Source organism: Ruegeria sp. AP12 (assembly GCF_056540025.1).
The window spans coordinates 55,989-166,787 of sequence record NZ_JBQFVZ010000008.1 but is presented as its reverse complement, the minus strand read 5'-3'; the positions used below and the strand labels follow the sequence as shown (position 1 = coordinate 166,787).

The window sequence follows — 110,799 nt, the reverse complement described above, 5'->3', positions numbered from 1 at the left end:
CGCGGCGCGGACATATTCCAGCTGGTGGGCGGCTCATCCTCGGTCAGCGTGATCTTCACAATCGACTTGATCGACTTGAACCCGTATTTCCACGGAACCACCAGACGCAGCGGCGCGCCGTTCTGGTTCGGGATCGGGCGGTCATAGATGCCGGTCGCCATGATGGTCAGCGGGTGCATCGCCTCATCCAGACGCAGACCCTCGCGATAGGGCCATTCGAGGATCGGGAAGCGCGTGCCGGGCATTTCTTCCGGGCGATAGGCGGTCTCGAACGCCACATATTTGGCACCTTCCTGCACGCCCGCCATGTTCAGCAGATCGGCCAGTTCGAACCCGTTCCACGGAATGACCATCGACCAGGCCTCGACACAGCGGAAGCGGTAGATGCGTTCCTCGACGGTCATCTCGGACATGATGTCCTGAAAGTCATAGGTGCCGGGGCGGTCGACCAGACCGTCGATCTGCACGCTCCACGGCTCGGTCACCAATGTATGAGCGTATTTCGCCGGATCATCCTTACGGGTCCCGAATTCATAGAAGTTGTTATAGCTGGTGATCTCTTCCCAGGTGTTGGGCTTCAAAGCCTCCTGCGCCGCTGCGGGCCGCGCCATCGCGGTCAGCCCGACACCTGCCAGCCCGGCCATTACCTGCCGCCGGTTCAGAAATGCCGCCCGGGGGGTGACATCGGCATGTGTCAAAGTGTTGGTCCAGCGATGCGCCATTTGGATCTCCGTCAAGTTTCAGCGTCAAAGGTGACGTAATGCGCTGATAGCACAGAGCCAAGGAAACAGGCGTAACGATTGAGCGAACGGATTGTAACGTTCCGCGTGATCAATACCGGACCCCCACAGGCATGGGTGCAACCGGAAGACACGTGCGTCGGGTCATGAGGTCAAAAAGCCTCTGGCCCGGAGACGCGCAATTCGATAGGCCGGTCACATCCATTGGTTGATCAGATTGCCCCCTATGCTTGTTTTTCAATCCTTCGTCCTGTCCTTTTCGATTCTTTGGCGGTTTGTCCTGACATTTCCGATTCTGGTCATCGGATTGCTTCTTTACGGGTTGGTCGGCGGGTTGATCGGAGGGCTAATCGGTTTCATCGCGCCCGGAGCCTTCTTGCTGATACTGTTTCTGATCAGCGCCTCATCCAGCGTGATTCCGATTCTGGTCGGGGCCCGTTTCGGGTTTCAGTCCAAACATATGCGTCCAAGCCACGGCTATAAGGCCCTGATCGTGCCCGCGCTTGCCTATGGTGCCGCCGAAGCCATGGTGATCGGGATTGCATCTGTTCCGGTCTTTGGGTTCTCGGGCCTGATGATGTCGCCGACCAGCCTGGGCCTTGGTACGTTCGACAGCGAGGACCTTCTGAATATTGTGGCAAGGCCCGAGACGCTGATTGCCATCTCGGTCCTTCCTTTTGTCGCTGTATGCGCGATCCGGGCCAGCCTGCTGGTGCCCATGGCATCAGCCTCGATCGGGCGGGATCCCGACAATCGCCCCTATACGCCGTTCCTGCATTTCGGATCGTCTTTCTGGGAGCTGTTCGGCATCGTCGCGCTTAGCTACCTGTCCATTGTCGTATTCTACTTTGTGATCTTTGCGCTGTTTCTGGTTCTGACAGCTACGGGCTCGCTCGAATCCTACGTGATGGAAATCGAGGCAATGTTGGACGGCAGCGAACCGTTCCGCTTTGACTGGTCGCTGGCTGCAATTATCGTCGCCTATCTGGTGGTCGCGCTTTGGAGCTTTAGCCTGCAATGCGCGGGTGGGGTCTTGGCCCATCTTCGGCTCAGTGGCGGCGCAGATCCGTTTGCCCCCATCGATCCGACCAAATTTGACGCAAAACCAGCCCCGCCGCCGCCATCCAACACCGGTCCGCGCATGTCTGCCGAAGACTTGCGGGCCTTGCGCAAAAGCCGTCAATCCCGCCCCTGAAACGGCAGCGATCTTTACAAGCGCACAGGCGGCGCGGCACTCTGTCAGGCAGGTGCCGTGTCCCAATGCTGGGGCGGGGCCAGTAAATCGGCCTATCTGCCGCAACGGGAGGAAGACGAATGTGTGACATCTGCGTAATGAATGCCGTCAAGGACAGGATGCTGTCGCGACGCAGCTTTTTCAAAGCCGCCGCAGCCAGCGGAATAGCGGCCACCGCAACAGCCGCGACCGTTCCAGCAGCACTGGCGGCGGGTCATGGCGGGGTCGAGGATATGACCCACACGCTGAGCCCCGAGTTTCCGACCTGGGGCGGCGATCCGGGCATTTCAGCCGAGCAGGTCTTTAACTTTGGCGAACACGGCTTCAACCTGTTCAACCTGTCCATAAACGAGCACACGGGAACGCATATCGACGCGCCCCTGCACTTTTCCGCAGATGGCCTGTCGGTTGATGAAATCCCGGTCACCGATCTGGTTGCCCCGTTATGCGTCGTCGACATTGCCGCCCGCGCGGCCGAGGATGCGGACACGCGCGTCACCCCGGATGACCTGAACGCCTGGATTGCCGCCAATGGTGACATCCCGGATGGCGCTTGTGTCGCCATGCATTCAGGCTGGGCGGGCAAGACGGCCACGGACGAATTCCGCAATTTCGACGGCGAAGCACAGCACTATCCCGGCTTCCACGTCGAAGCCGCGCAGATGCTGATGGAGGACACTGGCGCGCGGTCGATTGCCGTCGATACGCTGTCGCTGGATCACGGCATGTCCGCCGATTTCGCCACCCATTATGCCTGGTTGCCCTCGGGCCGGTTCGGGATCGAATGTCTCGCCAATCTGGACCGCGTGCCTGCCTCGGGCGCAACGCTGGTGATCGGCGCGCCCAAGCATAAAGGGGGCACCGGCGGCCCGGCGCGGATATTTGCGTTGATCTGACATTTCCAACGCACAAGAAAACTGGCGCGTCAGACCGGCGGGCCAGTCACCTGTTACGTACCTCACAGGTCTTGGGCGCCGAGGACACATCACCCAATGGACAGGACGACCACGGATACCACCCTGCGCTATGACTCCGCCGCGCCGAAATGGCGGGATAAGATGCGCGTCCTTGGTTACTACGACGCGTATCTGGGATTTCTTTCGGCAGGCCAGCGCACACCGCAGCATGAGGCACGCGTTGTCGATGTCGGTGCCGGAACCGCGTCATTCGCAGAGGCCTGGGTTGCCATTCATGGGCCGCCCGGAAACATGACGCTGCTTGAGCCAAGCCCCATCATGCTGGCACAAGGCCAAAATGCACTGCGCGCACGGGGTGTTGAGCCAAATGTTGCACAAGGGCTGCTCGGTTCCGTCGATCTTGAACCTGCAGATGTGGCGCTGGCGGCGCATGTGATCGAACACTGCCCGGACCCCATGCGCGCGCTTGAACACATACGCGATCTTCTGCGCCCCGGCGGTCGGTTGTATCTTGTGGTGTCAAAGCCGCATTGGTGCAATGCGATCATCTGGCTGCAGTGGCGGCACCGCACGTATCGCAGGGATGAGATACTAGAGCTTTTGGACCGGGCAGGATTTGAATGCGAACGCGAATACGCTTTCCCTGCAGGCCCACCATCCCGGACAAGCCGTGGAATAGTGGCGCGACGCAGAGGCTAGTTTCCAAGAAAAAGGCCCGCCGACATGGCGGGTCTTCTGGTTTCCGTTGGATCAATGCACCACGGCATCATCCGGGCGGGGTCGGTCCGACGTGCCCAGCCGGTCGCCTATGATCAGCCCGTCCGAGCCTGCGGTGACCGGAACGGTCTCGCCGTCCTTGATCTCACCGGCCAGCAGCGCTTCGGCCAGCGGGTTCTGCAACGCGCGCTGGATCACGCGTTTCAGCGGGCGGGCGCCAAAGACCGGATCATAGCCTTCGTTCGCCAGCCATTCCTTGGCCCCAACATCCAGCGCAAGTTCGATCTTGCGGGCCGCCAGACGTTTCTGCAGACGCGCCATCTGGATATCGACGATGCCATCCATATCACCCCGCTTGAGCCGGTCGAAGATGATGGTCTCGTCCAGACGGTTCAGGAACTCGGGCCGGAAATGCGCCCGGACCGCGTCCATCACATCGCGCCGTGCCTGCGCACTGTCGGCCCCTTCGGGCAACTGGCTCAGCGCCTGCGACCCAAGGTTCGAGGTCAGGATGATAAGCGTCTGTTTGAAGTCCACGGTGCGGCCCTGACCATCGGTCAGCACGCCATCGTCCAGAACCTGCAACAGCACGTTGAACACATCCGGGTGCGCCTTTTCGACCTCATCAAACAGCACGACCTGATAGGGCCTGCGCCGCACGGCTTCGGTCAGCACGCCGCCCTCATCATAGCCGACATAGCCCGGAGGGGCGCCGATCAGACGGGCAACCGCGTGTTTCTCCATGAACTCGGACATGTCGATGCGCACCATCGCGTTGTCGTCGTCGAACAGGAAGTTCGCCACGGCCTTGGTCAATTCGGTCTTACCCACGCCGGTCGGCCCGAGGAACAGGAACGAACCCAGCGGGCGACCTTCGTCATTCAGGCCCGCACGCGCACGGCGCACGGCGTTGGCGACGGCGGTGACGGCGGCATCCTGACCGATCACGCGGGAATGCAGATCGTCTTCCATCCGCAGCAGCTTCTCACGCTCACCTTCCAGCATTTTGGCGGTCGGAATACCCGTCCAGCGTTCGACCACGGATGCGATCTGTTCCGGGCGCACCGTTTCCTCGGCCATCATGGCGTTGCTTTCGGCGTTCTCGGCCTCGGTCAGCTGTTTCTCGAGCTCGGGGATGATGCCGTAGGACAGTTCCCCCGCCTTGGCCAGATTGCCCTCGCGCTTGGCGATCTCCAGATCAGCGCGCGCCTTGTCGAGCTGTTCTTTCAGATCACGCGCACCCGCAAGCTTGTCACGTTCGGCCTGCCATTGAGCTGTCATCTCGGCAGATTTTTCCTGCAGATCGGCCAGATCCCTTTGCAGGGTTTCCAGACGATCCTTGGATGCCGCGTCATCCTCAAGCTTCAGCGCCTCTTCCTCGATCTGCATCTGCAGGATCTGGCGATCCAGCTGATCGAGTTCTTCGGGCTTGGAGTCCACCTCCATCCGCAGGCGCGACGCGGCCTCATCGACAAGATCGATGGCTTTGTCGGGCAAGAACCGGTCGGTGATATAGCGATGCGACAGGGTCGCCGCCGAGACCAGCGCCGAGTCCGAGATGCGTACACCGTGGTGCAGCTCGTACTTTTCCTTGATGCCCCGCAGGATGCTTATGGTGTCTTCGACAGTTGGTTCGGTGACCATCACAGGCTGGAACCGCCGCGCAAGGGCCGCGTCTTTTTCGACGTATTTGCGATACTCATCCAACGTGGTCGCGCCGATACAGTGCAACTCACCCCGGGCAAGCGCAGGCTTGATCAGGTTGGCGGCATCCATCGCGCCGTCGGACTTACCGGCACCGACCAGCGTGTGCATTTCATCAATGAACAGGATGATCTCACCAGCGGCTTCGGTCACTTCGGTCAGAACGGCTTTGAGGCGTTCTTCGAACTCGCCCCGGTATTTCGCACCTGCAATCAGCGCACCCATGTCGAGCGCAAGCAGCTTTTTGTCTTTCAGCGATTCCGGCACGTCACCGTTGATGATGCGCAGGGCCATGCCCTCGGCAATCGCGGTTTTACCGACGCCGGGTTCCCCGATCAGAACCGGATTGTTCTTGGTGCGGCGCGACAGAACCTGCATCGAGCGGCGGATTTCCTCATCGCGCCCGATGATCGGGTCGATCTTGCCCTCAGCCGCTGCTTCGGTCAGATCGCGCGCGTATTTCTTGAGGGCGTCATAGCCTTCTTCGGCGCTGGCTGTGTCTGCGGTGCGACCCTTGCGGATGTCGTTGATCGCTTCGTTCAGTTTCTGGGCGGATACGGCCCCGGCCTCCAACGCCTCCTTGGCTTTGGATTTCACCATGCAAAGCGCCATCAACACGCGTTCGACCGGCACAAAACTGTCGCCCGCTTTGGTGGCGATCTTGGCGGCCTCGTCCAGAACCTTTGCGGTCTGGCCGTCCATGTAAATCTGGCTGGCGTCGCCGCTGACCTTCGGGATCTTCCCCATCGCGGCATCCAGCGCCTCGACCACGCGGTTGGGTGCGCCACCGGCGCGGGTGATCAGGTTGCTGGCCAACCCCTGATCGTCATCCATCAATGCCTTGAGTATATGTGTGGGCTCCAGCCTCTGGTGCCCCTCGCGCAGCGCAATCGTTTGCGCGGCCTGCACGAATCCCCGTGCCCGCTCGGTGAACTTGTTCAAGTCCATTGCTATTCTCCTTTTCCAAGCGCCCTAAGTCTGCTGCGCCCGCTTGGCGGCACGCGTCGGTCTGGGCCTCGCATTCAATTTGGGAAATATCTTTGCCAGTTCAAGAGGCTAGAGCGCAGAAACCCGCACTATTCGCGCTGGATTGTGTAGACCGTGTACCCTCCGGTCTCGGCCACCTGAACAGCACCCCGGTCATCGACCAGAGACTGCGCCGCATCGCTGCCCGTCGGGCATGAGACCAGATCGGCGGTGTGATCAAGGAAATTGCCGGTAAAGGCCGTTTCGCCGGTCAGCTGGCACCAATCATCCTCGGACCGGTAGCCGCGTACCAGACGCAAATCATCATTCGTCGGGGCCGGTGCAGCCCCTGTTTCCGGCACGTCAGGCGCAGAGTCTTCACAGGCGGCCATTGTCAAAACCACACTTAGCAACAGCAGTTTCTTCATTTCACGTCCCTTTGTTTTCGTTTTTTGCGTTCAATCCGGTCACTCTAGCACAGAACACAACGGCCCCTGACAGCTATCGCGCATAGACAGGCGCGCCCGAACCCGTTAGGACGCAGACGTTTGCCAAAAAACAGGAGCGCCCCAATGTCCGATGACCGCCTGATCGTAGCCCTTGATGTTCCGAACGCCCTGCAGGGGCTGGCCATGGCCGAGCGTCTGGGTGACAGCGTTTCGTTCTACAAGATCGGGTTGGGGATGCTGACCGGCGGTGGGCTGGCGTTGGCGAATGAGCTGAAACAGGATCACGGCAAGCGCATCTTTCTGGACATGAAGCTGTTCGACATCGGCAACACGGTCGAAAACGCCGTGCGGGGGCTGGCGCAGTTCGATCTGGATTTCCTGACTGTCCATGGCGACCCGCATGTGGTGCGCGCCGCGAAAGAGGGGGCCTCGGGCAAGGACCTGAAAATCCTTGCGGTGACCATCCTGACCTCGCTGAACCGCGACGATCTGGATGCCAGCCTGCTGAAAGAAGGCGACGTGCAGGAATTGGTCGTCGAACGTGCGGCAAAGGCGCTGGAGGCTGGGGCCGACGGCGTTATCGCCAGCCCGCAAGAGGCCGCCCTGATCCGCGCCCTGCCGCAGGCCGAAGGACGGCTGATCGTTACGCCGGGCGTGCGTCCTGCCGGGGCCGCATTGGGCGATCAGAAACGCGTCGCGACCCCGGCCAGCGCCATCGGCGACGGGGCAGATCACATCGTGGTGGGCCGTCCGATCTATCAGGCGGACGATCCGAAAGCGGCGGCCGAGGCCGTTCTGAGCGAATTAAACTCTTTGACACGGCACTGAACGGTTTCGGGAATCAAACCCTGAATGCGTTAACAAATGTCTTGATTAACTTGACCTTAGGTCACTTTTGACCCCTAAAACCGCTGAAACAAGCTGTGCCCGAAAATACACAGAAAACGCGCAAGTTTAGGGTCTGGGGCTTGGAACCTATCTAAATATAGAGATATCGGCGAGTCTTGGGGATGAAACACTCCCCAACGAACCGTGTCTTCCTGAGGTTCGTTACCTCCCCCCGCTGACGCGCGGGGGGTCTTCTTTTGAGATCAGGCACAGATTGTCGGACCTTTGATCCCCCCTTATCGGTGGTATAAGGAGTGCCCAACCCACTCGTGGAATGCCCGAGGACGCGCATGCCTGGTCTTTGCCGAGATTGCCTGACCACAGTCACCGACGAACGGCGCTGCCCGACCTGTGGCAGCCCTCGGGTCAAGTCACATCCGGATTTGTTCGACCTGTCCATCGCGCATATGGATTGCGATGCCTTCTACGCCTCGGTCGAAAAGCGCGACAATCCGGATTTGGCGGACAAGCCTGTGATTATCGGCGGTGGGAAACGGGGCGTGGTGTCGACAGCCTGTTACGTGGCGCGCATCAGGGGCGTGCGCTCGGCCATGCCGATGTTCAAGGCCCTGCAGCTGTGCCCCGAGGCGGTGGTGATAAAGCCCCGCATGTCGGTCTATGTCGAAGTCTCGCGCGAGATTCGGGCGATGATGGATGAACTGACGCCGGTGGTGGAACCCTTGTCACTGGATGAGGCGTTTATGGACCTGTCCGGGACGGAACGCCTGCACGGCGCGCCACCTGCGGTCATGCTGGCGCGTCTGGTCAAGCGCATGAAGGACGAGCTGGGCCTGACCGGTTCAATCGGTCTGAGCCACAACAAGTTTCTGGCCAAGGTCGCCTCGGACCTCGACAAACCGCGCGGGTTTTCGGTGATCGGCAAGGCCGAGACGGCAGAGTTCCTGCATGACAAGCCCGTGCGCCTGATCTGGGGCATTGGCCCGGCGGCACAAGAGTCGCTGGAACGGGCGGGCATTCGCACCTTTTCCGATCTGCTGCGCTGGGATCAGGAGGCGCTGACGGCGCGGTTCGGCTCGATGGGCTATCGCCTGTGGCATCTGGCGCGCGGTCAGGACAAGCGGCGCGTGTCGGCGCATGAGCCGATGAAATCGATCAGCAATGAGACCACCTTTTTCGAAGACACCGCCAGCACCGACATTCTGGACGGTCACATCTGGCGCATGGCGCTGAAAGTGTCCGACCGGGCCAAGGCCAAGGATCTGGCCGGTCGGGTTGTCACCTTGAAGCTGAAGAAGGCCAATCACAAGATCATCACCCGGCGGGTTTCGCTGCGCGATCCAACCCAGATTGCCGACCGAATCTATCGCACTGCGCGGGGCCTGTTCGATCAGGTGGGCGATCAGGGCCCCTATCGGCTGCTGGGCTGTGGCTTGTCCGATCTGTGTTCAGCGGATCAGGCCGACATATCAGGGGATTTGCTGGACCCTGACGCCGGGCGCCGGTCTCAGGCCGAGCGTGCGACCGACAAAATCCGGGAACGGTTCGGCGCGGATGCCATCGTGAAGGGGCGCGCCTTGCGCTAGGCCCTATTCCGCCGCCAGACGCTGAGGCTGCGCGCCGATGCTGGCGATCTCGGCGATCACCTGACGTAACAGCCTTGAGAAAGGCATGAAGTTCGCATTCGGGGCGATCTTTTCTTCATCCATATACAGCGCGCGGTCGATCTCGATCTGAATCGCGTGTTGCTGGCGACCGGGCCGCCCGTAGGTTTGCGTAACATAAGCCCCGGCAAAGGGCGCGTTGCGCGCAACTGTCAGCCCGGCCGCCGCAAAGGCGGATTCGATGCGGTCTACAATCTCGGTCGAGGCCGATGCACCGAATCTGTCGCCCAGAACAATCTCGGGCCGCTGGCTGCGAGAGGTGCTGGCCATGGCAACCGCCTCATGCGGCATTGAGTGGCAATCGATCAGAATCGCCTGCCCGAATTTTTCATGCGACTCGGCCAGCAGCGATTTCAGCCGCGTATGGTAGGGCCGCCAATAGGTGTCGATGCGCAGACGCGCCTCATCCATGGTCAACTTGCCGCGATAAATCGCCCGGCCATTGGCCACCACGCGGGGAATCACCCCAAGCCCCGAGGCGACGCGCGGGTTGTGCCCCTGCCTGCGCGCACCGCTGATCAGCGCCGGATCAAGCTCATCCGCGCTGCGGTTGAGGTCCAGATAGGCGCGCGGCATGGCCGCCTTGATCAGGGGCGCGCCGAACTCTGACGCTGAGGCAAACAGTTGATCCACAAAAGCATCTTCCGAGGATCGAATCACGTTTGGGTTCAGAACAGACCGTTTCAGCAATGCCTCGGGATAGTCCCGCCCGCTATGGGGCGACGAAAACACGGCGCAAGAGGTGCGATTTTCGGGCATATCCAGTATGAAGGCTGCGTTCGGCATGATCTCTCCGTGTTCGCACTCAACATAGACCGGAAAATTGTTCTTCCAAACCCCTTGAACCCCTGAACGACTCCTTTTATAGACCCCGCTACCGGCGCGGTGATCCGCGCCCCATTTCGTTATGGGGCAGGGCACGCAAAGGGAAAGTGGGCGGTTAGCTCAGCGGTAGAGCACTTCGTTGACATCGAAGGGGTCACAAGTTCGATCCTTGTACCGCCCACCATCGTTTCACTGTTCCGGGCTTCCGGGGCACCCGACTAACCCAGGCGCTGGCCACGTCTTTGATGAAGGCGCCGCAGATTGGAGACAGACCCATGAAGGTCAAGAACTCGCTCCGCTCGCTCAAGAACCGGCACCGCGACTGCCGGGTTGTGCGTCGCAAAGGCCGCGTCTACGTGATCAACAAGACGCAGCGCAAGTTCAAAGCTCGCCAGGGCTAAGAACTGCACTTACGCAATTCGAAAGAACCGCGCTGTAAAGCGCGGTTTTTTTGTGCGCGGCCTTTGGCGTCTCAGGTGGCGGGGTTGGTCCGAAACACTTCGATCGCCTCGCCAAGCCCTTTGAGTTGATGGCAGCCCACCGATTCAGTTTCCCTGTTCAGATGGTGCTGCACATCCTTGGTCATCAGCATTTGCTCACCCAGGTCCTTGCACAGCCCCTGAACCCGGCTGGCGACATTCACAGCTGACCCCACCACAGTAAAATCCAACCGGTCCGGGCTGCCGATATTTCCGAATGTCACAGGGCCATAGTCGAGGCCGACGACAAACTCGATCTGTTCGGCACCTGCGGCTTGGGCGTCCTGATTATACGCCGCAAGCCGGGACAAAGCATCGGCAGTTGCCAACACTGCTGACTGGCAAGCGGTTTCCGCATCTGGCTCTGCCGGGAAAAAAGCCAGAACACCGTCGCCCATGAATTTCAGCACGTCACCGCCATGGTCCCGAATCGGGCCCACAACCATCTCGAAAAAATCACCCATGATGGTCAGCAGTTTCTCTTCGGGCCAGACCTCGGATTTCGCTGTGAACCCGCGCAAATCCGCAAACAGGATCGCGGCAGAGACCGACTTATGCTCGCCCCGTTTGATATTGCCATTGCCAATCTCAAGCGCCGGACCTTCGCCCAGATAGGTTTGCAGCAGACTTTTCTGCGACTCGCGCATCGCAATCGGTTCCAGCGCCGAAGACAATGCGTGGCGGGTGGCTTCGATGATTTGCACCTGCGCGTCCGAAAAGCCATCCGGGTGATCCGTGCTGAAACTGGACCCCTGAACCGAACCGTCGCCATATTCCAGCGGCATGGCGAGGAAATCCGTGGCACCGGCATCGCGCAGTTCGGAATACACCTCATGCTCTGCCGACAGGTCCAAATCCAACAGCCGCTTGCGCAGGGGCTGGCGCGATGTCACAACCGCCTGAAACGGACTGCCATGCCACGCGCTTGAGACCCGAATCGTGATTGGAACCGTGTATTTCCGAGACCCCTCCGGCGTCCAGATGATGCCCCACGCGCTGATCAGCGGGTTAGAGTAGTTCTGACCAATCCGAACCCGCGACAAAGGCACACCCAGTTCCTGCAAGCCTGCGCAGTATTGCGACACGATCCGCGTTTCGTCACCCAGCATCCGACCCTGCGAAATCAGCCAGGTGATCAGGTCGTTCTTGTCTTGCATAGGTCGCCTTCCCGCTCTGCCATTCGCCTCAACATATGGTGCCCGCGCCCTGACCGGCAACGTCGGGTGCATTTGACAGGATTCGCATAGTGAATCCCAGAAATCGCGCCTCTCAAACCGGCCCAGAACCATCATCTTGGCTGCCGAAGACCACATCACAGATGGAGAGAGTTATGAAACGCGCTTCACTTACAACTGCCGCCGCTCTGATGGCGTCAACCGCAATGGCCGATATCGAAACACGGGCTGTTACCTTCGAAAACGAGGGGGCCGAGATGTCGGGCACCCTCTACCTGCCCGAAGGATATGACGGCACGCCCCTGCCCGCCGTTGTCGTCACGGGCGCTTGGACATCGGTGCAGGAACAGATGCCTGCGAATTACGCCCGCCAGATGGTCGCGCGCGGCTTTGCTGCTTTTACCTTCGACTTCCGTGGTTGGGGCAAATCCGGTGACCTGCCCGAAGGCGTCCGGTTTGTCGAAAGCCCACAGGCCAAAACTTCGGATATTGCCAAAGCCTTTGAAGTTCTGGCGACACTGCCAGAAGTCGATGCCTCTCGGATCAACGGTCTGGGGATCTGTGCCTCGGCCGGGTACATGGTTGACGCCTCTGCCGGGAATGATCTGGTGCAGCGGGTTGGCCTCGTTGCCCCCTGGTTGCAAAACGGCGAGATCGTCGAGACCGTGTATGGCGGCGCTGACGGTGTGGCCGGTCTGATTGAAATGTCCCGCGCCGCCAAAGCGTCAGGCGGTCAGATCATCCCGGCGGCAGGTCCGGAAGGGGCTGAGGGCGTGCTTATGCCCATCGGCGGCTACTATTACGAAGCCGACCGAGGCGCGATCCCGGAATATGACAATCAGTGGAACAATGCAGGCTGGGAAGGCTGGCTGACATACTACCCCGCAGACAACCCGCAGCGTCTGGATAAACCACTGGCCATCGTCCATTCGGAAAGCGCCGCAATCCCGCAGGGCGTCCGCAGCTTTCTTGGCGGATTTGCCGGGGACGCGACCATGCAATGGCTTGAAGACGTGACCCAGTTCGATTTCTACGACAATCCCGAAGACGTCACGCGGGCCGCAGACGCCATGGCCGAGCATTTTCGTGGAGAGCAAGGATGAAACCCTTGCTTGCACCCCTTGTGACCTCAACTGCCCTACTGATCGGAGGCTTGGCAATGGCCGCAACACCGGAAGAGAACATCAAAACCGTTCAGGATTTCTTTGCCGCCTATGGGGCAAACGACCTTGAAGCGATTGCTGCCGTGATGGACGAGGATGTGCGGTGGCACATCCCCGGCCGCCATCCCTTAAGCGGCACCAAACAGGGCCGTACAGAGGTTCTGGCGTTCTTCGAACAGCTTGGGTCGGTCGGATTTCAGGCCGAACCGATCTACTTTGGTGCGGATGAAACTCATGTCGTCGATATTCATCGCGGATGGTCGAATGTCGATGGCGCGGCAAATGTCGATACGATCTGGGCGCTGGTCTACCGCATCGAGAACGGCAAGATCGTTGAAGCGACGAACCTGTCCGGCGATCAGGATGCGGCCAATGCGTTCTTTTGGGCCCAGTATCCGCTCGCGCCTCTGCCCGGACGTTTGGCCGAGTAGTCAGACCGATGAATCCCAAGCCTCCGCTTTCATTCAACCTGAGAAAACAGGAGCCACGACAATGGTGAAAACACTGATCTCTACAGCCGCAATTGCGACCCTGGCCGGAACCATCGCTTTCGCTGATCAGGCCCAGATCAACCGATCGATCACGGACATCGCCGCCGGGGCCGACCGGCACGACTGGGACCGCGTGCGCAGCGCTTTTGCCGACACGGTCACAACCGACTACACCAGCCTTTGGGGCGGCGATCCTGCCACGCAACCGGCTGACGCGTTGATTGCTGCATGGTCCGGCTTCCTGCCCGGTTTCGACAGCACGCATCACATGGTGACGAATGAAACCGTGACCTCGGTCAATGGCAATACCGCCACCGCCGAGGCCGATTTCACAGCGACCCACCGCATTGATGACGGTCTTTGGACATTGGGTGGCCGATACTCTTACGCGTTGGTTCAGTCCGGCGACCGCTGGCGTGTCACATCCCTGACCATGACCGCACTTTGGGAAACCGGGGATCGAGGGTTGGTCAGCATCGCAGCAGAGCGGGCGAGCCAGTAACCAGCACGCTCCACCAGTTCGGGCGGGTCATCCCGCCCGGAATTTGGCCGGTGTTGCGCCGAACTTGCGTTTGAAATGTTGCCCAAACCGGCTGACATCCTGATAGCCGACGCGCCAGGCGATCTCAGCCACGGTCAGCTTTGTAGTGCGCAACAGAACAGATGCACGATCCAGCCGGGCCGCGATCACATATTGAAGGGGTGCAACCCCAACCTCGTGTTTGAAAGCCTTGGAAAAATGCGCCCCGCTCATCGCGGCAAGATCGGCCATCGCCGATAGCGACAGGTCCTGGCTCAGATTGTCCTGAATATAGTCCAGCACTTTGCGCAGCCGGGCATCTTCAATGTCGCGATGCCAATCCGCGGCAGGTCGGACAGTTTCGACGATCTGCGCGGCCAGCGCCCTTTGAATGGTCTCGCGGTATAACAGACCGCCACCTAAAGATGCACTTGCCGTCAGGCTCAGGTTCGTCAGCAGCGGGTCAATGTCGCCCACGATGGGCTGAAATTCAAAATCACGGCTCAGATCAAATTCGGTCAGGATCGCGTTGTCCAGACTGACCATGACAAATTCCAGATCCTCGTCAAACTCGCATACCCCATCGCTGCCCGCCGGAAGGATCCAGCCCTGATTCTTGCTCAGGGGCAGGTGCGTTGCAATGGACGTGCCGTGGGCAAAACGGTGAGTTGGCTGATCGTTCAGAAAGATGCCGACCGACAGGGATGGAAGCGAAAATGCGCCGCCACCTGCTGGCAATACTGTCTTGTTCGACACCACTTTGGACATGGTCCGAATGTAACGGATCGGGCGCGCGATTCAAATCTGAACAAATTATCGACTATTTCTGTCGGATTTGCTTGCAAACGACTCGCAATTTGGTAATTGACTAAATCACTCGGGAACCACCCGGAAGAATCTGCAACGTTTGGAGACACCATGTTGAAATCCACGACATGCATCGCGGCTGGCCTGATGGCTTTGATCGCCACATCTGCAATTGCCGAAGGCGAGCTGAACCTTTACTCGTCGCGCCACTATGACACCGACGAACGCCTGTATTCCGACTTTGAAGAGGCGACGGGGATCAAGATCAACCGCATCGAAGGCAAGGCCGACGAGCTGATCGCCCGCATGGAAGCCGAAGGGGCGAACTCTCCCGCGGATGTGATGCTGACCGTTGACACGTCGCGGCTGGCCCGCGCCAAGAACGCCGGTGTTCTGCAATCGATCGACAGCGCCGTGCTGGAAGAGCGTATCCCTGCAAACCTTCAGGACAGCGACAACCAGTGGTTCGGATTCTCGCAGCGCGGCCGGATCATCTTTTACAACAAAGACAATGTCGCCACCCCGCCGGCCACCTATGCCGATCTGGCCAAGCCCGAATATGAAGGTCTGATCTGCATCCGCTCGTCGACCAATGTTTACAACCAGACGCTGCTGGCTTCGATCATCACCCATGAAGGCGCGGATGCAGCCAAAAGCTGGGCCGAAGGAATTGTTGCCAACATGGCCCGTGACCCGCAGGGCGGCGACACCGACCAGCTGCGCGGTCTGGTTTCGGGTGAATGCGACATCGCCGTGTCGAACACCTATTACTTCGCCCGCTCGATCCGCAAGGAGGTCAAGGGCCTGTCCGCCGAACGGGACTCCATCGGCTGGGTCTTCCCGAACCAGGACGGCTATGGCGCGCATATGAACCTGTCGGGCGGTGGCGTTGCCGCAAATGCGCCCAACAAAGAGAACGCCATCAAGTTCCTTGAATACCTCTCCAGCGATCAGGCGCAGCAGTATTTCTCGGCAGGCAATGACGAGTATCCGACGGTCGCAGGCGTCGAATTGGCCGAGTCGGTCAAGTCGCTGGGTGAGTTCAAAGCGGATGAGATCAACCTGTCCGAAGTCGCGCAGAATCTGCCCGAAGCGCAGAAAATCTTCAACGAGGTTGGCTGGAAGTAACAACCGACCAACTTGGAAAAGTGAAGGGGTGCAGAGGATTCTGCGCCCCTTTTTCATTTGCAAACAATTTAATTTTAAGCGATATTCCCATATTAGTGAATTTTTCTCAAATATGGACTATGTTAGATACTCTTTCAGACCGCCTCGCCTCACGCCTGAGTGAACTGCGCCAAAGCCACAACTGGTCGCTGGACCAATTGGCAGATCAAAGCGGCATCAGCCGGGCCACTCTGTCGCGCATGGAAAAGGGTGAGGTCAGCCCAACCGCCGAAAACCTGGGCCGCCTCTGCGCCGCTTACGGGTTGCCGATGTCGCGCCTTTTGATGATGGTCGAGGACAGCTTTGACCCCAAGGTCCCCTATGAGCGGCAAACGGAATGGAGCGATCCCGAGACCGGATTTACCCGCAGGTCCGTCTCACCGCCCTCGACGGGCCTGACCGGAGAAGTTCTGGAATGCCACTTACCGCGCAACACGGTGATTGGATACGAGACGCCTCCGAAACCGGGGCAAGAGCATCACCTGATCATGTTGGACGGTGGTCTGACGATCACCGTGGACGGAACGCCCCATACGCTCAGCGGTGGCGACTGCCTGCGCTATCACCTGTGCGGGCCAACCCGGTTTGAAACCGGTGCAACGCGGGGCGCGCGATACATTCTGGTGCTGATATGATCACGCGATTGACGGACGCCTATTTTGACGATGCCCATGATGATCTGGCCGACATCCTGCACGCCTGTGTTCATACGGGCGCCAGCATCGGGTTCATTCTTCCGTTTTCGAAAAAGGATGCGCGGGCCTATTGGCAGAACCGCGTGCGACCGGACCTGCGCGCCGGTACGCTGGACCTGTTTGTGGCCTATGGCGACGGGCGGATTTTGGGCACCGTGCAACTGATCCCCGCCGTGATGCCCAATCAACCACATCGCGCGGACGTCGCCAAACTGCTGGTCCATCCCGACGCCAGACGGCGTGGATTGGGGCGAGCCTTGATGAAATCCCTGACAGACAGGGCGTCAGAGCTGGGCCGGACCATGCTGGTGCTGGATACACGCAGCAGCGATCCCTCTCGTATCCTGTACCAAAACATCGGCTTCCAGATTGCCGGAGAAATCCCCAATTACTGCCGCAACCCGTTCGAGCCGGTGTTCGAACCGACGACCTATATGTACAAGAGCCTCGGCTAGGCGTTCTACTCGGCTGCGGTGACCTTTTCGGGGAACTTGTTTGGCAACAGACCCAAGCGCCGCGCGTGCCGCACATCGGCCAGCAGGTCGCGTTCGGCCGCCGCAAACAGATCCTCGGGATCGTCCAGCACGAAATACCCCATCTGGTGCATGTCGATCCGGTACGGCGTGCGCAGAATGGTCAGAACGTCGAATGGGTCACGATCCGGGATATCACTGGTCACGGCATAGACCAGTTCGGTCGGCGAGGACGCAAGACCCGAGCCCAGCGCCTTGATCTGACCGTCCTGACGACGCAGTCCAAACTCGATCGAGAACCAATACAGCCGGATCAGCCAGGCATAATCCGCCGCATCGGCCCGGACGCCCGCCCGCCCAATCGCATGGCTGAATGCAGCAAAGCGAGGATCGCTGAGCAAAGGGGTATGCCCGAAGATTTCGTGGAAAATGTCGGGCTCTTCGATGTAGTCGAAATCCTCGCGGCTTCGGATGAATGAGGCCGCCGGAAAAACACGCTCGGCCAGCATACCAAAGAAGGTCTTGAACCCGATCAGCGCCGGAACCGGTTGGACGCGCCACCCGGTCAGGTCCAGTAATCGCTCAGAGATATCGGCGCAAGACGGCACGCGCGTCTTTGGCAGGTCAAGCCGGACCAGCCCGTCCAGATACTCGCGCGCCATGTAGCGCTGAACATTGTCTTCCTGTGCAGCGTAAAGATCAGCCCACACCGCGTTTTCCTGATCGGTGTAGTCGATATGGCCGCGATCATCGGCGTGCTTGGCGGTGTATTTTGTCGATTTGGGCATGGGCGCGTCCTCCTGTCTGACAGGATACGCCCAAAGTAGTGCGATATTTGATTTGGTGCGGACGTTCGGATGATCTATTTTGACCGTAATGTTTCGCCAACTGTGGAATATCGAACCATATGCTTCACCAGTCAGACATAGCCATTCTGCGTGTCCTGCAATCCAGCGGTCGTCTGTCGATGCAGGAACTGGCCGAGCAAACGGGGCTGTCGGCCTCACAATGCTGGCGGCGCGTTCGCGACCTTGAGGCGTCGGGCGTCGTCTCGGGCTATCGCGCGCAGGTCACCGCCAAAGCCGTGGGACTGAATGCTATTGCCTATGTCCATGTGGCGCTGCGGGATCATCAGGAGAACAGCATCGCCGATTTCCTGCGACTGGTGGAAACCGAACCGCAGATTGTCGAATGCGCCTCGATCACCGGGGATCATGATTTCATTCTGAAGGTCTATGCCCGAACCCCCGAGGACCTTGAAGTGTTCATCATGAAACGGCTGCTAAAATCAGGTCTGGTTCGGGACACCCGCAGCAACTTCGTTCTGCGGCAAAACAAGACACGCGGGCCGTTGCCGATCCTGTGACGGGGTCAAACGGCCTGATGGACCTCGATCACATTGCCTTCGGGATCAAGGAAAAAGACCTGATGCCATTCCTTGGCAAAGGCGGTGCCATAGTCTGAATATGGGATGCCCTTTTCATCCAGCATCGCCTTGAAGGCCGCGATGTCATCGGTGCGGAAAGCGATATGGCCACGCTCGACCGGATTGATGGATTCCCCGTGTTTGAACGCAACGCCAAGATCCCGTTCGGCCAGATGCATCTGCATATGCCCGTCGGTGGCAAACCGGATCTGGCCGCTATAGCCGCGATCATCCGACTCGGCAGATCGGGGGAAGTTCTCGATCGGAATATCGTCCAGCCCGAGCGTTTCAGTATAGAACCGGTGCAGCCGCCCGACATCTTCGGACACAAAGTTAATATGGTGAAATTCCAGCTTCATAGGGGCCTGTTCTGGGGTTTCGTTTGGTTTCGCCGACCTTAGGCAGGTGGCGCGGGCCAAATCAACCCGGGCGGTGACGCTGATTTTATCCCCGACTCGCTGCGCCCTCGGCTCAAGCAGGTTGGCCCACGATCATCACGGCCTTGTTGCAGGGTGACTAAAGCGGCTAACTCTGTCTGGCGTAGTATCACCCCCTTTGTTCGACAGGGTATTATGTTTCAGAACCGAGCCATTCTTTTCATACTCATTACCCTGATGATTGACGCCATCGGCATCGGCATCGTGTTTCCGATCATGCCAGATCTGATGGACCGGGTTGGCGCAGGCGATACGGGGCAAGGGGCGTTCTGGGGTGGGTTGCTGATGGCAGCCTATGCAGGGGCTTTGTTCCTGTGCGGTCCCATCGTTGGCAGCATCTCGGACGCGGTTGGCCGCAGGCCGATACTGATCGCGGCCCTTGCCATGCTGGCAGTTGACTATGTCATCATGGCTTTAGCGAGCAGTTTCTGGCTGCTTTTGCTGGGGCGAACGCTCGCGGGTCTGGCCGGGGCAACCTATATCACCGCAACCGCCTATATCGCGGATATCTCGACCCCCGAGGAAAAGGCAGCGAACTTTGGCCTGATCGGCGCGGCCTTCGGGATTGGATTTGTCCTCGGCCCCGCCATTGGCGGCATCGCGGCGGAAATCAGCATCGCCGCGCCGTTCTGGATTGCCGCCGCATTGTCGGCGGGCAACGCCTTGTTCGGCGTGTTTGTTCTGCCCGAGAGCCTGACGCCGGACAAACGCCGCCCGTTTGGCAAGCGTGATCTGAACCCGTTCAAGTCGATCTTTGACGCCTTCCGCCTGCCCGGGCTTGCGGTCCCGCTTTTGTGCATTTTCATCTTTGAGTTTGCGAACATGGTCTACCCGACACTGTGGGCCTTCTGGACGCGCGAAGTGTTCGACTGGCCAACCCTTTATATCGGATTGTCGCTGGCCGGCTATGGCGTGCTGCTGGCGTTTGTTCAGGGCGGGTTGATGCCGATCTTCATCCGGTGGATCGGGGATTACCGCACATTGATGCTGGGCATGGTTTCGGCGCTGATCGGCATGATCGGGTTTGGTTTCACCGGGTCCATTGCTGCCTTGGTCGTCTTTCTTCTGCTCGCCGCGCTGTCTGACATGGTTCCACCCCTGATGACGGCCATGGCGTCGAACCAGACGGATGAGGATCGGCAGGGTGTGGTGCAGGGCGTCATCGCGTCTTTGTCCTCGGTCGCGGCGGTTTTGTCTCCGCTTGCGCTGACCGGGATTTTTTATGCGTCTGTGGACAGTGATGGCATCTATTTCCCGGGCGCACCGTTTCTGTTTGCGGCCGTGCTGGTCGCGGCCATGCTGCCGTTGGTGATCCGGCTGAAGGGCCACGCGCAAGGAACCTAGGATTTGTGGCAACAGGCAGCAGTCTTAAGTGTCTGCCGAGCCCCCAAACCCCTGCAAGTTGTGATAGATTGGAACTGAGGACATTCTGGCAGGAGATTTCCAGTTGCGACCGAAATCGATCCGTCTTGCAGTCACCATCATGACCCTTGCCGCGTCGGCGGCGGCCTTGCCCGAACGGGCCACTGCCCTGTCATCGGATATCCCCGCCTGGCTGCAAAAGCATGTGGGAACGGGCGACGGCCAGATCGCGCCTGTCGTGCTGGAAAGGGCGCGGGCGCTGTATCAGCAGAAAACCCGGCAGGGTAAGGTCAGCAACCCCTGTTATCTTGCCAAAGACGCGACCCGCCCCAGTACCGCCCGCAACGGCAGCCCCGGACGCAGGTTCTATGTCATCTGTGAATCTCAGCGGACATTCCGCGCCGTTTCATCCGGGTATGGCAATGGGCGAAAACTGCAACGCGCCAATTTCGCAAACGGGCGGCAATGCGCAAAGAATTTCAGCAATGCCGAAGGATCAAAGCTGACGGCGGGCGGGGCCTATGTCACCGCCGAAACCCGAACGTCCTTCAAAGGGTTTTACAGCCAGTCCGGCCAGACCAAGCCGTTCTATCGCACGTTTCTGTTGTTCGATGGCGAAGGCGAAACCAGCAATGCGCGTGAAAGGGCCATTGGTGGCCATCCTGCCGTTTTCCTGAAATGGCAATGTCGGTTCAAGAACCCCACAAGCTCTCATGCTGATGATGACGGCTATGTCCCTTATGGACGGCTTGTGAACTATACGGGTGGGCGCAGCAACGGCTGCACCACCTGGTCGGAATCCGCCTCGGAAGAGATTTTGGCGCTGGTAGAGGGCAACCCGACGACGCTTTATATCTATCCTGAATCCAAAGATATCAACGCGGTTGCAAAAGCGGTGAGCAAGGGGCGATCACTGTCGCGCGCGGGCGTTTATTGGAACGCCGCGTGTCTGCAAGCCATTGGCACACCGAAGTTCTGGCCCAAACGCACGCTTCAACCGATCATAAACCAATGGAGGGACTCTTTGCCCAAGCAGCCGCCCTTGGAGCTGCCGATCTGTAAATAGCGGGGTCTAATCCGAGCTGACGGGCAGCCGGTTGCGCACAAGTTCCACAAACCACTGAACGCCCGGAACAAGCGCTGCATCGTTGAAATCATACCCGGCGTTGTGCAGCGGTGCGCTGTCGCCGTTGCCAAAATTACCGAACGCACCGGGCGCAAGTTTCAAAGCTTGGGCAAAATCCTCGGATGCACCCATGGGGCGGGCATCCGGGTCCGTGTTGTTTTCGCCGAACACCGATCTCGCCGCCTGCAGCGCGCGCTGCGTCGCTTCAGCGTCATTCACCAGCGGGACAAACACACGCTCATACTCAACGTCTGCGTCGCAGTCATGGGCCATGGCCATGCCGTTCGCGATGCGGCGCATCGACTCTTCGACCCGGTGACTGACGGCATCATCGAAATGGCGGCAATCGCCTTCGATGCGCGCCTCGCTGGCAATGGCGTTCTTGACATTGTCGCCCGCAATCGAAGTCACCGAAACAACCGCAAGGGCCGAGGGGTCTATCGCCCGGGATACAATCGTCTGAAGCTCGCTGACGATGGAACAGGCGCACAGGATCGCATCCTTGCAGTCCTGCGGGCGCGAGGCATGGCCACCGCGACCGCGCACGGTTATGCGAAACCCGTCCTCGGCACCCATGAATGGGCCGGGTCGGATTTCAAACGCCCCAACGGGAAGGCCCGGCTTGTTGTGCAGACCATAGATTTCGTCAAATCCCAACCGCGATCCCAACCCGTCTCGGATCATGGCCTTCATGCCCTGCCCCCATTCCTCGGCCGGTTGAAAAACCAGCCGCACGGTTCCGTCAAACCCACCCTCTTGGGCCAGAACAGCAGCAGCGCCCAGCAGGATTGTCGTGTGCCCATCGTGACCGCAAGCATGCATCAGGCCGGGTTTGGACGACGCGTAAGGCAGATTGGTGGTTTCATGGATTTGCAGACAATCCATATCCGCGCGCAGCGCAATCGTTCGATCACCATTTCCCTGCCGCAGCGTTGCGACGACACCGGTGCCCCCGATTCCGGTCTCGATATCCTCGATCCCGAACGCCTTCAGCCGCTTGACGACAAAATCCGCCGTAGCCTGTTCTTCGAACCCAAACTCTGGGTTTTGATGCAGGTGTTGCCGCCATTGGCGCAGGGATTTGGCGAGATCGTCGGAAACCAAGCTGTCATCCTTTTTTGTGGCTGGCAGCCGGGATGTTGAGTGCAAAACCGCAAGTATGCAAGGGCCGTGGGCGTTGTATTACGACGTTTCAATCGGAAGGTTTTCGTCCGCGCTCCACTCGGCCCATGACCCGTCATAAAGACGAGATGTGTCGAACCCCATATAGCGCAACGCAAGAAGACCATTGGAAGCCGCCAAACCGCGGCCGCAATAGGCAATGACCTCATTTTCAGTCTCAATGCCCTTGTCGCGGTAGTGTTGAAGCAGGCTCTTTTGGTTCGACAGCCTGAATGAACCCAGTTGCCGCAGTTTCTCTGCCCGCTCGGCTATGGGTGTATCGGCCAAATCCGGATCGATATTCGAGATCGCAGGGATGTTGACTGCTCCGGGAATATGCCCGGACCGCCCACCCCATGTATGAGCGCCCTGCCCCCGATAGAGATCGTTTGGCAGGAAGTCGACAATCCTGACGTCCGGGTTTCCAAGCGCAGCCAAGACATCAGCCTTCCGGGCGATCCAGCCGTCTTGCGCCCTGGCTTCAAAATTCCCCGGCTCGACGGAAATATCGCCGGATTCGGTGGGTCGGTCTTCCAGCTTCCATTGCTGCAGCCCGCCGTCCAAGACCTGCACGTTGTCATGGCCAAAATACGACAGCGCCCACCAAAGCCGCGCGGATGCCAGCGGCAGGCCCGAGTCATCATAGACGACAACATGACTGTCGCTTGAAACACCAAGATCGCGCATTTTCCGGCCAAAGTCGTGCGGGCCCAACATCATGTCAGGAATGGTCTGTGTACTGTCGGCAAGTTCTGTCGACATGCCGACATAGACTGCGCCGGGGATATGCTCGGCCTGATACTCTGACCTGTCATCAAAGGCCACGCCTTTGCCGTTTTCCTCCCGGAACTTCCATCGGACGTCAATGATCCGCAGCTTCGGGTCGGTCAGGTGATCTGCCAGCCAGGCGGTGTCGGTAAGTGGGCGAAGGTTCTTGGACATCCCTACGGCCTCCTTCAATCAGACGTGGGTCGCGCCAAGGCAATTATCCATCGAATCTGCACCCAAAGTCCAATATTCGAAGTTTTTGTACTTGCAGACAGGCTGCCTGCCAGGACCGGATCGATCAGCTTATCTGGCGCATCCAATCCAAAAGCAATTCCGATTGAAGCGCTATCGCCGTTGATTGCACAAGATGGCCGCGACCGCTCAGGTATCTTGCGGGATCACCGCATCATCCCAACATTGCGCAGCGTCAGAATAGATCGACTTCTCGGGGGCGTAATTGGACGGATCATCCAGCGCGGCGGCGTGAACATAGATCAACTGGCTCATCATTTCGCTGCGGCGTGTCAGTTGTGATCCGCAATTCGGACAAAACCCGCTAAAGGTCAAGCGACCCGATCCGCCTGTCATCTGATAGGTTTTGCAGGCGTCGCCAATTTTGAAGGTTTCTGCGATCAGCGGCATCATCTCGGAATGGCCCGAGCCTGTCAGTTGCTGGCAATCCCGGCAATGGCATCGAAACATCGGGGCGTCCCCGCGCACGCCCTCAAAGCGGACCAAACCGCATTTGCACCCGCCAAGTAGCTTTTCAGACATACTGCCCCCTCCGTTGCCCGAGCATAAGAAGAGATTGCCTGTGAGTCATGATTTTGATTGCCGCTCATCAATTGACGTCAGATTGACGTATTGCAACACCCACCCGGCGTTGGCCGGTCACAAACGCTATGATGTGACTTTCGTTGCGCCATACCTCCTTGGCGGGCGGGACACGTGGGTCACTCCAAACGTCGAAGCCTTCAGATCCTGGGCCTATTCCAACGCCGCAAAAGATCGGGCGGCAGTTGGGTATCGGGGAACCGTTTAGCCACCGACCAACTTAGCAAAACTAAGGCCCTCGGGGCGCTTTCCATCGTTCGAAAACCCGGTTCGGATTCAAAAGCGACCAATCTGTTAAGATCGGCGGAGTGGAGGGGGGAACAAAGTGCTGAATTTTGATGCCGAGACAACAAGAATCCTGGAAAACGCGTATCAGGGCGCTGACATAACGCGCAGGCGACAGGCTTCATTCGATGCTCTCTGCCCTGCGCCGGGTGAAACCATATTGGATATCGGATGTGGCAACGGCCTGCTGACTGCGGAACTGGCCCGCGCAGTTGGACAGAAGGGCCGCGTCATCGGGATTGACCCCAGCGACGACATGACGGCGGCTGCAAAAACCCGATGCCGTGACTATGCCTGCGTCGAATTCCGTACCGGCGTCGCCAATGCGCTTCCGTTCGAAGACGCCATGGCGGACAAGGCGGTTTCGGTGCAGGTGTTCGAATATGTCGACGATATTGACGGGGCAATTGCCGATGCAATGCGCTGCCTGAAACCCGGTGGTCGGCTGGTTGTCAGCGATCTGCATTTTGACACCCTGATCTGGTTCAGCGATGCGCCAGAGAGGATGCAGGCCATGATTTCCTCATGGAACCGGCATTTTGTCAGCGGGTCTGTACCGGAAAGACTACCTGCGTTGATCAAGGCACGGGGTGATAAGGTGGACGAGGTTCGGTCGATTACACTGGTAGATCATCAGCTAAAGCCGGACGGCATCGCAACCATGATGTTGCATCTGATGAGGCAATTTGCCGTTGCAAACGCACATGTCGACCCCGCCGTTGCGCAGGCGTGGTTTGACGAACAACAAAGCCTTGCCGAGGCAGGCCGGTTCTTTTTCTCGATAACGCAATTCATCATCATTGCGCGCAAACAAACCTGACCGATAGCCGCGTCACCACTTCTCGCCAAACGGGCGAATATCCAACTCGAACGTCCAGGCCGATCGGTCCTGTCGCGCCAGCATCAGCGCAGTTTCAGCTATGTGGACAGGGTTGATGAAGAAGTCATCCGGTTTGTCGGGTGCGAAACCCGTCCGCGTGTCTTCTGTGTCGATCACGCCGTCGATGACCATGTAGGCCACATGCACGCCCTTCGGCCCAAGTTGTTTTGCAAGCGCATTTGCCAGCACACGTTGCGCGGATTTTGACGGCGCAAAAGCGGTTGTCCAGAGATTGCCGCGCAGCGCTGCCGTAGCCCCGGATACGATGATCACACCCGACCCACGCCCGGCCATTTGCGGCCCCAGCACTTTGGCCGTAACAAACAGCCCCAATGCGCCTACGCGCCAGCTTTGTTCGAAATGAACCTCGGTCACATCGTCAAGCGTTCCGAACTGAGCAAGGTCGGCATTGTATATGGCGACGTCGATCTGGCCGAACTCATCCTCGACCGCTTTCAAGGCGCCTCTGAGGTTGTCGGGATCTCCGGCATCGCAGGCAAAGGGTTTGACCTGCGGGTCAGATGCGCCTGCGCCCCCGATACCGGCCCCCGACCTGCTGAGAAGCGTAAGGGTGTATCCGGCCTTCCTGAACACCTCGGCATATGCGGCCCCAAGGCCCGGACCGTATCCGATGATTGCGCAGACACCCGCACTCATATCGATCTCCTCCGTCGCGATTGTCACCCGAGGCGCATCTTAGCACATCCGTCGGACTGATGCAGATTGGTGGCGGTTAGAACCTGTTCCGCGCCCCGCACGGCATGGAAGCGATGGCTATGCGCCGCGCTTGCGTTGTGCGTCCCGGATCAGCGCCGCAAGCCGATAGAAGCCGTGTGCCATTTTTGTGTAAGGCGTAAGGAGGAAAAACGTAAGGACCGAACCGAGATGGATGGCCAGCAGTGCGGGCATCAGAGGCGTTGATCCGAGGGCATAGAGAACCAGCCCGCTGAGCCCCACAAACCCGAGCAACAGGATGAAGCCGATATCCCCGCCCCAGGCCGACGGATCGCCGAGGTCTCGGTCTGACTTTTGCTTGAGCAGCGCCATCGCACCACATCCCACTGTCAGCAGCAGCCCCCCGGAAATCCCGAACAGTTTCGGCAACGACCAAAACCCGTAAGGCGCGTGCATTCCGAAGACATAGTGCATGATCGTCGCGACCGAGGTCGACGCGAAGCACAGCAGGAAGCCATACATGATGGCGTGGTGGATGTGGCGTCGGCCCTGACTGAACCGGTCTTCGTCCTCGAAGTTACAACCCTCGCCATGGCCTGCGGCCAGATCCTGCATCTTGCCCGCACGTTTGAGCGCAACCGTCAGATCAGACATCTGGATCGGTTTGCCGCCAACCTCGGCCCAATAGCGCCTCAGGCTGAAGGCGATACTGAACAGAGGCAGCAGGAATGCAGGCGCAAAGATCGCGACCATCGCGTTGTGGGACAGGACGGCATAAAATCCTTCGCCTCCGCTGGAACCGATGGCGCGGGTCGCCCAGAACAACAGGGCAAATCCGATCACCAACGCCAGGGCGATGGCCCCGCCATGGGTGTGGAACCGGCGTGCCAGCGGCTGCGGCCATGCCAAGCTCTCCCAACTGTCCCGCCGCACCTCGGCCAGCGCCTTGGGCAGGTTCAGGTCGAACGCGTGCGGGGCGGTGTACTGACAGGCGTAGTAACAGCCCCGGCAGTTGTGGCACAGGTTGGCCAATTGCGTGATGTCCCCATCCGAGAACGCGCGCTCTGCGTGCAGCGACGGGAAGACCGAGCAATAGCCCTCGCAATAGCGGCAGGCGTTGCATATCTCGGCCTGGCGGCGGGCTTCCTGAATAAGATCAGTTTGCATAAGCGGCGGCCTCTCGTCCTGCGATGCGTCCAAAAACAGTTCCGATGGTCATGCCAAAGCCCGCCAGATAGCCTTGCCCAAGGATCGACCCGGCCATCGTTTCCCCGGCCGCCCACAGGTTTTTGATCTTACCGCTGGGCGTCGAGCACTGGGCCGTCTCGTCAACCTTCAACCCAAGATAGGTAAAGGTCACACCGGTCCGCAGCGAGTAGCCGTAAAACGGCGGTTCGGTAATTGGGCGCGCCCAGTTGGTCTTGGGCGGGATCAGTCCCGAGGTCGCCACCCCGTCCAGTTCGGTCGGGTGAAACCCGCTGGTGTCACCGCAGGCGGCGTTGAATGCGCTGACGGTTGCTTTCAATTTCTCTGCGGGCAGGTCCATCATCCCGGCCAATTCATCCAACGTGTCCGCCTTTAGCGGCGGGAACACGGACGGCATGAACAGGTTCCGCGACTTGGCGTCGATGATGGCATATCCCACCTGATCCGGCTGCGCCGCCACCAAACGGCCCCAGATCGCATAGCGCTTGGGCCAGACGTCTTCGCCCTCGTCATAGAACCGCTCGGCATGTTTGTTCACGACGATGGAAAACGGCACGCAGTCCAGACGGGTGACGATGCCGCCGTCGAATTTCGGCGCGCGCCCGTCAATGGCAACGGCATGGCATTGGGTCGGGTCGCCGACGCTTTCTACGCCTTGATCCAGCAGATCAGACAGGACCACGCCTCGGTTGTACGGCGTTCCCCGGATCAGAAAGTTCTTCGCAGGCTCACCCCAGGCGCGGGTGAGCCAATCGGTGTCTGCCTGAAAGCCGCCGGAGGCAACGATGACCGCCTTGGGCGCGATGCGATGAGACTGGCCTTCATAGGTGTAATCGACCCACTCGATCTGGTCGCTGTTCAGTTCCAGATGCGTCACAGCGGCCTCATACAGCACATCTACACCCAAACCTGCCGCCGTCCGGTAATAGGCATTCACCAGAGATTTGCCGCCCCCCATGAAAAACGCATTGGTCCGTGCCAATGACAATGTGCCGGAAAGCGAAGGCTGAAACCGGACCCCGTGTTCTTGCATCCACGGCAGGCATTCCTCGGAGGTGCGGATCGCGAGGCGGGCAAGATGTTCATCGGTTTTGCCGCCGGTGACTTTCAGCAGATCCGAGAGGTATTCGTCTTCGCCATACATCTCGACGAGCGGGCCCAACGGGCCCGAATGCATACAGCGAAAGTTGCGCGTATGGCGGGAGTTTCCGCCGCGATAAGGTTTTGGCGCCGTCTCAAGGATCAGAACGCGCGCGCCTGCCTCAGCCGCAGTCATCGCGGCGCAGAGGGCTGCGTTCCCACCGCCAATCACAGCGATATCGTAAGCTTCCTTTGGGGTGGCCATATCCTGTCTACCTACTGGCTTTCGTCGATTGAGCGGTCGCGGTCCTGCAACGCGCGGATGCGCATCCGTTGTGCCGCCTGGATATGCGCGCGCATCTCTGTCTCGGCCGCTGCGCCATCGCGGGCCTTCAAAGCCGCCATGATGCGCCGATGCTCGGCCACTGCGGCCTCGGCGCGGTCGCTATCCAGCAATTGCGAGGGCCCCAGGATCAACAGCGCCTTTTGCAAGGAGAGCATGGATTTTGCCAGAAACCGGTTCTTGGCCGCATCCAGCAGGGTCGCGTGAAAGATCTTGTTGATTTGGGCTGCATCGGGGCCAGTACCCGCCTCGGCCAACCGGTCGTTCAAAAGGTCCAGTTCATCCAATTCGACATCCGATGCCGCGCGGGCTGCCAGACGGGCCGCTGTCCCTTCAAGCACCGCGCGCATCTCATAGAGTTCCATGACCTCGGCGTAATCCAGACTGCGCACGGTGGCACCTTGCCGTGGCACATGCGTGACCAGCCCGTCGGCCTCCAACTGCCTTATCGCCTCGCGCACCGGGGTACGGCTGACGCCCAACCGTTCCGAGAGCTCAATCTCACGCAGCCGGTCGCCGGGCAGAAGAGTGCCCTCGCGAATCTCGTCCAGCAGGCGCTGATACGCGGAATTGCCTTGGGGGCCAGGTTGTAACGGGGTGTCATGAAGGGTCATCATGTTCACGTCGCTTTTGTTGCATCCAATAGCATGCAATCGGATACAAAGCGATTCGACAACAGTGATCGTCAGCCCTGCCCTTTCACCAAATTCCTATAAGCCGACGGTGACATTCCGGACCAATTTCGAAACGCCCTCGAAAACGCAGTGGAGTCTGCGTAGCCAAGCCGCAGTGCGGTTTCACCAACGGACTTCCCTGCCGGACCCAGCAGCCTCTTTGCTTCTTCCAGTTTGACGCCAGACATGACCTGAGAGGCTGATTGCCCGTAAGGGGCCAGCCGGTTGTTCAATGTCTCCCGGTGGAAACCGCACAGCCGCGCCAGTTGATCGACGCCAAATCCCGGCTCGGCCAGGTGAATCCGGATCAGGCCCTGAAGCCCGGCCAAGAAATCCTGAGGCGCATGCTGGTCGAGGGTAGCGCGTGTCAGGTCTGACGGATTCTCCAATATTTCCGGGGTCAACTGATGGCTCAGCCAGGTCGAGGGAAACCGGATCGAAAAACCCTGAGGGCTGCACATGATGGCATGAACACCATGAAAATGCCTGGGTAGCACGTCAGGTTCGCTGACCCGTAAAATGATCTGGCTCGGGTCCCATCTGAAATCCAGAACCCGATGCAGCAATGATATCCAGATGCTTGCCAGAAATGCGTCGGTCTGCCCGGGCGAAACCGAAAGCTTGAAATTCCGCTTGGCACTGAAATAGGCGTGCTCGCCTTCCACAAGCAGCGATTGCGTGACCGCATTGGATTCTTTCGAGACGGCTTGAGTGTAGCGCGTAAAAAAGTCGCCCAGCGTCAACGCCTTGGCCAACATGTCACCAAGAGGCAGAAACCGAACAAGGTCGATTGATTGACCAACTTGCGCGCAGAAATCCGGTGATGTTGCGTCAGCAGCGGCTTGATGGATTTTATAGATCGTCTCGTGTGGCAGGAAATTCTGGCGATCCATCACCTGAGCTTCGCTCACGCCCAGCGGGTCCAAAACAAAAGCCGGTTCAACACCGGCGCCACGCAAAGCAGCTACAACGGGTGCAGCAACCGATGCCCGGACCAGCGGCAACGCCTTCTTTGTTTTTTGCTCAAATGCGTCCATGTCGCCCTCAAATATCACGAAGTTTATGACAGAAAGACAGCAAACACACAGAAAAGGCGCCGAAAGCTTGCAGAATGCCAAGTCAATTTGGCCGGACCGGTCATATTGTCAGGCAATTTTCAGCGGTCAGTCTAAAATCACATTCATAAATCAACATTTGTGATTCGCGATTGGAGAGCCGCCATGACGCTTGGATTAAAGGAAATACTGTCTGCTACAGCGGTCTTTGCAAGTCTGGCGATCGCGAGCCAGGCTTGTGCGCAGGAAGAAAACTTCCCGATCCTCTTTACCAACGTGCACGTGTTTAACGGTGTCGATGAACAGCGCATTGAGAACGCAAACGTTCTGGTCGTGGACAATCTGATTGCCGAGGTATCAGCGGAACCGTTGGCCGTCGCCAATGCCCAGATCATTGACGGTGGTGGGCGAACGCTGATGCCGGGCTTGATCGATGCGCACGTACATATGGCAATCACCGAGCCCGTCACGGACCTGAGGGACAATTTTGACTGGATGTACTGGGGCGCAGTTTCCACAATTGAGGCCGAGAAGATGCTGCTACGTGGTTTCACAACCGTTCGGGATGCGGGTGGCCCGGCAATTGGTCTGCAAAAAGCGATAGACCGCGGCAAGGCCGTGGGCCCAAGGATTTACGCATCGGGGCCGGTCATTTCGCAGACTTCCGGGCATGGCGAGCATCGAGTCTATACCGAACCCCACCCGAACTTCATGGGGGCGCAGCCGTCTTTCTTCAACCAGCATGTCGAGTTCCTGGCCGATGGCGTGCCCGAAGTCTTACGTGCAACGCGCGAAGCGCTGCGCATGGGCGCCGTCCAGATCAAGGTGATGGCAGGTGGTGGTGTGTCATCTTCGGTTGATCCGTTGCACACCGTTCAAGGATTGCCGGAAGAGTTAGAGGCATCGGTTCGCGCAGCGGCCGATTGGGGGACTTATGTCATGGTCCACGCTTATAACGACGACTCGATCCTGCGGTCACTGGAAGCAGGCGTCATCAGCATAGAACATGGGCAACTGATGACTGAAGTATCAGCCCAGGCCATCAAGGATTCTGGCGCCTGGATTGTCCCGTTTTATTCTCTGCTTGGGCTTGATGAGGAAGTTGTCAAGAAGGCGCTTGGCCCGGCAGCGGCGCCCAAATTCCTTGATGTTCAGGCCGGTGCGCGCAACCAGATGAAACTGTTGAAAGAGTACGAGATCGAAAACGTTGCATTCTCAACCGATATCATCGGCGACCCGGTGGCTCTGACCAAGCAGAATGACGAGTTCAAATACCGGCTGGAGGCATGGACTTCGTACGAAATCCTGCAACAGGCCACGTCAAAATCGGCCGCACTTCTGGCACTGTCCGGAAAACTCAATCCCTACCAGGCAGGCCCGCTGGGCGTGATCGAACAGGGCGCATATGCCGATCTGCTGCTGGTCGAAGGAAACCCGGTCGAAGATGCCGAGATCCTGGTCGATTACACCAAAAACATCGACCTGATCATGAAAGATGGCGTGATCTACAAGAATACACTCGAATGAGTGTCGCGCGGGGTGAATTTACCTCGGCATCCCGCGCCCCCTTTTTTTGACAAATGGGAGTACTGAGACGTGAAAACACTGGCCCCACTGACAGCAATCGCTGGACTTGTTTCCTTGGCAGCAAGCAGCGCGTTGGCGCAGGACGCGCCTGCACAAACCTTGTTCACCAACGTGCATATCTTTGACGGAATTAGTGAAGAGCGGATCGAAAACGCGAATGTTCTGGTTGAAGGCAATCTCATAAAGACAGTCTCGACCGACGGTATTGATGCGCCTGATGCGACGCTTGTTGACGGGGGTGGGCGCACGTTGATGCCGGGGTTGATTGACAGTCACGTGCATCTCTACGCGACAGGGCTCGTGCAATCCTTCTCGGGTCTTCAGGCCGCCAAATGGGATCAGATCGGGGCCACCGCGGCTGAAAATGCCCGCGACTATCTCTACGATGGTTACACCACGGTTCGGGATACCGGCGGAATGGGATCAGGTCTGCGCGAACTGATCGACAAGGGGATTGTAGACGGGCCACGCATCTATGCGTCAGGTGCCGCCATCGGCCCGACGTCCGGGCATGGTGACTGGCGCAACCCCGAGCAGCGAACCTTCAACATGGGATCGGACGACGTCGCCAATACGTTCAACCTGTCCTATATTGCTGATGGTGCCGAGGAAATCCGGAAGGCATCGCGACTTAACTTCGCGCATGGGGCAAGTTTCCTGAAACTGATGGCCGGTGGCGGTGTGTCATCCGAGCTCGACCCGCTCTGGTCCGTTGCTTACAACGTTGATGAGATTTCGACAGCGGTCGAGGCTGCGTCCTTCTTTGATACCTATGTGACTGTCCACGCCTATACTGACGAAACGGTCACAATGGCTCTGGACGCGGGCGTCAAGTCACTGGAGCACGCTCAGATGGTGAACGAGGAGACCGTCAAACGCATTGCGGATGAGGGTATCTTCTGGGCCTTGAATGTGGCTGGAATGGATCCGGCGCTGCTCGACCATCCGAATTTCTCGATGCCGACGGTGAAACCAAAACTGGAAGAATATCTGGTCGGGTCAGAAAACGTCATTGAGTACATCAAAAAGTACAAACCCAAGATCGTGCATAATGTCGACACCGTGCTGTCCACCATTGGGTTTGGCCGCGCACACCGCGACTTTGAAAAATACTATTTCGCTGAATTGCTGGGGAACCATGCTTTCCTGGTCGCGGCCACATCAACAGGGGGTGAGTTGGCCCAACTGACAGGGCGGCGGAACCCTTATCCCAACAAACTGGGCGTGATCGAAGACGGGGCCTATGCCGACATCCTGATCGTCGACGGCAACCCGCTGGAGGACCTGTCGGTTCTTGGAGCAAATCCGAAGTGGTTTGATGCACCCGCCCGTGACCGAGGGTTTGAGACCATTCGCGTGATCATGAAAGACGGCGTCTTCTACAAGAATACACTCGAATGAGCAGAGTGTGCGGAAAATTGGCCCCTGCGCCTTGCGCCGTCGAACCTGAACGGGGGGGCGATCAATGAACAAGGCAATCGCAGTAACTCTTTGCGCAGTTGGGATTTGTGTTTCCGGAGCAGCGGCGGAGGAGTCTCACAGCCGATACTACCTGGGGATAGGGGAACCAAACCCTGATGCCTGGCAAATCATGATCGACAATCCGACCGACCGGGAAAAGGACATGGGCGCTGCGCTCGCCGCAATGGGCGGTGAGATGATCAGCTATTTCTGGGGACTGGCAGATGGAAAGAACTACATCACCGTCCGCTTCCCGGACGATCCGGGCATGGTTCAGGCCATGTATATATCGCGTCTGAGCCAAGGGGTTCTGAAAGATTACACGTTCATCGAATTGATGACGAGCGCAGGCATGATCGAAGCCCTTAAGCGCGTGCCGGAATTTTCAACGCCGGTCGAATGAAGTTGGGAAGCAAAGGAACAGCCTATGAAGATCGTATACGGAATTCTCGCAGCCTTGGCAGTTGTGTTTTTCATCCTTGGAGGCAGCGATGTCCATGCCAAGGACAACAAGGGTAAAAAGCCGAACAAGGGGGGCAAGAACGGTGATGTCAGCATTCAGATAGAAGACAAACCCGGCAAAGGCCCAAAGGCTGTGCCGCCTGGTCAGATCAAGCGCTACACGCGCGGTGCCAAGCTCCCATCTGACCTGGAGTTCGAGGATATAGGGGACCTTTCCAAGTGGAAGCTGAGGGAGCCGGGCAAAGGAAACCGCTACATTCTGGTCGATGACGAAGTCCTCGAAGTTACGAATGATCTGTCTACCGTTGTCGATGCGGTCGGCATCGTCGGTGATCTTCTAAACTAGGCGAAAGTTCAATGTTTCAGGGCAAGAACTACCTCGTTTGTCCTGAAGCTGGCCGGGGCGATCATACTGTGAACCCCGGCCCAAGTTCAAAAACCGGATCCGAGGCGCTACGACGATAGAGCCCCGTCTTGTACTTTTTGCACTTGCTACAGGAATGACCACACGCGGTGCAGTTGCGAATTGTAAATCGTTCACCGGACTAAAGAGGAGCATATTACAATGAGACTGTCTTATGCTGTGATTGCTGCATTCTTTCTGGCATTGCCGGCTCATTCGGAAGTCGCACGTATCGAGTGGTCAGACTTGATCGATGAAACTGCTCAGAATTACGAAGATCCGTTCGTCGAATTGACCGGCAAACAGCTTAGCGCGCTTCGCAAATTGGTCCGGTTGCGCGCGCAGCTAGAGAAAGGCGGGCCGACGCCGGAACAGCTTCAAATGGATATCGAGGCGACCGAAGCAACCCTTGCTGAGGAAGGCATTGATGCTGACTGGCTGATTTCCCAACGCTGGGTTGTGATGGAAAGACGCGAGACGGCGGGCACGGCCGCCAACATCGACATCGATGGTGCAACCGTTTCATTGGGTGGATTTGTGATCCCGGCACCCCGCGACGAAGATGGCTCCCAAATGGCGTATATTGTGCCGGAACGTGGAATGTGTAGCCATGTTCCGCCTCCGCCCCCGAACCAGATGGTGCGTTTGCGCCTGAGTGATTCCTGGGCGCCATCGACAGTCTACGAGCCCATCGTTGTAACCGGTCAAATCAGGATTGAGCCGACGCAGAAGGAAATGCTGGTTGTTGATGGTCCCGTCCTCATGAAGGCTGCGTTTACCTTGGAGGTCGATGACGTTCAGACCTTTGGACCAATCCAGACTTCCGATGAGGCTGCAACCAATAAGGAACGCGTATTGATGGGAAGGATCAAGGCGACTGGCGGGGCCACCAGAGACGATGAGTGACACGAGCCAATTGACCTGAATAAGGTTCAGAACGGGCGTTCAGTTTGGTGGGCGGAATATCTGAATGAGAGACTGAACAACAAAAGCGGCGATAGGGGAGTGTATGAGGGTTTGGCTATTTAGAATAATTGGGCTTGTGGCATTACTTGCATTCGCAGCAGTCGCTTTTGTTTGGTTAGTGCTTGCTGCTCCGATGTTCTCGGACTTGCGGCGCGACCTTGTAGAAAGAGTTCTTTCGGAACAAATTGGCCGACCCCTTTTGGTCAACGATGATGTAAGCGTCGCGCTTGGCCGCATTAGTCACATTTACGTCGGTGGTGTGGTCATCCCGAGCCTGACAATGCCGGAGTCACCCCTTGTTGAATTGAACCTGCTGGAACTGGAGCTGGACATTGCCGCTTTGACCAACGGTCGTCTGCATTTTGACAACCTGGTCGTGGAAGGCCTGCAGGCGAATATTCTTACAGCCGCAGACGGCACAACAAGCTGGCGAAAAGGCAATCCAACACCCAAGCCCGCGTCCGAGGAACCTGTATCAGCGGAGGATCAAAAAGACGTCGCCAGCGCTGATAGTGCCAATGAGAGTGACACAGAAGGCAGTGGAATCCTGAACTTCCTGAGCGACAAGAACGTCCGTTTCACATCAATCGGGTTAAACATCGATGACAAGGTCTCGGGCTTCTCGTTTGTATTTGACCTTCAGTCCCTCGCGCTCGAACAAGTAGATAGTGGACAACGGTCAAAGGTCTCTGGTTCCGGCTCCGTCAACGGTCAGGGTTTCGTAATCGAAGGCGACTACCCCCATGACGCGCCATTTACGACGCGCGCCAGCTTTGGCGAAATGACCGTAATCTATGACGGCGAGCCATTGGCGGAAGACGAAGGTGGCGGCTATCGCGCAGTCTTAGAGATGGACACCGGAGAATTCGGTGATTTTCTGGATGTCATTGGATTGGAACGGGTTTTGGAAGGCAATGGCCAGTTGCAAGCTGAACTCGTGTCTCAGGCCGCCCTGAAGATCGAAGCGTTTACAAGCACCGTAAGCCTTGAGGATGGGCAGAAACTTGAAGCTGAGGGTTCCATTGAAGACCTCTACACCGCTCAGGGAGTCGATCTGCTTTTCAACGCACGGCTTCATCCGGAAGGGCAGCCGCCGCCAGCAGCAAAGAGTATTCAGGAGCTGAAATTCACAGGCTTTGAAATGCATATGGTCGGATCGCTGGCTTCCTTCGAATTCGAGAAGTTGCTGTTCCAGACCAATGCATTTGACCAGGGGCTGGACGTAATCGGCCCAGCCTCAATCGAAAGCATTCGCCGCATGCCGGACGGACGGCTCGCCATGCTGGGCATCGCGCTGCAAGCCGGGCCAATTGAGGAACCGGTCCTCAAAGCCGAAGGTGAAATCCTCGATCTGCTTCAGCTTCGGGACGTAACATTCGATGGTGAGCTAAACGGGCCCGCCAAGTTGATTTTGCCCAACCTCAATGAAGACTATGTTGACCAATTCGGCGGCATCAAAGCCGATTTCAACATATCCAATGCGGGCGGGCCGGTTTCACTCAACAGGTTTAACGCGATCACTTACGACACCGATCTCTGGGCGCTGGATCTTGCGCTATCTGTTAACGAGCTAAAAGGGCTCGCTGGTCTCGAATTTGACGTGGAACTGGATGTCGACGACGGTGCCCAGTTTCTGACCGCGCTCAACTTGGAGCCTGTCGAAATTGGCGCACTGGCAATCGATGCTGAAACCTCCAGGCAGGGCGAAGACTTTGATGCCTCAATCAAATTCGAAGCCGGGTCTTCACATCTTCTTGCGGCTTTGGATGCGCGGTTTCCCGAAGGTGCATCCGTCGTTCGGGGCAACATTACGAGCGAGAGGCTCGATCTCAACGAACTGAAGAACCTGACTGCCGTGCTGGACCAACTGAAAAGCCTGGTAGGCGAGGCCTCGCAAAAACCTGAAACTGAAGTTCAACCCTTGGTTCTGCCGAAGGAGGCAGACGTTCAGCCCCTGGTGTTGCCAAAGGAAAAAGGGAAACCTGCCGATCTTCTGGATGTGCAGCGCGTACTGCGAGAAGCTGACGTCGAGGTACAGATCGAATTCAAAGTGATTGTAGGCCAGCAAGGCGTTACATCTGTTTCAAGCCAATTGTCCGCAAAAGACGGAACCGTGGATTTCGGACCTCTACAGATGGCTTATGGTGGCGGAAACTTCAGCCTGCGAGCGGTCATGGATCTGATTGACTCTCCTGATTGGCTTTCGTTGTCGGGATCAACCTCGGGATGGGAGTTCGGTGAGATCCTTGATGAGTTGGGCATAGTTATTGATGCCTATGGCCGTTTGAGCGGTGAGTTCAACGTCTCTGGCAGCACCGCCTCGGGCAAGGCCTTCGTCAACTCGATGCGCGGCAATGCGTCTTTGTCGATGTCGCAAGGTTACATTAGTACCAGTCTACTGGAACTGGCCGGGCTGGGTATTTTCCCGTGGCTGTTTTCAGAAGAGTTCAGACAAGGCTACACCGACATCACTTGCGTGGTTGCTCCGGTTGATATTCAGGCCGGGCGGGTCAGTTCAAACTCCATCGTCATTGAAACGGGATCAGTTCAGTTGGTGGCCAGGGGGCAAGTGGACTGGCTGAACGATAGCATAGCGATCAGAGCAGAGCCCCGTCGCGTTGGCAAACCCCTATCCCGAAGCGCCTGGCCCTTTGATGTGACTGGCCAGCTTTCGTCGCCAAAATTCAAGCTGGATGTGGGCGGGTCCAGAAGCAAGGCTCCGGGCGGTGCTGATGAAATGCCTGCCGACAGGCAGCCATGTGTGCCAGACATCAATCAATTGGAATAGTCGGGCGCGTCCTAGTTCTTCGGTGGTTCCGGCTGTTCGGCCTGACACGCCAGAACGGCCTCAATGGCTTTTGCAGACCCGCTGAGATCAAGCTCCACCTCGGCCCCGCTTTCACCAATGATCGTAACGCTTTGGCGTTTTCCAAACTCGGTTACAAATGCCGGGTTGTCGAAAAAGGCGTAGCCACCGGGCACGCCATTCTTGAAGACACCAACCGCCTCGCCTTCGAAATTCGCATCACCAAAGTCGAACTGTACGACCCCGGTCGCACCGTCCTCGATTTGAACCCAGGCCGGATTAAAGGCGGCAAAAAAGCCACCGGCCTGATTGGGTGCCGCGCCGATTTCAACGGTCATGTCATTTTCAAACGGTTTCCACGCGAGACAGCCGTTGCCCTTTTCGGGATCAATCAGGATTGTCCAGTCCCCGGATTCGCCCCACCGTTCCATACCCGCGGCCCACACCGCGCCAGTGGAGATCAATGCCATTGCTGTCAGCGCCAACTTCTTCATTCGATATTCCACACTAGTTTCGAAGGTATAAGCTGCGTTCAGAGTATCGCGCGGGGTTAATCAAATACAACCATTCAGTTTCTGGAATGTTGAGCCGACATCAGCGCCTTTGCCCCGAAAAAGAAATCATCTTCGGCCGCAGCCAGAGAAAATGTGACTGCCTCCTCCCCTAGAATTTGCCAGAGTTTTTCCAAGTCTCTTTCGGGCCAATCTGTTCCTGAACATCCCAATGTTCGACGATCTTTCCACCTTTGAGCCGGAACAGGTCAAAGACAGCCCAATCGTCCTCGTCTTGTTTTACATGGCTAAAAGCAACCACAAAATTTCCTTGGCCGAGTAGTCGGTGAACTTTGACGTAATGCGCAGTTTTTCCTCCATTCGCCACCTCTCCAAGATGCCTGGAGAAAGCTTCCAATCCGTCGGCTATGTCTGGGTTGTGCTGATCGTATTGGTCGGTCGATATGTAGTCATTCACAAGATCGGTGCGTCCGGCCATCAGGACATTGTCGATGAACCCTTGCACCACGGTCTTGTTGGCTTCGGTGAGATCGAGATCTTCGATTTCGGTTGGGCCATCCACCATGCTGCGGCCCGAGACGGTTGGCCATTTATACGCGGCAATCACATCCCAATGCTCGACGATTTTACCGTCGTCGTCGGTATCAAAGATATCGGCCGTTACCTACTGGGCTTCACCGTTGTTGAGGCTTTGATACACATGAACGAAGACGAAATTCCCATCCTCGATGTTGCGCAGAACCTGAATGTCGCGCACCGGATTCCGCTCAAGAAAAGGTGTGAAGAACTCGATGAAACCTTGTTTACCATCACGTACACCCGTTGAGTGTTGCGTGTAGCGATCCCCGGTATATTTATCGAGCGCTTCGACCATCTTGCCATCACGAATGCCTTCCAGATAAAGGCCCTTGGCATTTGCCACGCGGATACTGTCAGTCACGATATGTACTCCCGTTTCACAGTTTGGTTTCAGCCAATACCTAAAATGCTCAACAACGCGTCACGGCCAGACCAGGCTACGATAGCGGACAAAGTGCCTGTGACCATGGCAGGAACGCCTTCTTTCCAGGTGTCCCAGATCAGATGACATCCAATGGCGCCGATGGACGTGCCAAGAATTGCCAACGCACCCAAGGTTCCGACCCAGGAACCCTGAAACCAGATCGCGATTGCGCCAAACAATTCAGCCACGCCAACCAAGGCCATGATCTGCCGGTTCAACCCGTACTTGATGAACATCGCCAATTGGGTTTCAAATATGAACTTCTGCCAGCCGAAGATCTTGATCGAGCTTGCGAAGAGGAAGAAGACGGACAGCAATCCGACAAACACAGTCTGGCCTTCGCCCGCAAGTCTGATGGCCATTTCTTTTCCGAAGCCGCTGCTGGCCCCTGTGACCAGAATATTCATCTATCCGTTCCTCTGGTGGTCGAGAGGGAAATGGCACTCAATGGACATTATTGGAAATAATCACTATTTCTTCATAGTATGAATGAAATTGATGGAATTGACCTCAATCTACTGAAATCTCTACAAGCCCTCATCTCGGAACGGCATGTCGGGCGGGCTGCGCAGCGAATGAACGTAACGCAACCTGCCATGAGTCACACTCTGGCAAGATTGCGCCGCCTGTTTGACGACCCTCTGTTCGTCAAGCAAGGGCGGGAAATGGTGCCTACGGCGCGCACTCTGGACCTTGCGGCGCGGTTGAACACGATCCTTTCTGAGATCAGCGTGCTGACCGCACCGGTTACATTCTCACCTGAAAACGCGGGCGCAACTATTCGAATTCATGCCCATGATTTCATTGCCACCAGTTTCCTTGCAAACGCTGTTCGGCGTATTCGAGAGCAAGCACCAGGGATCGTGTTCGAAATTCACAGCTATTCGGATCACAGCTACCAGATGCTCGATTCCGGGGAAGCCGATTTGATCATTGGCGCAGGGCTTCAGGCAAATCCGAAGTTTCTTCAAAAGCTGCTACTGCGCGAGCGCCTTGTGTGCCTATTGGACCGAACCCACCCAGCGTTGAACAGCTGGAATGCCGAGACGGTCTTTCTATATCCACATGTCCGGCTGAGCCTCATGGCCAAACAAGATGATCCAATTCACCTTTTTGGCAAGGCTCAGGGTTTGCCCCCACGCCAGGTTGGGCTGGTGACGGATAGTCTGCATCTGCAACCAGCCTTCCTGGAAGGAACAAATCTAATCGCTTTTGTACCGGAGACGCTCGCCCAAGCCGCAGCCATCAACGGAAATCTAGTCACGCGTGATTGCCCTTTTCCCCTGCCGGAATTGGGGGTACGCGCAATTTGGCATGAGCGAGACGCGCGATCCCCCCTTCTCAGCTGGATCCGCAGCCAGCTGGATGTTTAATCGCTCACGCTGTCGGTTTTTGAGGTTCCCTTGTACTCCTCAGAAATCCAAATTCTCCACACTCAATGCGTTTTGCTGGATGAACTCGCGACGGGGTTCGACCACGTCGCCCATCAGTTTGGTGAACAGGTCATCCGCCTCGACCATATCGTCCACGCGAACCTGCAACAGCGTGCGCGCGTCCGGGTCCAGTGTGGTTTCCCACAGCTGGTCGGGGTTCATTTCGCCCAGACCTTTGTAGCGTTGCAGCGACAGGCCCTTTTCGCCCTCTTCCAGAATCGCGCGCAGCAGATCCAGGGGCCCGTGGATGGCTTGCATCCTGTCGCGGCGGATCAGGGTGGCGGGGGTGTTGTAGACCTCTTGCAGGCTTTGGGTGAAGCTGCCGGTTTTGCGGGCCTCGCCCGAGCGCAGCATGGGGCCGTCCAACGTGCGGACCTCTTCGACGCCGCGCAGGATGCGGGCCAGACGGATGCCGTGATCCTGTGTGATCCGGCCCTGCCAGCCGCGCTCGTATTCCAGCGCGATCAGATCGAGGCGGGCGGCGACCTTGTCTGCGACGCCCTGCAGATCGGCATCCACCGCGCCCGGTACAAAGGCGCCCGCAACGGCGGCCTGTTCCAGAATGTGGCGCGGATAATGCGTCGGGAAGGCGTCCAGAACGCGTTTCAACTGCCGCGCTTCATCCACCACGCGGGTCAGGTCCTGACCGACGATCTCTTCACCCGAGCCGAGTTTCAGCACCGCGCCCTCGACGCCCTGATTGATCAGGTAATCATCCAGCGCCGCCTGATCCTTCAGGTAAACCTCTGATTTGCCGCGCGAAACTTTATAGAGCGGCGGCTGCGCGATATAAAGATATCCGCCCTCGATCAGCTCCGGCATTTGCCGGTAGAAGAAGGTCAGCAGCAGCGTCCGGATATGCGCGCCGTCCACATCCGCGTCGGTCATGATGACGATCTTGTGGTAGCGCAGCTTTTCAATGTTGAACTCATCCCGGCCAATGCCGGTGCCCAGCGCCATCACCAGATTGCCGATTTCCTGAGACGACAGCATCCGGTCAAACCGCGCGCGTTCGACGTTCAGGATTTTCCCGCGCAGGGGCAGAACCGCCTGCGTCAGCCGGTCCCGGCCCGTTTGCGCCGATCCACCGGCCGAGTCCCCCTCGACGAGGAAGACTTCGGTCTTGGACGGGTCTTTTTCGGAGCAGTCCTTCAGCTTGCCAGCCAGATAGTTCACGTCCATCGCCGTCTTGCGGCGGGTCAGTTCGCGGGCTTTACGCGCCGCCTCACGGGCCAGCGCGGCCTCGATGATCTTGCCGACGATGGTCTTGGCCTCGTTCGGGTTTTCCTCAAACCACTCGGCCAGTTTTTCGTTCATCAGACCTTCGACCGCCGGGCGCACTTCGGAACTGACCAGCTTGTCTTTGGTCTGGGATGAGAATTTCGGGTCGGGCACCTTGACCGACAGCACACAGGTCAGGCCCTCGCGCGCGTCGTCACCGGTAAAGCTGACCTTTTCCTTCTTCGCAATCCCGCTGGACTGCGCATAGTTGTTGATGGTCCGCGTCAGCGCGCCGCGGAAACCCGCCACGTGTGTCCCGCCATCGCGCTGCGGGATGTTGTTGGTGAAGGGCAGCACCGTCTCGTGGTAGCTGTCATTCCACCACATGGCGATTTCCACGCCAATGTCATCGCGCTCACCTTTGATATAGATCGGTTCGGGCATCGCCGCCGTTTTGGAGCGGTCCAGATATTTGACGAACTCCTTGACGCCGCCCTCATAGAACAGTTCGGTTTCCAGCCGTTCGGCAGGGCGTTCGTCGATCAGGATGATGCGCACGCCCGAGTTCAGGAAGGCCAGTTCGCGCAGGCGTTTTTCCAGCGTCTCAAACGAGTATTCCAGGTTCGAGAACGTGTCGGTCGAGGCCAGGAACCGCACCTCGGTCCCGGTGCGGTCGCCGCATTCCTCGACCACCTTCAGATGCTCGGCCGTCTCGCCGCCTTCAAACCGGGCAACGTGTTCCTTGCCGTTCCGCCAGACGCGCAGTTCCAGCCAGTCGGACAGCGCGTTCACCACCGAAACGCCAACGCCGTGCAACCCGCCCGACACCTTGTACGAGTTGCTGTCAAACTTACCACCCGCGTGCAGTTGGGTCATGATGACCTCGGCAGCGGACACGCCTTCCTCGGGGTGAATATCCACCGGAATTCCGCGCCCGTTGTCACTGACCGAGACGCTGGAATCGGCGTGGATTTTCACCGTCACATGGTCGGCATGACCGGCCAGAGCCTCATCGATCCCATTGTCGACAACCTCATACACCATGTGGTGCAGACCCGAGCCATCATCCGTGTCCCCGATATACATACCGGGACGCTTGCGAACAGCTTCTAACCCTTTGAGAACCTTGATGGAATCCGCGCCGTATTCCTGTGGTGCCTGTGCGTCTTCGGACATTCAGTCAGTACCTATATTATTTTGATAACTTATACGTTTTCTGGTGGGGATTGTCACGCGCTACCCCCACATTTTGTGCCATTCGCTGCCGATCGCGAAAGGTCAAAGCCTGTCCAGATCAGCCGCGATATCCGAGGCGATAGCAGCGGCGTCCACGTCTCTGCGCTCAGCTGACAGACGCAGCCCCAAAAGGTCGGATTGGTAGCGCGCGGCCAACCGTTCGGGATCATGCTCGGGCCCGATCTCCTCGTCCATTTGCGCGCGCCGAAACAGGGCGGCAAAACATGCTTTCATCTCGGCCATATAGGCACCTGCCCGATCCGCCAAATCGTGATCCTTCGCCTGCAACTCGGCATAGGTTTTGGCCAGCATGCAGGCTTTGGCTGGCATATCCGCCGCCTCGATCACCCGAAACGGCTGCGCCTTCAGCGCGCCTTTTGGCCCAAGCTCCTCAGCCAGCACCTCAAGCCGCGCGATGCCGTCCTGCGTGTAGCGCTTCAATGCCAGCGCATACAGCGCGTCTTTCGACCCAAAGGCTGCATAGAAACTGCCGGGTTTCAGCTTCAATTCACGCTCAAGATCTTTCAGCGAGGTCCCCGCCCATCCCTGACGCCAGAACATATCCCTGGCCTGCGCGATCAGCGCGTCTCGGTCATATCCGGGTTTTCTTGGCATTCTCTTCACCATTTCTTGAACGATTGCTCAAATATATACTTGAGTGTTTGCTCAAGAAACCCTATTTCTGCCTTATCGCGCCAGAAACAGGAGTTTTGACATGGCAAACTTCCCCTCTCATGACCTCGAAACCGCCCCGGAAGGGTCCAAACCACTGCTGGAAAAGTCGCAGGCTGCCTTTGGTCGTCTGCCGGGCCTGCACAAGGTGATGTCAGAAAGCCCGCAACATCTGGAAGGCTATCAGGTTCTGCATCACCTGTTCATGCAGACCGATTTCAACAATGACGAGAAAACCGTCGTCTGGCAGACCATCAATGTGGAGAACGAGTGCCACTACTGCGTCCCCGCCCACACCGGCATTGCCAAGATGATGAAGGTCTCGGATGAGATCACCGAAGCACTGCGCAACGAAACCCCGCTGCCATCGGCCAAGCTTGAGGCGCTGCGCAGCTTCACCCTGCAGATGATGGAGAACCGCGGCAACGTCACCGACGCACAGATGCAAGCATTCCTTGACGCAGGCTACTCGCACCGCGCGGTTCTGGACGTGGTTCTGGGTCTGGCGCAGAAAACCATGTCGAACTACGTCAACCACATGGCACAAACACCCGTCGACGAAGTCATGCGCGGTTTCCTGTGGGAACGTAAAGTCAGCGAACCCGCCTAAACGACGACCGAGCCCGCGTCGCCTTCGGTGACAACCAGTGTCTGGGCCCGGTCCCCCAGTTCCGCAAACAGTTCAGGCCCGGTGCCCGTCATCCAGGCCTGAGCCCCCAGCGCACAGATCTCATCATACAGCGCCGCCCGCCGATCCGCATCCAGATGCGCGGCCACCTCATCCAGCAACACAATGGGCGGGGCCCCGACCATCCCGGCCAGCGCCCGCGCATTCGACAGGATCAACGAGACAAGCAACGCCTTCTGTTCACCAGTCGAGCAATCCTTGGCCGGCACACCCTTGGCCGCAAACACTCCGTACAGATCAGACCGGTGCGGCCCCACCAAAGTCCGCCCCGCAGCCAGATCGCGAAACCGGCTTTCGTTCAGCGCCTCTCGCAGATCATCCGCCGTCTCGGGCATCGCGCCTTCCGTTTGCACCAACTCCAGGTCAGCCGACGGAAATGCCGTCTCCGCCCGTTCTTGCGCATCGCGAAGATGCTCCAGTGCCGCCATTCGCGCCGCGTGAATGCGATACCCGGTCTCGGCCATTTGCCCTTCCAGTGCCGCGTACCAATGGGCATCGCGCACCTGCTCTTTCAACAGGCGGTTCCGTTCACGCATCGATTTTTCGTAGGTCAAAGACGCTTCGGCATGCGCGGGATCAAAACTCAGCGCGATCCGGTCCAGAAACCGCCGTCGCCCCTCAGCCCCTTCGATCCACAGCCGGTCCATCGACGGGATCAGCCAGACAACCCGCGCCATCTTGCCCAGATCAATCTGACTCGCCGCCTTGCCATCAATCCGAACCTGCCGCGCCGCGCCACCCTCGGACCAGGTCTCGATCTCGTAGCGTTGCCCCTGCGCCTGCAACAGCCCGGACAGCTTCCAGCCCAGCGCCTCGGGCCGCCGCGTCATCTCGGCCGCACTCGCCCGCCGCATCCCGCGCCCAGGCGAAAACAGGGACACCGCCTCAAGAATGTTGGTCTTGCCCGCCCCGTTCGGCCCATGAATCGCCACCGGCCGCCCGTCCAAAGACAACCGCGCCAGCTTGTGAGACCGAAAATGCGAGACCGTAAGCTCGGTCAGGGCCAATCCCATGACCCCTCCCTTCTTCTGTGCAAAAATACCTCCGCCGGAGGCATCGCGCGCCAGCGCGATCAGACGCGCATCGGCATGACAACGTAAACCGCGCTTTGATCATTGCCTTCACGCATCAGGGTCGGATCACCGGCAGAATTGAACAGGAACACTGCATTCTCGCGATCGACCTGAGACGCAATCTCCAGCAGATACTTGGCGTTGAATCCGATCTCCAGCCGCTCGTCGCCATAGGCCACGGCCAGTTCCTCCTCGGCTGCACCACTGTCCGGTGCATTGACCGACAGCACCAGCTTGTCCCCGTCCAGTTGCAGCTTCACCGCGCGCGAGCGTTCGGATGAAACCGTCGCCACCCGATCCACGGCCTGAGCGAATTCAGCCGCATCCACTTCCAATTTGCGAGTATTGCCCTGCGGGATCACGCGGGTGTAGTCGGGGAAGGTGCCGTCAATGACCTTTGAGGTCAGCGTGATGTCGGGCGTCGCAAAACGCACCTTGGTTTCGCTGACCGACACGGCGATGTCCATCTCGTCATCGTCCAGCAGTTTGCGCAACTCACCCACGGTCTTGCGCGGCACGATCACGCCGGGCATGTCCGCCGCCCCATCCGGACAATCCGCGTCGATCCGCGCCAGTCGGTGACCATCGGTGGCCACGCAACGCAAGACCTTGCTACCGTCGGAGCCATCCGTGACATGCATGTAAACGCCGTTCAGGTAATAGCGCGTCTCTTCCGTCGAGATCGCAAATTTCGATTTGTCGAACAGCCGCCGCAGCAGCGCCGCCGAGGCCGTAAAGTTCGACTGATATTCCGAGGACGCCATCACCGGGAAATCCTCTTTCGGCAATGTCGCCAGCGAGAAATTCGAGCGCCCCGCCTCAACCGTCAAACGGCCCGCAGCGCTGTCCGCCGTCAGTGTCACCAGCGCCCCGTCAGGCAGTTTGCGCACAATCTCATGCAGCGTTGTGGCTGCCACTGTGGTCGCCCCGGCCTTCTCGACCTGCGCAGGTGCTTTGTCGACCACTTCGATATCCAGATCGGTGGCGCGGAACTGAACCTGATCGCCTTCGGCCTCGATCAGCACATTGGCCAGGATCGGAATTGTGTTGCGGCGCTCGACAACCGATTGGGCCTGCGAAACGGCCTTGAGAAGGGTGCCGCGTTCGATGCTGATCTTCATACCCTCAATTCCTCTGACTTAAGTGCCGAAATGGGCGGGACTGGCACGTTAGCGGTTCAGCCCTGAGGCACAAGGATTTTTTACGGATTTCTGGGTCGGAAAACCCATTCGGTCAAGGGGCGCGTTGTGCTGCGGACACAGTTCATCCGCGACCGTGGACAATTGCGCACAAGAAAACGCCCCGGAACTCAAGTCCCGAGGCGTCTCTGAGTGGTTTTAGGGGTAAACCTCAGGCTTCCAGCGCGCGACGCAGCATTTCCACGTCTTCCGCGATCTGGCCATCCGTCACTTTCAGCTCTTCGATGCGTTTGACACCATGCATGACGGTGGTGTGGTCGCGCCCGCCAAAGCGGCGCCCGATCTCGGGCAGGGACCGGCTGGTCAGCTGCTTGCACAGATACATCGCCACCTGACGCGGACGTGCATAAGACCGCAGGCGTTTCGGACCGATGATGTCGGACAGACGAATGTTGTAATAATCCGAGACTTTGCGCTGAATCTCTTCGACGGTGATCTTGCGCTCCGAAGCGCGCAACACGTCGGCCAGACAATCCTGCGTCAGTTCCATATCGATCTCGCGCCCAACCAGCGAGGCAAAGGCAAAGAGACGCGTCAACGCGCCTTCCAGCACCCGAACGTTGGTCGAGATGCGATGGGCCAGAAACTCCAGCACACCATCCGCGATAACCAGATCCGGATAGGTGCTGATATGCTGCTGCACCTTGTTCTGCAGGATGCCCAGACGCAGTTCATAATCGGTCGGGTGCAGGTCAACGACCAGACCACATTGCAGGCGCGACTTCACGCGCTCTTCCAGATCCTTGATTTCACCGGGGGCGCGGTCGGCCGAAATGATGATCTGCTTGTTCTGATCGACCAGCGCGTTGAATGTGTGAAAGAATTCCTCCTGCGTCGAATCCTTCCCGGCGATGAACTGCACGTCATCGACCATCAGCACATCGACCGAGCGGAACAGGTGTTTGAAATCCATCATCCGACGCTCGCGCAGGGCCTGAACAAAGCGGTACATGAACTGTTCTGCCGACAGGTACAGCACGTTCAGTTCGGGATGCTTGGTTTTCAACTCCCACGCAATGGCATGCATCAGGTGCGTCTTACCCAGACCGACACCCCCATACAGGACCAGCGGGTTGAACGTCACCGGCCCGCCCTCCGAGACGCGGCGCGCAGCGGCATGGGCCAATTCGTTCGGCTTGCCGACGACAAAGCTGTCAAAGGTAAAGCGCGCATCCAGCGGCGCAGCCTGAAGGGAATCCAAGGCCTCCTGCGCAACATCTGATCTGGCAGCAGGCGCTTCTGCCACAGGCTCGGGATCGGCCTGAGGGCGCGCAACGGGATTGGGGCGCGCCGGCGTATTTGCGGCAACACGGAAATCCAGGCGCTGCACGGATTCGCCCGACGTGTTCAGTTCATACAAAATGAGGTCGGCAAAGTTTTGGCTTACGTAATTGCCCATAAAGTTTGTCGGCACGGAAAACACCGCCACACCGTCCTGCAGCTCTTCGAACTCCAGCGGTTCGATCCAGGTCGTGTAGTTGTTCCGGCCAATCACCTTAAGCAATTTATTACGCAGTAGTCCCCATTTCTCTTGTGTCATCAAGCGCCTCACGCATCCCATTCTTTATTGGCCTGTCGGCCTTATTCATACGGATCCGGTAACCCGGATTACGAAAACACACCCACAGGGATACGGTGCGCCGGACCGAGTAGTCCGGCGGGTTATTCGCCCGAATGTCAGTACTGCCAGGTTCAGACGCCAAACAAAACAACAGCGTCCGGCAAACCGGGTGGCACATCGCAAACACATTTTTTTAGACAGGGCCCGGATCAGCGGTTATCCCGAGATCCATGGCAGATCGGCAGCCCGGCCAAGGCCGGTCAACGACGCTAGCTCCTCAATCATCCTGATGCCCGTCAGTCTGACCGAGGAAACAGCCTGTCCCCCCAAGCGAGTGAATCGCTGTAACAGTGGTAGCAAGATGAAATGGGTCGCGGCAACGAAACTCTGATATTGACTCGGCTCTTTGGCCGAAAGAATCTCTCGGTTTCGTGAGGGCGCGGTATTCCGGCAACACGTGAAAAAGGCGCCGCTGCCCGCGACGCCTTTCAATTTAGTTCAGCCTTTCTGACATGACCCTAGGTCACCCAAAAAGCTTAACCCAGTGCTTTGACGCGGGCCGACAGGCGCGACATTTTGCGGGCTGCGGTGTTCTTGTGGAAGACGCCTTTGGTGACACCGCGCATCAGCTCGGGCTGAGCGGCGCGCAGGGCTGCGGTGGCCGCGTCCTTGTCGCCGGATGCGATCGCTTCTTCAACTTTGCGCAGGTAGGTGCGGATGCGCGAACGGCGCGCTTTGTTAACGGCGAAACGCTTTTCGTTCTGACGTGCGCGCTTCTTTGCCTGGGGCGAGTTAGCCATGTGTTTCTTGACCTTTGTTCGGTACGGTTATCTTGGGTTGCGCGCCACGGACATATCCGCACCGGATCAGAAATCACGAGTGTGAGTCGGGCCAGGCGGGCCGCACGCGCATGTATAGCGGCGCTAGTTATCCAAGTTTGCGGTCTTTGCCAAGCCGATTCTTTACCGGCGCATAGCGGCCATGAAAAAAGGCGGGCCGGGCCCGCCTGTTTCAATTGCTCTGCTGGTTTACTTGTCGCGGAACTGGGCTGCGCGTTTTTCCAGGAAGGCGGCCATGCCCTCTTTCTGGTCTTCGGTCGCGAACATCGAATGGAAGACACGACGCTCGAACAGCATCCCTTCGTTCAGCGGCAATTCATAGCTGCGGTTCACGGCCTCTTTGGCGGCGATCGCGGTCAGCTGTGATTTCTCGGCAATCTTCTGGGCTGCCCCCATCGCCTCTTCAATCAGCTTCTTGGCCTGGACTACACGGCTGACAAGACCTGCGCGCTCGGCCTCTTCGGCGTCCATGAAGCGACCGGTCAGGTTCATGTCCATCGCTTTCGACTTGCCCACAAAGCGGGTCAGACGCTGCGTGCCCCCCAAGCCTGCGATGACACCCAGATTGATCTCGGGCTGGCCGAATTTAGCGGTATCGGCGGCAATGATGAAATCACACATCATCGCGAGTTCGCAGCCCCCGCCCAGCGCATATCCCGCAACGGCGGCGATGATTGGCTTGCGGATAGCTGTAACGCGGTCGTTGGCGTCAGCAAACAGATTGGTGTTGAACACATCGACAAAGCTCATCTCGGACATTTCCTTGATGTCCGCACCGGCGGCAAAGGCTTTGTCCGAGCCGGTGATCACGATGCAGCGCACCTTGTCGTTGCGGTCAGCGTCTTCCAGCGCATCGCACAACTCACCCAGCAGCTGAGTGTTCAGCGCGTTCATCGCGTCCGGTCGGTTGAGCTTGATAAGGGCGACGTGGTCTTCGATTTCGACGATGATCGTCTCAAAAGCCATGAGGTGAAAGCTTCCGGTTGTTCCGTTCAGATACGAGTCATTATCACGCGCAAAAGCTGGATCAAGTTATCTTTGGCATTGCGCGCAATAGAAAGTTGAGCGACCGGACTGGGTGATTCTCTTGATCCGGGCGCTACAACCTTCGGTCCGACAGGGTTCGCCTTCGCGCCCGTAGACATCAAAGCTGTGCTGAAAATATCCAAGTTCTCCATCGGCTTGGCGGAAATCGCGAAGCGAGGATCCGCCTGCGTCGATGGCGTCCTGCAACACCTGCCGGATGATCGGCACAAGACCCGAGACACGTGCCGAAGAAATTTGCCCCGCTTTGCGACGTGGCGACACCTTTCCGCGATACAAAGCCTCGCAGACGTAAATATTCCCCAACCCAGCAACGATTCCCTGGTCCAGCAGGGCGGATTTCACAGGTGTGTTCTTGCCCCTGAACGCGTCGATCAGGTGCTGTTCGTGGAAATCATTCCCCAACGGTTCCGGCCCCAGAACCGCCAGCAGCTTATGTGCCTCGGCGGTGGCCGTCGGCAGCAGGTCCATCGCCCCGAACCGGCGCGGGTCGTTGAAGGTGACGCGCGCACCGTTGGCCATGTGAAATACAACATGGTCGTGTTTTTGCGCCGCAGGATGGTCATGCACAAACTGCCCCAGCGGATCGCCCGAAACCGTCATCCGCCCTGACATACCCAAGTGAATAAGCAACGTCTCACCGCTGCTGAGATCGGCCAGAATGTATTTCGACCGCCGCCGCAACCGCTCTACCCGCTGCCCGGTCAGCCGTTCGGCCATCCGATCCGGGAAAGGCCAGCGCAGATCGGGTCGGTTTACATCCGCGCGCTCGATCACCACCCCTTCCATTGCAGGGCTCAGGCCGCGTCTTACTGTCTCGACCTCGGGCAATTCGGGCATTAGATGGCTCCTATTCCAAAGGGCCGCATTGTGCCCGCTTCTTATGGCCCTATAACAGAGGCGAAATTCGACGAACGGCAAGGCAAATGTCCGACACCAACGACAAGACCACTCATTTCGGGTTCGAAACCGTGCGCGAGGCTGACAAGGCCGGGCGCGTACAGGGCGTGTTCAACTCGGTCGCCTCGAAATACGATGTGATGAACGATGTCATGTCGATGGGCATTCACCGGGTCTGGAAAGACGCGATGATGGACTGGCTGGCCCCGCGCCCCGGTCAGCGGCTGCTGGATGTGGCGGGCGGCACCGGCGATATTTCCTTCCGGTTCCTGAAGCGCGCGGGCCACGGCCACGCCACCGTTCTGGACCTGACCGAACCGATGCTGGTCGAAGGCCGCCAACGTGCCGAGGCCGATCAGATGTCAGACAGTCTGAACTGGGTGGTGGGCGATGCGATGGCCCTGCCGTTCGAAAACAACACCTTTGACGTCTACACCATCTCATTCGGCATCCGAAACGTCACCCGCCCGCAAGAGGCCCTGAACGAGGCGTTCCGGGTGCTGAAACCCGGCGGTCGCCTGATGGTGCTGGAGTTCAGCCAGTTGCCCAATGACGGGCTGCAGAAGCTGTATGACCTCTACAGTTTCAACGTCATCCCGCGCATGGGGAAGCTGATCGCAAACGACTATGACAGCTATCAGTATCTGGTGGAATCGATCCGCAAATTCCCTGATCAGGACACCTTCTTGACCATGGTCCGCACGGCCGGTTTCGAAAACGCCAAGTACCGCAACCTCAGCATGGGCATCGCCGCGCTGCATTCCGGCTGGAAGATTTAATGCGCGGCCCTCACAACATTATACGCCTGATCCGTACAGGCGCCACGCTCGAGCGCACAGGCGCCATGAACGTGGTGCTGGATGCGTTCGAGGCGCCCAAATCGCTGCGTTTCGTCGCCCATGCTTTGGGCAAACCCTTCCAGTGGCTGGGCTACAAGGGCGATCCCGACATGCCGCCCGCAACCCGCGCCCTTACCGCCTTGGGTCCGGCCTACATCAAGTTCGGGCAGGTCTTGTCCACCCGACCCGATGTTGTGGGCAATGAACTGGCCGCTCAGTTGCGCGTTCTTCAGGACAAGCTACCGCCCTTTTCCAAATCCGAGGCTTTGGCCGAGGTTGAAAAGGAACTGGGCCAGCCCGTCGCCGAGATATTCAGCGATTTCAGCGAGCCGATCGCTGCCGCCTCCATCGCGCAGGTCCACAAGGCCAAGCTGGTCAGCACCGGCGAAGACGTCGCCGTCAAGGTCCTGCGCCCGGGGATCGAGCGCGCCTTCCGCAAGGATGTGGACGCCTTCTATTTCGCCGCCCGCATTGTGCAATTGTTCGCCCCCGGCGCGCGCCGCCTGCGGCCCATGGAGGTCATCGAACATTTCGACGGCGTGGTACGCGGGGAACTGGACCTGCGTCTGGAAAGCGCCGCCGCCTCGGAATACGCGGCCAACACCAAAGACGACGCAGGCTTCTGGCTGCCCCCCGTGGTATGGTCGCTCTCGGCGCGGCGCGTGATGACACTCAGCTGGGCGGATGGCATCCCGCTGGGCGACAACGACGCGCTGGACGCCGCAGGCCATAACCGTCGCGATTTGGCGGAACGTGTACTGCGAATGTTCCTATTGCACGCCCTGCGCGACGGGTTTTTTCATGCTGATATGCATCAGGGAAACCTGAAGGTCGCCGCAAACGGGGACATCATCGCCTATGACTACGGCATCATGGGCCATATCGACGAATATACCCGCCGGGTCTATGCCGAGATCCTCTTTGGCTTCATCCGCCGCGACTATAAACGCGTGGCCGAGGTCCATTTCGAGGCCGGATACGTCCCCGCCGACCGGGATGTCGATGAATTCGCCCGCGCCCTGCGCGCGGTGGGTGAACCGATCTTCGGCATGGACGCCTCGCACATATCGATGGGCCGCCTGCTGAACTACCTGTTCGAAGTCACCGAGCGCTTCGGCATGGAAACCCGGACCGAACTGATCTTGCTGCAGCGCACCATGGTCGTCGTTGAGGGTGTGGCCCGTTCGCTGGACCCGCATATGAACATCTGGGAAACCGCCCGTCCCGTGGTCGAGGATTACATCAAGCAATCCATCGGTCCCCGCGCGGCGCTGCGAGATTTCGGCAAGACTGCAATGGTACTGGCCCGGTTCGGCCCGCGCCTGCCATCACTGGTCGAAAACGCCCTGATCGCCCAGACGCAAAAAGACGAACCCCCAAAATCGCCACTTTGGTCCGCCGCCCTGCCCGCCACCATTGGCGCTGCAGCAGGCGCGGCATTGGTCTTGCTGCTCAACGCGCTCAGCTAGGGTCAGGCCCCATTAACCCAACCCGCCCGCTTCATCTGGCCAGAAATATCCTCGGGGGGAATCGCGCCAGGGCGCGATGGGGGGCAGACAGCCCCCCTGCCCGGCTTCAGATCAAAGCCGCTCGATGGCGATGGCGATCCCCTGACCACCACCAATGCACATGGTGATCAGACCTTTGGACCCACCTGTGCGCTCCAGCTCATAAAGCGCCTTCAGCGTGATGATCGCACCGGTTGCACCCACCGGGTGACCCAGCGCAATTGCGCCGCCATTGGGGTTCACCTTCGACGCGTCCAGCCCAAGCTCCTGATTGACGGCCAGCGCCTGCGAAGCAAACGCCTCGTTGCTTTCGATGACGTCGAAATCCTCTGCCGACAGACCGGTTTTTTTCAGCAGGTTCTGAACCGCCGGAACCGGACCGATGCCCATCACTTCGGGGCGAACGCCAGCATGGGCGTAACCCAACACGCGGGCTTTGGGCTTCAGACCGGCCTTTTCAGCCGCATCCGCCGTCGCCAGCACCATCGCCGCCGCACCGTCATTGATGCCCGAGGCGTTGCCCGCCGTCACCCGTCCATCCTTCTTGAACACCGGACGCAGCCCGGCCAGCACCTCAAGCGAGGTCGCCTTGGGGTGCTCGTCCACCTTGAAGTCAACCATGTCGCGCTTGACCTTCACCTGCACCGGGGCGATCTGGCTGTCGAACAGACCGGCCTCAATCGCCGCTGCCGCGCGGGTTTGGCTGGCCATGGCGAACTCATCCATCTGCTCGCGGCTGATCTGATGTTCGTCAGCCACGTTCTCGGCCGTCACACCCATATGGCCGGTGCCAAACGGGCAGTTCAGCGCGCCCAGCATCATGTCTTGCGAGGAAATGTCGCCCATCTTCGCGCCCCAGCGCGCCTGCGGCACGATATACGGGCTGCGCGACATGCTTTCGGCCCCGCCCGCGACGGCAAATTCGGCATCGCCCAGCATCAGCGACTGAACCGCCGAAACAATCGCCTGCGCGCCGGACCCGCACAGACGGTTCACGTTCATCGCAGGTGTGCCATTCGGAATACCGGCCTGCATCGCTGCGACGCGCGACAGGTACATATCCCGCGGCTCGGTGTTGATCACATGACCAAACACCACGTTGCCGATCTGGGCACCCTCGACGCCCGAACGCTCCAGCGCGGCCTCGGTCGCCACGGTCGCCAGATCGATCGGCGCGGTCGAGGCCAGGGCGCCGCCAAAGGTGCCAATTGCGGTGCGGGCACCATCAAGGATTACGGTATCGGTCATGGATCTCTCCTGCTGAATTTTGGCTGCAGTATGCACATGCAGAAAGATACTGTCGCGCAGGACGTCCCGTCACGGCCGGAATTGACATCTGTCCGCTCAACCCGCAAGGATTCCGTCATGACGGAAAACACAGACGATATCCTGAACCTGCTGCCCGCGCGGTTGAAAGAGGCGCGCCGGGCCAAGGGCCTGTCGCTGGAAGCGGTCGCCAATCTCAGCGGCGTCTCGCGATCCATGGTCAGCCAAATCGAACGGGGCGAAAGCAGCCCCACGATCTCGACCCTGTGGAATCTGACCCGCGCGCTGCAGGTGGATTTCGCCGGTCTTTTGGAGGGGACCAAGACCGCCGACCAGATCGAAGTGCTCAGGAAATCCGAGGTGCCCAGCATCGACAATATGGGCCAGAACTGCCGTATCCGCATCCTGTCCCCGCCAGAAGAGGCCGGCGGGCACGAGGTCTATGACATTCAGTTCGACGCAGGCGGTGCGCTGAACAGCCAGCCCCACGCACGCGGCGCGCGTGAACAACTGACCGTGCTGGACGGCGCGGTCAAAGTCACCTCGGGCAGCGCCGTAACCGAGCTGAGACAGGGCGACACTGCCCGCTATGCGGCAGATATCGCCCATTCCATCTCGGCCAGCGCACCGGCCCGGGTCTTCCTGATCGTAAAGAACGCTTGAAACCGGCAAATTTCCGCCTTCACGGATATTTTTCCTTCATACTGTAATTCCCCTATTTGGGAAATTCCTCCGTTATGTTAGATATGCGACTCAGGTTGAACGGAGGCCGCCATGGCAGATGCATTCCTGTCCCATATCACGGACACCCTCGCGCAGATCGAAGCGGAAGGCCTGTATAAGCGCGAGCGCATGATCACCTCGCCTCAGGGCGGTGAGATTACTGTGGGCGACAAACAGGTCATCAACCTGTGCGCCAACAATTATCTGGGTCTGGCCGATCACCCCGCGCTGATCGAGGCCGCCCAGGGCGCGATGGGGCCGAAAGGGTTCGGCATGGCCTCGGTCCGGTTCATCTGCGGTACGCAGGACATTCACCGTGAGTTGGAACAGAAGCTGGCGCAGTTCCTAAACAAGGACGATGCGATCCTGTTCGCCGCCTGCTTTGACGCGAACGGAGGGCTGTTTGAGCCTTTGTTAGGGCCTGAAGACGCGATTATTTCAGACAGCCTGAACCATGCCTCGATCATCGACGGGGTGCGCCTGTGCAAGGCGAAACGCTATCGCTATCTGAACAATGACATGAACGACCTCGAAGCCTGGCTGAAACAGGCGCGCACGGACGGGGCGCGGCATATCATGATCGCTACTGACGGTGTGTTTTCGATGGATGGCTATCTGGCCAACCTGCCGAAGATCCGTGAACTGGCCGATAAATACGACGCAATTGTCATGGTCGATGACTGCCACGCCACCGGCTTCATGGGGCCGAACGGGGCCGGAACACCGGACCATTTCGGCGTCGATGTGGATATTCTGACGGGAACATTGGGCAAGGCACTTGGGGGGGCAATCGGCGGTTATATCGCTGGGCCGCAGCCGGTGATCGACCTGCTGCGGCAGCGGGCGCGGCCCTATCTGTTCTCTAACTCGCTGCCGCCTTCGATCGTCGCTGCCGGGCTTGAGGCCATCCGTCTGGTCGAACAGGGCGACATGCTGCGCAAGCAACTGTTTGGCAACGCGAAATACTGGCGCGCGGGGCTGGAGAAACTGGGTTTCGATCTGCTGCCCGGCGAACACCCGATCATCCCGGTGATGCTGGGTGAGGCAACGCTGGCGCAAGAGATGGCATCGCGCCTGTTTGACCAGGGCGTCTATGTCTCGGGCTTCTTTTTCCCCGTTGTCCCGCGTGGGCAGGCGCGGATCAGGACGCAGATGAATGCGGCTCTAACCAAGGGCGATCTGGATCGCGCCTTGGCCGCCTTCGGCAAGGTCGGCAAAGAACTGGGGGTGATTTGATGCGCCCCAACACAATGAAAGCACTGGAAAAGTCCAAACCCGGGGAAGGGTTGTGGATGGTGCAGGCCCCGGTGCCTGAGATTGGCCCCGACGAGGTTCTGATCCGCGTCAACAAGACCGGCATCTGCGGCACCGATATCCATATCTGGAACTGGGACGACTGGGCCGCCGCCACGGTGCCGATCCCGATGATCACCGGCCACGAATTTGCCGGTGAGATCGTCGAGATGGGCGGCAACGTGACCGGGCTTGAGATCGGTCAGCGCTGCTCGGGCGAAGGGCACCTGATCACCACCGACAGCCGCCAAAGCCGCGCGGGCAAGTTCCACCTCGACCCCGGCACGCGGGGCATTGGGGTGAACGAACAGGGGGCCTTTGCGCAGTACCTGAAACTGCCCGCCTTCAACGTGGTCCCCCTGCCCGACGATGTACCGGACGAGATCGGGGCGATCCTCGACCCGCTCGGCAACGCCGTACACACCGCGCTCAGCTTCGATCTGCTGGGCGAGGATGTGCTGATTACTGGCGCAGGCCCCATCGGCATCATGGCCGCCGCCGTTGCCCGCCATGCGGGCGCGCGGCACGTGGTAATTACTGACATCAACCCCGACCGCCTGAAACTGGCCGAGCATGTGGTGCCAACCGTGCGCCCCGTCGATGTTTCCAAGGAGGATCTGGAGGACGTCATCACGGAGCTTGGCATGGCGCAGGGGTTTGACGTGGGTCTTGAAATGTCCGGCTCGCAAGCCGCGCTGGACCAGATGGTCGAGGCGCTGGTGATGGGCGGCAAGATCGCCCTGCTGGGCATCCCGCCCGGCAAATCCCCCGTGGACTGGTCCCGGATCGTGTTCAAGGCCATCACCATCAAGGGCGTCTACGGGCGCGAGATGTTCGAGACCTGGTACAAGATGATCGCCATGTTGCAGAACGGTCTGGATGTCAGCCGCGTCATCACGCACCAGATGAAGGTCGATGATTTTGCCGAAGGCTTTGCCGCAATGAAATCCGGCCAATCGGGCAAGGTGGTGCTGGACTGGACCTGACGCTCTGGCCTCAAGCCGATTCAGACCCTAAACATAGGGAAACGCAGGTGTTGGGAGACGCATATGAGCGACAAGGACAGGTATCTGGAACGCGGGATCGAAGAGACTCTGGTCACCGATTTCGCGCAGACCCACCGCAAGAGTTACGGTGATTTCCTGCAGCTCAAGACCCTGCTGAACCTGCAAAAGACCTTTCAGGACCCTGCGCAGCCGGATGAGATGCTGTTCATCATCATCCATCAGGTCAGCGAGTTGTGGCTGAAACTGATGCATCACCAACTGGTCGAGGTGCGCGGCTTTCTGCAACAGGACGCGTTTGGCCCGGCGATGAAGAACCTCGACCGTGTCAAGGCGATCCAACGGCAGCTGATCGCCGCGTGGGAGACGCTGCTGACCATGACCCCGGCCGATTACATGACCTTTCGGCAGGCGCTTGGCAGTTCGTCAGGCTTTCAAAGCTATGGCTATCGCCAGATCGAGTTCATTCTGGGCAACAAGGATGCCTCGACCCTGAAGGTTCACGCCCATGACGAAAAGGTCATGCAGGTGCTGAATGCCGCCCTGTCCAAGCCGTCGCTGTACGATGAGGTTCTGTTCATGCTGGCCCGTCAGGGGTTCGACGTGCCGCAAGACCTGCTGGACCGCGACTTTGCGCATCCCTATTCGGGCGACAGCCGTGTGGTGAAAATCTGGGTGCAGGTGTTCCGCGACACGGACCGGTATTGGGACCTGTATGCGTTGGCCGAAAAGCTGATGGATGTGGAATCCCTGTTCCAGCGCTGGCGCTTCGATCACGTCACAGCGGTCGAGCGGGTGATCGGCAACCAGCCCGGCACCGGAGGGTCCAGCGGTGTCTCTTTCCTGCGCAAGGCCTTGGATTTGCGCTTTTTCCATGATCTCTACGATGTGCGCACCGAATTGATGTACAAGGATCAGGAGTAAGCGATGCTGTATCGGGGTTTCACTCAGACCGAGTTGGATCAGGAATATTCCCCCCGGTCGATGATCGGCGGCGACCTGACGCCCTATCTGGACAGCTACGCCGCGCTCAGCGCGCAGTATCGGGCGCAGATGGAGGTGCGGGAAAACCTCGCCTATGGCGACAGCCCCACGCAGGTTCTGGATTTCTTTCCAGCAAAGGGTGCCGGGGCACCGCTGCATGTGTTCATTCACGGCGGCTATTGGCAGGCACTCAGCCAGCGCGAGTCGGCGATAATGGCCCCGGCACTGGTCGAGGCCGAACACTCCTTTGCGACGTTGAATTACACGCTCGCCCCGGATGCTCGGATCGGCGAGATGGTTGAAGAATGCCGCGACGCGTTGCTGTGGCTGGCCGCACAGGCCGAAACACTTGGGTTTGACCCCTCGCGGATCACCTTGTCAGGGCACAGCGCCGGGGCCCAGCTGGTCAGCATGGTCATGGCGGGTTCCGCCAACGATCTGGCCCGCGCCGGGCTGCGGGTACGCGATGTGATCCTGATCAGCGGGGTCTACGATCTGGAGCCGATCAGCCTGACCCCGGTAAACGACCCGCTGCAACTGACACCGGTCGAGGTCAACGACCTGTCCCCGATCCGCCACCTGCCCCGCCCCGGCCCACGCTACCACGTGACCGTGGCCGAGCGGGATACACCCGAGTTCATCCGCCAAAGCCGCGATTACGCCGAGTTGCTGCGCAAGGCCGGGCATTCGGTTGGCTTTGATTTGAAGAAGGGGATGCAGCATTTCGATATCATCATGCATCCGGGGACGTTTTTGCCCGTGTCTCGATAGTCACAGGTGTTGGACGGCAGACGGATTTGGTCCTTGCGCCACAGACCAAAGCAACCACTTTGAACCCCACATGACTTGTGAAACTGGGTATTCCCGGTTCGAACACAAAGGGCTCGCTCTGTAGTTTCAAGAACGAGTGACAGGCGGTAGTCCGTTGCCTGCATTTGTTCTCGTCGCTACATTGATCGAGTTTAGTGAGTTGAAGGGGGGTATCAAATGCAAAAATTGCTGACCATGTTGGTGTTACTACCTCTGTATTTCACGGTTCCAGTGTCAGCTGACACGCCAAAGGGATTTAAGGAAGCAACGTTTCAAGGAAGCAGCCCAAAACTGAATGGTAACGAAGTTATTTTCACGCTTTTGCCAGGTCAATGTAGCTCAAAGAACTACGGCGATGGTCGAGGAGAAAGCGATTGCAAAAATGGAAACATCCGATCGCAAATTAACGCAAAAAAGTATGCAAAACTCGGCCAAACGGTGGAATACAGTTTAGATTTTTGGATAGAGCCGGGGTTTCGATATAGCAAAGGCAACGTTCCCAGAAGCAAACTTACGCTGATGGAATGGCAGCGGATTAACACGATAAAAAACCACATCTACGTCTTGCATCTTGACTCCTCGGGTGGCGCTAAATTCGAAGACAGAACGTGTTTTCCACCGTCCCGCTTCGGACGATGGGTGTCATTTAAAATGCGTGTCAAATGGTCAAAAAATAATGACGGCTTCATGGAAGTGTTTTGTGAAGGGAAACGCATCTTTGCACTGAACGGTCAGAATGCAATTCCTCCCGCCTGTGGAACCAAAGCGAAACAACAATGCCATTTAGACAAAATGGACTTGCGTCCTCCGATACAGTGGCAAGTGGGTCCAAAGCTGAATGGTTACGGGACTGCCTATAAGCAGAGCGGAAAAAAGTCGCCTTTTCGACCCTGGCCAAAGGATGGTCTGACAATGAAGGTACGTAATCTGTACTATGGTCGCCCCAAGAAGTGAGACAGTTCGAAGGCGTTGGGACATTTAAAGTGTGATCGGCAGCTTTGTTCGCAAAGCTGGCGTGTGTTTCTTATTGGCGAATGCGGATCCTCTGCGGAAAGCCCATTCCAACATCTTTTGATACAACTACGGTCAGCTTCAAAATCCCCGCTTTTCAGGCTATGACATCAGACAACTGAAACAACTCCAACGCAACGAATTGAAACCTCACCCCCCCACCATACGGCCTGCACAAGCGAAGGATGCCAGTGGATTGGCAGCCTGCATTGACGCGGCCTATGCCAAATACGCCGACAGGATCTCCGATTTACCCAAAGTTTCCGAGGGCTGCGCCGAGGACATTGCGGATAATCAGGTCTGGGTCGCCGAGCAAGGCGATGAGATCATCGCCGGCATCGTTCTTGTTGCCAGTGACAGCTTCATCAAGCTGGCAAATCTGGCGGTCCATCCCGACCATGGTGGGCAGGGATTGGGACGGAAGCTGATCGAACTTGCGGAAGCCGAGGCCAGACGGCAGGGGTTTGATGAGATGCGTTTGAACACCCATGTCGATATGCCCGAAAACGTTGGGCTGTACGAGCATCTGGGATGGGTTGAGGTGTCCCGAAGCACCAACACCGTCTCAATGACCAAGCACCTGACGCACGATCAACGCTAAAAGCTCTCAGCGCTCCACAAAAAAAGCGGCCCAAAAGGGCCGCTGTTTTTGGTTTTAAGGCAGGACCGGATCAATCCAGCGTGCGGGTGACCTCTTCGCGTTCGAAGATTTCGATCACGTCGCCTGCGCGGATGTCGTCGTAGTTCTCGAATGCCATACCGCATTCCTGACCCGACTGAACCTCGGCCACTTCGTCCTTGAAGCGTTTCAAGGTCTTCAGCGTGCCTTCGTGGATCACCACGTTGTCGCGCAGCAGGCGAACGCCTGCGGAACGACGCGCAACACCTTCGGTGACCAGACAGCCAGCAACCTTGCCAACGCCTGTGACCTTGAAGACTTCGCGGATCTCGGCGTAACCGATGAACTTCTCGCGGATCTCGGCGCTCAGCAGGCCGGATGCGGCTGCTTTCACGTCGTCCACGAGGTCATAGATTACCGAGTAATAGCGAATCTCGACACCCTTCTGGTTTGCGGTGTTGCGGGCCGAAGCATTGGCACGCACGTTGAAGCCAAAGATCGGAGCGCCCGAGGCTTCGGCAAGACCGACATCCGTTTCGGTGATCGCACCAACGCCCGAGTGCAGAACGCGCACGCGCACTTCGTCGTTGCCAATCTTCTCCATCGCCTGAACGATAGCTTCGGCAGAACCCTGCACGTCCGCTTTCATCAGAATCGGCAGCTCGGTGACGTTTTCGTCTTCCTTGGCCTTCTGCATCAGCTGCTCAAGGGTGGTCGCGGCACCGGCAGCGGCGCGTTTGTCCTTGGCGGCTTGCTCACGATAGGCGGCAATCTCACGGGCCTGCGCTTCGGTCTCGGTCACGTTCAGAACGTCGCCCGCTTCGGGTGTACCGTTCAGACCCAGAACCTCGACCGGAACCGAGGGGCCAGCTTCTTTGACGCGGTCGCCTTTGTCGTTGATCAGCGCACGGACCTTACCGTACTGCTCACCCACAACGAAGATATCGCCCTGACGCAGCGTGCCGTTCTGAACCAGAACGGTGGCAACGGGGCCACGGCCCACATCCAGCTGCGCCTCGATCACGGCACCCTGGGCGGCGCGGTCGGGGTTGGCTTTCAGTTCCAGAATCTCGGCCTGCAGCGCGATGGCTTCCAGCAGTTCATCAAGACCCTGACCGGTGATGGCTGAGACTTCGACGTCCTGAACCTCACCCGACATTTTCTCGACGATGACTTCGTGCTGCAGCAGATCGGTGCGCACCTTGTCCGGGTTTGCATCCGGCTTGTCGACCTTGTTGATCGCCACGATCATCGGCACTTCGGCCGCTTTGGCGTGGTTGATCGCCTCGATGGTTTGCGGCATCACAGCGTCGTCCGCAGCCACAACCAGAACCACGATATCCGTGACCTGAGCACCGCGCGAGCGCATCGAGGTAAAGGCCGCGTGGCCCGGTGTATCCAGGAAGGTCAGCGTGGTGCCGCCATCGGTTTTCACCTGATACGCGCCGATATGCTGGGTGATGCCCCCGGCTTCGCCTGCCACAACCCGCGCATCGCGGATCGCGTCCAGCAGCGAGGTTTTGCCGTGGTCGACGTGACCCATGATGGTGATGACCGGCGGACGCGGTTTCAGATCTTCGTCGCTGTCTTCGACCTCTTTGATGACGTCTTCAACGTCCGAGTCCGAGACGCGGGTGACCTTGTGACCAAACTCTTCGATGATCAGTTCTGCGGTGTCGGCGTCGATGGTCTGGTTCTGCGTGACCATCATGCCCATCTGCATCAGCGATTTGACAACGTCAGCCACACGTTCAGCCATACGGTTGGCCAGTTCCGAGACCATGATCGCCTCGGGCAGCTGCACGTCGCGGATCACCTTTTCGCGCTCGACCGTGCCACCCATAGCTTTCTGGCGCGCACGCTCCTGCTTGCGCTTCATCGCCGCCATCGAACGCTGGCGGTTGCCTTCGCCGCCCGTGGCCTGACCCAGAGTCAGCTTGCCTGAACGGCGGTTGTCGTCACGGCCCTTGCCGCGACCGCGCTGTTCACGTTCGCGATCCTGCTTGCGCGGGGTCGCTGCGGGGGCCGGTTTGCTTGCCGGAGCCCTGGCCGCTTTGGGTTCTTCCGGTGCCGGGGCAGCCGCCGCGCGTTTGGCGGCCTCTTCGGCCTCTTTGCGCTTGCGGTCTTCTTCCTCGGCCTTGGCGCGGGCGCGTTCTTCGGCCTCGCGCTGTTCGCGTTCCTTGGCCTCTTGCTCGGCACGGCGGCGGGCGCGTTCTTCTTCCCGCGCCTTTTCAGCAGCCTCGCGGGCGGCAGCCTCTTCGACCTCACGCGCCTTTGCGGCCTGCAATGCCTTCATCCGGCGCGCCATTTCGGCATCCGAGATCCCTGCCGGACGACGCGACGGATCACCCGAAGGCGTTGCACCGCCACTCGGCTTGCTGGCACCCGGCTTGGGGACCACCACGCGTTTGCGTTTGGTTTCCACCACGACATTCTTGGTGCGTCCGTGGCTGAAACTCTGTTTCACATTTCCGGGGCGTGCCCCGCCACGAAGACCCAATGTCTTTTTGCCGTCATTATCGCTCATAAAGCTTCTTACCCTTCCGTGCGGCCCCTGCCGCCGTCATCCGTTTCGCGCAAGCCACGCAGGCGCTGCGCTTCCTCTACAACACGTTTGGCGAGTCCGCCAGAGGCCAAGGCCGCATGAATCACGGTTTGGCGCCCAAATGCCTGCCCTAATTCATCCGCAGTCAGCCAACCGATGTATTTTCCAAAGTGCGGCGTGCTGAGTTTCGACTTGCCGCGCCCCGATCCATCAGAGGCCTGAATCAGCACCTGGGCCTCTTCCCGGTCCAGCCACGTCTTGACCTTTTCATAGCCCGCAACCGCATCACCGGATTTGCGGGCCAGACTCAACAGCTCGATCACCCGGCGCGCAACCTGCTTTTCCACCTCGGCGGTCAGGTCGGCGGGCACAGTGACCTGCGCCTTGAACCCGCGGGAAAACAGTTTCTTGCCAACGGCCTTGTCCAAAGCGGCACGATCCGCCGCCACATAGACCCCGCGCCCCGGCAGTTTCGCCGCGACATCCGGATAGACCTGATCGTCCGGGCCAGTGACAAAGCGGATCAGCCCGAATTTTGGCTGCACCTCGCCCGTGGCAATACACTTGCGCTCAGGCCCTTCGGACCGATCCTTATGGACGCCACCGCGACCCATGTCAGCCACCCGAGGCCCTGAGATCAGGCCTCGGCCTCCTCTTCTGCAACGTCGCCATCTTCTTCGGCCTGTTCCAGTTCAGCCGGATCAACCCAGCCCAGCATGATGCGCGCTGTCATGACCAGATCCTGAGCCTCTTCCAGTGTCACACCGAAAGGCTCCAGCACGCCATCATCCTTGATGCGCTCACCATCGACTGTGGTCCAGCCACCGGCCAGTTCCCAGTCGGCGCAGGTTGCAAAGTCTTCCAGCGTCTTCACATCATCCTTGGCCAGCGCCTCTACCATCTGGGGTGTCAGGCCTTCGAATTCAATAAGGCTGTCCTCGGCACCCAGCGCACGCGCGGCGTCCAGAGCGGCCTTGGCCTGCGCCTCAAGGAAGTCACGCGCGCGGGCCTGCAGTTCCTGCGCGGTGCCTTCATCGACACCGTCGATCACCAGCAGCTCGTCGATCTCGACATAGGCAACCTCTTCAAGGTTGGTGAACCCTTCCGAGACCAGCAGTTGCGCGAAGAATTCGTCCAGATCCAGGCTTTCCATGAACAGCTGGGTGCGGGCTTCGAACTCTTTCTGGCGACGCGCCGATTCCTCGGCCTCGGTCATGATGTCGATGTCCAGATTGGTCAGCTGGCTGGCCAGACGCACGTTCTGACCGCGGCGACCGATGGCAAGAGACAACTGTTCCTCGGGGACAACAACTTCGATCTTGCCGGCTTCTTCATCCAGAACCACCTTGGAGACCTCGGCAGGCTGCAGCGCGTTCACCAGGAATGTCGGTTGATCTTCGTTCCACGGGATGATGTCGATCTTTTCGCCCTGCAGCTCGTTCACAACAGCCTGCACGCGGCTGCCGCGCATACCGACGCAAGCACCGACAGGGTCAATCGAACCGTCATACGAAATCACGGCGATCTTGGCGCGCGAACCGGGGTCGCGGGCCACGGCCTTGACCTCGATGATACCGTCATAGATTTCGGGCACTTCCATCTTGAACAGCTCGGCCATGAATTCCGGCGCGGTGCGCGACAGGAAGATCTGGTGGCCACGCACCTCGCGGCGGACTTCCTTGATATAGGCGCGCACGCGGTCATTCGGGCGATAGCTTTCGCGGCCGATCTTGTCATTGCGGCGCAGAACGGCCTCGGCACCGCCCAGATCGACGATGACATTGCCAAACTCTTCGCGCTTGACGGCACCGTTGATGATGGTACCCGCGCGATCCTTGAATTCTTCGTACTGACGGTCGCGTTCCGCTTCGCGGACCTTTTGCAGAATCACCTGCTTGGCGGACTGGGCAGCGATACGGCCCATTTCAACCGGCGGAACTTCTTCGACGAAAACGTCGCCAACTTCGGGCGCTTCCATGTACTGGCGTGCCTGCTCGACGGTCATCTCGGCCTGATAGTTCTCAAGCTCTTCATCCTCGACCACGGTGCGGACGCGGGTAAACGTCGCCTTGCCGGTCTTGCGGTCGATGCTGACGCGGATGTCCATCTCGGCGCCGTAACGGCTCTTGGCGGCGCGAGCGAGCGATTCCTCCATCGCTTCGACAACCAGACCGGGGTCGATCATCTTTTCGCGGGCCACGGCCTCGGCGGTCTGCAGCAGCTCCAGCTGGTTGGCTGAGGTGATTGCCATCAGTTCGTCTCCTCTTCGGACCCTTCGGTCTCAATCTCGTCGAAAGCGTTTTCGTTCAGGGCACCGGCGTCCTTGCGCTGGCGCAGCATTTCCTTGATCAGATCATCGGTCAGGACCAGCTTGGCATCGCTGAGCCAGTCGAATTGCAGACCGATGGTGATGGTCTCATCGCCCTCGGGGATGTTGATCAGAACTTCATCCCCTTCGATCCCGGCCAATTCGCCCTTGAACCGGCGGCGGCCGTCGATCAGTTCGGCGGTTTCGATCTTGGCCTCGTACCCCTCGAACGTCTCGAAATCCTTGAGACGGGTCAGTGGGCGGTCGATGCCGGGGCTGGACACCTCAAGCGTATAGGCGTCCAGAATCGGGTCCTCGACATCCAGCGTGGCGCTGACAGCGTTCGAAATCTCGGCGCAGTCGTCCACTTCGATACCGCCCTCAGGCTTGTCGGCCATGATCTGCATCGTGGTGGTCTTGCCGCTCATCAGGCGGATACGGACGAGTTCGTACCCCAGATCCTCGATCACGGGGGTGATGATCTCGGCCAGTCGCCGGTCGATGGCAGCTTTGGCTATCAGGTCGTTTGTCATCAGGTTCTCTACCCTTCAATCGGGCACAAAAAAACGGGCGCGCGGCCCGTCGATCTTTTCCGGTGGAGCCCCGGACCCTAGCCCGACACGCCGCTGTTGAGTGCGATATAGCTGCCAAGATAAGAGAATGCAACCCCGGTGCACCCTCTTATCCACCGCCCATGCTTAGTCTGAAAGAATCCAGTTGCCGTTGGTACAGGTATAGGGTCCAACGCGATCCCCTTCTTCATGCACAACGCCATCAAAGATGCACTGAGTTGTCTGGCCGACCGCATTGGTCACGGCCATCGCCTGAAGGGCGGCGAAAACCGCAAGTACACGCAAGAAACTGTTCATTCCCATCTCCTACTGCGTTACCCCGACAAACCGTGTCGGCTGTGTATTGCGGGGATAGATCACCACCGACAGATTGCCCCCGCCCAGAAACTGTTCGGGCTGCGCCAGGGGCGGCGGAAACAGCTGATCAAAGGCCGCCTTGTTGAAGCCAAGCTTCAATTTCGAGCCGGACAGAACCTCGAACGGCGACGTTGCCGTGCAAGGATGACGGAGCGGGTCTTTTCTGACGGTGAATTGTTCCATGATGTTGGATGTATTGCCCAGCGGTCGGACCAGAACAATTGTGCCCGGCGTCAGGAAACTGTCCGGGCAGGAATAGACCTGGGGCACGCCGGTCTCGTCCTCGCCGCGCATCTCGGCCGTGGCCGCCACCACATGTTTGAACGGGCTGAAAATCGTCTCTTGCTGGATAAAGTTGGTATAGAGCGTCGCAAACAACTGGCTGTCATTGCTGGGTTCAGCCGTCAGCCCGTCATACAAATCCGAGATCGCCAGCCACATCCGGGAGTCAGCCCCGCGCAGCGTTCCCGGCAAGGCAAACGGACCTTCGAGGTTGTACAGCACGCTGCGAAGCTCTTCTGATAAAGGGTCTTCCTTGTTCAGGTCGCGGATTGCGTCACCAAGGGACCGGTCATGGATATTATAGTACCCCCGCGTTCTGAGCGCGCCCGCCAGCTTCATCTTTTCTGATGCTTTTCGGTTCAGTTCCTCGTCGGTATCACCCTCGGCAGGTTCAACCTGATCCAGACCTTCATGCAAAAGCTCGATCAGTGACTGACCGCGATTTGCTGTGAACTCCATCTTCCCGTCTTTGCTGATCAGGACATTGACGTTGTTTCCGTTCACAATCGCATAGGCAACGACCCCCGCCAGGATCAATGCCAACGCTATTATGGTAATCGTTTTCTGACTCTCTTTGGTCATGGGAAAACTCCCAACTTAACAAATAACAAAATAAAATATGTGCAGGTTATAGCACAGTTAAGCACAAATTCAAAATGCAAGAGGTGTAGCCGGGCTAGGCCATCCACCACCTTTCGGCGATTCGCCCGTCATCCATTCCCGTCCGTTGCCCGATCTGGCGCGGCATTCCGACATGGGCCGCAACGGCCAGCGACATGTCGGTTTCACTGGGAAAGAACCGCGGGCCCCGCTTTTCGCGCAGGTGATCGCGCGCGGGGATGGCAGCGATATCGACATAGCCATCGCGCAAGGCTTCGGCGCGCACGGCAGGATCCGGGATCACGATGACCTCGACCTTGTCAGCCCAACCGGCCGTGCCCGTCTTGTAGTGATCTGAAACCTTACGCCCAAGGAAGTTCCTGTCATCCTCGGCCCGGTCAACCCGGTAGCAACCTGTGCCGTTGGCCTGTTTCAGGGGTGTCACTCCTGCGCCGTTGCGGGTGATCACGAACCGGTTGTCGGCCAGCAAGAATGGCAATCCGGCATTAGGGGCGGCAAGTTCCAGACGCACAACGGTTGGCGTCAAAGCCTCGGTTTGCCCGAACTCGGCCAGCACCGGCAGAATATCCGCAACATCCAGTGCGGTTCCGTCATGAAAAGTTACGCCCTCACGCAGATCAAAGGTCCAGACCTGCGCCTTTGCGTCCGTCTGCCAACCGGTTGCCAGTTCGGCGCGCAAGGTCCCGTCCGGCGCGATCTCGGTCAGGGTATCGAACACGGCACCGCGTGCAACCTGTTCCAGACTGTCATCCCTCGGCACCGCCAGTCGCAATGTCCCGCCCGCCTTCGGCGTATCCGCCAGCGACGCCCCCGTCGCCGCCAACAACGCGGCAGCGGCACCCGAGGCGAACAGAGCGCGGCGGTCCATCCGGGTCATGCCACACCCTCCGCCACGCGATCCATAATGCGCACCAGCTCGGCGCTGATTCCGGGCTCGGACAAGGCATGGCCCGCATGGCGCACCATCTTCAGCTCGGCATTGGGCCAGCGTTGCGACAGCTTCCAGGCCGATTCAGGCGGACAGATCATGTCATAGCGGCCCTGCACGATATGGCCCGGAATGTGGGCGATCCTGTCCATCTGATCCAGAATCTGCCCGTCCTTCTCCAGAAAGGCGTGGTTGATGAAATAGTGATTCTCAAGCCGCGCAAACGCGCGCGCATATTCACCGGGGCTTTCCCCGGTTGATCCGTTGGAATGAATGGATGCCAGCGCGTTCTCCCACGCCGACCACGCCCGCGCATACAGAATCTCGGTCGCGCGGTCGCCCGAGAACAGGCGCTTGTTATAGGCCCGGATCGCGTCCGACAGCTCATCTTCGGCCAGCAATGAGGTGAACTTGGCCCATGGCTCGGGCCAGAACTTGCCCGCGCCGCCGCCATAGAACCAATCCAGCTCGGCCTGCGTGGCCAGAAACACCCCGCGCAGAACAAGACGGCTCACCCGATCCGGATGCGTCTGCGCATAGACCAAGGCCAACGTGGCCCCCCAGCTGCCGCCAAACACCGTCCATTCATCGATATCCAGCAATGACCGCAGCCGTTCAATATCCGCCACCAGATGCCAGGTCGTATTGTTCTCGACCGAGGCATGGGGCCGCGACTTCCCGCATCCCCGCTGATCGAACAGAATCACCCGGTACACACGCGGATCGAAATAGCGCCGCATCGCCGGGCTACAGCCACCGCCTGGCCCGCCATGCAGCACTACCACCGGCAGCCCGTTTGGATTGCCGCTTTGCTCCATATAAATCTGATGCCCGTCGCCCACGCTGACCAACCGCTGATCGAACGGGTCGATCGGCGGGTAAAGATATTGCACTGCGCGCTTTTGGTCCGGGTACTTATCCATTACGGCCCTATATAGTCCTTAAGCGTAAAAGAGCACACGGAGACAGGAATGCAAGCGCATCCGAACACGGTAGACCCATCCGAGATCGCAAAATTCGAGGCGATGGCGGCGGAATGGTGGGATCCGAACGGAAAATTCAAGCCGTTGCATATGCTGAACCCCTGCCGGCTGGATTATATCACCCAACAAATCGCCGGGGAATTTGACAGAGATTTGAAGTCTCCTCACCCGTTTCAGGGCCTGCGCCTGCTGGATATCGGTTGCGGCGGCGGGCTGCTGAGCGAGCCGATGGCCCGTCTGGGGGCCGAGGTCGTGGGGGCTGATGCCGCCGAGGGCAACCTGCCCGTCGCCCGCATCCATGCCGAGCAATCGGGGCTGGACATCGACTATCGCCACACCACCGCCGAGGATATGGCGGCGGCAGGCGAGCAATTCGACGTGGTGCTGAATATGGAGGTGGTCGAACACGTGGCCGATCCGTTGGGTTTCCTGACCGCATCGCAACAACTTTTGAAACCGGGTGGCTTACTGATCTGCTCGACCATCAACCGCAACCCGAAATCCTATGCCATGGCCATTTTCGGTGCCGAAGTCGTCATACGCTGGCTGCCGCGCGGCACGCATGAGTGGAACAAGTTCATCACGCCTGACGAACTGTTCGACCTGCTGCACCAAGCCGGAATGGGCCCGGTGGACCGCAAGGGCTTCGTGTTCAACCCGCTCCTGTGGAATTGGTCGATCTCGGACCGGGATCTGAGCGTGAATTATGTGACGGCGAGTGTGAAACCGGAGTAGGATGGGTGTTCACACCCATCATCCAGACGACAAGACACGCGATGGGTGCAAGCACCCATCCTACGCTTATTCAGTGTGACATATGCGAAGGCTGACCTGAAACCAGAGAGGCCTACTCCCCCTCCAACTGCAACCGCAAATCCCGAAGCACCGGCAGCGTACTGCGCACCCGCTCCAGCCCCAGTTCTCCGACCACGCGGTTGATCAGCGGGGCAATCGACGAAATCGCCTGATCGCGCGCGCGACGTCCGGCGGGGCTGATGGCGACCATTTTGCGGCGGGCGTCGTCCCAGTCGGGGCGGATGTGGATGTATCCGGCCCATTCCAGCTTGGCCAAAGTGTTGGTCATCGCCCCTCGGGTGACGTGGAACGTGTTGGCCAGCTGCGCCGGGCTGCGCTCGTCGCCCACAAACACCAGATGGTTCAGCACCGAGAAATGCGAGATTTCCATGCCCTTGGGCAGCACCCGACTCAGCCGGTTGCGCAACAGTTGGTCTGCCGTCAGAATTTCACTGAACAGCGTGACCGCAAGGGCATTGTGTTCGTCCGTCATGGTCCGATCTGGTTCAGGGCCCCTCGAAGGGCCGCACGTGAGTCAATGAGGGCACGCGGCGGCGCGCCTCTGTCACAGAACTATCATCCAAATCGAAAAAGTGAATGCCCGGATCGGTGCCTGCGTCGATCAGCACCTCTCCCCACGGGGCGACAACCATGCTGTGGCCATGGGTGTGGCGCGTTTTGCCTCGGGTTTTTGGATGCGCGCCGGTCTGGGCGGGGGCAAGGACCCAACATCCGGTTTCGATCGCCCGCGCGCGCAGCAGCGATTCCCAATGCGCTGCGCCGGTGACGGGTGAAAACGCCGCCGGGACGGTCAGGATATGCGCCCCGGCCTGCGCCAACGCGGCGTGCAGGTAAGGAAAGCGGATGTCATAGCAGATGGTCAGGCCAACCTTGCCGAAATCGGTCTCGGCAATGACCGCCTGTTTTCCGGGGCGATAGTTTTTCGATTCGCGAAAGGTCTCGGTTTCCGTGACCTGCACGTCGAACATGTGGATCTTGTCATATCGCGCCACGATCTGCCCCTGAGGGTCGATCATGAAACTGCGGTTGGCAAAGCGACCATCCGGATCGTGGGTCTTGATCCCCAGCGACCCGATCAGCAGCCAGACACCCCGCGCGGCGGCCTGCGCCCGCAGACCGGCCAGCGTGATGTCGTCTTCCTCATGCTGCAACACCTCATGCTGCCAGGTGGTGCTGTTGGACACGCAATTCGTGACCTCAGGGGTCAGGATGAACTGCGCGCCCTGCGCTGCGGCCTCGGCCATCATGGCGCGAACCATCTCCAGGTTCGCAGCCGGGTCGTCCGACGAGGTGATTTGCAGCAGCGCGGTTTTCATCACGCCGCCAGCAAACGGTCCAGCTTGCCCTGACGGTCCAGCTCGTACAGGTCGTCACAGCCGCCCACATGGTCGGTGCCAATGAAGATCTGCGGCACGGTGCGCTTGCCGCCCGCGCGCTTGATCATTTCGGGCTTGCGCTTGGGGTGCAGCAGCACGTCGATTTCCTTGAACTCGACACCTTTCTGTTTCAGCAGGCGTTTGGCCGCGTGGCAGAAGCCGCATAGCGGAGAGGTGTAAATCTCAACTGGTTTCATAATTCCGTCCCTTCGGGTTTCGCACGATCTTGAGCGAATTAGGCATCCTTGGCAACGCGTGCCAGAACCAACACGAAAATATGATTTGCCCCCGCGTCGCGACAGGCCCGCGTACAGGCGGCCAAGGTCGCCCCCGATGTCATCACATCATCGACCAGCAGGATGTCGCGGCCTTTCATCTGCCGCTTTGGGTGCGGGGCGATCACGTCGTCCAGCGTCTCGGCCCTTTGGGCGGCGGTTTTACCGTCCAACACCGGCGTGCGCGCAGTTCGCAGCAGCAGGTCCGGGCAAACGTTCAGCCCCGTTTCCCGCGCCAGATGCTGCGCCAGCAAGGCGGACTGGTTGTACCGCCGCTTAATCAACCGCGACCAATGCAGCGGCACCGGAGCGATCAACATGTCCGGTCTGAGCAGGTCCCGTCCCGCCTGCGCCATCCACCGCGCGGCAGGCCGGGCCAGTTCGGACCGATCCCCATGTTTCAGCGCCAGCACCAGGGCCCGCGCCCGCCCCTTGTAAAGCAGGGCCGCCCGCCCATCTTGCCAGGGGCGCGGGGTTTTCAGGCAATCATCGCACTCGATCCGATGCCCATCGCCATCGCCGGGCACCGGCATGCCGCAACTGTCGCAAACCGTCCCGCCGATGAACGGGGTCTCGCGCCAGCACGCGCCGCACAGGCCAAAATCGGACTCGGTCAGAGCCCCGCAGCCGAGGCATCGGGGTGGGTAGACCAAATGCAACGCAGTTTGAACTCGCGGCCAAATGCGATACGTGCGGGGTATGAAATTGCCAGCTTCCAATGCGCCCTCGCTGTTTGACCGCCAGACCCTGATGCGCCGCCGTGCGCGGGTTCAGGATGACGCCCTGTTCCTGCACCGCGCTGCCGTGGACGAAGTGCAGCATCGGCTGAGCATGGTTAACAGAAGCTTTACGGCCCCTGCGATTGTCAGCCCCTTCCCGCAGATTTGGCAGGACGTCCTGCCCGGCGCGCGCATCGTAGCAGACGAGGAAACGCTGACCCTGACCCCCGGCGCGCATGATCTGGTTGTCCACGCCATGGCGCTGCACTGGGCCAATGATCCGGTGGGGCAGTTGATCCAATGCCACCGCGCCCTGCGCCCCGATGGACTGCTATTGGCCGTCTGTCTGGGCGGCGAAACGCTGCACCAGCTGCGTGCGGCCCTTGGGCGAGCCGAGGTCGAGGTGACCGGCGGCCTCAGCCCCCGCATCGCCCCGATGGCAGAGCTGCGGGATCTAGGCGCTTTGCTGCAACGGGCCGGGCTTGCTTTGCCAGTTGCGGATGCGGTTCCGCTGACAGCGGAATATCGCGATCTGAGCCATTTGATGCAGGACCTGCGCGCCATGGGCGAGACCAATGTTCTGACCGACCGGCTGAAATCCCCCACGCGTCGGCAGGTCTTTGTCCGCGCGCAACAGATCTATGCCGATCACTTTGCCACACCCGAGGGTCGCCTGCCCGCAACTTTCGATCTGATCTGCCTGACCGGCTGGTCGCCGGATGCCAGCCAACCCCAACCCCTGCGCCCGGGGTCAGCCAAGATGCGCCTTGCAGACGCCTTGGGCACTGACGAGGGCAAACTGCCCGATTGACGACCCGGCATTTCCCTTTATCTCAGGCCAGAACCGGTAAACTCAGGAAGACCCAAATGTTTGACGCAACCCGACCCGCGCACGCACCTGCCGATCACCCAAAGGTAAAGATGGGGCGCGTGGGCATCCTGTTGGCCAATCTGGGCACACCGGATCACTACACCTACTGGCCGATGCGGCGCTATCTGAACGAGTTTCTGTCGGACCGCCGCGTGATCGACTATCCGGCGTGGAAATGGCAGCCGATTCTTCAGGCCATCATCCTGACCAAACGTCCTTTCAGTTCGGGCGAGGCCTATAAGTCGATCTGGAATCACGACAAAGGCGAAAGCCCGCTGATGACGATCACCAAGGACCAAACCGCCAAGCTGCGCGACAGCATGCAGGCTCGCTTTGGCGATCAGGTTCTGGTCGATTTCTGTATGCGCTATGGCAACCCTTCGACCAAATCCAAAGTCCGGCAGATGGTTGCCGAAGGTTGCGACCGTATCCTGTTTTTCCCGCTTTATCCGCACTATGCCGGGGCAACGACCGCCACGGCGAATGACCAGTTCTTCCGCGCCCTGATGGAGGAGCCATGGCAACCGGCCAGCCGCACGGTGCCCGCCTATTACGACGAACCGACCTATATCGAGGCCCTGGCCCAGTCCATCGAACGCGCCTATGCGGCGATGGACACCAAACCCGATATTCTGGTCTGCTCGTACCACGGTATGCCCGAGCGGTATTTGCAGCAGGGCGATCCCTATCACTGCCAATGTGTGAAAACGTCCCGACTGCTGAAAGAGCGGCTTGGCTGGTCAGACGACCAGATCGTGTCGACCTTCCAGTCGCGCTTTGGCCCCGAAGAATGGCTGAAGCCCTACACCGTGGATCACGTCGCCGATCTGGCGCGGCAGGGCAAAAAGAACATCGCTGTCATCGCGCCCGCCTTCTCGGCCGATTGCATCGAGACGCTGGAAGAGATCAACGAAGAGATCAAAGAGAGTTTCGAGGACGCGGGCGGAGAACAGTTCACCTATATCCCCTGCCTCAACGACGATGATTCGCATATCGCCGCGCTGGGCAAGATCATCGAGGATAATCTGAGCGGGTGGCTAGACTAACCGACCCTGACAGCCAGACATGAAAAAAGGCGGTGGAACATCCACCGCCTTTTCTCTGGATAACGCTCGTCGGCTTAGCCGGCTGCGACAGCTGCGGCAACAACGACCAGCAGGATCAGCGGCAGCAGGATGCCCTGCGAAGAACCCTGAGTTTCTTCAACAACAACAGGTGCTTCAACAACCGGCTCTTCCAGGTTGCCAGCATATGCGGTCGAAGCAGCAGCGGTCAGTGCAGCGGCGAGAACGAGTTTTTTCATATTAACCTCCAGAATTTGCGCGATTCCTGTCCAGGAACCGCACACCTAAGACTTACCTCGTGGTTTTTTCTAATCAGCAATGCGGTTGGAATGCAATTGCAACTTGAGCGTTAAGCGGCTTCGTGCGCGAAAATGTCGTCAAATTAGCAACACTTGCGTGCCGACCTTCGCCATTGAAAACAGCTCGGCGATGTCTTCGTTGAACAATCCGATGCAGCCATTGGACGATTTGCGCCCGATTTTGCGCGTGTCATGGGTGCCGTGGATGCGGTAATACTTCCACCCAAGGTACAAAGCGTGTGTTCCCAATGGGTTATCCGGTCCGGGCGGAATGTAATCCGGCCATTCGGGGTTGCGCTTTTTCATCGATGGGGTCGGCGCCCAGCTTGGGCCTTCGACCTTGCGAATGACGCTGGTCCGTCCGCGGCGCGTCATTTCTTCGGTCAGAGGCACCGATGACGGGTAGAGTTTGTATACAGATTGATCATCTGACCAATAATGCAGCGCTCGTGAAACCGTATCGACAAGAATGGCGCCATTCCGCGTGTTCGAGAAATAAGGCTGCCAGTCCTGCGCCCGAAAGCCTGAAACATTTCGGCGAACAGGCGCTTCGGGTTCGGGCGCGGGGCGCAGCGGGTCGCCCGGAATGTATTGCGCAAGCGCCGGGCTGGCCAGCGTGGCGGTCGCACCGACAAGAAATCCTCGGCGGGTCGACGAGGGAATACGTTTTTTGACCATGACAAACGGTCCTTTGCGTGGGCGGGTTCTGAAATCCGGTGTATTCTATTGCCAGAATGCTTCAGTCGCAAATCAAACCGGCAAAATCACGCGGGGTGAGACTATTGTGCGTTTGCCCCGCACCGTCTGGCAGGTTATGCCCGTTATCGACACAATAATCAGGTCGATCATGACGCGTATCGTTTCTTTACTTTTGATGTGCCTTGTCGCGCTGGCGGCATGTACAAGCACCCAGCCCACCAGCTTTGGTGCGGATGGCCGCCCCTTGCCCACGGTCTACAAAATCCGTGGCAACCCGGAAAAGCTACAATTCCGGATGCTGGATTCAGTCAATGCCCTGCGGCAGGCACAAGGCTTGCAGCCCGTGCAACTGAACGCACAACTGAACGCTGCCGCCGCCACCCATTCCAAGGATATGGCCCGGCAGAACCGCCCGTGGCATTTCGGCTCTGACGGATCCTCGCCCATCGATCGGGCCGCACGGGTCGGGTATTTCGGCACATTCCTGGGCGAAGCGATTTCCGAGACCTACGAGACCGAAACCGAAACCCTTGCGGCCTGGATGCAGGAATCCGGCCCAAGATCGGTCATCATGGACCCCAAAGCGACGCAGATGGGCTTTAACTGGCATCAGGAAAGCGGCGGCAAGATCTGGTGGACGCTGGAAATGGGAACCGGCGGCTAATTTTCCGGGATCTTCAAACAAAAAAGCCCCCGATTGTCGGGGGCTTTTTTGTGATTACAACGATTTACGCAGCTTGCATCGACTGCGCTTCGGTCAAAATGGCATAGAGCTTGACCGGATCCGGATTGGCCCGCAGCTTGGCACAGACCGAGCTGTCGCGCAGCGTCCGGGACACAAGCGCCAGCGCTTTCAGGTGTTCGACACCGGCTTCTTCCGGGGCAAACAGGGAAAAGGCGATGTCGACCGGCTGACGGTCCACCGAGCCGAAATCAATCGGCTTTTCCAGCATGACAAACACCCCCGAAACCTCGGCAATGTCGGGCAGGCGCGCATGTGGCAGGGCAACACCATGGCCCACGCCAGTTGGGCCAAGGCTTTCGCGTTCCAGAAGACAATCGACAATCGACTGGGCCTCAAGGTCCAGCGTCGCGGCCGCGACGTCGCCGATTTCCTGAAACAGCCGCTTCTTGCTTGAGGCAGCGGAAAGTACACGTACTGCTTCGGGCTTCAGAATGCTCGAAAGCTCCATGATCATGCTCCACGGCGGCCCTGACCTGCGCCAAGGCCCGCCTTTCTAATCTTGCCTGTTAAGGATCGATCCAGCCGATATTACCGTCATCCCGACGATAAACGACATTCAATCCATCCTTGTTTTCGTTCCTGAACACCAGCACCGGAGCACCAGCAAGTTCCATTTGCATGACGGCTTCACCGACGCTGAGCGATGGGATCTTTGTTTCCATCTCAGCCACAATCATGGGCTGCAGCGATTCGGGTTCATCTGCCGTCCCCGATTCGTCAGAGGCGAGGATATAAGAGGACGCCCCGAAGAGTTCAACAGGTTCGGCACGATCCTTGTGATGGTCCTTCAGGCGGCGCTTGTAGCGGCGCAGTTGGGTTTCCATCTTGTCGCAGCATGCCTCGAACGCTGCGTAGATTTCAGTGGCGTGGGCCTTGGCCTGGGCGGTCAGGCCCGTCGAAAGATGCACAGTGGTTTCGCATACATATTCATGCGCTGAACGGGAAAAGACGACGTTGGCGTCTGTCGGGCGCTGGGCATATTTGCCAACGACCTCGCCCAGCTCGGTCTGCACATGGGTCTGCAGGGCCGCGCCGATGTCGATCTGTTTTCCGCTGATTTGGTAACGCATGTGATCTCCTTCACAATTCACACCCATTCTGACGTTGCGTCGCGCAACATGCTTGTTTTTATCGGGTGGGGGATATCGACATTCTGATCGGTTGCCGCTGACCCGGCCCTTCACTGAAGGGACATCGAGATCCAGCCTGGAACCGAATAAATGCCATACCCCAATTGAGACAAGAGCCGAGGGAAGAGTCAATCAAAACAGATGTGTATATACGCGATTTCCGCCATGCAACCGGCGCAAAACCGCGCAACCCTATGAAATTTTGAAGTTTTCGCCCAGATAAACCCGACGGACGTTTTCGTTTTCGACAACCTCGTCGGGCGTGCCGGACATCAGAACCTGACCGTCGTGCAGGATATAGGCGCGATCCACAATCTCCAGCGTTTCGCGGACGTTGTGATCGGTGATCAGAACCCCGATTCCGCGCTTTTTCAGATCCGCGACCAGATGCCGAATATCCCCCACGCTGATCGGGTCAACGCCCGCAAAGGGTTCATCCAGCAGCAGATATTTCGGATCCGCCGCCAGACAGCGCGCAATCTCGACCCGGCGGCGCTCACCGCCCGACAGGGCCAGCGCGGGTGCGCGGCGCAGATGTTCAATCGAGAAATCCGACAACAGCTCTTCCAGCCGCTCTTTGCGGCGGTGGGCATGTTTGACTGTAATGTCCAGGACCGAGGCGATGTTGTCCTCGACGCTCATGCCGCGGAAGATCGACATTTCCTGTGGCAGATAGCCGATCCCCATCCGGGCACGGCGATACATCGGCAGGGTGGTCACATTCTGCCCGTCAATCGTCACCTTTCCGGCTTCGGGAAAGACCAGACCGGCCACGGAATAAAACGTCGTCGTCTTGCCCGACCCGTTCGGACCCAGCAACGCCACAACCTCGGACCGGTCCAGCGTCATCGAGACGTCGCGGATAACCGTCTTTTTCCGGTAAGACTTGCGCAGTTTTTCGATCCGCAGGCCCAAACTGCCCTCGGCCACAGACAAGTGGGGACGCGCCATCAGTTGTTCCCCTGCTGCAGGATCGTCTTGACCCGACCCGTCATCGTCGCTGTTCCTGTGGTCAGGTTCGCGTTCATCTGATCGCCGCTGATCACGCTGGGCCCTTGGGTCAGCAGGACATTGCCACGCATCACGATCACACCGCTGTCGATCGTGTATTCGGCCCAATCCCCTTCGGCCGCATCCGGCGGGCTGACCAGAACCACATTCTCGGTCGCCTCCATCCGCTCAATCGCCGAGCGTTCGTCATTGTAGATGACCAGAACCCGTTCAGCCGTAAGGCGCATTTCGCCCTGAATGACAATCACGTTGCCGATGAACTCGGCCGAGCCATCCTCTTGATTCACGTTCAGCGTTTCCGAGGTTACCTCGACCGGCAGGGACGGGTCCGCGCGCGTCGCGCCAAAGGCCACCTGCGCTTCTTGCGCGGTTGCAGAAACGGCACCTGTTACCAGAGCAAAACACAAAAGGACAAAACGAAAATCGAACACAGGTTATCTTTCTGCTTTTTGAGGCTCATACACCAGCTTCACGCCATCTGTAAAAAGAATATGGACCGGGCCGTCCGTTTTTTCAGTCCCAAAAGTCATGCCACCCGCCGAAAAATCGCCGATGGGGCCGGTTCCGTTGACCTGCCCGGGGCTGTCGCCCCGGATCTCATCGAGTGAAGTATTGAGCAGATCGGTCGTGACTTCGATCCCGTCAGCGGTGGTGATCAGCACATCGCCGACGAAGGTGGCCGTGCCCTTGTCCGGTCGGATCAGGCCTGAATTGGAGTCCAACGTGATGACCCGCCCGCTTAACAACTCATAACGACCGCTGAATTCCGTCGCAGTTGGAACCGCGCCTTCGGTGCCCTGCGTCGCTTTGGTGGCGATGATCTGCACGTCCTCGCCCTTGGTTGTAGTACCGCGATAATCCGGCTGGGTTACAACCTGATCAGCCAGGCGCGCATCGATATCCTGCTGGCTGAACGGGCCTGAGACAGTGGTTTCGATACTGCGGGACAAAAGGAAGACGGTGGACAGCATGATAATGGCCGCAAGCGGCAGCAGAACCTTCAGGAACTGCACCATGCGGGAATAGCGGTCCACCTCAGCCTATCCCTTACCCAAGCCCGACGCGCAGACAGTCGTGGATGTGCAACAGGCCTTGCGCCTGACCACCTGCGTCCGGATTTGCCACAAAAAGCGAGGTGATCTTGCGGTCATTCATGATCGCCACGGCTTCTTCTGCCAGAGAGTCCGGCGCGATGGTCATCGGGTCTGCGGTCATGACCTCTTCGGTGGTCTTGTCCAGCAAGCCGTCCATGTTGCGACGCAAGTCACCATCCGTGACGATGCCCAGCAAGCGGCCCGCGTCATCAGTGACACCGACGACACCAAAGCTTTTCTGGCTCATGACCAGCAGTGCCTCGCCCATCGGTGTCCCGACTGAGACCACAGGCATATCCGTGTGCATTAGGTCGCGTACCTTGCTGAGCTGCGCACCCAGTTTGCCGCCCGGATGGAAATCACGGAAGTTCTCGGGTTTGAAATCGCGATATTTCATCAGCGCAATCGCCAGCGCATCGCCCATCGCCAGTGTCAGCGTGGTCGAGATCGAGGGTACCATGCCAAACCCGCAAGCCTCGCCCAGCGAGGGGATCAGAAGATGCACATCGGCCTGTTTCATCAGCGTGCTTTGGGGCTTGCTGGACAGACCGATCAGAGGGATGCCGAACCGACGTGTGTAAACAAGCAAGTTCGCCAGCTCAGGCGCCTCACCCGAATTCGAGATCGCCAGAACCACATCCCCCTTCGAGACCATGCCCAGATCGCCATGGCTCGCCTCGGCGGGATGGACGAAATGGGCGGGCGTGCCAGTGCTGGCCAGAGTTGCCGCGATCTTGTGCCCGATATGGCCGGATTTCCCGATCCCGCTGACGATCAGACGGCCCGTGGCCTGCAGGATCATCTGTACGGCTTCAGCGAAATGTTCATCAAAACTGTCGGCCAGCACGTCCAGCGCGCGGGCTTCATCGGTGACAACCTGACGGGCGGTTTTCAGAAAAGATTCAGTGTCAGTCATGAGTGTGCAAAAATATCCGTTTCGGGCCAGCCAGCGAGGTCAAGCTTCGCACGCATCGGCAGAAAATCAAAACAGGCCTGCGCCATCTCGGTGCGGCCTTCGCGGGCAAGTCGCCCATCCAGCGCCTCGCGCAACTGGTGCAGATACAGAACATCGGATGCAGCATATTCCAGCTGAGCGTCGGTCAGCGTTTCCGCCCCCCAGTCGCTCATCTGCTGTTGCTTCGAGATATCGACGCCGATCAACTCCTGACACAGGTTTTTCAGCCCATGCCGGTCGGTATAAGTGCGCACAAGGCGGCTGGCGATCTTGGTGCAATAGACCGGCGCGGCCAAAGCGCCGAACGCATGATACATCGCGGCAATGTCGAAACGCCCGAAATGAAACAGCTTCAGCACATCCGGATTTTCCAACATGGCGCACAGGTTCGGGGCCTCGGTCTGGCCTTTTTCGACCTGAACGATATGGCTGTTTCCATCCCCGCCGGACATCTGAATCACGCATAGGCGATCCCGATGCGGGTTCAGCCCCATGGTTTCACAATCAATGGCCACAATAGGCCCCAGATCCAGCCCGTCCGGCAGGTCGTTCTTATACAGGTGGTTCGCCACGAAAATGTCCTTTGTGCGGTCTCGACCCCGAGATAGGCGGTTTGGCCCACAAACTCAACGCCGTCCGTTTTCCTGGGTCTGCACGTCTTGTTATCCGCCTGAATTGCTGGATAGTCTGCCCTTATGGCAAACCAAACAAAGTGGCTGTGTTCCAAGGTCACCACGAACCGTCTCTGATCCATGTTCAGTATCCTGCAAAACCGCACCTATCGCCACCTTCTGGCGGCGCAAGTTGTTGCGCTGACGGGAACCGGGCTGGCAACGATTGCCTTGGGGTTGCTGGCTTATGATCTGGCCGGAGACGCCGCCGGGCTGGTTTTGGGTACTGCCCTGACCATCAAGATGGTGGCCTATGTTGTCGTGGCCCCGCTGGCCGCCGCCATTGCCGAACAGATCGACCGACGCAAGATGCTGGTGGTTCTGGACCTGGTCCGCGCCGCCGTTGCCCTCTGCCTGCCCTTCGTCTCCGAGATCTGGCAGGTCTATGTTCTGATTTTCGTCCTGCAATCGGCCTCTGCCGGGTTCACACCCACGTTTCAGGCCACGATCCCGGATGTTCTGACGGATGAGCGGGACTATACCCGCGCTTTGTCGCTGTCGCGGCTGGCTTACGATCTGGAAAGCCTGCTCAGCCCGATGCTGGCGGCCCTTATGCTGCTGTTCGTCAGCTTTGACACCCTGTTTCTGGGCACCGGCCTTGGGTTTGTCGCCTCGGCCCTTCTGGTGGTGTCAGTCATATTGCCTTCGCCCAAACCGTCCGGGCGCACCGGCATCTACGACCGAACCACGCGGGGCATTCGTCTGTACCTGTCCACGACACGCTTGCGCGGCCTACTGGCGCTCAGCTGGTGCGCCGCCGCGCTCAGTTCGATGGTTATTGTGAACACCGTGGTGCTGGTTCGGTCCGATCTGGGACTGTCCGAAAGCGCAGTGGCCATTGCGCTGGCTGGCTTTGGCGGCGGGTCCATGCTGGCCGCGTTTGCCTTGCCCCCGCTGTTGGACCGGTTTCCGGATCGCCGCGTCATGCTAAGCGGCTCGACCATCGCAACATCGACCATGGCAGCGGCAGCCTTTGTTTCGATGTCAGACCTTTTGTCTTTGCCTGCCCTGACCACGCTTTGGGCCATCGCGGGCTTTGGATATTCGATGACCCTGACCCCCTCGGGCCGCTTATTGACCCGGTCTGCCGGCCCCGAGGATCGACCCGCCCTCTTTGCCGCACAATTCACCCTGTCGCACGCGTGCTGGCTGGTACTGTACCCAATGGCGGGCTGGTTGATGACCCGGTACGGCGCGACCACCGCATTGACGGGCATGACTTGCGCTGCCGTGCTGGGCCTGACGACTGCACTGATGATCTGGCCCCGGTCCGGCACCGCGCCAGCGACGCATAAACCTTGAGCGTCGCCATCGATTTGCTTTAAACCTGAGCGACCGCCTGCCGGAGACCCTATGGATCAGCTTGATCGCCATATCATCGCCGCCCTGCAACACAACGCGCGTGAATCGACCACAAATATCGCCGCCAAACTGGGCGTGGCGCGCACAACTGTGCACGAGCGGATCAAACGCATGGAAGACCGCGGCGTGATCGCAGGCTATTCGGTCATTCTGAACGCGCCCGAGGATGCGCCTCGTGTGCAGGTTGTTGTGCTGCTCGAAGTGCAGCAGAAGGAAACCACCCGCATCATCAAACGGCTGGAAACCTACCCCGAGGTCAAACGCTGCCTGTCGATCAATGGCGAGTTCGACCTGCTGCTTTCCGCCGAGGCCCCAAGGATCGAGGATCTGGATATTCTGGTCGATGATCTGGCCAAAATCCCCGGCGTGCTGCGCACCAATACCAGCGTCGTGTTCGGTCGGCGGATCGACCGAAAATGAACAGGCGATAACGCGCTGTAAACCAATGCGCGGCTAGCGTGACCGGGACAGATCAGAATCCCGGACCGGCAGAATGCCCTTTCGTATAGTCGCGTTTTTTGTTTCCCTGATGCAGGTGTGGTTGGCACAGGCGGCGTTTGCCATGTCGGACGCGCGCACCGGCGATGTCTGCGATCAGGCCGCCCGCCGTGCCGCGCAGTCCGAAGATGTGCCGCTGGATGTATTGCGCGCCATAACGCGCGTTGAAACCGGGCGCACGCAGGGCGGGCATTTCATTCCCTGGCCGTGGACCATCAATGTCGAAGGGCACGGGTTCTGGTTCAACTCGGAAATCGAGGCCAAATCTTACGTGTTCGACATTTTCAAAGCGGGCAAGCGCAGCTTTGATGTCGGATGTTTCCAGATCAACTATCGCTGGCACGGCAAGGCGTTCCGATCTATCGACGCAATGTTCGACCCGGATGAAAACGCCACCTATGCGGCCCGGTTCCTGAAGGATTTGCACGCCGAGCTCGGCTCATGGTCCGCCGCCGCCGGGGCCTATCATTCCCGCACGCCCGAGCTGGCAAACGCCTATCAGGGCCGGTTCCAGACCGTCCTGGCGCAACTTGGCACCGCGCCTGAAACACAAACAGCCTTTGTGTCGCGTGACCCGTTCACCGGTTCCGCCGCCCCGCTGATCCCGCTGCAACCGACCCAGACCCCTCGGGGGTCGCTGGGCTCTCTGGTGCCTACCGGCGGGTCCGCCACCGCCTTTATCGCCTTCAATTAGGAGCGTTTCGTGCCCAAGATCGACGTCCGATCCCTGTTCTCGCCCACCGTATTGCTGGCGCTGGCACTGATGACCATCATCGTGATGATGATCTTGCCGATGCCCGCCTGGGTGCTGGATGTGGGGCTGGCCGCGTCTTTTGCGCTGGCCATTCTGATCTTTACCCTGACCCTGTTTATCGAGCGTCCGCTGGATTTCTCGTCCTTCCCGACGATCCTGCTTGCGTCGCTGATGTTGCGCCTGTCGCTGAACGTATCCTCGACCAAGCTGATCATCGGTCAGGGCCATACCGGCCCCAATGCCGCCGGGGATGTGATCGAAGGGTTCGCCAATTTTGTCATGGGCGGCAGTATCTTTCTGGGGCTGGTGGTGTTCGGCGTGCTGCTGATCGTGAACTTCATGGTCATCACCAAAGGCGCTGCCCGCATGGCCGAGGTCGGCGCGCGCTTTGCGCTGGACGGGATGCCCGGCAAGCAGCTGGCCATCGACAGCGACATGTCCGCCGGGGCCATCGACCACCAGCAGGCCAAGGAACGGCGCGAGCGGGAACAGCAGGAAACCACCTTTTTCGGCTCGCTGGATGGCGCGTCCAAATTCGTCAAGGGTGACGCGATTGCCGGGTTGCTGATCACGCTTTTGAACCTTGTTATGGGTCTGGTGATGGGCGTGATCGTGCACGGCATGCCGGTCGCCTCGGCGTTTGAGACCTATGCCATCCTGACTGTCGGAGATGGTCTGGTTTCGCAGATTCCAGCCGTGATCATTTCGATTGCCTCGGCGTTGCTATTGGCGCGGGGCGGCACGCAAGGGGCAACCGACAACGCCATCTTCTCGCAACTGGGTAAACACCCCGCCGCGCTGGCAACCGTGGCCGTTCTGATGGTCCTGTTTGCTCTGGTGCCGGGCCTGCCGTTTTTGCCTTTCATTCTGGGGGCCGGCGTTCTGGGCTATGCCGCCTATCACGTCCACCGCACCCAAAAAGCCGCCGCGCTGGAACCCGAAACCCCATCGTCCGAGGTGGATGCACCCGTGTCTCAGGCCATCGGAGACATCCTGGATCTGGACGACGTACATCTGGAGTTTGCGCCCGATCTGGTCAGCATGGTGTTGAACCAGGGCACCGGGCTGGATGCGCGGATTGCCAATATGCGGACCTATGTCGCCTCGACCTTTGGTCTGATCCTGCCCGAGATTCGCCTGACCGACCCCGCCGACCTGCCAACCGGCACATATGTGATCAAGGTTCAGGGGGTAGAACAGGCGCGCGGGGTCCTGAACCCCGATCTGGTTCTGGCGCTGGTGCAGGACGGCTTTGACCTGCTGCCCGACGGCAACGACGTGACCGAGCCTGTCTACGGCGCGCCTGCCCGCTGGATTCTGCCCAAAGATCAGGAGGATGCAGCGCTGAGCGGGGCCACCATCGTCTCACCGCCTGAGATTCTGGCGACCCATCTGCTGGAGATCATAAAACAGAACTTCCCGCGCCTGCTGACGCTGAAATCCCTGCGCCGTCTGCTGTCCGAGATGACCCGCCTTAGCGATCCGGTCCGGGCCGAGGCCAACCGCAAGCTGCTGGACGAATTGATCCCCGACAAAGTTCCTATCGACACGCTGCACGCCGTCCTGCGCCTGCTGCTGGACGAACGCGTCTCGATCAGAAACATGGCCCTGATCCTGGAAAGCGTGGCCGAGGCGCGGATGACCACCACCCAGCCCGAAGGGATTTGCGAGATCGTCCGCCAAAGGCTTGGCTTCCAACTGGTCGCCGAGATGAAACGAGAGGACGGATCGATCCCGCTGATCCAACTTGCCCCGGAATGGGAGGATACGTTCGCCACCTACCAGATCGACGCCCCCAATGCCGGGCTGGATGTCGCGCTGCCGCCCAACCTGTTCAACAAACTGGCAGATGGCGTCGTGACCAGCGTGGCGAAATCGGCAGATAGCGGGCTGTTCCCGGCCATCGTCACCTCGACCCGCCGCCGCCGGTTGCTGCGCACGATCATGCAGGCGCGGGGCGTGGCCAACCCGGTCCTGTCGTTCGAGGAAATCGGGCTTGAGGCTCGGCCGTCTCTGGTCGGAACGGTTCCGGCGTGATCGCCCTACCCCCGGAATTGCTGAACCAGATCGGCGTCAGCCTGTGGCATCTGTTTGCGGTGTTTCTGCGGGTTTCGGCCTTTGTCTCGCTGCTGCCCGCGTTCGGCGAACGCAGCATCCCGGTGCGCGTCAAACTGGGTCTTTCGATGGCCTTTACCCTGATCATCGCGCCCGCAATTGACGCACCTGAGCTGGCCGCCGGTTTCCCGCAGATGGTCCGGCTGGTGGGGACAGAGGTGCTGATCGGGATGGCCCTCGGCATTGGGTTGCGATTGTTTGTGCTGGCCCTGCAAACCGCTGGGTCCATTGCAGCACAATCGACCTCGCTGTCGCAGCTTCTGGGCGGGGCCGTAATCGATCCGATGCCGGCGATGGGGTACTTTCTGATGCTGGCCGGTCTGACGCTGGCCGTGATCATGGGACTGCACATCCGGGCCGCGCAATTTCTGATCCACAGCTACGCGATGTTCCCGATGGGGATGCTTCCGGCACCATCGGATCTGTCCCACTGGGGGGTGCAACAGATCGCGCACAGCTTCAGCCTGGCTTTTGCGCTGGCCACCCCGTTTGTGATCGCCTCGCTGATCTACAATCTGGCCCTTGGCGTGATCAACCGTGCCATGCCGCAGCTGATGGTGGCCTTTGTCAGCGCCCCTGCCATCACCTTTGCCGGGCTGTTCCTGCTGTTTGCCGGGGCACCGCTGATCCTGTCGGTGTGGTCAGACGCCCTGAACGCCTTCCTTCTCAACCCGACCGGGGGAAGGCCATGAGCGGACCCGACGACGACAGCGACAAATCCTTTGAACCCACCCCGCAAAAGCTGCAAAAAGCGCGCGAAAAGGGAGAGGTGGCTAAGTCCAGCGATCTGTCCGTTGTCGCGGGATATACCGGTCTGGTCATCGCGCTGCTGGCGGCGGGGCAGTACGCAGCCCAACATCTGGGCACGCTGTTTGTTGTGCTGGTTGACCAGTCTGATGCGTTGTCTCAACTGGTCGCGACCGGGCCTGCCTCCGCGCCGGTTGCCGGGTTGCTTCTGGGCTCACTGGTGCCGGTCTCGATGCTTTTTGCACTACCCGCCGCGGCGGTCTTGCTCAGCCTGATTGCCCAGCGCGCGCTGATCTTTGCACCTACCAAGCTGAAACCCAAGCTCTCGCGCATCTCGCTTGTGTCGAATGCAAAAAACAAATTCGGACGCGGCGGCCTGTTCGAATTTGCCAAGAGTTTTGCCAAGCTGCTGATCTATGGCACCTGCCTGGCCTTGTTCCTGAAGGCCAATCTGACCGAGATCATCTCGGCCAGCGCAGCACCTGCAAAATCGTCGATCCTGTTGATGATGAACCTGCTGTTTCGCTTCCTGTTCATCGTGATCGTCATTGCGCTGGCCATCGGTGTGATCGATTACCTTTGGCAATATGCCGAGCACATGCGCAAGAACCGCATGTCGCGCAAGGAAATCCAGGATGAGACCAAAGATGCCGAGGGCGATCCGCATGTCAAACAACAGCGCCGCCAGCGCGCGCAGGACATTGCAACCAACCAGATGATGTCCGATGTGCCCAAGGCGGATGTGGTGATCGTCAACCCTACCCATTTCGCGGTCGCGCTGAAATGGTCCCGCGCCGCAGGCGCAGCCCCTGTCTGCGTTGCCAAAGGCGTGGATGAGGTGGCGGCGGCCATCCGATCCGCCGCCAGCGAGGCCGGGGTCCCGATCCACTCGGATCCGCCAACTGCCCGCGCGCTGCACGCGACCGTCGAGATCGGTCAGGAAATCGCCGAGGAACACTACCGCCCGGTCGCCGCCGCAATTCGATTTGCCGAGGCGATGCGCAAACGTGCAAAAGGTCAGATCAGATGAACCGGAAAAAACTGTCCGACCTGCAACGCGCCACTGATGCCGTGTTTCAGAAAAACTATCAGACCCTGCGCCCGGTGATCGAGGCCGAAGCCCGCGTGCAGCAGCAGCTTGCGTCGCTGAACTCACAGGTTGCAGAGGTGCGGCGCGACAGTGCCTCGGCCGAAGGGTATCAGGTCACCGGGACGGATATTCTGTGGAACGGGTGGGAATCCGCAACCCGTCGCCAGTTGAACACCGACCTCGCCCGTCTGCGGGCGCAGAAACTAGCCGCGATCGAACAACTTCGGGCGGCGTTCGGACGTCAACAGGCAATGCGTTCGATCTCCGACCAGTATCAACAAGAACATCGGGTGGCTCAGGCCAGGAAACTGTCAAATCAACAGTAGCCCCGGGGCCCAATCGGATCGGGCCGGAGGTTCTTGGGTTCAGGTATCCTGCCGGTTGACGCTCATGATCAGAACTTGGGATACATCCGCGCCAAGGTCCTTTTGCGCCACCTCCAGCAGCGCTTTACGCAGGACGGTCAGGGTGTCCGATTCCGTAAAGATGCCGTCAAAACCACCAGTATTGGCGTGATCGAACAGCACCTGCAAAAACCCGTCCCTCAGCTTCGGCTCGATGGCATAGAAGGTTTCGGTGATAGCAGGGTTCGCCTCAAGGCTTAGCGACATCGTCACCATGGCCGAGATCTGATCATCCTTCACCACCGGCACGACAAATTGCTTGGTCAGTTTCAGATACTCAAAGCCACCCGCCTTGTCCCCTTTGTCGGATTTCTTGTCGGCCTTTTGTTCTTTGGCCTCTGTCTTCTTTTCGTCCTTCGCGTCAGACGCAACTGATGGCGGTTTTTCAGGGGTCAGGAATTTCGCAGCACCAATACCGGCACCCAGACCTACCAACAGGAAAACGACAGGCAGCAACAACTTCATCATGTGCGCACCTCAATACGGAAGAATCGAGTCAAGGATCTGCTGGCCAAGGCGCGGCTGCTGGACATCGGTGATTTGCCCGCGCCCACCGTAAGACACGCGCGCCGAGGCGATCTTGTCATATGTGATCTCATTCTTGCGCGAGATATCCTGCGGGCGGACGTAGCCGGCAACCAAAAGCTCTCGCAGTTCGAAGTTCACGCGCAGTTCTTGTGAACCCGAGATCGAAAGAACCCCGTTTGGCAACACGTCCAGCACCGTGGCCGCAACCCGCAAAGTCAGCTTTTCATTACGCCGCACCGACCCCCGGCCCGAGCTTGAGGAATCCGACTCGATCCCGACTGCATCGTCCAGGGTCGCCCCTTCGGGCAAGTGTTCTTCGGCCCGTTGCGGCAGCCCGAACAGATTGGGGATCTCAAGGCTTTCCGAACCGGAGCGGGACCGGCTGGTGTTGTTGGAAAACTCGGCCTCTTCGTCCAGTTCGATCACAACGGTCAGAATATCGCCTTTCTTGATCGCCCGCTGATCGCCCAGCAGGGATTGCTGCCCGCCGCTCCAAAGCGAGGATCTGTCGACCACCCGCTGCGTCTGCGTGTGCAGGGGCAGACCCGGCCAAAGCATCGCCACCTGTTCCGGCGACTCCTCATTCGGGGTGAAGCTTGGCGGTTTGCCCAGATGGTCCAGCCGACCGCAGGCGGAAAGCGCAAAGATTGTCAGCAGAAGGGGTTTTGACAGTCCAGTCATTATTTTACCTCGATTTGTCCGTCGGGCCGGATCAGGCCGGTGACCGTTGTGCGGGAGGACAGGTTCATGACGCGGATACGCTCACCCACCGCGCCACGCCCCAGCGCCCGGCCTTCGGTAGAGATCGACAGGGGTTGGCGGTTGAAAACCAGAACAACCAGATCATTGCGATCCACGATGGCAGGCGGGCCGACATCCACCGCGCGTACGGGGCGACCGGGGTAAAGGGCGATCCGCGCCTCTAGCCCGATCAACGCGCCCGGATCACTGATGGCGCCGGGCAAATCCGTCGCTTTCAGTTCAAGGTCCGCAGCCGAGATCACCTCTTTCGCGCGGATCGTGCGGGTCGGGACCACGATATCCGCCAATGCAGCCAGGGGTGCGCCCATCAGGCAGATCAGAATCACCAACCGCATCACCGCACCTGCGTTGTCGCGCCCATCATCTGATCGACGGCGGTGATAACCTTGGCATTCATCTCATAGCCACGCTGCGCCTCGATCAACTCGGTCACTTCGCGCACGGCATCGACCGAGCTGTCTTCCAGATAGCCTTGTCGCAGCGTACCCAACCCGTCCTCACCGGGCAGGCCCAGGATCGGCGCGCCCGAGGCTTCGGTTTCGCGGAACAGATTGCTGCCAATGGCCTCAAGCCCCTTGGCATTCGAGAAACTGGCCAGTGAGAATTCACCCAGCAATTGCCCTTCGGGCGTGTCGTCAAAATAGGCATAAACCTCGCCCGAGGCGTTGATCGAGATTGATCGGGCGTCATCCGGGATCGTGATTTCAGGCGCGACGGCGAACCCGTCCGAGGTCACGATCAGACCCTCAGCCGAGCGTTTCAGGCTGCCATCCCGCGTATAGGCGGACTGACCGTTGGGCAGCGCCACCTCCAGATAACCACGGCCTTCGATGGCCACGTCCAGATCACTGCCCGTGGCCGACAGCGCACCCTGTGCCAGTTGCACCGTGACGGCGGCAGGTCGGACGCCAAGGCCCAGTTGGATACCGGTCGGCAATACAGTTCCGTCCGATGCGTTGACCGCGCCCGCGCGGGCCATCTGTTGGTAGTGCAGATCGGCAAACTCCGCACGGCGGGCGTTGTAACCGGTGGTGTTCATGTTCGCGAGGTTGTTCGAGATCGTCTCAACCCGCATCTGCTGTGCGGTCATGCCAGTGGCTGCGATTTTCAAAGCACGCATTTCAAAATCTCCTTGTTCAGATCAGCGCATCAGCGCGTCGAGGGCCCCGCGCAGGCGCTCATCCTCGGTTTCCAGAAAGCTTTGTCCCAGCTCATAGGCGCGCTGGATTTCGACCAGACGCGCGACCTGCTGGATTGCATTGACGTTCGAGCCCTCGAGGAACCGATGCACGACCACGGGTTCATCGACGGCGTCGATCCCACCATCGGCACGGAACCGCGTGTTGCCTTCGCGGACCAGAGTCTCGGGGTCGTCCACCTGATAGACACCGATCTGGCCCAGAAGCTGCCCCTCGACACTCAGCGTGCCATCAGCACCGACGTCGATCGAGGCCGCATCGGGCGGGATGAAAACGGGTGAGCCGTTGCTGTCCAGAACACGCGCGCCGTCCATCGCCACCAGATCACCCTGCGCGTTTGGCGTAAAACTGCCCGCCCGCGTCAGACGATTGCCCTCGGGGGTTTCGACCATGAAGAACCCCTCGCCTTCGATGGCGAAATCGAACTGCCCGCCAGTCTCGGTCAGAACGCCCTGATGCAGGGACGTATTGCGCGCCTCGGCCCGGCTCATCGACAGGGACGGATTGCCCGGCATGTCGCGCACGAATTCCGAGAACACCAACCCTTGTGCGCGGTAGCCGGTGGTGTTGGCATTGGCGATGTTGTTCGCCACCAGCCGCATTTCGTTCATCAGCCCGGATTGACGGGACAGGGTGACATAGGCGGTATCCATCAGCGACCTCCTGCGATCAGCGGAACCAGAGTTCCCGTGAAAAACGTGACAAGCGTCTGGGTCATGAAGCCCATGGAAATCCAGAACACGACGACAATGGCGATCAGTTTGGGAACGAAGGTCAGCGTCATCTCCTGCACCGAGGTCAGTGCCTGGAACAGGCCGACGATCAGACCGGACACCAGCGCCACGGCCAGAATCGGGACCGAGGTGATCACCGCGACCCACAGCGCCTGACGCACGATGTCGTAGAACAGACCTTCGCTCAGCATCGTTCAGACCGGCATCCGCAGGATTTCCTGATAGGCTTCGACCACCTTGTTGCGCACGATAACGGCGGTTTCGACGGCCAGTTCGGTCTGCGCCAGAGCCTGCACCAAGGCATGCGGATCGGCCTGTCCGGTCATCGCAGCCTGAGACATCTGCTCGCTGTGTTTCAGCGTTGCCGCAAAGTCCTGAAACGTCGCGCGCATTCCCTGCGCCATGCCGGCATAATCCGGGTCGGCCTGCGTTGCGGGGCGCGCGCCAGCATAGTTCCGTGCGGCGGTAAGTGATCGGATATCCATTCTGGCGTTCCTTTATTTCCGGAGTAATTCCATCAGCGACGACGACATTTTGCGCGTCTGGTCGAACATCTTGAGATTGGCCTCGTAACTGCGCTGCGCCTCGCGCGCGTCGGCGATCTCGATCATCAGATCGACATTCGAGCCCAGATAATGACCGCTTTCATCCGCCATCGGATGGCTGGGGTCGTGAACGCGCTGCAAATCGCGGCGATCCAGTTGCACGCGCCCGGCCTGCACCATTGCCTTGCCATCCTTCTGCACCGTCTCGAACGGGACCGTTTTGCGCCGGTAGCCGGGAGTATCCGCGTTCGAGATATTCTCGGACACATGACGCAGCCGGGCCGCCTGCGCCCGCAGGGCACTGGCCGATGCGGTGAGAGAGTGGGAAAAATCGCTCATCTCCGATTAACCCCGACCCAGACTGGTGCGCAGAATGCCCATCGAGGATTTGTAGATCGTCAGCGCCCGGTCATGTTGCCGTTTGACGTCAACTGCTTTCAGCATTTCCTCTTCCAGCGACACACCGTTGCCGTTGGGATCACCTTTCGGCTCGGCAGTGTATTCGGCCCAGTTTTGCCCGGACATGCCGCCGTTCAGATGGCCCTGCCGAGTGGCCGTCATTTCGGCCCCGGGCCCGGTGTTTTCGAATGCTGTTTGAAAGGCTTCGATATCGCGCGGCTGATAGCCCGGCGTATCTGCGTTGGCCATGTTGCGCGCGATGACGGCCTGCCGTTGCCCGGCATGGGTTGCCATTGCGTACGCTGTCTTAAAGACGTTCAGGTCATAGAACATCGGGGCTTCTCCCTCGATCAATTTCAATCAAGGCTTAACCCCGATTCCTTTAGAAACAGTTTTCAGAACTCAGTTGGAGAACCCACGATGTCAGATCTCGACCCGATGCTTCTGAAATGCGAATTCGACCGGATGGCCGCGACCCGACATGTCGGGCTGGCGTCCGGCGTCGCGCAAGGCGTCATAGAAATCAACGGTTTGACCCAGCAGGCGCGAATCGGGGATCTGCTGACGCTGAAACGCCGCTCGGGCCCCGATCTGACGGGTGAGGTGCTGCATGTGGGCGCCGATCATATTCACATGATGCCCGGCGGCGCGCCGGATGGGGTCAGCCTTGGGGACCGAGTGATTCTGAACCCCTCACCCGGATTTGCGCCGGGGATGCATTGGCTGGGGCGGGTGATCGACCCGTTTGGTGCCCCGCTGGATGGCAAACCGCTGCTGGGCGGAACGCAGGAGAGGGACATCGTGCAAGCCCCGCCCCCGGCCGTAAATCGCAAGCCGCTGGGGGCGCGGATGGCGACCGGTCTGGCGGCGCTCAACACCATGCTGCCGATTGTGCGTGGGCAGCGGGTTGGGCTGTTCGCAGGCTCTGGCGTCGGGAAATCCACCCTGCTGGCCACGCTGGCGCGGTCGATGCAGGCTGACGTGGTCGTCGTGGCACTGGTGGGTGAGCGCGGGCGCGAAGTGAATGAGTTTGTCACCCATGCCCTAGGGTCCGAGGCCATGAAACGCGCCGTCGTTGTGGCGGCCACTTCGGACCAATCCGCCTTGGCGCGACGGCGTTGCGCTTGGTCGGCCATGGCCGTGGCCGAATACATGCGCGATCAGGGTCTGAACGTCCTGTTTCTGGCCGATTCCGTCACCCGCTTTGCCGAGGCGCATCGGGAAATTGCCGTTGCGATGGGTGAGGCCCCCTCGCTGCGCGGCTTCCCACCATCGGTCACGCCGCTGATTTCAAAGCTGTGCGAACGCGCCGGACCGGGCACGCATGAACAGGGCGACATTACTGCGGTGTTCAGCGTTCTGGTCGCCGGATCGGATATGGACGAACCCATTGCCGACATCCTGCGCGGCGTGCTGGACGGCCATATCGTGCTGAGCCGCGAGATCGCCGAACGCGGCCGCTTTCCCGCGATTGATCTCAGCCGGTCGGTCTCGCGCAGTCTGCCGGCGGCGGCGACCGAGGCCGAGAATCAGATGATCGCCGAGGCCCGGAAACTGGTCGGCAGCTATGAGCAATCCGAGGTGATGATCAAAGCCGGGCTTTATACAGAAGGCTCTGATCCCCTGCTGGATCAGGCGGTCCGGGTGCATGACGATCTGGATGGTTTCTTTGGCAAAACCGATCCGGACGGGATTGAAAACAGCTTCAACCGCCTGTCCCTGATCCTGCGCCGCGCGTCTGCTGGACTGCCGCGGTAAGTGAACTCTGAACAGTTTTAAGTGTTAAGCCCACCTTAAGACCTGCGCTGCTACCCCTGAGCTTGGGTGATAAAAAGGTGGTGGAGATGGGTGCGCAGACCAATGCGGCGCCAATCATCATCAAGAAGAAGCGTGTGTCAGGTGGCGATGGCCATCACGGTGGCGCGTGGAAGGTCGCGTATGCGGACTTTGTCACGGCCATGATGGCCTTCTTCATGTTGATGTGGCTGCTGAACGCAACGACCGAAACGCAACGCAAGGGGCTGGCGGATTACTTCTCGCCGACGATCCCGATCAGCCCCGATTCCGGCGGCGGTGACGGGGCCTTTGGCGGCGACAGCATGTTTTCGGAAAACACTCTGGTCTCGGACGGCAAGGGTGCGACCAACCGCTTTCCGACCGAAGCGCACAAGGCGCGCGGGACAACCGGCCTGGACGCGGATGGCGGCGGCAAAGGGGCGCAGCAGGATTTCTCGACGCTCGAGGCGCAGTTGCTGGGGCGTACCGGAGAAAGCGCGGTGTCGGACAAGCTGCTCAAGCACATTGTCACCCGCGTCACCGACGAAGGCCTGATTGTCGAGTTGTTCGATACCGAGGATCAGCCGCTGTTCGAATCGGGCTCGGATACACCGACGCCGATCCTGCGGGCTTTGAGTTTGCTCATCGCACGCGCCTCGGATCTGGTTACGAATTCCGTTGCCGTGGAGGGTCATGTCGGCGCTTCGCCCGTCGTGCTGGCGCGTAATCCTGCCTGGGATCTGTCGACCTCGCGCGCGCAGGCGGTGCGTCAGATGCTGCAGGACAAAGGCGTTGTGGCACAGCGACTTGATCGGGTCACGGGACATGCCGATCGCAAGCTGCACAGCGACAACCCGATGGCCCCGCGCAACAACCGGATCGAGGTGATCTTTCTGCGCGCCCCCTAAAGGTAGGGCGCATTTTACCTGTTAGCGCGCTGTTAAGGGGCAGTGCGTTAGCTGTTGCATCAACGATTGACGCAACAGAAGGGCGTGCCGATGACAATTTCCTCTTCGCTGAATGCCGGTGTGGCGGCGCTGAGGGCCAATGCCAACAGGCTGGCCACCATATCCGACAATATCGCGAACTCTTCGACCTTCGGCTACAAACGGGTCGAGACGGATTTTCATTCGATGGTTACGTCCGGTCAGGGCGGCAGCTATTCCGCCGGTGGCGTCAGGACCACCAGCCAACGGCTGATCGATCAGCGCGGCTCGCTGGTGACGACCAACAATTCGACCGATCTGGCGGTACGGGGGCGGGGAATGATCCCTGTGCACCCAAGTTCGCAGATCGCGGGCGGATCGAACGAGATGCTGCTGACCACAACCGGGTCGTTCCGCACCAATGACGAAGGATATCTTGTGACCGAAAGCGGCCTGGTGCTGCTGGGCTGGCGCGCGAATCCCGATGGGTCGATTCCAGCCGTGCCGCGCGACACCCCCGCCGCGCTGGAGCCCGTGCAGCTGAGCGTCAATCAGCTGTCCGGCGCACCCACAACGCAGATGAACCTACGCATGAACCTGCCTGCAACAGCGACCGATGCGGGCGCGCCCGGTGACGTGCAGCCCTTGTCGGTCGAATATTTCGACAATCTGGGCAAATCCGAAAGTGTCGATATTGAGCTGGTGCCGACGGTACCGGCCACCGGGTCCAGCAATGAATGGACGATGGTCCTGCGCGATTCGGCCTCGGGTGGCGCGGTGATCGGAGAGTACACGCTGACCTTCACCGACAGCCGCACCGCCGGGGGAACCCTCGCCAGCGTGACGACCGTTTCGGGCGGGGCCTATGATCCGACTACGGGCAGCGTCGTGGTCAATGTCGCAGGTGGCCCGATGGAGGTGAATATCGGCCAGATCGGCGACGCTGATGGTATTACGCAGCTGTCTGATACCTTCGCGCCTGTTTCGATCACACGCGATGGCTCGGCCGTGGGCACGATGACCAGTGTCGAGGTGGATGAGAACGGTTATGTCTTTGCGTTCTACGATACGGGTGTCAGCCGCCGGATGTTCCAGATCCCGCTGGCGGACGTTCCAAATCCCAATGGCCTGACCGCGCTGGACAGCCAAACCTATGCCCCATCGCGCGACAGCGGCACGTTCTTCCTTTGGAACGCGGGCGAAGGCCCGACCGGCAACCTGATTTCCTTCGCGCGCGAGGAATCCACCACCGACGTCGCAACCGAACTGACATCGCTGATCCAGACGCAGCGCGCCTATTCCTCGGGCGCGACCGTGATCCAGACGGTGGATGAGATGTTGCAGGAAACCACGAATATCAAACGGTAATCCGGGTTTCGGTGACGGGAAAGGTATGGCCTCATGAATATGTCGACAGCTTTGAACAATGCCTTGGGCGGGCTGACCGCAGCCAGTCGAGGGGCTGCCGTTGTGTCCGGCAATATCGCCAATGCGCTGACGCCCGGCTATGCACGCCGGTCTCTGGAACTGACCACCAGTCCGATCTCGGGCCATGGCGTGCGCGCCGCCGGTGTGATCCGTCACGAGAACCCCGTTCTGACCGCTAACCGACGCGCCACGGACGCCGATCTGTCGCAGCAAACGGCGCTTGCGGCGTTCCATACTCAGTTCGAACGCCTTGTGGGAACACCGGATGAGGCAACATCGCTGGCCGCCCGTTTGTCTGCCTTTGACAGCAGCCTGATAACGGCGGCTAGCCTGCCGGACTCCGCGCAGCGTCTGGATCAGGCCGCCCGTGCCGGGGATGATCTGGCGCGCGAGCTCAATAGGGTCTCGGAAGGGGTGCGTCAGGCGCGATCGGATGCGGATCGCAGGATTGGCGCTCAGATCGACAGCCTGAACCAGACGCTGCAGGACATCGAAGAGCTGAACGCCAAGATCCCCGCCATTCGCTATTCGGGTGGCGACATTGGCGCGTTGCTGGACCAGCGACAGGTGCTGATTGATCAGGTCAACGATCTGATCCCGGTGAACGTGATCCCGCGCGACAATGATCAGGTCTCGCTCTATTCCGATGGCGGGCTGATCCTGCTGGAAGGCAAGGCGGCAGAGTTCGCCTTTACCACCACGGGTGAGACAAAACCGCATATGACAGCGGCAAACGGGCTGCTCTCGGGGCTGGAAATGAACGGCAACCCGGTGCGCACCGGCGGTGACGCGGCGCAGATACGGGGCGGGGCCTTGGCGGCACAGTTTGCCATTCGGGATGATCTGGCCGTTGAGGCGCAGCTACAGCTGGACACCGTCGCGCGCGACCTGATCGAACGGTACGAAACGCCGGGGCTGGACCCAACCGTAGCCGCAACCGATCCGGGCCTGTTCACTGACGATGGAAACCGGTTCGATGCAACAATGGTGACAGGGCTGGCCTCTCGCATATCATTGAACGCAATCGTGGACCCGGATGCAGGCGGCGACAGTTGGAGGCTGCGCGCGGGTCTGGGGGCGGCAACACCGGGAAGCCCGGGCGATTCATCGCAATTGCAGGCCTTTGGCACCGTGCTGAATGACGCCCGGCCTGTTCCCGGCGCGTTGTTCGGAACCGGCAATATGCGCGCCGCCGAAGTGACCCAAGCACTGCTGTCCGAAGCTGGCGCAAACGCCCATCGCGCCGATCAGCGCCGCGCTTTCGCCAATGGCGCGCAGCAACAGATGGCGCAGATCGAGGCTGAACAAGGTGTTGATACCGATCAGGAACTGCAACGCCTGATGCAGATCGAACAGATCTATTCCGCAAATGCTCGGGTCATCACCGTCGTTGATGAGCTTATGGAAACACTGCTGAGGTTATGACAATGAACTTGACCGCTATAGGCGATCTGGCGCGCGGCATGACCCTGCGCAGCCGCGCCACCGAGATCAAAACCCAGATCGAAACCCTGTCCCACGAGATGTCGACCGGCAAGGTGCAGGATATCTCGGGGCATCTGGGGGGCGATTATTCCCATCTTCTGGATCTGGACCGCAGCCTTGCCCGGCTGGACGCCTTCAAGATCGCCACGACCGAGGCCGGGCTGTTCACCGATGTGATGCAGCAAAGCCTGGACACGTTTGATACGTCCTTGGCCGAGGTATCCGCCACGCTGTTGGCCTTTGGTACGGCCAATCAGACGGTCACGCACGAACAGGCCTCGGTTCAGGCCCGGAATGAGCTGGACACGATGATGTCGGCCTTGAACACACGGGTTGCCGGGCGCAGCCTGTATGCCGGAAATGCAACCGACATCTCACCTTTGGCATCCGCCGAAACCTTGCTGGCCGCACTGGAAACCGAGCTTTCAGGCCTCACCACCATGACCGATATCCGCACCGCAGCCGAGGATTGGTTCAACGACCCCGCAGGGTTCGATGCCGTGATCTACCAAGGATCGGACACCCCCCTCGCCCCCATGCAGATTGCCGAGAATGAGCGGATCACCCTCCCGATCACCGCCACCGACCCAACGTTCAAGGCCGCGCTGCGGGATACGGCCCTGGCCGCACTGGCGTCCGAGGATGCGCTGGCCTGGTCGCCGACCCTGCGCACCAGCATGTTCACGCAGCTGGGTGTCGATCTGGCCAACGCCAAGGACGAAACGGTGAAACTCCGGGCCGAAGTGGGCGCGGCCGAGGCACGGGTGGAGCAGGCGGCCACGCGCAACGCCTCGGCGCGCGTCAGTCTGGAATACAGCCGCAACGCGTTGATCGAGGCAGACCCGTATGAAACGGCAGCGCAGTTGCAAACCGTGCAGTTCCAACTGGAAAGCCTCTATTCGGTCACTGTGCGCAACGCCAACCTGTCGCTGGTAAACTTCCTGAGATGAGAGTTCTTGTTTTCCTTCTGATACTGCTTCTGCCCGGTTTCGCCTCTGCCGGGGCAATCCGCCTGAAGGACCTGGTGGATTTCGACGGTGTGCGCGGCAACGATCTGGTTGGCTACGGTCTGGTTGTTGGTCTGAATGGCACCGGGGACGGTCTGCGCAACTCGCCCTTCACCGAAGAGATCATGTCGAACATCCTTGAACGGCTGGGCGTGAATGTCACGGGTGAGGATTTTCGGCCCAAGAATGTGGCCGCCGTGCTGGTGACCGCCAGCCTACCGCCCTTTGCCCGCGTCGGGGGGCAGATTGACGTCACCGTTTCTGCGATTGGCGATTCCAACAGTCTTTTGGGCGGCACCCTGATCATGACCCCTCTGAACGCGGCGGATGGTCAGATTTACGCCGTAGCGCAGGGCACGGTTCTGGCAGGCGGCGCCGTGGCGGAAGGCGATGCGGCATCTGTCGTGCAAGGGGTTCCAACCTCCGGCGTGATCCCATCGGGCGCACGGGTCGAGCGTGAGATTGACTTCGACCTTTCAACCCTGACCCAGATGCGCCTTGCCCTGCGTGAGCCGGATTTCACCACCGCCGGACGGATCGAGGCCGCCATCAACACGGAATTCAATCGCGCCGTGGCAATCATGCGCGACTCGGGGACGGTCGAGTTGAACATTGCGGCGACGCAATCTGTCTCAACCGCGCATGCCCTTGGTCGGATCGAAAACATCCTTGTCGAACCGGAAACCAAGGCGCGGGTTGTTGTCGATCAACGGTCCGGCACGATTGTCATGGGGCAGGAGGTTCGCATTTCGCGCGTGGCGGTGTCGCAGGGTAACCTGACCCTGACGGTCGAAGAGGCACCGATTGCCGTGCAACCCAACCCCTTCGCCCGAGGTGAAACTGTCGTGGTCCCGCGTACCGTTGCTGGCATCGAAGAAGAAGAGGGCACCGGTCTGGCCGAGATACCCGAAGCCACCACATTGTCCGAGGTCGTGGCCGGGCTGAACGCCCTTGGCGTCTCGCCCCGCGACATGATCGACATTCTGAAAACGATCAAGGCCGCCGGGGCGCTTCATGCCGAATTCATAGTACGCTGAGGTGGCCTATTTCGATTTCCAGCTGTCCAGCCAGCGGCGGAAGCCGTTGCGCCTTTCCTCGATCGCATCACCAGCGGCATAGAGGCTGTCCTCGACATTTTCCATCATCGGGTCGATGCGACGCTGGCGGAACCTGCGCCAGCGTACCCAGATCGCCCAGAGGAGGGCGAAGAAGACGGTCAGGAAAATGATGTTGAACCATGGGATCAGGCGCACATCCGGCCCGTCCACATGCTTGATGGAGACCGCATTGGGAAAGATCGACATGAACTCGTTCCGCCAACCGTAATGCGTGACCGCCACCCAATCCGGGTCCGCTTTATCAGATATCGCGTCATTCGCCTCGGTATACAGGTTTGCCGTGTCGAACTTGAAATAGGGCGGCCAGCCCCAGCTGGTATCCTCGTTCCGGTAGACAATCGGCTTGCCATTGGCGCGCACGGCCTGAATGAACTGCACATCGCGGTTCGACAGGCTGGTCGATTGATCATCCGGTTCGGACCAGAAGATACGGGTCCAGTCGTTCAGGTCCTGCCGCTCTTCGTATGTGTTCACAATCCGCACGATATCGCGCTGCGGCAGAGAGTATTGCAGGACCACCGCAATCGTGCCCCAGAAGATGATGATCAATGCCCATTTCAAATAGGCCATGCCCTAACCCTCACATATAATTCACAATATAGATCAGCGCGCCGATCGCCACCCAAGGGACAATATAGACGCCCAGGATCAGTTTGCGCCGGAACGAATTGTCGTAGACGTGCAGCCCGCGTTCCACAAAGGCCTGTTTGTTGCCGCGCTTGCCCTTTTCGTCCCACCAGCTTTCCAGCTTGCGGCGGCGTGCGTTGCGCGAATAGAGCGACAGCGCAACATAGGCAACCGTCTGGATCACCAGCAGGATCAGAAACAGGCGCATCGCTCCGAACATCTCAGCCCTTCCTCACCGAACCCCAAGGCCCGACCCGCGCGATCACTGCCTTGCTGATCCGATCTTCGCCGGACATATCCGGCTCATGCCCGAACAGGGCCGCGCGGGCCCCGGCCTTGTCCACCTGATACTCGCGCGCGAGGAAGTCGGCAACATAGGCTTTCTTGGCCTCGGGCCACGTCTTATACGTGCTGTAGAACAGCTCTTTATGGCAGATGAACATCTGGCGCGGGTCCAGTGGGGCCAGTTCCGACAATAGCATATTCACAAGGTCCCGGTTTGGCGTATCGGCGGCCCGCAGTGTGTAGAAATAGGCCGGATGGTCCGAGGTGATGCGCGGCCACGGCCCGCCATCGGTCGCCCAGCGCAGCAGTTGCGCCAGACCGTGATACGCCTCGGGCAGGCGATCCGAATGATTGCGCGCCAGACGTCGCATGTCGCTGCGATCCAGCCCGGTCAGATCGACATCGGCATCTGCGGCGGCGGCGATGGTCAGGAAATCCATCTTCTGTTGCAGGATCGCGGCGGCATCTACACTGCGCGCCTTGACGATGGGTTCAACCAGATCGTTATAGTCCAGGAACTTGGCAATCTGGTTTCGTTGCGAAGGGCCAAAGACATATTTGATCGGCAGGTCGTCTGGTTTTTCGCCCATGCAAATCGCCGCCGGGTGGTCCAGATCGGGGAACAGATAGAGCCCACCGAAATGCGCCGTCCAGAAGTTGCGTTGCTCGAACGCAGTATGGCGCAGGTGGACCGGGTTGCGAGTGACGTCGCCGGTTTCCTTGGCCGTTTCGATCATTTTTGCGATCAATACGTCGTCGAACCACGCATCCTCTTCGGTCTTGAACCGTTCGACCATCCCCGCCAGTTGCTGTGCCTTGCGCAAGGTGCCGCCGGCGGTGTCAGCCTCAATCTCGATCTTGCGCAGGTTCAGCAGATCGCGGGGCGTGGTGAGTTTGATGACCGAGTTCACCAGTTCTCCGGCCACCGCATCGGTGGCGGTCAGGGCGAACAACTGCGCCTCGTTCATCTCGATAAACTCGCGCAGGATATCGCGCGAGGTCGAGAATTTGACGTTCAGCAGCGGCGCACGTTTCTGCTCGGTCGTCAGCAGGATGAACTGCCGGTTGACCCCATTGGGGTTGAGATAAAGCTCATCCTCCAGCTCAATCCCAACCTCTGGCGAATAGCCCGAGATATCCACATGGAAATCCGTCAGCGCCGTGGTCTTGCCCGCCAGATGCTGCAACGCTCGGTTATACCGCTCGACCAGAGCCGGGCTGGAGATGTGGACGAGGTTGCCGAACATCAGGCCTTTTTCGATGAGGCGGATCATGTTTCATTCTCAGCAAGAACTTGAGCGTCTAGTATATCCTGTTTAAGTCTTCGCCACTCGCCTCTCAAAAATTCATTGCTAACTCTAGAGAGTCGTATTTGCGTTTTCATTAGCGTCTCAGTGTCCGCTTCATTAAAGTCCGCTGTATACGCTTCATCCATAGCTTGAACGACGGCTAGCGCTTTTTTCTCTTCCAAGTTCAAACGCATGTAAATTTTCGTTCTAATCGCAAAGAGTTGGCTAATGTCGTCTATTCCGTCACGATGAAAAACTAGACGCGAAAACTCGGTTAAGTCGGAACGCATTTCGTCGATCCACTGTCTTCTGAATTCCGCGATTTTCAACTCAGATTGAACTTTTCTGTTGGCTTTTTCCCTTCTTTCAGCTGACTGGTTCGTTAACCTCGCCGTCAAAACAGCCAGCATAGAAACCAAGCTGAGAGTGCCTATTGAGATCAGTATGCCATCGAATTCCGATACAAAAAGCTCAATCTTATCAATCAATCCACCCGGGTACTTTGAAAGGGCTGCAAGGACGACTGGGGTAATCGCCAAAAAAGTTAAAACGGCAAGAACTACAACTAGCGCTATCACCCCTTCCCCTCCAGATACCGCCGCTTGGCCTCTTCCATCCGGCCCATGTCGCGGACGGCGTTTTCGATGGCGACCTCGTCGCTCTTGTCGGCATAGCGGAACTCGCTGTCAGCGTAGCGGTTGATCTCTTGCATCACCATCTCGACCGTGATCGGCTGGCGCAGGTCCTCGATCATGGCCTTCTTGGTGTCGTAGTCCCGGAACAGGAACAGGTCGGGGTTTTCCATCCACTCGTCGGGCAGTTCGAAATCCATCGCGCGGACCTTGACCGCGTCGGTGATGTTCTTGATCGCGCGGCCGGTGAACCGCTCATCCGCCTGTTGGATCGCCTTGAGGTAGGTGCCCAGCTTGGCGATCGTGTCCATCCGGCCGATCTCGCCAGAGACCCGGTCATAGACTTGCAACAAGGCGTCTTCGTGCGGGCGGGAGTGGCTTTCGAAACTGGCGGCGACGGCCTTTTTGATCTCCTGCGCGGCATAGGCGTCGTGTTCGCCCAGCGGGATGTCGTGGTTGCGGCCCATCAGCAGGTGCAGAATGTCGATGTAATCCTCGCGGGTCTGCGGCCCGTCCACAAGAAACCGCGCACCGGCCCGCTGGCGCAGGGCATCGTCCACATTCTCGGGGTAGTTCGAGAACATGCCAAAGGTGCAGTTGCCGCGCACGACGGTGTTGGCACCCGCAAAGCTTTCCATCAGCACGGCGGTGATTTCCAGTTGCCCGGCTGACGACTGCCGGTCGCCGCGTTTGCCCGCTAACTGGTCGATATCGTCGATGGTGCCGAAACCGATGACCGAGGGGTCTTGAACCGTGTTGATAAAGGCCTTGGCGTTCTGGCCGGACTTGCCCTGATAGCTGTCAATATTGTCGGTGCTCAGGTTCTGGTAGCGGAACGGATAGCCTGCGTTCTGGCAATAGTCGTTGATCAGCCCGGCCATCATCTGGATCAGGGTGGTCTTGCCGGTGCCCGGTTTGCCGTCGCCCATGAAGGTAAAGATGAACCCGCCGAGTTCCGCGAACGGGTTCAGGCGACGGTCGAAATCATAGGCCATCAGCATTTTGGCCAGCTTCATCGCCTGATACTTGGCGATATGGTTGCCGACCACCTCGTTCGGTTTCTTGAACGTCATGGTCAGGGTGGTGGATTTGGCCTTTGAGGCGGGTTCAAAGCCCCGGATCGTCAGATCATCAGCCTCAATATGCCAGGCGGCGTTCTGGAACGGGGCCAGATGACCTGCGGTCTGGGCACGCAGGGCGGCCTTATCCATCAATTGCTCGGCATAGGCACTGGTTACGGCGATCAGGTGGGTATCGTCGGGGGCGTGTTTGGCAAGGGTCTGGTCCAGCTCCCACAAAGCGCCATGCAGGGCGAGCTGGCCATTGTCGGTCAGAACCTCTTCGACCTCACCAATATCGACGGTGGTTTCGCCCAGATGCGAGGACATCAGATAAGCCAGCGCATTGCCGAACACGTGCGACGTAATCAGAGCCTCGGCCGTCAGCAATTCCGAGAATTCCGTCTTGCGGGCGGCGGGCAAGTCCCCGGCGAAGTTCGCGCGTTTCAGGTCGGCCAGCGGGGTCTGGTCCGCATAGGCCTCGGCCACGGCCAGAGCGATGGCAATGGCGCGTCGGATCGCCTGCTGCGTGGTAGCCTGCGGCGGAGAGACCAGCGTATCGCCATCATCCGAGGACTCGATCCGTTCGACCAGATGCACCCCATCTGCCCGCACGGTGCGCCGCGTCACCAGTCCCGGCGTGGTCGATCGAAACCGCCGCCCCGTTGACACACCCGGAGACCGCTCAACGGCGGCCTCAACCGCCTTGGCAATCCGCGGGGCGTGTTCAAACCCGTTCAGCAGGGCGGTCGCCGCCGGATAATGCTTGCGAATATCTGCTTCGCGCAATTCCATCTGATCTGACGTCAAACTCATTTCAAAACAGCCCTTGCTTCATCTTTTCAAAAATACTCCCGCCGGAGGCAAAAATTCTAATACCGCAACACCTGCCCCGACTTGCTGACCACGAACTTGCGCACATCCGCAAAGCCCGGCGGATTTCGCTCGGCCAGTACCTGAAACGGGCGCTGGGGCAGGATAATCGAGCGCTGCGTGCGCGTCGCCCCGGTCTCGGCCCCCTGCCCGCCAAACGGATCCAGCGCAAAGACCTCGCGCTCGACGGTGGAAAACCACCCGGCGCGTTCTTCGACAACGTCCTCGCTCTCCAACTCTTCCATGGTCCAGGCCAGCGCCCAGTCCTGCCCTTGCGGAGATTGCGCGTCCTCCAGCACCTGCCGCAGCGGGCCGGATTGCTCGGTATAGGCCGAGGAATACATCGGCCCCACATGGATGCGGCGCATGTGTTTGGGGTGCAGGTCGTCGAAATCCTGATCGAAGCCTTTGGCAATCGTCACCAGTTTCAACCCGCCCAGAGATTGCGCCATCAGATGGGCCTGCACCTCGGGCCAGCGGCGCTGGTCCTTGGGCAGGGCCGTCTTGCCGCTGTCCTCCAACTGCATCAGGTAAATGACCGGCAGGTTGATCTGGCTGTCATAGACCGCCCAGTGGATCAGGAACTTGCGTCGCTCGCCTTCGTTTCCGATCCAGTGGCATTCGGGATCATTGCGGGCCCAGAAAAGCTGACCTTTCAGCAATTCCTCGTAATAGAGCCTTTGCGACAGCGCGAATTGCAGCTTGGTGGGGATTGCCCGGTCGCCAATGATGGTGCGCACCATGTCGGTTTTCAGGTCGTCCTCGGACGGCATATTCGCCAGATGCACCTGCGCCTGTTGCACATCATTGGCCATGGTCAGCAACTCGGCCGCCACCGGAAACCCGCTGTCGCGCTTGTCCATGGCGAGGCTGCCAAAGAACCGCCCCGTATCGCGCCCGACCAGCAGGTATTTCATGCTGAGCGCCCGGAAGGTGTAGAGCAGCCCCGAGAGGTAACGCGACACGATCCGCACCTCTTGCTTACTGATCGCACCTTCGGCCTCCATCGTTGCGGCCACGCGCAAGAGGTGGACGGTGATCACCTCGAATTTGCGGAAATAGCGGCGCGAGGCGAAGGTGTCGGTCAGGCCGACATGGTCTTGGGTGGGGTTAGTCATTAGGGGATTTTCTATCACCGGTTCCACAGCATTGGTTGAGCCGCCAAGGCAGGAGAAAAACTTCTGAGATCAGGAACAACGCGAAAATGATAAGCCCGAAGATTATGCTGCCCGGCCCGACGTAAAGGGTGAGGAAGCCGAGCAGTTTGTAAGCTCCGCCTTCAACACCAAATTTGTGCAAAAGGGCAGTCAGACCATAAATCGGCATCGGCCAAACCACGAGAAGGAGGCCAATCCTTAGCAGCCTTACGTCTTTTCGGCTAAAGCGCTTCATCCGCCATACAAATTCTTATCATGCTTCTCGACAATCGAGGCGAACCGGCGGGCAAAGCGTTCGTCCGCCTTGGCCTTTTTCTCCAGCACGTCGCGGGCAAATACCATGTGGTCCTCATGCGCCTCAAGCATGTCGGCCATCTTCTGGTTGGTCGCAGTGCCGATGGCGGCCATTGCGGTTTGCGCCTCTTGGTCGGTTTGCACGCCGATCTCGTTGATGCGGTGGGCCACGTCCTGCTGCTGCGCGGTTTTCAGCGATTTGGTCAGGGCGTCATACAGCACCACCCGCTGTTGCGTGTCTGTCTGCAGCTTGTTGATCAGCACCATCTGCGTCGCCGCCTGGTTCTGTAAGGAATCGACCCAGGTTTTGCCCTTTTCGATGTAGCGTTCCAGCGTCTGGCTTTTGGCCAGCTTGACCTGTTCTTCCTGAACCTTGGCGTTGTATTGCTTGTTCAACTCGGCCAGTTCGGTTTCCAACTGCGTCCGCGCGGCGGCGTCCTGTTCGACCGAAATCTTGTTCTCCAGCGTGATAATCGTCGGGTCCATGCCCTGAATCTCGGTGCGCAGAGCCTCCAGTTCGGCCACGGTGGCCTCACGATCGTCCAGCGTGACGGTCAAGTTGTCCTCGACCTTCACACGCTGTTCCTCAAGCACGGCCAACTGCCCTTCCAGCAGCTTCACGATCACATCCGATTTGGCGATCAGATCCTGCAGCTTGTCGTCGATATTGGCGGTGCGCATCCGTTCCTGCCGCATCGACTCGGATTTACCTTTGGAAAAGACGCCGACAAACGACTCCCACCCGGTTTTCGAGCGCATTTCGTCGAAATCCTTGGAAAACGCACTGGTCACGTCGTCCAGACCCATGATCAGCTCGGCGATATTGGCGTTCATCACTTCTGTATGAGCGTGCACATCTTCAAGCGTGGCGTTTTCGATGTCGATATCCGCCTCGGCGGTGCCAATCTTGGCACGGGCGGCCTCAATGCGCGAGGTCAGGCCTTCGATCTGCGATTGCGACTCGCGCACCTTGGTCTGAGTTTCCTGAATCAACGCCTCAAACTGCTGGTTCGACATCTTGCTATCCCTTTTTCCTTATATACCCAATAAGATAGGGAATGTTACGGTCATTTACATCCCCTTGACGTCCAAAATCCCGGAAACTTTGGCAAACTCGCACCCGAATTGAAAGGCAAGCAGGCGCAACCAGACGGTGAACCCGGCACTGCGGCGCAGCTGCAACGCTATCCCCGACAGAAAGGAACACCAACTGGGATGATCCGCCCGCCACAGTGGCCATAGACAAAGCCCGCAACACCTGTTTGGGTGCGCGCAAACCACATCTGCCGGAGGCTAACCTATGCTGGACGCAACAACCGATCTGAAATCCCTGCTCAAGAACCCCGATCTTCTGGCGACCAAGGCCTATATCGGCGGTCAGTGGGTGGATGGCGACAATGGCACCTTCACCGTGACCAACCCTGCGCGGGGCGATGTGGTCGCCGAGGTGGCCGATGTCAGCCGCGCGCAGGTGGCGGGTGCAATTGCGCAGGCCGAGGCGGCACAAAAGGAATGGGCCAAGCTGACCGGCAAAGAACGCGCGGCAATCTTGCGGCGCTGGTACGATCTGATGATGGAAAACGCCGAGGATCTGGGCAAGATCCTGACCGCCGAACAGGGCAAACCACTGGCCGAGGCCGTGGGCGAGATCGCCTACGGCGCGTCTTTCATCGAGTTCTTCGGCGAAGAAGCCAAGCGCATCTATGGCGAGACGATCCCGGGTCACCAGCGTGACAAACGGATTATGGTGATGAAACAGCCCATCGGCGTGGCAGCCTCGATCACCCCGTGGAACTTCCCTAACGCGATGATCACCCGCAAGGCCGGGCCTGCGCTGGCTGCGGGCTGTGCATTCGTTGCGCGCCCGGCCAAAGAAACGCCTCTGTCCGCGATCGTTCTGGCGGTTCTGGCGGAACAGGCGGGGATCCCGGCGGGCGTGTTCAACGTGGTGCCATCGTCGCGCGCCAGTGAGATTGGCAAGGAGTTCTGCGAAAACCCCGGTGTGCGCAAGCTGACCTTTACCGGCTCGACCGAGGTGGGGCGCATCCTGCTGAAACAGGCCGCCGATCAGGTGATGAAATGCTCGATGGAGCTGGGCGGCAACGCGCCGTTCATCGTGTTCGACGACGCGGATCTGGATGCGGCTGTCGAAGGCGCGATGCTGTGCAAGTTCCGCAACAACGGTCAGACCTGCGTTTGTGCCAACCGTATCTACGTTCAGGCCGGTGTTTACGATGAGTTCGCAGCCAAACTGAAGGCCGCGGTCGAAGCGCTGAAGATTGGCGACGGCCTGACCGAGGGCACCACAACCGGCCCGCTGATCAACGCCGAAGCCGTCGAGAAGGTCAAAGAGCATATCGAGGACGTCACATCCAAAGGCGGTGCGGTGCTGACCGGCGGTCTGCCCCATGATCTGGGCGGCACCTTCTTCCAGCCGACCATCGTGACCGGCGTGACGCAGGACATGATGGTGGCGCAGGACGAAACCTTTGGCCCGCTCGCCCCATTGTTCAAGTTCGAAGACGAAGATGACGTGATCGCCATGGCCAATGACACGATTTTTGGTCTGGCCTCGTATTTCTACGCCAAGGACCTGAGCCGCGTCTACAAAGTGGCCGAGGCGCTGGAATATGGCATCGTCGGCGTGAACACCGGCATCATCTCGACCGAGCTTGGCCCGTTCGGCGGCGTCAAACAATCCGGTCTGGGCCGCGAAGGCAGCCATCACGGCATGGAAGACTATCTTGAAATGAAATACGTCTGCCTGTCGGTCTGATCCAATCCGGCCATCGACTTCGGGCGGTGGCCGACCCGGATGCGCTTGTCATCAAACTGAATCGAAATCGTCACAATACCGCAATGAACCGGGGTCATCCCTCTGGCGACCAACCCAGAGAGGATCCCAACCGATGTCATTGCGCCATGTCTGCCTGACATCTGCCCTTGCCCTGACTGCCGGTCAGGCCATGGCAGAGATGAATTTCAACCGAATTGCGTCTTTCCCCGTCGTCAAGAACATGGCCGAAGGGGCCGATACCACTCGCGAAACCTCACCCGAGATCATCGCGGCCACCGCGGATAGTATGACGCTGGTCTATACCGACAGCCCATTGGGCGTGATCGGCATGATCGACATCAGCGACCCCGCGAACCCTGCGCCATTGGGTGCGATGGAAGTGGGGGGTGAACCGACCTCGGTTGGGATCGTTGGCGACACGGTTTTTGTTGGCGTGAACACGTCGGAAAGCTACACTGCGCCTTCGGGCAAGCTGATCTCGGTCGATATCGCGGGTAAGGCCGAAACCGGTGCTTGTGATCTGGGCGGTCAGCCCGACAGCGTCGCGATTGCGCCCGATGGCAGCTTTGTCGCCGTGGCGATCGAGAATGAGCGGGACGAAGACCTGAACGACGGCATCATCCCGCAACTGCCCGCCGGATCGCTGGCACTGGTGCCACTGAAAGACGGCGCACTGGAGTGCACGGGCGTGAAAATGGCCTCGCTGACCGGTTTGGCCGAAGTTGCGCCCACCGACCCCGAGCCCGAGTTTGTTGACATCAACGCCCTCGGCGAAACCGTCGTTACCTTGCAGGAAAACAACCACATCGCGGTTGTCGACAAGGACGGCAATGTGGTCAGTCATTTCTCGGCAGGCAACGTGGATCTGGAAGGCATCGATGCCACCGACGAACGCGGCGCGCTGATCTTTACCGACAGCCAGCCGGGTCGCCTGCGCGAACCCGATGCAGTGAAATGGATCGACGACAGCCACTTCGCCACCGCCAACGAGGGCGATTACAACGGTGGGTCGCGCGGCTGGACGATCTTTCACAAGGACGGCACCGTTGTTTACGAGAATGGCACCGAGTTTGAGAAAGCCATCATCCAGATCGGCCACTACCCGGACAAACGCTCGGACAG

At 59.2% G+C, this 110,799-nt stretch carries 118 protein-coding genes and 1 tRNA gene (2 of these 119 running past the window's edge); 53 read left to right on the top strand and 66 right to left on the bottom strand.

What is annotated here, in order from left to right; translation table 11 throughout:
• Window positions 1-722, bottom strand: the 5' portion of a protein-coding gene (gene msrP, locus ACR0E6_RS18845) for a protein-methionine-sulfoxide reductase catalytic subunit MsrP (RefSeq protein WP_480586109.1). Its footprint begins 181 nt before the window's first position; only the first 722 of its 903 coding nucleotides appear in the window; its start codon is at window positions 720-722; the stop codon falls past the left edge of the window.
• Between the two features lie 244 nt (window positions 723-966).
• On the opposite strand from msrP, the gene ACR0E6_RS18840 reads away from it, so the two are divergent.
• From ACR0E6_RS18840 to ACR0E6_RS18830, 3 genes are all read left to right on the top strand, one after another.
• Window positions 967-1,935, top strand: a complete 969-nt coding sequence (locus tag ACR0E6_RS18840) for a hypothetical protein (protein WP_170624927.1) — start codon at window positions 967-969, stop codon at window positions 1,933-1,935.
• Window positions 1,936-2,054: 119 nt separating this feature from the next.
• Window positions 2,055-2,870 carry a cyclase family protein gene (locus ACR0E6_RS18835; RefSeq protein WP_480586106.1) on the top strand — a complete coding sequence of 272 codons (816 nt, stop codon included), beginning with the start codon at window positions 2,055-2,057 and terminating at the stop codon, window positions 2,868-2,870.
• A gap of 96 nt (window positions 2,871-2,966) precedes the next feature.
• Window positions 2,967-3,590 (top strand): class I SAM-dependent methyltransferase, encoded by a 624-nt coding sequence (locus ACR0E6_RS18830; RefSeq protein ID WP_480586104.1) that lies wholly within the window; start codon window positions 2,967-2,969, stop codon window positions 3,588-3,590.
• Window positions 3,591-3,641: 51 nt separating this feature from the next.
• Here the strand turns inward: ACR0E6_RS18830 and clpB are convergent, their stop codons facing one another.
• Together clpB and ACR0E6_RS18820 are read right to left on the bottom strand one after the other, a co-directional pair.
• Complete coding sequence (gene clpB, locus ACR0E6_RS18825) at window positions 3,642-6,260, bottom strand: ATP-dependent chaperone ClpB (RefSeq protein ID WP_480586101.1); 2,619 nt, start codon at window positions 6,258-6,260, stop codon at window positions 3,642-3,644.
• A 128-nt stretch (window positions 6,261-6,388) separates the two neighbouring features.
• Window positions 6,389-6,706 (bottom strand): hypothetical protein, encoded by a 318-nt coding sequence (locus ACR0E6_RS18820; RefSeq protein WP_480586099.1) that lies wholly within the window; start codon window positions 6,704-6,706, stop codon window positions 6,389-6,391.
• Window positions 6,707-6,850: 144 nt separating this feature from the next.
• Here ACR0E6_RS18820 and pyrF point away from each other — a divergent pair, with 144 nt between their 5' ends.
• The gene (gene pyrF, locus ACR0E6_RS18815; RefSeq protein ID WP_170624930.1) at window positions 6,851-7,555 is read left to right on the top strand and encodes an orotidine-5'-phosphate decarboxylase; all 705 of its coding nucleotides are present in this window, start codon (window positions 6,851-6,853) and stop codon (window positions 7,553-7,555) included.
• Between the two features lie 350 nt (window positions 7,556-7,905).
• On the top strand, window positions 7,906-9,159 hold the full coding sequence (locus tag ACR0E6_RS18810) for a DNA polymerase IV (protein WP_480586096.1): 1,254 nt from the start codon (window positions 7,906-7,908) through the stop codon (window positions 9,157-9,159).
• Between the two features lie 3 nt (window positions 9,160-9,162).
• Here ACR0E6_RS18810 and ACR0E6_RS18805 read toward each other — a convergent pair whose 3' ends face one another.
• Entirely contained in the window at window positions 9,163-10,023 is an 861-nt protein-coding gene (locus ACR0E6_RS18805; RefSeq protein WP_480586093.1) for an N-formylglutamate amidohydrolase, read from the bottom strand.
• 148 nt (window positions 10,024-10,171) lie between these two features.
• Between ACR0E6_RS18805 and ACR0E6_RS18800 the strand changes: the two genes are divergently transcribed.
• Window positions 10,172-10,246, top strand: a tRNA-Val gene (locus ACR0E6_RS18800).
• Window positions 10,247-10,337: 91 nt separating this feature from the next.
• Window positions 10,338-10,463: a type B 50S ribosomal protein L36 gene (gene ykgO / locus ACR0E6_RS18795; protein WP_005648635.1), complete on the top strand. Its 126-nt coding sequence runs from the start codon at window positions 10,338-10,340 to the stop codon at window positions 10,461-10,463.
• A 71-nt stretch (window positions 10,464-10,534) separates the two neighbouring features.
• Here the strand turns inward: ykgO and ACR0E6_RS18790 are convergent, their stop codons facing one another.
• A complete protein-coding gene (locus ACR0E6_RS18790) occupies window positions 10,535-11,698 on the bottom strand; it encodes an adenylate/guanylate cyclase domain-containing protein (RefSeq protein WP_480586090.1) in 1,164 nt (387 codons plus the stop codon).
• Between the two features lie 173 nt (window positions 11,699-11,871).
• On the opposite strand from ACR0E6_RS18790, the gene ACR0E6_RS18785 reads away from it, so the two are divergent.
• The 3 genes from ACR0E6_RS18785 (at window position 11,872) to ACR0E6_RS18775 (ending at window position 13,872) form a co-directional block, all read left to right on the top strand.
• A complete protein-coding gene (locus tag ACR0E6_RS18785) occupies window positions 11,872-12,819 on the top strand; it encodes an alpha/beta hydrolase (protein ID WP_480586087.1) in 948 nt (315 codons plus the stop codon).
• A complete protein-coding gene (locus tag ACR0E6_RS18780; RefSeq protein WP_480586084.1) occupies window positions 12,816-13,310 on the top strand; it encodes a nuclear transport factor 2 family protein in 495 nt (164 codons plus the stop codon). Before ACR0E6_RS18785 ends, ACR0E6_RS18780 begins: the two co-directional genes overlap by 4 nt.
• Before the next feature lie 61 nt (window positions 13,311-13,371).
• Window positions 13,372-13,872 carry a nuclear transport factor 2 family protein gene (locus ACR0E6_RS18775; protein WP_170456704.1) on the top strand — a complete coding sequence of 167 codons (501 nt, stop codon included), beginning with the start codon at window positions 13,372-13,374 and terminating at the stop codon, window positions 13,870-13,872.
• A gap of 27 nt (window positions 13,873-13,899) precedes the next feature.
• Here the strand turns inward: ACR0E6_RS18775 and ACR0E6_RS18770 are convergent, their stop codons facing one another.
• On the bottom strand, window positions 13,900-14,658 hold the full coding sequence (locus ACR0E6_RS18770) for a helix-turn-helix domain-containing protein (RefSeq protein WP_480586080.1): 759 nt from the start codon (window positions 14,656-14,658) through the stop codon (window positions 13,900-13,902).
• A gap of 150 nt (window positions 14,659-14,808) precedes the next feature.
• Here ACR0E6_RS18770 and ACR0E6_RS18765 point away from each other — a divergent pair, with 150 nt between their 5' ends.
• The 3 genes from ACR0E6_RS18765 to ACR0E6_RS18755 all read left to right on the top strand — a co-directional run bounded on the left by ACR0E6_RS18765 (window position 14,809) and on the right by ACR0E6_RS18755 (window position 17,014).
• Entirely contained in the window at window positions 14,809-15,825 is a 1,017-nt protein-coding gene (locus ACR0E6_RS18765) for a Fe(3+) ABC transporter substrate-binding protein (protein ID WP_170624936.1), read from the top strand.
• Window positions 15,826-15,944: 119 nt separating this feature from the next.
• On the top strand, window positions 15,945-16,499 hold the full coding sequence (locus ACR0E6_RS18760) for a helix-turn-helix transcriptional regulator (protein ID WP_170456710.1): 555 nt from the start codon (window positions 15,945-15,947) through the stop codon (window positions 16,497-16,499).
• Entirely contained in the window at window positions 16,496-17,014 is a 519-nt protein-coding gene (locus tag ACR0E6_RS18755; RefSeq protein WP_170456712.1) for a GNAT family N-acetyltransferase, read from the top strand. The genes ACR0E6_RS18760 and ACR0E6_RS18755 overlap by 4 nt, the downstream gene beginning before the upstream one ends.
• A gap of 5 nt (window positions 17,015-17,019) precedes the next feature.
• Here the strand turns inward: ACR0E6_RS18755 and phhA are convergent, their stop codons facing one another.
• On the bottom strand, window positions 17,020-17,820 hold the full coding sequence (gene phhA, locus ACR0E6_RS18750; protein WP_170456714.1) for a phenylalanine 4-monooxygenase: 801 nt from the start codon (window positions 17,818-17,820) through the stop codon (window positions 17,020-17,022).
• A gap of 119 nt (window positions 17,821-17,939) precedes the next feature.
• On the opposite strand from phhA, the gene ACR0E6_RS18745 reads away from it, so the two are divergent.
• Window positions 17,940-18,398, top strand: coding sequence for an Lrp/AsnC family transcriptional regulator (locus ACR0E6_RS18745; RefSeq protein WP_170524427.1), 459 nt, complete (start codon window positions 17,940-17,942; stop codon window positions 18,396-18,398).
• 5 nt (window positions 18,399-18,403) lie between these two features.
• Here ACR0E6_RS18745 and ACR0E6_RS18740 read toward each other — a convergent pair whose 3' ends face one another.
• The gene (locus tag ACR0E6_RS18740) at window positions 18,404-18,817 is read right to left on the bottom strand and encodes a VOC family protein (protein WP_170456718.1); all 414 of its coding nucleotides are present in this window, start codon (window positions 18,815-18,817) and stop codon (window positions 18,404-18,406) included.
• A gap of 213 nt (window positions 18,818-19,030) precedes the next feature.
• Here ACR0E6_RS18740 and ACR0E6_RS18735 point away from each other — a divergent pair, with 213 nt between their 5' ends.
• Window positions 19,031-20,239 carry an MFS transporter gene (locus tag ACR0E6_RS18735; protein WP_480586075.1) on the top strand — a complete coding sequence of 403 codons (1,209 nt, stop codon included), beginning with the start codon at window positions 19,031-19,033 and terminating at the stop codon, window positions 20,237-20,239.
• A gap of 103 nt (window positions 20,240-20,342) precedes the next feature.
• On the top strand, window positions 20,343-21,323 hold the full coding sequence (locus tag ACR0E6_RS18730; protein ID WP_480586073.1) for a hypothetical protein: 981 nt from the start codon (window positions 20,343-20,345) through the stop codon (window positions 21,321-21,323).
• 6 nt (window positions 21,324-21,329) lie between these two features.
• Here ACR0E6_RS18730 and ACR0E6_RS18725 read toward each other — a convergent pair whose 3' ends face one another.
• The 3 genes from ACR0E6_RS18725 to ACR0E6_RS18715 all read right to left on the bottom strand — a co-directional run bounded on the left by ACR0E6_RS18725 (window position 21,330) and on the right by ACR0E6_RS18715 (window position 24,086).
• On the bottom strand, window positions 21,330-22,487 hold the full coding sequence (locus ACR0E6_RS18725; RefSeq protein ID WP_480586070.1) for a M20 aminoacylase family protein: 1,158 nt from the start codon (window positions 22,485-22,487) through the stop codon (window positions 21,330-21,332).
• 78 nt (window positions 22,488-22,565) lie between these two features.
• On the bottom strand, window positions 22,566-23,486 hold the full coding sequence (locus tag ACR0E6_RS18720) for a sulfurtransferase (protein ID WP_480586068.1): 921 nt from the start codon (window positions 23,484-23,486) through the stop codon (window positions 22,566-22,568).
• A gap of 207 nt (window positions 23,487-23,693) precedes the next feature.
• The gene (locus tag ACR0E6_RS18715) at window positions 23,694-24,086 is read right to left on the bottom strand and encodes a GFA family protein (protein WP_480586065.1); all 393 of its coding nucleotides are present in this window, start codon (window positions 24,084-24,086) and stop codon (window positions 23,694-23,696) included.
• 385 nt (window positions 24,087-24,471) lie between these two features.
• Here ACR0E6_RS18715 and ACR0E6_RS18710 point away from each other — a divergent pair, with 385 nt between their 5' ends.
• Window positions 24,472-25,251 (top strand): methyltransferase domain-containing protein, encoded by a 780-nt coding sequence (locus ACR0E6_RS18710; protein ID WP_170738196.1) that lies wholly within the window; start codon window positions 24,472-24,474, stop codon window positions 25,249-25,251.
• A 12-nt stretch (window positions 25,252-25,263) separates the two neighbouring features.
• On the opposite strand, the gene ACR0E6_RS18705 is transcribed toward ACR0E6_RS18710, so the two are convergent.
• From ACR0E6_RS18705 to ACR0E6_RS18685, 5 genes are all read right to left on the bottom strand, one after another.
• Window positions 25,264-25,968 carry an SDR family NAD(P)-dependent oxidoreductase gene (locus ACR0E6_RS18705; RefSeq protein ID WP_480586062.1) on the bottom strand — a complete coding sequence of 235 codons (705 nt, stop codon included), beginning with the start codon at window positions 25,966-25,968 and terminating at the stop codon, window positions 25,264-25,266.
• 117 nt (window positions 25,969-26,085) lie between these two features.
• Window positions 26,086-27,153, bottom strand: coding sequence for a tricarballylate utilization 4Fe-4S protein TcuB (tcuB, locus tag ACR0E6_RS18700; protein WP_480586059.1), 1,068 nt, complete (start codon window positions 27,151-27,153; stop codon window positions 26,086-26,088).
• Window positions 27,143-28,537 (bottom strand): FAD-dependent tricarballylate dehydrogenase TcuA, encoded by a 1,395-nt coding sequence (gene tcuA / locus ACR0E6_RS18695; protein ID WP_480586056.1) that lies wholly within the window; start codon window positions 28,535-28,537, stop codon window positions 27,143-27,145. Before tcuA ends, tcuB begins: the two co-directional genes overlap by 11 nt.
• Before the next feature lie 11 nt (window positions 28,538-28,548).
• The gene (locus ACR0E6_RS18690) at window positions 28,549-29,229 is read right to left on the bottom strand and encodes a GntR family transcriptional regulator (protein WP_480586121.1); all 681 of its coding nucleotides are present in this window, start codon (window positions 29,227-29,229) and stop codon (window positions 28,549-28,551) included.
• Between the two features lie 71 nt (window positions 29,230-29,300).
• Complete coding sequence (locus ACR0E6_RS18685; protein WP_480586053.1) at window positions 29,301-30,326, bottom strand: helix-turn-helix domain-containing protein; 1,026 nt, start codon at window positions 30,324-30,326, stop codon at window positions 29,301-29,303.
• 183 nt (window positions 30,327-30,509) lie between these two features.
• On the opposite strand from ACR0E6_RS18685, the gene ACR0E6_RS18680 reads away from it, so the two are divergent.
• The 6 genes from ACR0E6_RS18680 (at window position 30,510) to ACR0E6_RS18655 (ending at window position 38,011) form a co-directional block, all read left to right on the top strand.
• Complete coding sequence (locus ACR0E6_RS18680; protein ID WP_480586051.1) at window positions 30,510-31,871, top strand: metal-dependent hydrolase family protein; 1,362 nt, start codon at window positions 30,510-30,512, stop codon at window positions 31,869-31,871.
• A gap of 114 nt (window positions 31,872-31,985) precedes the next feature.
• Complete coding sequence (locus tag ACR0E6_RS18675; RefSeq protein ID WP_480586049.1) at window positions 31,986-33,332, top strand: metal-dependent hydrolase family protein; 1,347 nt, start codon at window positions 31,986-31,988, stop codon at window positions 33,330-33,332.
• 64 nt (window positions 33,333-33,396) lie between these two features.
• Window positions 33,397-33,795 carry a hypothetical protein gene (locus tag ACR0E6_RS18670; protein ID WP_480586046.1) on the top strand — a complete coding sequence of 133 codons (399 nt, stop codon included), beginning with the start codon at window positions 33,397-33,399 and terminating at the stop codon, window positions 33,793-33,795.
• 24 nt (window positions 33,796-33,819) lie between these two features.
• Window positions 33,820-34,200, top strand: coding sequence for a hypothetical protein (locus ACR0E6_RS18665; protein WP_480586044.1), 381 nt, complete (start codon window positions 33,820-33,822; stop codon window positions 34,198-34,200).
• 219 nt (window positions 34,201-34,419) lie between these two features.
• A complete protein-coding gene (locus ACR0E6_RS18660) occupies window positions 34,420-35,163 on the top strand; it encodes a DUF3299 domain-containing protein (protein ID WP_480586042.1) in 744 nt (247 codons plus the stop codon).
• Between the two features lie 136 nt (window positions 35,164-35,299).
• A complete protein-coding gene (locus tag ACR0E6_RS18655) occupies window positions 35,300-38,011 on the top strand; it encodes an AsmA family protein (protein ID WP_480586039.1) in 2,712 nt (903 codons plus the stop codon).
• Between the two features lie 11 nt (window positions 38,012-38,022).
• On the opposite strand, the gene ACR0E6_RS18650 is transcribed toward ACR0E6_RS18655, so the two are convergent.
• From ACR0E6_RS18650 to ACR0E6_RS18635, 4 genes are all read right to left on the bottom strand, one after another.
• On the bottom strand, window positions 38,023-38,523 hold the full coding sequence (locus ACR0E6_RS18650; protein WP_480586036.1) for a hypothetical protein: 501 nt from the start codon (window positions 38,521-38,523) through the stop codon (window positions 38,023-38,025).
• 169 nt (window positions 38,524-38,692) lie between these two features.
• Window positions 38,693-39,148 (bottom strand): nuclear transport factor 2 family protein, encoded by a 456-nt coding sequence (locus ACR0E6_RS18645; RefSeq protein ID WP_480586033.1) that lies wholly within the window; start codon window positions 39,146-39,148, stop codon window positions 38,693-38,695.
• 57 nt (window positions 39,149-39,205) lie between these two features.
• Window positions 39,206-39,481 (bottom strand): nuclear transport factor 2 family protein, encoded by a 276-nt coding sequence (locus ACR0E6_RS18640; protein ID WP_480586030.1) that lies wholly within the window; start codon window positions 39,479-39,481, stop codon window positions 39,206-39,208.
• Window positions 39,482-39,510: 29 nt separating this feature from the next.
• The gene (locus ACR0E6_RS18635) at window positions 39,511-39,951 is read right to left on the bottom strand and encodes a DoxX family protein (RefSeq protein ID WP_480586027.1); all 441 of its coding nucleotides are present in this window, start codon (window positions 39,949-39,951) and stop codon (window positions 39,511-39,513) included.
• A 78-nt stretch (window positions 39,952-40,029) separates the two neighbouring features.
• Here ACR0E6_RS18635 and ACR0E6_RS18630 point away from each other — a divergent pair, with 78 nt between their 5' ends.
• Window positions 40,030-40,917, top strand: coding sequence for a LysR family transcriptional regulator (locus ACR0E6_RS18630; RefSeq protein ID WP_480586024.1), 888 nt, complete (start codon window positions 40,030-40,032; stop codon window positions 40,915-40,917).
• A 39-nt stretch (window positions 40,918-40,956) separates the two neighbouring features.
• Here ACR0E6_RS18630 and gyrB read toward each other — a convergent pair whose 3' ends face one another.
• Both gyrB and ACR0E6_RS18620 read right to left on the bottom strand, forming a co-directional pair.
• Window positions 40,957-43,374 carry a DNA topoisomerase (ATP-hydrolyzing) subunit B gene (gene gyrB, locus ACR0E6_RS18625; protein ID WP_480586021.1) on the bottom strand — a complete coding sequence of 806 codons (2,418 nt, stop codon included), beginning with the start codon at window positions 43,372-43,374 and terminating at the stop codon, window positions 40,957-40,959.
• Window positions 43,375-43,476: 102 nt separating this feature from the next.
• Window positions 43,477-44,049: a TetR/AcrR family transcriptional regulator gene (locus ACR0E6_RS18620; protein ID WP_170524373.1), complete on the bottom strand. Its 573-nt coding sequence runs from the start codon at window positions 44,047-44,049 to the stop codon at window positions 43,477-43,479.
• 100 nt (window positions 44,050-44,149) lie between these two features.
• Between ACR0E6_RS18620 and ACR0E6_RS18615 the strand changes: the two genes are divergently transcribed.
• Window positions 44,150-44,716, top strand: coding sequence for a carboxymuconolactone decarboxylase family protein (locus ACR0E6_RS18615; RefSeq protein ID WP_480586018.1), 567 nt, complete (start codon window positions 44,150-44,152; stop codon window positions 44,714-44,716).
• On the opposite strand, the gene recF is transcribed toward ACR0E6_RS18615, so the two are convergent.
• The 6 genes from recF to mutM form a co-directional block, all read right to left on the bottom strand.
• Window positions 44,713-45,807, bottom strand: coding sequence for a DNA replication/repair protein RecF (gene recF / locus ACR0E6_RS18610; protein WP_480586015.1), 1,095 nt, complete (start codon window positions 45,805-45,807; stop codon window positions 44,713-44,715). The two genes, ACR0E6_RS18615 and recF, sit on opposite strands and share 4 nt — an antisense overlap.
• A 59-nt stretch (window positions 45,808-45,866) precedes the next feature.
• The gene (gene dnaN, locus ACR0E6_RS18605; protein ID WP_170455727.1) at window positions 45,867-46,988 is read right to left on the bottom strand and encodes a DNA polymerase III subunit beta; all 1,122 of its coding nucleotides are present in this window, start codon (window positions 46,986-46,988) and stop codon (window positions 45,867-45,869) included.
• A 229-nt stretch (window positions 46,989-47,217) separates the two neighbouring features.
• Window positions 47,218-48,606, bottom strand: coding sequence for a chromosomal replication initiator protein DnaA (gene dnaA / locus ACR0E6_RS18600; RefSeq protein WP_170634440.1), 1,389 nt, complete (start codon window positions 48,604-48,606; stop codon window positions 47,218-47,220).
• Between the two features lie 557 nt (window positions 48,607-49,163).
• A complete protein-coding gene (gene rpsT / locus ACR0E6_RS18595; RefSeq protein ID WP_039541017.1) occupies window positions 49,164-49,427 on the bottom strand; it encodes a 30S ribosomal protein S20 in 264 nt (87 codons plus the stop codon).
• Window positions 49,428-49,655: 228 nt separating this feature from the next.
• A complete protein-coding gene (locus ACR0E6_RS18590) occupies window positions 49,656-50,432 on the bottom strand; it encodes an enoyl-CoA hydratase (protein WP_170624739.1) in 777 nt (258 codons plus the stop codon).
• A gap of 66 nt (window positions 50,433-50,498) precedes the next feature.
• Window positions 50,499-51,350 carry a bifunctional DNA-formamidopyrimidine glycosylase/DNA-(apurinic or apyrimidinic site) lyase gene (mutM, locus tag ACR0E6_RS18585; RefSeq protein WP_170624741.1) on the bottom strand — a complete coding sequence of 284 codons (852 nt, stop codon included), beginning with the start codon at window positions 51,348-51,350 and terminating at the stop codon, window positions 50,499-50,501.
• A gap of 86 nt (window positions 51,351-51,436) precedes the next feature.
• On the opposite strand from mutM, the gene ubiE reads away from it, so the two are divergent.
• Window positions 51,437-52,189 (top strand): bifunctional demethylmenaquinone methyltransferase/2-methoxy-6-polyprenyl-1,4-benzoquinol methylase UbiE, encoded by a 753-nt coding sequence (gene ubiE, locus ACR0E6_RS18580; RefSeq protein WP_170524361.1) that lies wholly within the window; start codon window positions 51,437-51,439, stop codon window positions 52,187-52,189.
• Complete coding sequence (gene ubiB, locus ACR0E6_RS18575; RefSeq protein ID WP_170624742.1) at window positions 52,189-53,718, top strand: 2-polyprenylphenol 6-hydroxylase; 1,530 nt, start codon at window positions 52,189-52,191, stop codon at window positions 53,716-53,718. The genes ubiE and ubiB overlap by 1 nt, the downstream gene beginning before the upstream one ends.
• A gap of 111 nt (window positions 53,719-53,829) precedes the next feature.
• Here ubiB and ACR0E6_RS18570 read toward each other — a convergent pair whose 3' ends face one another.
• Window positions 53,830-55,005, bottom strand: a complete 1,176-nt coding sequence (locus tag ACR0E6_RS18570; protein ID WP_480586010.1) for an acetyl-CoA C-acyltransferase family protein — start codon at window positions 55,003-55,005, stop codon at window positions 53,830-53,832.
• A gap of 117 nt (window positions 55,006-55,122) precedes the next feature.
• Between ACR0E6_RS18570 and ACR0E6_RS18565 the strand changes: the two genes are divergently transcribed.
• The 7 genes from ACR0E6_RS18565 (at window position 55,123) to ACR0E6_RS18535 (ending at window position 61,449) form a co-directional block, all read left to right on the top strand.
• Window positions 55,123-55,686 (top strand): XRE family transcriptional regulator, encoded by a 564-nt coding sequence (locus ACR0E6_RS18565; RefSeq protein ID WP_170634446.1) that lies wholly within the window; start codon window positions 55,123-55,125, stop codon window positions 55,684-55,686.
• A 111-nt stretch (window positions 55,687-55,797) separates the two neighbouring features.
• Window positions 55,798-56,982: a glycine C-acetyltransferase gene (locus ACR0E6_RS18560; protein WP_170455743.1), complete on the top strand. Its 1,185-nt coding sequence runs from the start codon at window positions 55,798-55,800 to the stop codon at window positions 56,980-56,982.
• 14 nt (window positions 56,983-56,996) lie between these two features.
• Complete coding sequence (gene tdh / locus ACR0E6_RS18555) at window positions 56,997-58,025, top strand: L-threonine 3-dehydrogenase (protein ID WP_480586118.1); 1,029 nt, start codon at window positions 56,997-56,999, stop codon at window positions 58,023-58,025.
• A 63-nt stretch (window positions 58,026-58,088) separates the two neighbouring features.
• A complete protein-coding gene (locus tag ACR0E6_RS18550; protein ID WP_170455747.1) occupies window positions 58,089-58,967 on the top strand; it encodes a tryptophan 2,3-dioxygenase in 879 nt (292 codons plus the stop codon).
• Window positions 58,968-58,970: 3 nt separating this feature from the next.
• Window positions 58,971-59,798: an alpha/beta hydrolase gene (locus tag ACR0E6_RS18545; protein ID WP_170455749.1), complete on the top strand. Its 828-nt coding sequence runs from the start codon at window positions 58,971-58,973 to the stop codon at window positions 59,796-59,798.
• A 216-nt stretch (window positions 59,799-60,014) separates the two neighbouring features.
• Window positions 60,015-60,791: a polysaccharide lyase family protein gene (locus tag ACR0E6_RS18540; RefSeq protein ID WP_170524342.1), complete on the top strand. Its 777-nt coding sequence runs from the start codon at window positions 60,015-60,017 to the stop codon at window positions 60,789-60,791.
• Between the two features lie 253 nt (window positions 60,792-61,044).
• The gene (locus ACR0E6_RS18535) at window positions 61,045-61,449 is read left to right on the top strand and encodes a GNAT family N-acetyltransferase (RefSeq protein ID WP_480586006.1); all 405 of its coding nucleotides are present in this window, start codon (window positions 61,045-61,047) and stop codon (window positions 61,447-61,449) included.
• A 70-nt stretch (window positions 61,450-61,519) separates the two neighbouring features.
• Here the strand turns inward: ACR0E6_RS18535 and infB are convergent, their stop codons facing one another.
• The 8 genes from infB to pip all read right to left on the bottom strand — a co-directional run bounded on the left by infB (window position 61,520) and on the right by pip (window position 70,003).
• Window positions 61,520-63,994 (bottom strand): translation initiation factor IF-2, encoded by a 2,475-nt coding sequence (gene infB, locus ACR0E6_RS18530; RefSeq protein ID WP_170455755.1) that lies wholly within the window; start codon window positions 63,992-63,994, stop codon window positions 61,520-61,522.
• An 8-nt stretch (window positions 63,995-64,002) separates the two neighbouring features.
• Window positions 64,003-64,626: an RNA-binding protein gene (locus ACR0E6_RS18525; RefSeq protein WP_480586003.1), complete on the bottom strand. Its 624-nt coding sequence runs from the start codon at window positions 64,624-64,626 to the stop codon at window positions 64,003-64,005.
• Between the two features lie 23 nt (window positions 64,627-64,649).
• Window positions 64,650-66,263 carry a transcription termination factor NusA gene (nusA, locus tag ACR0E6_RS18520; protein WP_170455760.1) on the bottom strand — a complete coding sequence of 538 codons (1,614 nt, stop codon included), beginning with the start codon at window positions 66,261-66,263 and terminating at the stop codon, window positions 64,650-64,652.
• Window positions 66,263-66,853 (bottom strand): ribosome maturation factor RimP, encoded by a 591-nt coding sequence (gene rimP / locus ACR0E6_RS18515; protein WP_170455762.1) that lies wholly within the window; start codon window positions 66,851-66,853, stop codon window positions 66,263-66,265. Before rimP ends, nusA begins: the two co-directional genes overlap by 1 nt.
• Before the next feature lie 165 nt (window positions 66,854-67,018).
• Window positions 67,019-67,189 (bottom strand): hypothetical protein, encoded by a 171-nt coding sequence (locus ACR0E6_RS18510; RefSeq protein WP_170455764.1) that lies wholly within the window; start codon window positions 67,187-67,189, stop codon window positions 67,019-67,021.
• A 9-nt stretch (window positions 67,190-67,198) separates the two neighbouring features.
• The gene (locus ACR0E6_RS18505; RefSeq protein ID WP_170455766.1) at window positions 67,199-68,113 is read right to left on the bottom strand and encodes a hypothetical protein; all 915 of its coding nucleotides are present in this window, start codon (window positions 68,111-68,113) and stop codon (window positions 67,199-67,201) included.
• Window positions 68,114-68,207: 94 nt separating this feature from the next.
• Complete coding sequence (locus tag ACR0E6_RS18500; RefSeq protein WP_480585998.1) at window positions 68,208-69,029, bottom strand: ABC transporter substrate-binding protein; 822 nt, start codon at window positions 69,027-69,029, stop codon at window positions 68,208-68,210.
• Window positions 69,026-70,003: a prolyl aminopeptidase gene (gene pip, locus ACR0E6_RS18495; RefSeq protein ID WP_170624750.1), complete on the bottom strand. Its 978-nt coding sequence runs from the start codon at window positions 70,001-70,003 to the stop codon at window positions 69,026-69,028. Before pip ends, ACR0E6_RS18500 begins: the two co-directional genes overlap by 4 nt.
• 48 nt (window positions 70,004-70,051) lie before the next feature.
• Between pip and ubiG the strand changes: the two genes are divergently transcribed.
• Window positions 70,052-70,798, top strand: a complete 747-nt coding sequence (ubiG, locus tag ACR0E6_RS18490) for a bifunctional 2-polyprenyl-6-hydroxyphenol methylase/3-demethylubiquinol 3-O-methyltransferase UbiG (protein WP_480585995.1) — start codon at window positions 70,052-70,054, stop codon at window positions 70,796-70,798.
• Between the two features lie 112 nt (window positions 70,799-70,910).
• Here the strand turns inward: ubiG and ACR0E6_RS18485 are convergent, their stop codons facing one another.
• Genes ACR0E6_RS18485 through ACR0E6_RS18470 form a run of 4 tightly spaced genes read right to left on the bottom strand, consistent with a single transcriptional unit; the run spans window position 70,911 to window position 73,189 of the window.
• Entirely contained in the window at window positions 70,911-71,351 is a 441-nt protein-coding gene (locus tag ACR0E6_RS18485) for a MarR family winged helix-turn-helix transcriptional regulator (RefSeq protein ID WP_037313149.1), read from the bottom strand.
• 13 nt (window positions 71,352-71,364) lie between these two features.
• Entirely contained in the window at window positions 71,365-72,195 is an 831-nt protein-coding gene (locus tag ACR0E6_RS18480; RefSeq protein ID WP_480585992.1) for a carbon-nitrogen hydrolase family protein, read from the bottom strand.
• Window positions 72,195-72,452 carry a glutaredoxin 3 gene (gene grxC, locus ACR0E6_RS18475; RefSeq protein ID WP_170524318.1) on the bottom strand — a complete coding sequence of 86 codons (258 nt, stop codon included), beginning with the start codon at window positions 72,450-72,452 and terminating at the stop codon, window positions 72,195-72,197. The genes ACR0E6_RS18480 and grxC overlap by 1 nt, the downstream gene beginning before the upstream one ends.
• A 38-nt stretch (window positions 72,453-72,490) precedes the next feature.
• Window positions 72,491-73,189 (bottom strand): double zinc ribbon domain-containing protein, encoded by a 699-nt coding sequence (locus tag ACR0E6_RS18470; RefSeq protein WP_480585989.1) that lies wholly within the window; start codon window positions 73,187-73,189, stop codon window positions 72,491-72,493.
• Between the two features lie 40 nt (window positions 73,190-73,229).
• On the opposite strand from ACR0E6_RS18470, the gene ACR0E6_RS18465 reads away from it, so the two are divergent.
• Window positions 73,230-74,060: a class I SAM-dependent methyltransferase gene (locus ACR0E6_RS18465; RefSeq protein WP_480585987.1), complete on the top strand. Its 831-nt coding sequence runs from the start codon at window positions 73,230-73,232 to the stop codon at window positions 74,058-74,060.
• A 56-nt stretch (window positions 74,061-74,116) separates the two neighbouring features.
• Window positions 74,117-75,166: a ferrochelatase gene (gene hemH / locus ACR0E6_RS18460; RefSeq protein WP_480585984.1), complete on the top strand. Its 1,050-nt coding sequence runs from the start codon at window positions 74,117-74,119 to the stop codon at window positions 75,164-75,166.
• Between the two features lie 74 nt (window positions 75,167-75,240).
• Here hemH and ACR0E6_RS18455 read toward each other — a convergent pair whose 3' ends face one another.
• Entirely contained in the window at window positions 75,241-75,423 is a 183-nt protein-coding gene (locus ACR0E6_RS18455) for a hypothetical protein (RefSeq protein WP_170455786.1), read from the bottom strand.
• Between the two features lie 138 nt (window positions 75,424-75,561).
• Window positions 75,562-76,161, bottom strand: coding sequence for a L,D-transpeptidase (locus tag ACR0E6_RS18450; RefSeq protein WP_170455788.1), 600 nt, complete (start codon window positions 76,159-76,161; stop codon window positions 75,562-75,564).
• Between the two features lie 169 nt (window positions 76,162-76,330).
• On the opposite strand from ACR0E6_RS18450, the gene dalA reads away from it, so the two are divergent.
• The gene (gene dalA, locus ACR0E6_RS18445) at window positions 76,331-76,846 is read left to right on the top strand and encodes a divisome-associated lipoprotein DalA (RefSeq protein WP_170455790.1); all 516 of its coding nucleotides are present in this window, start codon (window positions 76,331-76,333) and stop codon (window positions 76,844-76,846) included.
• A gap of 64 nt (window positions 76,847-76,910) precedes the next feature.
• Here dalA and ACR0E6_RS18440 read toward each other — a convergent pair whose 3' ends face one another.
• From ACR0E6_RS18440 to ACR0E6_RS18410, 7 genes are all read right to left on the bottom strand, one after another.
• Window positions 76,911-77,375, bottom strand: coding sequence for a PTS sugar transporter subunit IIA (locus ACR0E6_RS18440; protein ID WP_170455792.1), 465 nt, complete (start codon window positions 77,373-77,375; stop codon window positions 76,911-76,913).
• A 58-nt stretch (window positions 77,376-77,433) separates the two neighbouring features.
• The gene (gene hpf / locus ACR0E6_RS18435; RefSeq protein WP_480585980.1) at window positions 77,434-77,997 is read right to left on the bottom strand and encodes a ribosome hibernation-promoting factor, HPF/YfiA family; all 564 of its coding nucleotides are present in this window, start codon (window positions 77,995-77,997) and stop codon (window positions 77,434-77,436) included.
• A 252-nt stretch (window positions 77,998-78,249) separates the two neighbouring features.
• The gene (gene lptB / locus ACR0E6_RS18430; protein WP_480585977.1) at window positions 78,250-79,008 is read right to left on the bottom strand and encodes an LPS export ABC transporter ATP-binding protein; all 759 of its coding nucleotides are present in this window, start codon (window positions 79,006-79,008) and stop codon (window positions 78,250-78,252) included.
• A complete protein-coding gene (locus ACR0E6_RS18425) occupies window positions 79,008-79,499 on the bottom strand; it encodes an LptA/OstA family protein (RefSeq protein ID WP_170455798.1) in 492 nt (163 codons plus the stop codon). The genes lptB and ACR0E6_RS18425 overlap by 1 nt, the downstream gene beginning before the upstream one ends.
• Window positions 79,500-79,502: 3 nt before the next feature.
• Window positions 79,503-80,084, bottom strand: a complete 582-nt coding sequence (locus tag ACR0E6_RS18420) for an LPS export ABC transporter periplasmic protein LptC (protein WP_480585973.1) — start codon at window positions 80,082-80,084, stop codon at window positions 79,503-79,505.
• A gap of 31 nt (window positions 80,085-80,115) precedes the next feature.
• Window positions 80,116-81,078 carry a KpsF/GutQ family sugar-phosphate isomerase gene (locus tag ACR0E6_RS18415; protein ID WP_480585970.1) on the bottom strand — a complete coding sequence of 321 codons (963 nt, stop codon included), beginning with the start codon at window positions 81,076-81,078 and terminating at the stop codon, window positions 80,116-80,118.
• Entirely contained in the window at window positions 81,075-81,689 is a 615-nt protein-coding gene (locus ACR0E6_RS18410) for a ribonuclease D (protein ID WP_170455804.1), read from the bottom strand. Before ACR0E6_RS18410 ends, ACR0E6_RS18415 begins: the two co-directional genes overlap by 4 nt.
• A 180-nt stretch (window positions 81,690-81,869) precedes the next feature.
• On the opposite strand from ACR0E6_RS18410, the gene ACR0E6_RS18405 reads away from it, so the two are divergent.
• From ACR0E6_RS18405 to ACR0E6_RS18375, 7 genes are all read left to right on the top strand, one after another.
• Window positions 81,870-83,090, top strand: a complete 1,221-nt coding sequence (locus tag ACR0E6_RS18405) for an MFS transporter (protein ID WP_480585967.1) — start codon at window positions 81,870-81,872, stop codon at window positions 83,088-83,090.
• A gap of 51 nt (window positions 83,091-83,141) precedes the next feature.
• Window positions 83,142-83,570 carry an Lrp/AsnC family transcriptional regulator gene (locus ACR0E6_RS18400; protein WP_170455808.1) on the top strand — a complete coding sequence of 143 codons (429 nt, stop codon included), beginning with the start codon at window positions 83,142-83,144 and terminating at the stop codon, window positions 83,568-83,570.
• A 73-nt stretch (window positions 83,571-83,643) separates the two neighbouring features.
• Window positions 83,644-84,342, top strand: a complete 699-nt coding sequence (locus ACR0E6_RS18395; RefSeq protein WP_480585964.1) for a transglycosylase SLT domain-containing protein — start codon at window positions 83,644-83,646, stop codon at window positions 84,340-84,342.
• 9 nt (window positions 84,343-84,351) lie between these two features.
• Window positions 84,352-86,439, top strand: coding sequence for a flagellar biosynthesis protein FlhA (gene flhA / locus ACR0E6_RS18390; protein ID WP_480585961.1), 2,088 nt, complete (start codon window positions 84,352-84,354; stop codon window positions 86,437-86,439).
• Window positions 86,436-87,209 carry a flagellar biosynthetic protein FliR gene (locus ACR0E6_RS18385; RefSeq protein WP_480585957.1) on the top strand — a complete coding sequence of 258 codons (774 nt, stop codon included), beginning with the start codon at window positions 86,436-86,438 and terminating at the stop codon, window positions 87,207-87,209. The genes flhA and ACR0E6_RS18385 overlap by 4 nt, the downstream gene beginning before the upstream one ends.
• A complete protein-coding gene (gene flhB, locus ACR0E6_RS18380) occupies window positions 87,206-88,294 on the top strand; it encodes a flagellar type III secretion system protein FlhB (RefSeq protein WP_480585954.1) in 1,089 nt (362 codons plus the stop codon). The genes ACR0E6_RS18385 and flhB overlap by 4 nt, the downstream gene beginning before the upstream one ends.
• Window positions 88,291-88,680: a hypothetical protein gene (locus ACR0E6_RS18375; protein WP_480585951.1), complete on the top strand. Its 390-nt coding sequence runs from the start codon at window positions 88,291-88,293 to the stop codon at window positions 88,678-88,680. The genes flhB and ACR0E6_RS18375 overlap by 4 nt, the downstream gene beginning before the upstream one ends.
• Window positions 88,681-88,719: 39 nt before the next feature.
• Here ACR0E6_RS18375 and ACR0E6_RS18370 read toward each other — a convergent pair whose 3' ends face one another.
• The 9 genes from ACR0E6_RS18370 to ACR0E6_RS18330 are packed head-to-tail and all read right to left on the bottom strand — an operon-like array spanning window position 88,720 to window position 93,258.
• The gene (locus tag ACR0E6_RS18370) at window positions 88,720-89,226 is read right to left on the bottom strand and encodes a flagellar basal body-associated protein FliL (RefSeq protein ID WP_480585948.1); all 507 of its coding nucleotides are present in this window, start codon (window positions 89,224-89,226) and stop codon (window positions 88,720-88,722) included.
• Between the two features lie 9 nt (window positions 89,227-89,235).
• A complete protein-coding gene (gene flgH / locus ACR0E6_RS18365) occupies window positions 89,236-89,967 on the bottom strand; it encodes a flagellar basal body L-ring protein FlgH (RefSeq protein WP_170455820.1) in 732 nt (243 codons plus the stop codon).
• Window positions 89,967-90,383: a flagellar basal body P-ring formation chaperone FlgA gene (gene flgA, locus ACR0E6_RS18360; RefSeq protein ID WP_480585944.1), complete on the bottom strand. Its 417-nt coding sequence runs from the start codon at window positions 90,381-90,383 to the stop codon at window positions 89,967-89,969. Before flgA ends, flgH begins: the two co-directional genes overlap by 1 nt.
• The gene (gene flgG / locus ACR0E6_RS18355; RefSeq protein ID WP_170455824.1) at window positions 90,383-91,168 is read right to left on the bottom strand and encodes a flagellar basal-body rod protein FlgG; all 786 of its coding nucleotides are present in this window, start codon (window positions 91,166-91,168) and stop codon (window positions 90,383-90,385) included. Before flgG ends, flgA begins: the two co-directional genes overlap by 1 nt.
• Before the next feature lie 21 nt (window positions 91,169-91,189).
• Entirely contained in the window at window positions 91,190-91,900 is a 711-nt protein-coding gene (locus tag ACR0E6_RS18350; RefSeq protein WP_480585941.1) for a flagellar hook-basal body complex protein, read from the bottom strand.
• The gene (locus tag ACR0E6_RS18345) at window positions 91,900-92,172 is read right to left on the bottom strand and encodes a flagellar biosynthetic protein FliQ (RefSeq protein WP_170455828.1); all 273 of its coding nucleotides are present in this window, start codon (window positions 92,170-92,172) and stop codon (window positions 91,900-91,902) included. Before ACR0E6_RS18345 ends, ACR0E6_RS18350 begins: the two co-directional genes overlap by 1 nt.
• 3 nt (window positions 92,173-92,175) lie before the next feature.
• A complete protein-coding gene (fliE, locus tag ACR0E6_RS18340) occupies window positions 92,176-92,466 on the bottom strand; it encodes a flagellar hook-basal body complex protein FliE (protein ID WP_480585938.1) in 291 nt (96 codons plus the stop codon).
• Window positions 92,467-92,478: 12 nt separating this feature from the next.
• Complete coding sequence (flgC, locus tag ACR0E6_RS18335; RefSeq protein ID WP_170624761.1) at window positions 92,479-92,865, bottom strand: flagellar basal body rod protein FlgC; 387 nt, start codon at window positions 92,863-92,865, stop codon at window positions 92,479-92,481.
• A gap of 6 nt (window positions 92,866-92,871) precedes the next feature.
• On the bottom strand, window positions 92,872-93,258 hold the full coding sequence (locus ACR0E6_RS18330; RefSeq protein ID WP_480585934.1) for a FlgB family protein: 387 nt from the start codon (window positions 93,256-93,258) through the stop codon (window positions 92,872-92,874).
• 87 nt (window positions 93,259-93,345) lie between these two features.
• On the opposite strand from ACR0E6_RS18330, the gene ACR0E6_RS18325 reads away from it, so the two are divergent.
• From ACR0E6_RS18325 to ACR0E6_RS18300, 6 genes are all read left to right on the top strand, one after another.
• Window positions 93,346-94,683: a FliI/YscN family ATPase gene (locus ACR0E6_RS18325; RefSeq protein WP_480585932.1), complete on the top strand. Its 1,338-nt coding sequence runs from the start codon at window positions 93,346-93,348 to the stop codon at window positions 94,681-94,683.
• A gap of 86 nt (window positions 94,684-94,769) precedes the next feature.
• A complete protein-coding gene (locus tag ACR0E6_RS18320; RefSeq protein ID WP_480585929.1) occupies window positions 94,770-95,609 on the top strand; it encodes a flagellar motor protein MotB in 840 nt (279 codons plus the stop codon).
• A gap of 90 nt (window positions 95,610-95,699) precedes the next feature.
• Window positions 95,700-96,995, top strand: coding sequence for a flagellar hook protein FlgE (locus ACR0E6_RS18315; protein WP_480585926.1), 1,296 nt, complete (start codon window positions 95,700-95,702; stop codon window positions 96,993-96,995).
• Between the two features lie 33 nt (window positions 96,996-97,028).
• A complete protein-coding gene (gene flgK, locus ACR0E6_RS18310) occupies window positions 97,029-98,480 on the top strand; it encodes a flagellar hook-associated protein FlgK (protein ID WP_480585923.1) in 1,452 nt (483 codons plus the stop codon).
• 2 nt (window positions 98,481-98,482) lie between these two features.
• Window positions 98,483-99,490, top strand: a complete 1,008-nt coding sequence (locus tag ACR0E6_RS18305) for a flagellin (RefSeq protein ID WP_170455844.1) — start codon at window positions 98,483-98,485, stop codon at window positions 99,488-99,490.
• Window positions 99,487-100,584, top strand: a complete 1,098-nt coding sequence (locus ACR0E6_RS18300; protein ID WP_170634505.1) for a flagellar basal body P-ring protein FlgI — start codon at window positions 99,487-99,489, stop codon at window positions 100,582-100,584. Before ACR0E6_RS18305 ends, ACR0E6_RS18300 begins: the two co-directional genes overlap by 4 nt.
• A 6-nt stretch (window positions 100,585-100,590) precedes the next feature.
• Here the strand turns inward: ACR0E6_RS18300 and ACR0E6_RS18295 are convergent, their stop codons facing one another.
• The 7 genes from ACR0E6_RS18295 to ACR0E6_RS18265 form a co-directional block, all read right to left on the bottom strand.
• On the bottom strand, window positions 100,591-101,235 hold the full coding sequence (locus ACR0E6_RS18295; RefSeq protein ID WP_170524247.1) for a DUF1523 family protein: 645 nt from the start codon (window positions 101,233-101,235) through the stop codon (window positions 100,591-100,593).
• Between the two features lie 10 nt (window positions 101,236-101,245).
• Entirely contained in the window at window positions 101,246-101,512 is a 267-nt protein-coding gene (locus tag ACR0E6_RS18290) for a hypothetical protein (protein WP_170738056.1), read from the bottom strand.
• A 1-nt stretch (window position 101,513) separates the two neighbouring features.
• Window positions 101,514-102,851: a DUF6638 family protein gene (locus ACR0E6_RS18285; protein ID WP_170738054.1), complete on the bottom strand. Its 1,338-nt coding sequence runs from the start codon at window positions 102,849-102,851 to the stop codon at window positions 101,514-101,516.
• Complete coding sequence (locus tag ACR0E6_RS18280; RefSeq protein WP_480585918.1) at window positions 102,848-103,444, bottom strand: hypothetical protein; 597 nt, start codon at window positions 103,442-103,444, stop codon at window positions 102,848-102,850. The genes ACR0E6_RS18285 and ACR0E6_RS18280 overlap by 4 nt, the downstream gene beginning before the upstream one ends.
• Window positions 103,441-105,372, bottom strand: a complete 1,932-nt coding sequence (locus tag ACR0E6_RS18275; protein ID WP_480585915.1) for an AAA family ATPase — start codon at window positions 105,370-105,372, stop codon at window positions 103,441-103,443. Before ACR0E6_RS18275 ends, ACR0E6_RS18280 begins: the two co-directional genes overlap by 4 nt.
• 56 nt (window positions 105,373-105,428) lie before the next feature.
• Window positions 105,429-106,547, bottom strand: a complete 1,119-nt coding sequence (locus tag ACR0E6_RS18270; RefSeq protein WP_480585911.1) for a hypothetical protein — start codon at window positions 106,545-106,547, stop codon at window positions 105,429-105,431.
• Window positions 106,548-106,817: 270 nt separating this feature from the next.
• Complete coding sequence (locus ACR0E6_RS18265; protein WP_170524229.1) at window positions 106,818-107,897, bottom strand: coiled-coil domain-containing protein; 1,080 nt, start codon at window positions 107,895-107,897, stop codon at window positions 106,818-106,820.
• Window positions 107,898-108,180: 283 nt separating this feature from the next.
• Between ACR0E6_RS18265 and ACR0E6_RS18260 the strand changes: the two genes are divergently transcribed.
• Both ACR0E6_RS18260 and ACR0E6_RS18255 read left to right on the top strand, forming a co-directional pair.
• Entirely contained in the window at window positions 108,181-109,656 is a 1,476-nt protein-coding gene (locus tag ACR0E6_RS18260) for an NAD-dependent succinate-semialdehyde dehydrogenase (protein ID WP_480585907.1), read from the top strand.
• A 133-nt stretch (window positions 109,657-109,789) separates the two neighbouring features.
• Window positions 109,790-110,799: the 5' portion of an esterase-like activity of phytase family protein gene (locus tag ACR0E6_RS18255; RefSeq protein WP_480585904.1), read on the top strand. Its footprint extends 1,174 nt past the window's final position; 1,010 of the gene's 2,184 nt are visible here — the first part of the coding sequence; its start codon is at window positions 109,790-109,792; the stop codon falls past the right edge of the window.

Bases quoted from the DNA above. Each gene is read 5' to 3' on its own strand.
- ACR0E6_RS18840 (WP_170624927.1), top strand. From the start codon at position 967: ATGCTTGTTTTTCAATCCTTCGTCCTGTCCTTTTCGATTCTTTGGCGG.
- ACR0E6_RS18835 (WP_480586106.1), top strand. From the start codon at position 2,055: ATGTGTGACATCTGCGTAATGAATGCCGTCAAGGACAGGATGCTGTCG.
- ACR0E6_RS18830 (WP_480586104.1), top strand. From the start codon at position 2,967: ATGGACAGGACGACCACGGATACCACCCTGCGCTATGACTCCGCCGCG.
- clpB (WP_480586101.1), bottom strand. From the start codon at position 6,260: ATGGACTTGAACAAGTTCACCGAGCGGGCACGGGGATTCGTGCAGGCC.
- ACR0E6_RS18820 (WP_480586099.1), bottom strand. From the start codon at position 6,706: ATGAAGAAACTGCTGTTGCTAAGTGTGGTTTTGACAATGGCCGCCTGT.
- pyrF (WP_170624930.1), top strand. From the start codon at position 6,851: ATGTCCGATGACCGCCTGATCGTAGCCCTTGATGTTCCGAACGCCCTG.
- ACR0E6_RS18810 (WP_480586096.1), top strand. From the start codon at position 7,906: ATGCCTGGTCTTTGCCGAGATTGCCTGACCACAGTCACCGACGAACGG.
- ACR0E6_RS18805 (WP_480586093.1), bottom strand. From the start codon at position 10,023: ATGCCGAACGCAGCCTTCATACTGGATATGCCCGAAAATCGCACCTCT.
- ykgO (WP_005648635.1), top strand. From the start codon at position 10,338: ATGAAGGTCAAGAACTCGCTCCGCTCGCTCAAGAACCGGCACCGCGAC.
- ACR0E6_RS18790 (WP_480586090.1), bottom strand. From the start codon at position 11,698: ATGCAAGACAAGAACGACCTGATCACCTGGCTGATTTCGCAGGGTCGG.
- ACR0E6_RS18785 (WP_480586087.1), top strand. From the start codon at position 11,872: ATGAAACGCGCTTCACTTACAACTGCCGCCGCTCTGATGGCGTCAACC.
- ACR0E6_RS18780 (WP_480586084.1), top strand. From the start codon at position 12,816: ATGAAACCCTTGCTTGCACCCCTTGTGACCTCAACTGCCCTACTGATC.
- ACR0E6_RS18775 (WP_170456704.1), top strand. From the start codon at position 13,372: ATGGTGAAAACACTGATCTCTACAGCCGCAATTGCGACCCTGGCCGGA.
- ACR0E6_RS18770 (WP_480586080.1), bottom strand. From the start codon at position 14,658: ATGTCCAAAGTGGTGTCGAACAAGACAGTATTGCCAGCAGGTGGCGGC.
- ACR0E6_RS18765 (WP_170624936.1), top strand. From the start codon at position 14,809: ATGTTGAAATCCACGACATGCATCGCGGCTGGCCTGATGGCTTTGATC.
- ACR0E6_RS18760 (WP_170456710.1), top strand. From the start codon at position 15,945: ATGTTAGATACTCTTTCAGACCGCCTCGCCTCACGCCTGAGTGAACTG.
- ACR0E6_RS18755 (WP_170456712.1), top strand. From the start codon at position 16,496: ATGATCACGCGATTGACGGACGCCTATTTTGACGATGCCCATGATGAT.
- phhA (WP_170456714.1), bottom strand. From the start codon at position 17,820: ATGCCCAAATCGACAAAATACACCGCCAAGCACGCCGATGATCGCGGC.
- ACR0E6_RS18745 (WP_170524427.1), top strand. From the start codon at position 17,940: ATGCTTCACCAGTCAGACATAGCCATTCTGCGTGTCCTGCAATCCAGC.
- ACR0E6_RS18740 (WP_170456718.1), bottom strand. From the start codon at position 18,817: ATGAAGCTGGAATTTCACCATATTAACTTTGTGTCCGAAGATGTCGGG.
- ACR0E6_RS18735 (WP_480586075.1), top strand. From the start codon at position 19,031: ATGTTTCAGAACCGAGCCATTCTTTTCATACTCATTACCCTGATGATT.
- ACR0E6_RS18720 (WP_480586068.1), bottom strand. From the start codon at position 23,486: ATGTCCAAGAACCTTCGCCCACTTACCGACACCGCCTGGCTGGCAGAT.
- ACR0E6_RS18715 (WP_480586065.1), bottom strand. From the start codon at position 24,086: ATGTCTGAAAAGCTACTTGGCGGGTGCAAATGCGGTTTGGTCCGCTTT.
- ACR0E6_RS18705 (WP_480586062.1), bottom strand. From the start codon at position 25,968: ATGAGTGCGGGTGTCTGCGCAATCATCGGATACGGTCCGGGCCTTGGG.
- tcuB (WP_480586059.1), bottom strand. From the start codon at position 27,153: ATGCAAACTGATCTTATTCAGGAAGCCCGCCGCCAGGCCGAGATATGC.
- tcuA (WP_480586056.1), bottom strand. From the start codon at position 28,537: ATGGCCACCCCAAAGGAAGCTTACGATATCGCTGTGATTGGCGGTGGG.
- ACR0E6_RS18690 (WP_480586121.1), bottom strand. From the start codon at position 29,229: ATGACCCTTCATGACACCCCGTTACAACCTGGCCCCCAAGGCAATTCC.
- ACR0E6_RS18685 (WP_480586053.1), bottom strand. From the start codon at position 30,326: ATGGACGCATTTGAGCAAAAAACAAAGAAGGCGTTGCCGCTGGTCCGG.
- ACR0E6_RS18680 (WP_480586051.1), top strand. From the start codon at position 30,510: ATGACGCTTGGATTAAAGGAAATACTGTCTGCTACAGCGGTCTTTGCA.
- ACR0E6_RS18670 (WP_480586046.1), top strand. From the start codon at position 33,397: ATGAACAAGGCAATCGCAGTAACTCTTTGCGCAGTTGGGATTTGTGTT.
- ACR0E6_RS18665 (WP_480586044.1), top strand. From the start codon at position 33,820: ATGAAGATCGTATACGGAATTCTCGCAGCCTTGGCAGTTGTGTTTTTC.
- ACR0E6_RS18660 (WP_480586042.1), top strand. From the start codon at position 34,420: ATGAGACTGTCTTATGCTGTGATTGCTGCATTCTTTCTGGCATTGCCG.
- ACR0E6_RS18650 (WP_480586036.1), bottom strand. From the start codon at position 38,523: ATGAAGAAGTTGGCGCTGACAGCAATGGCATTGATCTCCACTGGCGCG.
- ACR0E6_RS18635 (WP_480586027.1), bottom strand. From the start codon at position 39,951: ATGAATATTCTGGTCACAGGGGCCAGCAGCGGCTTCGGAAAAGAAATG.
- ACR0E6_RS18630 (WP_480586024.1), top strand. From the start codon at position 40,030: ATGAATGAAATTGATGGAATTGACCTCAATCTACTGAAATCTCTACAA.
- gyrB (WP_480586021.1), bottom strand. From the start codon at position 43,374: ATGTCCGAAGACGCACAGGCACCACAGGAATACGGCGCGGATTCCATC.
- ACR0E6_RS18620 (WP_170524373.1), bottom strand. From the start codon at position 44,049: ATGCCAAGAAAACCCGGATATGACCGAGACGCGCTGATCGCGCAGGCC.
- ACR0E6_RS18615 (WP_480586018.1), top strand. From the start codon at position 44,150: ATGGCAAACTTCCCCTCTCATGACCTCGAAACCGCCCCGGAAGGGTCC.
- recF (WP_480586015.1), bottom strand. From the start codon at position 45,807: ATGGGATTGGCCCTGACCGAGCTTACGGTCTCGCATTTTCGGTCTCAC.
- dnaN (WP_170455727.1), bottom strand. From the start codon at position 46,988: ATGAAGATCAGCATCGAACGCGGCACCCTTCTCAAGGCCGTTTCGCAG.
- dnaA (WP_170634440.1), bottom strand. From the start codon at position 48,606: ATGACACAAGAGAAATGGGGACTACTGCGTAATAAATTGCTTAAGGTG.
- rpsT (WP_039541017.1), bottom strand. From the start codon at position 49,427: ATGGCTAACTCGCCCCAGGCAAAGAAGCGCGCACGTCAGAACGAAAAG.
- ACR0E6_RS18590 (WP_170624739.1), bottom strand. From the start codon at position 50,432: ATGGCTTTTGAGACGATCATCGTCGAAATCGAAGACCACGTCGCCCTT.
- mutM (WP_170624741.1), bottom strand. From the start codon at position 51,350: ATGCCCGAATTGCCCGAGGTCGAGACAGTAAGACGCGGCCTGAGCCCT.
- ubiE (WP_170524361.1), top strand. From the start codon at position 51,437: ATGTCCGACACCAACGACAAGACCACTCATTTCGGGTTCGAAACCGTG.
- ubiB (WP_170624742.1), top strand. From the start codon at position 52,189: ATGCGCGGCCCTCACAACATTATACGCCTGATCCGTACAGGCGCCACG.
- ACR0E6_RS18570 (WP_480586010.1), bottom strand. From the start codon at position 55,005: ATGACCGATACCGTAATCCTTGATGGTGCCCGCACCGCAATTGGCACC.
- ACR0E6_RS18565 (WP_170634446.1), top strand. From the start codon at position 55,123: ATGACGGAAAACACAGACGATATCCTGAACCTGCTGCCCGCGCGGTTG.
- ACR0E6_RS18560 (WP_170455743.1), top strand. From the start codon at position 55,798: ATGGCAGATGCATTCCTGTCCCATATCACGGACACCCTCGCGCAGATC.
- tdh (WP_480586118.1), top strand. From the start codon at position 56,997: ATGAAAGCACTGGAAAAGTCCAAACCCGGGGAAGGGTTGTGGATGGTG.
- ACR0E6_RS18550 (WP_170455747.1), top strand. From the start codon at position 58,089: ATGAGCGACAAGGACAGGTATCTGGAACGCGGGATCGAAGAGACTCTG.
- ACR0E6_RS18545 (WP_170455749.1), top strand. From the start codon at position 58,971: ATGCTGTATCGGGGTTTCACTCAGACCGAGTTGGATCAGGAATATTCC.
- ACR0E6_RS18540 (WP_170524342.1), top strand. From the start codon at position 60,015: ATGCAAAAATTGCTGACCATGTTGGTGTTACTACCTCTGTATTTCACG.
- infB (WP_170455755.1), bottom strand. From the start codon at position 63,994: ATGAGCGATAATGACGGCAAAAAGACATTGGGTCTTCGTGGCGGGGCA.
- ACR0E6_RS18525 (WP_480586003.1), bottom strand. From the start codon at position 64,626: ATGGGTCGCGGTGGCGTCCATAAGGATCGGTCCGAAGGGCCTGAGCGC.
- nusA (WP_170455760.1), bottom strand. From the start codon at position 66,263: ATGGCAATCACCTCAGCCAACCAGCTGGAGCTGCTGCAGACCGCCGAG.
- rimP (WP_170455762.1), bottom strand. From the start codon at position 66,853: ATGACAAACGACCTGATAGCCAAAGCTGCCATCGACCGGCGACTGGCC.
- ACR0E6_RS18510 (WP_170455764.1), bottom strand. From the start codon at position 67,189: ATGAACAGTTTCTTGCGTGTACTTGCGGTTTTCGCCGCCCTTCAGGCG.
- ACR0E6_RS18505 (WP_170455766.1), bottom strand. From the start codon at position 68,113: ATGACCAAAGAGAGTCAGAAAACGATTACCATAATAGCGTTGGCATTG.
- ACR0E6_RS18500 (WP_480585998.1), bottom strand. From the start codon at position 69,029: ATGACCCGGATGGACCGCCGCGCTCTGTTCGCCTCGGGTGCCGCTGCC.
- pip (WP_170624750.1), bottom strand. From the start codon at position 70,003: ATGGATAAGTACCCGGACCAAAAGCGCGCAGTGCAATATCTTTACCCG.
- ubiG (WP_480585995.1), top strand. From the start codon at position 70,052: ATGCAAGCGCATCCGAACACGGTAGACCCATCCGAGATCGCAAAATTC.
- ACR0E6_RS18485 (WP_037313149.1), bottom strand. From the start codon at position 71,351: ATGACGGACGAACACAATGCCCTTGCGGTCACGCTGTTCAGTGAAATT.
- ACR0E6_RS18480 (WP_480585992.1), bottom strand. From the start codon at position 72,195: ATGAAAACCGCGCTGCTGCAAATCACCTCGTCGGACGACCCGGCTGCG.
- grxC (WP_170524318.1), bottom strand. From the start codon at position 72,452: ATGAAACCAGTTGAGATTTACACCTCTCCGCTATGCGGCTTCTGCCAC.
- ACR0E6_RS18465 (WP_480585987.1), top strand. From the start codon at position 73,230: ATGAAATTGCCAGCTTCCAATGCGCCCTCGCTGTTTGACCGCCAGACC.
- hemH (WP_480585984.1), top strand. From the start codon at position 74,117: ATGTTTGACGCAACCCGACCCGCGCACGCACCTGCCGATCACCCAAAG.
- ACR0E6_RS18455 (WP_170455786.1), bottom strand. From the start codon at position 75,423: ATGAAAAAACTCGTTCTCGCCGCTGCACTGACCGCTGCTGCTTCGACC.
- ACR0E6_RS18450 (WP_170455788.1), bottom strand. From the start codon at position 76,161: ATGGTCAAAAAACGTATTCCCTCGTCGACCCGCCGAGGATTTCTTGTC.
- dalA (WP_170455790.1), top strand. From the start codon at position 76,331: ATGACGCGTATCGTTTCTTTACTTTTGATGTGCCTTGTCGCGCTGGCG.
- ACR0E6_RS18440 (WP_170455792.1), bottom strand. From the start codon at position 77,375: ATGGAGCTTTCGAGCATTCTGAAGCCCGAAGCAGTACGTGTACTTTCC.
- hpf (WP_480585980.1), bottom strand. From the start codon at position 77,997: ATGCGTTACCAAATCAGCGGAAAACAGATCGACATCGGCGCGGCCCTG.
- lptB (WP_480585977.1), bottom strand. From the start codon at position 79,008: ATGGCGCGTCCCCACTTGTCTGTGGCCGAGGGCAGTTTGGGCCTGCGG.
- ACR0E6_RS18420 (WP_480585973.1), bottom strand. From the start codon at position 80,084: ATGGTGCAGTTCCTGAAGGTTCTGCTGCCGCTTGCGGCCATTATCATG.
- ACR0E6_RS18415 (WP_480585970.1), bottom strand. From the start codon at position 81,078: ATGACTGACACTGAATCTTTTCTGAAAACCGCCCGTCAGGTTGTCACC.
- ACR0E6_RS18405 (WP_480585967.1), top strand. From the start codon at position 81,870: ATGTTCAGTATCCTGCAAAACCGCACCTATCGCCACCTTCTGGCGGCG.
- ACR0E6_RS18400 (WP_170455808.1), top strand. From the start codon at position 83,142: ATGGATCAGCTTGATCGCCATATCATCGCCGCCCTGCAACACAACGCG.
- ACR0E6_RS18395 (WP_480585964.1), top strand. From the start codon at position 83,644: ATGCCCTTTCGTATAGTCGCGTTTTTTGTTTCCCTGATGCAGGTGTGG.
- flhB (WP_480585954.1), top strand. From the start codon at position 87,206: ATGAGCGGACCCGACGACGACAGCGACAAATCCTTTGAACCCACCCCG.
- ACR0E6_RS18375 (WP_480585951.1), top strand. From the start codon at position 88,291: ATGAACCGGAAAAAACTGTCCGACCTGCAACGCGCCACTGATGCCGTG.
- ACR0E6_RS18370 (WP_480585948.1), bottom strand. From the start codon at position 89,226: ATGATGAAGTTGTTGCTGCCTGTCGTTTTCCTGTTGGTAGGTCTGGGT.
- flgH (WP_170455820.1), bottom strand. From the start codon at position 89,967: ATGACTGGACTGTCAAAACCCCTTCTGCTGACAATCTTTGCGCTTTCC.
- flgA (WP_480585944.1), bottom strand. From the start codon at position 90,383: ATGCGGTTGGTGATTCTGATCTGCCTGATGGGCGCACCCCTGGCTGCA.
- flgG (WP_170455824.1), bottom strand. From the start codon at position 91,168: ATGCGTGCTTTGAAAATCGCAGCCACTGGCATGACCGCACAGCAGATG.
- ACR0E6_RS18350 (WP_480585941.1), bottom strand. From the start codon at position 91,900: ATGGATACCGCCTATGTCACCCTGTCCCGTCAATCCGGGCTGATGAAC.
- ACR0E6_RS18345 (WP_170455828.1), bottom strand. From the start codon at position 92,172: ATGCTGAGCGAAGGTCTGTTCTACGACATCGTGCGTCAGGCGCTGTGG.
- fliE (WP_480585938.1), bottom strand. From the start codon at position 92,466: ATGGATATCCGATCACTTACCGCCGCACGGAACTATGCTGGCGCGCGC.
- flgC (WP_170624761.1), bottom strand. From the start codon at position 92,865: ATGAGCGATTTTTCCCACTCTCTCACCGCATCGGCCAGTGCCCTGCGG.
- ACR0E6_RS18330 (WP_480585934.1), bottom strand. From the start codon at position 93,258: ATGTTCTATGACCTGAACGTCTTTAAGACAGCGTACGCAATGGCAACC.
- ACR0E6_RS18325 (WP_480585932.1), top strand. From the start codon at position 93,346: ATGTCAGATCTCGACCCGATGCTTCTGAAATGCGAATTCGACCGGATG.
- ACR0E6_RS18320 (WP_480585929.1), top strand. From the start codon at position 94,770: ATGGGTGCGCAGACCAATGCGGCGCCAATCATCATCAAGAAGAAGCGT.
- ACR0E6_RS18315 (WP_480585926.1), top strand. From the start codon at position 95,700: ATGACAATTTCCTCTTCGCTGAATGCCGGTGTGGCGGCGCTGAGGGCC.
- flgK (WP_480585923.1), top strand. From the start codon at position 97,029: ATGAATATGTCGACAGCTTTGAACAATGCCTTGGGCGGGCTGACCGCA.
- ACR0E6_RS18305 (WP_170455844.1), top strand. From the start codon at position 98,483: ATGAACTTGACCGCTATAGGCGATCTGGCGCGCGGCATGACCCTGCGC.
- ACR0E6_RS18300 (WP_170634505.1), top strand. From the start codon at position 99,487: ATGAGAGTTCTTGTTTTCCTTCTGATACTGCTTCTGCCCGGTTTCGCC.
- ACR0E6_RS18295 (WP_170524247.1), bottom strand. From the start codon at position 101,235: ATGGCCTATTTGAAATGGGCATTGATCATCATCTTCTGGGGCACGATT.
- ACR0E6_RS18290 (WP_170738056.1), bottom strand. From the start codon at position 101,512: ATGTTCGGAGCGATGCGCCTGTTTCTGATCCTGCTGGTGATCCAGACG.
- ACR0E6_RS18285 (WP_170738054.1), bottom strand. From the start codon at position 102,851: ATGATCCGCCTCATCGAAAAAGGCCTGATGTTCGGCAACCTCGTCCAC.
- ACR0E6_RS18275 (WP_480585915.1), bottom strand. From the start codon at position 105,372: ATGAGTTTGACGTCAGATCAGATGGAATTGCGCGAAGCAGATATTCGC.
- ACR0E6_RS18270 (WP_480585911.1), bottom strand. From the start codon at position 106,547: ATGACTAACCCCACCCAAGACCATGTCGGCCTGACCGACACCTTCGCC.
- ACR0E6_RS18265 (WP_170524229.1), bottom strand. From the start codon at position 107,897: ATGTCGAACCAGCAGTTTGAGGCGTTGATTCAGGAAACTCAGACCAAG.
- ACR0E6_RS18260 (WP_480585907.1), top strand. From the start codon at position 108,181: ATGCTGGACGCAACAACCGATCTGAAATCCCTGCTCAAGAACCCCGAT.